At 35.3% G+C, this 114,549-nt stretch carries 132 protein-coding genes, 1 pseudogene, 4 riboswitches and 3 other annotated features (2 of these 140 cut by a window edge); of the genes and pseudogenes, 39 read left to right on the top strand and 94 right to left on the bottom strand.

Annotated elements, in window-relative coordinates; genetic code table 11:
- The 9 genes from resB to ACYVEC_RS09605 all read right to left on the bottom strand — a co-directional run.
- A protein-coding gene (resB, locus tag ACYVEC_RS09645) for a cytochrome c biogenesis protein ResB (RefSeq protein WP_098557125.1) crosses the window boundary here: on the bottom strand, positions 1-50 show its beginning. 1,576 nt of this gene lie to the left of the window's left edge; the window shows 50 of its 1,626 coding nt (coding positions 1-50); it begins with the start codon at positions 48-50; its stop codon lies beyond the left edge, outside the window.
- Between the two features lie 121 nt (positions 51-171).
- A complete protein-coding gene (gene resA, locus ACYVEC_RS09640) occupies positions 172-693 on the bottom strand; it encodes a thiol-disulfide oxidoreductase ResA (protein WP_063224408.1) in 522 nt (173 codons plus the stop codon).
- Between the two features lie 94 nt (positions 694-787).
- Positions 788-1,516 carry a 23S rRNA pseudouridine(2605) synthase RluB gene (gene rluB, locus ACYVEC_RS09635; protein ID WP_063224409.1) on the bottom strand — a complete coding sequence of 243 codons (729 nt, stop codon included), beginning with the start codon at positions 1,514-1,516 and terminating at the stop codon, positions 788-790.
- 289 nt (positions 1,517-1,805) lie between these two features.
- A complete protein-coding gene (gene spmB, locus ACYVEC_RS09630; RefSeq protein ID WP_098557124.1) occupies positions 1,806-2,336 on the bottom strand; it encodes a spore maturation protein SpmB in 531 nt (176 codons plus the stop codon).
- The gene (gene spmA / locus ACYVEC_RS09625; protein WP_000247806.1) at positions 2,333-2,929 is read right to left on the bottom strand and encodes a spore maturation protein SpmA; all 597 of its coding nucleotides are present in this window, start codon (positions 2,927-2,929) and stop codon (positions 2,333-2,335) included. The genes spmB and spmA overlap by 4 nt, the downstream gene beginning before the upstream one ends.
- Complete coding sequence (gene dacB / locus ACYVEC_RS09620; protein WP_063224411.1) at positions 2,922-4,046, bottom strand: D-alanyl-D-alanine carboxypeptidase DacB; 1,125 nt, start codon at positions 4,044-4,046, stop codon at positions 2,922-2,924. The genes spmA and dacB overlap by 8 nt, the downstream gene beginning before the upstream one ends.
- A 190-nt stretch (positions 4,047-4,236) precedes the next feature.
- The gene (locus ACYVEC_RS09615; RefSeq protein ID WP_063224412.1) at positions 4,237-5,151 is read right to left on the bottom strand and encodes a superoxide dismutase; all 915 of its coding nucleotides are present in this window, start codon (positions 5,149-5,151) and stop codon (positions 4,237-4,239) included.
- A gap of 105 nt (positions 5,152-5,256) precedes the next feature.
- The gene (locus ACYVEC_RS09610; protein WP_063224413.1) at positions 5,257-5,748 is read right to left on the bottom strand and encodes a YpuI family protein; all 492 of its coding nucleotides are present in this window, start codon (positions 5,746-5,748) and stop codon (positions 5,257-5,259) included.
- Positions 5,749-5,770: 22 nt separating this feature from the next.
- The gene (locus ACYVEC_RS09605) at positions 5,771-6,160 is read right to left on the bottom strand and encodes a hypothetical protein (RefSeq protein ID WP_063224414.1); all 390 of its coding nucleotides are present in this window, start codon (positions 6,158-6,160) and stop codon (positions 5,771-5,773) included.
- 186 nt (positions 6,161-6,346) lie between these two features.
- Here ACYVEC_RS09605 and mprF point away from each other — a divergent pair, with 186 nt between their 5' ends.
- The gene (gene mprF, locus ACYVEC_RS09600) at positions 6,347-8,929 is read left to right on the top strand and encodes a bifunctional lysylphosphatidylglycerol flippase/synthetase MprF (RefSeq protein WP_063224415.1); all 2,583 of its coding nucleotides are present in this window, start codon (positions 6,347-6,349) and stop codon (positions 8,927-8,929) included.
- A gap of 4 nt (positions 8,930-8,933) precedes the next feature.
- Here the strand turns inward: mprF and ACYVEC_RS09595 are convergent, their stop codons facing one another.
- Positions 8,934-9,722, bottom strand: coding sequence for a hypothetical protein (locus ACYVEC_RS09595; protein WP_199677584.1), 789 nt, complete (start codon positions 9,720-9,722; stop codon positions 8,934-8,936).
- 175 nt (positions 9,723-9,897) lie between these two features.
- On the opposite strand from ACYVEC_RS09595, the gene deoD reads away from it, so the two are divergent.
- The 4 genes from deoD (at position 9,898) to ACYVEC_RS09575 (ending at position 13,525) form a co-directional block, all read left to right on the top strand.
- Positions 9,898-10,605 (top strand): purine-nucleoside phosphorylase, encoded by a 708-nt coding sequence (deoD, locus tag ACYVEC_RS09590; RefSeq protein ID WP_000110707.1) that lies wholly within the window; start codon positions 9,898-9,900, stop codon positions 10,603-10,605.
- A 156-nt stretch (positions 10,606-10,761) separates the two neighbouring features.
- Positions 10,762-12,573, top strand: coding sequence for a sensor histidine kinase (locus ACYVEC_RS09585; protein WP_275719501.1), 1,812 nt, complete (start codon positions 10,762-10,764; stop codon positions 12,571-12,573).
- Between the two features lie 107 nt (positions 12,574-12,680).
- On the top strand, positions 12,681-13,211 hold the full coding sequence (locus tag ACYVEC_RS09580; RefSeq protein ID WP_000806236.1) for a tyrosine-type recombinase/integrase: 531 nt from the start codon (positions 12,681-12,683) through the stop codon (positions 13,209-13,211).
- A 119-nt stretch (positions 13,212-13,330) separates the two neighbouring features.
- Entirely contained in the window at positions 13,331-13,525 is a 195-nt protein-coding gene (locus ACYVEC_RS09575; protein WP_001094861.1) for a DUF3924 domain-containing protein, read from the top strand.
- 293 nt (positions 13,526-13,818) lie between these two features.
- Here ACYVEC_RS09575 and ACYVEC_RS09570 read toward each other — a convergent pair whose 3' ends face one another.
- Complete coding sequence (locus ACYVEC_RS09570) at positions 13,819-14,664, bottom strand: DUF72 domain-containing protein (protein ID WP_063224418.1); 846 nt, start codon at positions 14,662-14,664, stop codon at positions 13,819-13,821.
- Between the two features lie 160 nt (positions 14,665-14,824).
- Between ACYVEC_RS09570 and ACYVEC_RS09565 the strand changes: the two genes are divergently transcribed.
- From ACYVEC_RS09565 to ACYVEC_RS09555, 3 genes are all read left to right on the top strand, one after another.
- The gene (locus ACYVEC_RS09565; protein ID WP_063224419.1) at positions 14,825-16,096 is read left to right on the top strand and encodes an ATP-binding protein; all 1,272 of its coding nucleotides are present in this window, start codon (positions 14,825-14,827) and stop codon (positions 16,094-16,096) included.
- Between the two features lie 242 nt (positions 16,097-16,338).
- Positions 16,339-17,433 carry a Gly-Xaa-Xaa repeat protein gene (locus ACYVEC_RS09560; RefSeq protein WP_460506237.1) on the top strand — a complete coding sequence of 365 codons (1,095 nt, stop codon included), beginning with the start codon at positions 16,339-16,341 and terminating at the stop codon, positions 17,431-17,433.
- Between the two features lie 195 nt (positions 17,434-17,628).
- Positions 17,629-18,057 (top strand): hypothetical protein, encoded by a 429-nt coding sequence (locus ACYVEC_RS09555; protein WP_199677586.1) that lies wholly within the window; start codon positions 17,629-17,631, stop codon positions 18,055-18,057.
- A 124-nt stretch (positions 18,058-18,181) separates the two neighbouring features.
- Here ACYVEC_RS09555 and ACYVEC_RS09550 read toward each other — a convergent pair whose 3' ends face one another.
- On the bottom strand, positions 18,182-20,224 hold the full coding sequence (locus ACYVEC_RS09550; RefSeq protein WP_098555527.1) for a transglycosylase domain-containing protein: 2,043 nt from the start codon (positions 20,222-20,224) through the stop codon (positions 18,182-18,184).
- Positions 20,225-20,536: 312 nt separating this feature from the next.
- Between ACYVEC_RS09550 and ACYVEC_RS09545 the strand changes: the two genes are divergently transcribed.
- The 3 genes from ACYVEC_RS09545 to ACYVEC_RS09535 all read left to right on the top strand — a co-directional run bounded on the left by ACYVEC_RS09545 (position 20,537) and on the right by ACYVEC_RS09535 (position 23,085).
- Positions 20,537-21,157, top strand: a complete 621-nt coding sequence (locus ACYVEC_RS09545) for a DUF47 domain-containing protein (RefSeq protein WP_063224422.1) — start codon at positions 20,537-20,539, stop codon at positions 21,155-21,157.
- Positions 21,158-21,168: 11 nt separating this feature from the next.
- Entirely contained in the window at positions 21,169-22,167 is a 999-nt protein-coding gene (locus ACYVEC_RS09540; RefSeq protein ID WP_063224423.1) for an inorganic phosphate transporter, read from the top strand.
- 117 nt (positions 22,168-22,284) lie between these two features.
- Positions 22,285-23,085 (top strand): sulfite exporter TauE/SafE family protein, encoded by an 801-nt coding sequence (locus tag ACYVEC_RS09535; RefSeq protein WP_060630138.1) that lies wholly within the window; start codon positions 22,285-22,287, stop codon positions 23,083-23,085.
- Positions 23,086-23,378: 293 nt separating this feature from the next.
- On the opposite strand, the gene ACYVEC_RS09530 is transcribed toward ACYVEC_RS09535, so the two are convergent.
- Complete coding sequence (locus ACYVEC_RS09530; RefSeq protein ID WP_000882907.1) at positions 23,379-23,606, bottom strand: hypothetical protein; 228 nt, start codon at positions 23,604-23,606, stop codon at positions 23,379-23,381.
- A gap of 170 nt (positions 23,607-23,776) precedes the next feature.
- On the opposite strand from ACYVEC_RS09530, the gene ACYVEC_RS09525 reads away from it, so the two are divergent.
- Positions 23,777-24,289 (top strand): Crp/Fnr family transcriptional regulator, encoded by a 513-nt coding sequence (locus tag ACYVEC_RS09525; protein ID WP_063224424.1) that lies wholly within the window; start codon positions 23,777-23,779, stop codon positions 24,287-24,289.
- Positions 24,290-24,319: 30 nt separating this feature from the next.
- Here the strand turns inward: ACYVEC_RS09525 and hmpA are convergent, their stop codons facing one another.
- The 3 genes from hmpA to ACYVEC_RS09510 all read right to left on the bottom strand — a co-directional run bounded on the left by hmpA (position 24,320) and on the right by ACYVEC_RS09510 (position 27,418).
- Positions 24,320-25,528: an NO-inducible flavohemoprotein gene (gene hmpA, locus ACYVEC_RS09520; RefSeq protein WP_063224425.1), complete on the bottom strand. Its 1,209-nt coding sequence runs from the start codon at positions 25,526-25,528 to the stop codon at positions 24,320-24,322.
- 159 nt (positions 25,529-25,687) lie between these two features.
- Positions 25,688-26,206, bottom strand: coding sequence for a hypothetical protein (locus ACYVEC_RS09515; protein ID WP_098555525.1), 519 nt, complete (start codon positions 26,204-26,206; stop codon positions 25,688-25,690).
- Positions 26,207-26,320: 114 nt separating this feature from the next.
- Positions 26,321-27,418 carry a site-2 protease family protein gene (locus tag ACYVEC_RS09510; RefSeq protein WP_063224427.1) on the bottom strand — a complete coding sequence of 366 codons (1,098 nt, stop codon included), beginning with the start codon at positions 27,416-27,418 and terminating at the stop codon, positions 26,321-26,323.
- A gap of 151 nt (positions 27,419-27,569) precedes the next feature.
- Between ACYVEC_RS09510 and ACYVEC_RS09505 the strand changes: the two genes are divergently transcribed.
- Positions 27,570-27,767, top strand: coding sequence for a hypothetical protein (locus ACYVEC_RS09505; RefSeq protein ID WP_060630134.1), 198 nt, complete (start codon positions 27,570-27,572; stop codon positions 27,765-27,767).
- 104 nt (positions 27,768-27,871) lie between these two features.
- On the opposite strand, the gene ACYVEC_RS09500 is transcribed toward ACYVEC_RS09505, so the two are convergent.
- The gene (locus ACYVEC_RS09500) at positions 27,872-28,723 is read right to left on the bottom strand and encodes a hypothetical protein (protein ID WP_460506230.1); all 852 of its coding nucleotides are present in this window, start codon (positions 28,721-28,723) and stop codon (positions 27,872-27,874) included.
- A gap of 107 nt (positions 28,724-28,830) precedes the next feature.
- Between ACYVEC_RS09500 and ACYVEC_RS09495 the strand changes: the two genes are divergently transcribed.
- The gene (locus ACYVEC_RS09495; protein WP_275718740.1) at positions 28,831-29,607 is read left to right on the top strand and encodes a class I SAM-dependent methyltransferase; all 777 of its coding nucleotides are present in this window, start codon (positions 28,831-28,833) and stop codon (positions 29,605-29,607) included.
- Between the two features lie 39 nt (positions 29,608-29,646).
- Here ACYVEC_RS09495 and ACYVEC_RS09490 read toward each other — a convergent pair whose 3' ends face one another.
- A complete protein-coding gene (locus ACYVEC_RS09490) occupies positions 29,647-29,856 on the bottom strand; it encodes a hypothetical protein (protein WP_000880630.1) in 210 nt (69 codons plus the stop codon).
- 283 nt (positions 29,857-30,139) lie between these two features.
- Positions 30,140-30,399, top strand: a binding site (T-box leader).
- Positions 30,400-30,455: 56 nt separating this feature from the next.
- Between ACYVEC_RS09490 and brnQ3 the strand changes: the two genes are divergently transcribed.
- Positions 30,456-31,811, top strand: a complete 1,356-nt coding sequence (gene brnQ3 / locus ACYVEC_RS09485) for a branched-chain amino acid transport system II carrier protein BrnQ3 (protein ID WP_098555522.1) — start codon at positions 30,456-30,458, stop codon at positions 31,809-31,811.
- A 22-nt stretch (positions 31,812-31,833) separates the two neighbouring features.
- Here the strand turns inward: brnQ3 and ACYVEC_RS09480 are convergent, their stop codons facing one another.
- The 9 genes from ACYVEC_RS09480 to gltP form a co-directional block, all read right to left on the bottom strand.
- A complete protein-coding gene (locus ACYVEC_RS09480; RefSeq protein WP_142332719.1) occupies positions 31,834-32,130 on the bottom strand; it encodes a DUF3992 domain-containing protein in 297 nt (98 codons plus the stop codon).
- Positions 32,131-32,229: 99 nt separating this feature from the next.
- Complete coding sequence (locus tag ACYVEC_RS09475) at positions 32,230-32,862, bottom strand: response regulator (RefSeq protein ID WP_000598709.1); 633 nt, start codon at positions 32,860-32,862, stop codon at positions 32,230-32,232.
- Entirely contained in the window at positions 32,859-33,914 is a 1,056-nt protein-coding gene (locus tag ACYVEC_RS09470; protein ID WP_063224432.1) for a sensor histidine kinase, read from the bottom strand. Before ACYVEC_RS09470 ends, ACYVEC_RS09475 begins: the two co-directional genes overlap by 4 nt.
- Positions 33,914-34,654, bottom strand: coding sequence for a cell wall-active antibiotics response protein LiaF (gene liaF / locus ACYVEC_RS09465; RefSeq protein WP_063224433.1), 741 nt, complete (start codon positions 34,652-34,654; stop codon positions 33,914-33,916). Before liaF ends, ACYVEC_RS09470 begins: the two co-directional genes overlap by 1 nt.
- A 106-nt stretch (positions 34,655-34,760) precedes the next feature.
- Complete coding sequence (locus tag ACYVEC_RS09460) at positions 34,761-35,423, bottom strand: PspA/IM30 family protein (protein ID WP_063224434.1); 663 nt, start codon at positions 35,421-35,423, stop codon at positions 34,761-34,763.
- A 56-nt stretch (positions 35,424-35,479) separates the two neighbouring features.
- Positions 35,480-35,836 (bottom strand): lmo0954 family membrane protein, encoded by a 357-nt coding sequence (locus ACYVEC_RS09455; protein ID WP_000808634.1) that lies wholly within the window; start codon positions 35,834-35,836, stop codon positions 35,480-35,482.
- Between the two features lie 229 nt (positions 35,837-36,065).
- Complete coding sequence (locus tag ACYVEC_RS09450) at positions 36,066-37,382, bottom strand: Na+/H+ antiporter NhaC family protein (protein ID WP_063224677.1); 1,317 nt, start codon at positions 37,380-37,382, stop codon at positions 36,066-36,068.
- Between the two features lie 94 nt (positions 37,383-37,476).
- Positions 37,477-37,582, bottom strand: a riboswitch (SAM riboswitch).
- A gap of 119 nt (positions 37,583-37,701) precedes the next feature.
- Positions 37,702-38,220, bottom strand: a complete 519-nt coding sequence (locus tag ACYVEC_RS09445) for a ribonuclease FAU-1 family protein (protein WP_063224435.1) — start codon at positions 38,218-38,220, stop codon at positions 37,702-37,704.
- A gap of 66 nt (positions 38,221-38,286) precedes the next feature.
- A complete protein-coding gene (gltP, locus tag ACYVEC_RS09440; RefSeq protein WP_063224436.1) occupies positions 38,287-39,561 on the bottom strand; it encodes a glutamate/aspartate:proton symporter GltP in 1,275 nt (424 codons plus the stop codon).
- A 494-nt stretch (positions 39,562-40,055) separates the two neighbouring features.
- Between gltP and ACYVEC_RS09435 the strand changes: the two genes are divergently transcribed.
- On the top strand, positions 40,056-41,327 hold the full coding sequence (locus ACYVEC_RS09435; protein ID WP_098555521.1) for a murein hydrolase activator EnvC family protein: 1,272 nt from the start codon (positions 40,056-40,058) through the stop codon (positions 41,325-41,327).
- Positions 41,328-41,622: 295 nt separating this feature from the next.
- Here the strand turns inward: ACYVEC_RS09435 and ACYVEC_RS09430 are convergent, their stop codons facing one another.
- The 12 genes from ACYVEC_RS09430 to ACYVEC_RS09375 all read right to left on the bottom strand — a co-directional run bounded on the left by ACYVEC_RS09430 (position 41,623) and on the right by ACYVEC_RS09375 (position 52,786).
- Positions 41,623-42,978 (bottom strand): sodium-dependent transporter, encoded by a 1,356-nt coding sequence (locus ACYVEC_RS09430; RefSeq protein WP_063224438.1) that lies wholly within the window; start codon positions 42,976-42,978, stop codon positions 41,623-41,625.
- Between the two features lie 111 nt (positions 42,979-43,089).
- Positions 43,090-43,338: a binding site (T-box leader), on the bottom strand.
- A gap of 61 nt (positions 43,339-43,399) precedes the next feature.
- A complete protein-coding gene (locus tag ACYVEC_RS09425; RefSeq protein ID WP_063224439.1) occupies positions 43,400-44,017 on the bottom strand; it encodes an NAD(P)-binding protein in 618 nt (205 codons plus the stop codon).
- On the bottom strand, positions 43,992-44,747 hold the full coding sequence (locus ACYVEC_RS09420; RefSeq protein ID WP_275718739.1) for a sirohydrochlorin chelatase: 756 nt from the start codon (positions 44,745-44,747) through the stop codon (positions 43,992-43,994). Before ACYVEC_RS09420 ends, ACYVEC_RS09425 begins: the two co-directional genes overlap by 26 nt.
- Before the next feature lies 1 nt (position 44,748).
- Complete coding sequence (gene cobA / locus ACYVEC_RS09415; RefSeq protein WP_063224441.1) at positions 44,749-45,525, bottom strand: uroporphyrinogen-III C-methyltransferase; 777 nt, start codon at positions 45,523-45,525, stop codon at positions 44,749-44,751.
- A gap of 86 nt (positions 45,526-45,611) precedes the next feature.
- Positions 45,612-45,812: a DUF3906 family protein gene (locus tag ACYVEC_RS09410; RefSeq protein WP_000366912.1), complete on the bottom strand. Its 201-nt coding sequence runs from the start codon at positions 45,810-45,812 to the stop codon at positions 45,612-45,614.
- A gap of 10 nt (positions 45,813-45,822) precedes the next feature.
- On the bottom strand, positions 45,823-47,445 hold the full coding sequence (locus tag ACYVEC_RS09405; RefSeq protein ID WP_063224442.1) for a nitrite/sulfite reductase: 1,623 nt from the start codon (positions 47,443-47,445) through the stop codon (positions 45,823-45,825).
- Positions 47,446-47,590: 145 nt separating this feature from the next.
- Positions 47,591-48,202, bottom strand: coding sequence for an adenylyl-sulfate kinase (gene cysC / locus ACYVEC_RS09400; protein ID WP_063224443.1), 612 nt, complete (start codon positions 48,200-48,202; stop codon positions 47,591-47,593).
- A 12-nt stretch (positions 48,203-48,214) separates the two neighbouring features.
- Positions 48,215-49,351 (bottom strand): sulfate adenylyltransferase, encoded by a 1,137-nt coding sequence (sat, locus tag ACYVEC_RS09395; RefSeq protein ID WP_063224444.1) that lies wholly within the window; start codon positions 49,349-49,351, stop codon positions 48,215-48,217.
- 38 nt (positions 49,352-49,389) lie between these two features.
- The gene (locus ACYVEC_RS09390; RefSeq protein WP_063224445.1) at positions 49,390-50,094 is read right to left on the bottom strand and encodes a phosphoadenylyl-sulfate reductase; all 705 of its coding nucleotides are present in this window, start codon (positions 50,092-50,094) and stop codon (positions 49,390-49,392) included.
- Between the two features lie 87 nt (positions 50,095-50,181).
- Positions 50,182-50,325: a YezD family protein gene (locus ACYVEC_RS09385; protein WP_063224446.1), complete on the bottom strand. Its 144-nt coding sequence runs from the start codon at positions 50,323-50,325 to the stop codon at positions 50,182-50,184.
- 72 nt (positions 50,326-50,397) lie between these two features.
- Positions 50,398-50,506, bottom strand: a riboswitch (SAM riboswitch).
- 116 nt (positions 50,507-50,622) lie between these two features.
- Positions 50,623-51,939 (bottom strand): diaminopimelate decarboxylase, encoded by a 1,317-nt coding sequence (lysA, locus tag ACYVEC_RS09380; protein WP_063224447.1) that lies wholly within the window; start codon positions 51,937-51,939, stop codon positions 50,623-50,625.
- 180 nt (positions 51,940-52,119) lie between these two features.
- Positions 52,120-52,301, bottom strand: a riboswitch (Lysine riboswitch).
- An 89-nt stretch (positions 52,302-52,390) separates the two neighbouring features.
- The gene (locus tag ACYVEC_RS09375; protein WP_063224448.1) at positions 52,391-52,786 is read right to left on the bottom strand and encodes a DUF3888 domain-containing protein; all 396 of its coding nucleotides are present in this window, start codon (positions 52,784-52,786) and stop codon (positions 52,391-52,393) included.
- Between the two features lie 254 nt (positions 52,787-53,040).
- Between ACYVEC_RS09375 and ACYVEC_RS09370 the strand changes: the two genes are divergently transcribed.
- The gene (locus ACYVEC_RS09370) at positions 53,041-54,927 is read left to right on the top strand and encodes an LTA synthase family protein (RefSeq protein WP_063224449.1); all 1,887 of its coding nucleotides are present in this window, start codon (positions 53,041-53,043) and stop codon (positions 54,925-54,927) included.
- A 181-nt stretch (positions 54,928-55,108) separates the two neighbouring features.
- A complete protein-coding gene (gene pssA, locus ACYVEC_RS09365; protein ID WP_000285422.1) occupies positions 55,109-55,810 on the top strand; it encodes a CDP-diacylglycerol--serine O-phosphatidyltransferase in 702 nt (233 codons plus the stop codon).
- A gap of 30 nt (positions 55,811-55,840) precedes the next feature.
- Here pssA and ACYVEC_RS09360 read toward each other — a convergent pair whose 3' ends face one another.
- From ACYVEC_RS09360 to ACYVEC_RS09260, 21 genes are all read right to left on the bottom strand, one after another.
- Positions 55,841-56,812, bottom strand: coding sequence for an NAD(P)-dependent oxidoreductase (locus ACYVEC_RS09360; RefSeq protein ID WP_063224450.1), 972 nt, complete (start codon positions 56,810-56,812; stop codon positions 55,841-55,843).
- Between the two features lie 144 nt (positions 56,813-56,956).
- Positions 56,957-57,124 (bottom strand): DUF4025 domain-containing protein, encoded by a 168-nt coding sequence (locus tag ACYVEC_RS09355; protein ID WP_060630111.1) that lies wholly within the window; start codon positions 57,122-57,124, stop codon positions 56,957-56,959.
- A gap of 68 nt (positions 57,125-57,192) precedes the next feature.
- The gene (locus ACYVEC_RS09350; RefSeq protein ID WP_063224452.1) at positions 57,193-58,212 is read right to left on the bottom strand and encodes a histidinol phosphate phosphatase domain-containing protein; all 1,020 of its coding nucleotides are present in this window, start codon (positions 58,210-58,212) and stop codon (positions 57,193-57,195) included.
- A 13-nt stretch (positions 58,213-58,225) separates the two neighbouring features.
- Positions 58,226-58,549, bottom strand: a complete 324-nt coding sequence (hisE, locus tag ACYVEC_RS09345; protein ID WP_063224453.1) for a phosphoribosyl-ATP diphosphatase — start codon at positions 58,547-58,549, stop codon at positions 58,226-58,228.
- 10 nt (positions 58,550-58,559) lie between these two features.
- A complete protein-coding gene (hisI, locus tag ACYVEC_RS09340; protein ID WP_063224454.1) occupies positions 58,560-58,865 on the bottom strand; it encodes a phosphoribosyl-AMP cyclohydrolase in 306 nt (101 codons plus the stop codon).
- Positions 58,862-59,620: an imidazoleglycerol phosphate synthase cyclase subunit gene (gene hisF, locus ACYVEC_RS09335; RefSeq protein WP_063224455.1), complete on the bottom strand. Its 759-nt coding sequence runs from the start codon at positions 59,618-59,620 to the stop codon at positions 58,862-58,864. The genes hisI and hisF overlap by 4 nt, the downstream gene beginning before the upstream one ends.
- Complete coding sequence (gene hisA, locus ACYVEC_RS09330; RefSeq protein ID WP_063224456.1) at positions 59,614-60,333, bottom strand: 1-(5-phosphoribosyl)-5-[(5-phosphoribosylamino)methylideneamino]imidazole-4-carboxamide isomerase; 720 nt, start codon at positions 60,331-60,333, stop codon at positions 59,614-59,616. The genes hisF and hisA overlap by 7 nt, the downstream gene beginning before the upstream one ends.
- The gene (gene hisH / locus ACYVEC_RS09325; RefSeq protein WP_063224457.1) at positions 60,306-60,935 is read right to left on the bottom strand and encodes an imidazole glycerol phosphate synthase subunit HisH; all 630 of its coding nucleotides are present in this window, start codon (positions 60,933-60,935) and stop codon (positions 60,306-60,308) included. The genes hisA and hisH overlap by 28 nt, the downstream gene beginning before the upstream one ends.
- Complete coding sequence (gene hisB / locus ACYVEC_RS09320; RefSeq protein WP_072180376.1) at positions 60,936-61,520, bottom strand: imidazoleglycerol-phosphate dehydratase HisB; 585 nt, start codon at positions 61,518-61,520, stop codon at positions 60,936-60,938.
- Positions 61,520-62,809, bottom strand: a complete 1,290-nt coding sequence (gene hisD, locus ACYVEC_RS09315) for a histidinol dehydrogenase (RefSeq protein ID WP_063224459.1) — start codon at positions 62,807-62,809, stop codon at positions 61,520-61,522. Before hisD ends, hisB begins: the two co-directional genes overlap by 1 nt.
- Positions 62,810-62,820: 11 nt before the next feature.
- Complete coding sequence (gene hisG, locus ACYVEC_RS09310; RefSeq protein WP_098555513.1) at positions 62,821-63,456, bottom strand: ATP phosphoribosyltransferase; 636 nt, start codon at positions 63,454-63,456, stop codon at positions 62,821-62,823.
- The gene (hisZ, locus tag ACYVEC_RS09305; RefSeq protein WP_063224461.1) at positions 63,432-64,694 is read right to left on the bottom strand and encodes an ATP phosphoribosyltransferase regulatory subunit; all 1,263 of its coding nucleotides are present in this window, start codon (positions 64,692-64,694) and stop codon (positions 63,432-63,434) included. The genes hisG and hisZ overlap by 25 nt, the downstream gene beginning before the upstream one ends.
- 308 nt (positions 64,695-65,002) lie before the next feature.
- Positions 65,003-65,584 carry a 3-isopropylmalate dehydratase small subunit gene (gene leuD / locus ACYVEC_RS09300; RefSeq protein WP_063224462.1) on the bottom strand — a complete coding sequence of 194 codons (582 nt, stop codon included), beginning with the start codon at positions 65,582-65,584 and terminating at the stop codon, positions 65,003-65,005.
- A complete protein-coding gene (leuC, locus tag ACYVEC_RS09295; protein ID WP_098555511.1) occupies positions 65,562-66,956 on the bottom strand; it encodes a 3-isopropylmalate dehydratase large subunit in 1,395 nt (464 codons plus the stop codon). Before leuC ends, leuD begins: the two co-directional genes overlap by 23 nt.
- Positions 66,956-68,020 carry a 3-isopropylmalate dehydrogenase gene (gene leuB, locus ACYVEC_RS09290; RefSeq protein WP_063224464.1) on the bottom strand — a complete coding sequence of 355 codons (1,065 nt, stop codon included), beginning with the start codon at positions 68,018-68,020 and terminating at the stop codon, positions 66,956-66,958. The genes leuC and leuB overlap by 1 nt, the downstream gene beginning before the upstream one ends.
- 77 nt (positions 68,021-68,097) lie before the next feature.
- The gene (gene leuA / locus ACYVEC_RS09285; RefSeq protein ID WP_063224465.1) at positions 68,098-69,618 is read right to left on the bottom strand and encodes a 2-isopropylmalate synthase; all 1,521 of its coding nucleotides are present in this window, start codon (positions 69,616-69,618) and stop codon (positions 68,098-68,100) included.
- A 1-nt stretch (position 69,619) separates the two neighbouring features.
- Complete coding sequence (ilvC, locus tag ACYVEC_RS09280) at positions 69,620-70,630, bottom strand: ketol-acid reductoisomerase (protein WP_063224466.1); 1,011 nt, start codon at positions 70,628-70,630, stop codon at positions 69,620-69,622.
- 26 nt (positions 70,631-70,656) lie between these two features.
- On the bottom strand, positions 70,657-71,166 hold the full coding sequence (ilvN, locus tag ACYVEC_RS09275) for an acetolactate synthase small subunit (protein WP_000822948.1): 510 nt from the start codon (positions 71,164-71,166) through the stop codon (positions 70,657-70,659).
- Entirely contained in the window at positions 71,163-72,863 is a 1,701-nt protein-coding gene (gene ilvB / locus ACYVEC_RS09270) for an acetolactate synthase large subunit (RefSeq protein WP_098555510.1), read from the bottom strand. The genes ilvN and ilvB overlap by 4 nt, the downstream gene beginning before the upstream one ends.
- A gap of 72 nt (positions 72,864-72,935) precedes the next feature.
- Positions 72,936-73,163 (bottom strand) — a binding site (T-box leader).
- A 16-nt stretch (positions 73,164-73,179) separates the two neighbouring features.
- Positions 73,180-74,076, bottom strand: a complete 897-nt coding sequence (ilvE, locus tag ACYVEC_RS09265) for a branched-chain-amino-acid transaminase (RefSeq protein ID WP_001005497.1) — start codon at positions 74,074-74,076, stop codon at positions 73,180-73,182.
- Between the two features lie 141 nt (positions 74,077-74,217).
- A complete protein-coding gene (locus tag ACYVEC_RS09260) occupies positions 74,218-74,433 on the bottom strand; it encodes a hypothetical protein (protein WP_080468679.1) in 216 nt (71 codons plus the stop codon).
- Positions 74,434-74,492: 59 nt separating this feature from the next.
- Here ACYVEC_RS09260 and ACYVEC_RS09255 point away from each other — a divergent pair, with 59 nt between their 5' ends.
- Together ACYVEC_RS09255 and ACYVEC_RS09250 are read left to right on the top strand one after the other, a co-directional pair.
- Positions 74,493-74,732 carry a DUF3911 family protein gene (locus ACYVEC_RS09255; RefSeq protein WP_000752504.1) on the top strand — a complete coding sequence of 80 codons (240 nt, stop codon included), beginning with the start codon at positions 74,493-74,495 and terminating at the stop codon, positions 74,730-74,732.
- A gap of 125 nt (positions 74,733-74,857) precedes the next feature.
- Positions 74,858-75,097, top strand: coding sequence for a YkuS family protein (locus ACYVEC_RS09250; protein WP_063224468.1), 240 nt, complete (start codon positions 74,858-74,860; stop codon positions 75,095-75,097).
- A gap of 363 nt (positions 75,098-75,460) precedes the next feature.
- On the opposite strand, the gene ACYVEC_RS09245 is transcribed toward ACYVEC_RS09250, so the two are convergent.
- Positions 75,461-75,550 carry a hypothetical protein gene (locus tag ACYVEC_RS09245; protein WP_000608225.1) on the bottom strand — a complete coding sequence of 30 codons (90 nt, stop codon included), beginning with the start codon at positions 75,548-75,550 and terminating at the stop codon, positions 75,461-75,463.
- A 108-nt stretch (positions 75,551-75,658) separates the two neighbouring features.
- Entirely contained in the window at positions 75,659-76,126 is a 468-nt protein-coding gene (gene ytfJ / locus ACYVEC_RS09240; protein ID WP_063224469.1) for a GerW family sporulation protein, read from the bottom strand.
- 265 nt (positions 76,127-76,391) lie between these two features.
- Between ytfJ and ACYVEC_RS09235 the strand changes: the two genes are divergently transcribed.
- Positions 76,392-76,775, top strand: coding sequence for an imidazole glycerol phosphate synthase (locus ACYVEC_RS09235; RefSeq protein WP_142332721.1), 384 nt, complete (start codon positions 76,392-76,394; stop codon positions 76,773-76,775).
- A 33-nt stretch (positions 76,776-76,808) separates the two neighbouring features.
- On the opposite strand, the gene ACYVEC_RS09230 is transcribed toward ACYVEC_RS09235, so the two are convergent.
- Positions 76,809-78,152, bottom strand: coding sequence for a TrkH family potassium uptake protein (locus ACYVEC_RS09230; protein WP_063224471.1), 1,344 nt, complete (start codon positions 78,150-78,152; stop codon positions 76,809-76,811).
- A 992-nt stretch (positions 78,153-79,144) separates the two neighbouring features.
- On the opposite strand from ACYVEC_RS09230, the gene ACYVEC_RS09225 reads away from it, so the two are divergent.
- Entirely contained in the window at positions 79,145-80,380 is a 1,236-nt protein-coding gene (locus ACYVEC_RS09225) for a dicarboxylate/amino acid:cation symporter (protein WP_063224472.1), read from the top strand.
- Between the two features lie 22 nt (positions 80,381-80,402).
- Here the strand turns inward: ACYVEC_RS09225 and ACYVEC_RS09220 are convergent, their stop codons facing one another.
- Positions 80,403-80,558, bottom strand: coding sequence for a hypothetical protein (locus ACYVEC_RS09220; protein WP_000184934.1), 156 nt, complete (start codon positions 80,556-80,558; stop codon positions 80,403-80,405).
- 137 nt (positions 80,559-80,695) lie between these two features.
- Positions 80,696-81,115 (bottom strand): MarR family winged helix-turn-helix transcriptional regulator, encoded by a 420-nt coding sequence (locus ACYVEC_RS09215; RefSeq protein ID WP_000081435.1) that lies wholly within the window; start codon positions 81,113-81,115, stop codon positions 80,696-80,698.
- Between the two features lie 162 nt (positions 81,116-81,277).
- Between ACYVEC_RS09215 and ACYVEC_RS09210 the strand changes: the two genes are divergently transcribed.
- Together ACYVEC_RS09210 and ACYVEC_RS09205 are read left to right on the top strand one after the other, a co-directional pair.
- A complete protein-coding gene (locus ACYVEC_RS09210) occupies positions 81,278-81,709 on the top strand; it encodes a YrvL family regulatory protein (RefSeq protein ID WP_098555508.1) in 432 nt (143 codons plus the stop codon).
- Between the two features lie 33 nt (positions 81,710-81,742).
- Positions 81,743-82,330, top strand: coding sequence for a thioredoxin family protein (locus tag ACYVEC_RS09205; RefSeq protein WP_142332717.1), 588 nt, complete (start codon positions 81,743-81,745; stop codon positions 82,328-82,330).
- A gap of 29 nt (positions 82,331-82,359) precedes the next feature.
- Here the strand turns inward: ACYVEC_RS09205 and uppP are convergent, their stop codons facing one another.
- On the bottom strand, positions 82,360-83,151 hold the full coding sequence (uppP, locus tag ACYVEC_RS09200) for a bacitracin resistance undecaprenyl-diphosphatase (protein ID WP_063224474.1): 792 nt from the start codon (positions 83,149-83,151) through the stop codon (positions 82,360-82,362).
- A gap of 182 nt (positions 83,152-83,333) precedes the next feature.
- Here uppP and ACYVEC_RS09195 point away from each other — a divergent pair, with 182 nt between their 5' ends.
- The 3 genes from ACYVEC_RS09195 to ACYVEC_RS09185 all read left to right on the top strand — a co-directional run bounded on the left by ACYVEC_RS09195 (position 83,334) and on the right by ACYVEC_RS09185 (position 85,122).
- On the top strand, positions 83,334-84,692 hold the full coding sequence (locus ACYVEC_RS09195; RefSeq protein WP_063224475.1) for an MATE family efflux transporter: 1,359 nt from the start codon (positions 83,334-83,336) through the stop codon (positions 84,690-84,692).
- A 76-nt stretch (positions 84,693-84,768) separates the two neighbouring features.
- On the top strand, positions 84,769-84,954 hold the full coding sequence (locus ACYVEC_RS09190) for a 2-isopropylmalate synthase (protein WP_098555507.1): 186 nt from the start codon (positions 84,769-84,771) through the stop codon (positions 84,952-84,954).
- An 18-nt stretch (positions 84,955-84,972) separates the two neighbouring features.
- Positions 84,973-85,122: a hypothetical protein gene (locus ACYVEC_RS09185; RefSeq protein WP_060630088.1), complete on the top strand. Its 150-nt coding sequence runs from the start codon at positions 84,973-84,975 to the stop codon at positions 85,120-85,122.
- 63 nt (positions 85,123-85,185) lie between these two features.
- Here the strand turns inward: ACYVEC_RS09185 and ACYVEC_RS09180 are convergent, their stop codons facing one another.
- Complete coding sequence (locus ACYVEC_RS09180) at positions 85,186-85,704, bottom strand: hypothetical protein (RefSeq protein WP_063224477.1); 519 nt, start codon at positions 85,702-85,704, stop codon at positions 85,186-85,188.
- Positions 85,705-85,787: 83 nt separating this feature from the next.
- Between ACYVEC_RS09180 and ACYVEC_RS09175 the strand changes: the two genes are divergently transcribed.
- Complete coding sequence (locus ACYVEC_RS09175) at positions 85,788-86,690, top strand: aminoglycoside phosphotransferase family protein (RefSeq protein ID WP_275718901.1); 903 nt, start codon at positions 85,788-85,790, stop codon at positions 86,688-86,690.
- A gap of 2 nt (positions 86,691-86,692) precedes the next feature.
- On the opposite strand, the gene ACYVEC_RS09170 is transcribed toward ACYVEC_RS09175, so the two are convergent.
- The 5 genes from ACYVEC_RS09170 to amaA form a co-directional block, all read right to left on the bottom strand.
- On the bottom strand, positions 86,693-86,854 hold the full coding sequence (locus ACYVEC_RS09170; RefSeq protein WP_000651006.1) for a hypothetical protein: 162 nt from the start codon (positions 86,852-86,854) through the stop codon (positions 86,693-86,695).
- Between the two features lie 96 nt (positions 86,855-86,950).
- Positions 86,951-87,724 carry a hypothetical protein gene (locus ACYVEC_RS09165; RefSeq protein WP_063224479.1) on the bottom strand — a complete coding sequence of 258 codons (774 nt, stop codon included), beginning with the start codon at positions 87,722-87,724 and terminating at the stop codon, positions 86,951-86,953.
- Positions 87,725-87,748: 24 nt separating this feature from the next.
- Positions 87,749-88,195: a flavodoxin gene (locus ACYVEC_RS09160; RefSeq protein WP_000041146.1), complete on the bottom strand. Its 447-nt coding sequence runs from the start codon at positions 88,193-88,195 to the stop codon at positions 87,749-87,751.
- Positions 88,188-88,364 (bottom strand): hypothetical protein, encoded by a 177-nt coding sequence (locus ACYVEC_RS09155; RefSeq protein WP_000929009.1) that lies wholly within the window; start codon positions 88,362-88,364, stop codon positions 88,188-88,190. The genes ACYVEC_RS09160 and ACYVEC_RS09155 overlap by 8 nt, the downstream gene beginning before the upstream one ends.
- A gap of 224 nt (positions 88,365-88,588) precedes the next feature.
- Positions 88,589-89,758, bottom strand: coding sequence for an N-acyl-aliphatic-L-amino acid amidohydrolase (amaA, locus tag ACYVEC_RS09150; protein ID WP_063224481.1), 1,170 nt, complete (start codon positions 89,756-89,758; stop codon positions 88,589-88,591).
- 337 nt (positions 89,759-90,095) lie between these two features.
- Here amaA and ACYVEC_RS09145 point away from each other — a divergent pair, with 337 nt between their 5' ends.
- The 5 genes from ACYVEC_RS09145 to dltD all read left to right on the top strand — a co-directional run bounded on the left by ACYVEC_RS09145 (position 90,096) and on the right by dltD (position 94,412).
- Positions 90,096-90,242: a teichoic acid D-Ala incorporation-associated protein DltX gene (locus ACYVEC_RS09145; RefSeq protein ID WP_002011626.1), complete on the top strand. Its 147-nt coding sequence runs from the start codon at positions 90,096-90,098 to the stop codon at positions 90,240-90,242.
- 12 nt (positions 90,243-90,254) lie between these two features.
- Complete coding sequence (dltA, locus tag ACYVEC_RS09140) at positions 90,255-91,769, top strand: D-alanine--poly(phosphoribitol) ligase subunit DltA (RefSeq protein WP_063224482.1); 1,515 nt, start codon at positions 90,255-90,257, stop codon at positions 91,767-91,769.
- A complete protein-coding gene (gene dltB / locus ACYVEC_RS09135; protein WP_063224483.1) occupies positions 91,766-92,932 on the top strand; it encodes a D-alanyl-lipoteichoic acid biosynthesis protein DltB in 1,167 nt (388 codons plus the stop codon). Before dltA ends, dltB begins: the two co-directional genes overlap by 4 nt.
- Before the next feature lie 68 nt (positions 92,933-93,000).
- Positions 93,001-93,240, top strand: coding sequence for a D-alanine--poly(phosphoribitol) ligase subunit DltC (dltC, locus tag ACYVEC_RS09130; protein WP_000807310.1), 240 nt, complete (start codon positions 93,001-93,003; stop codon positions 93,238-93,240).
- On the top strand, positions 93,237-94,412 hold the full coding sequence (gene dltD / locus ACYVEC_RS09125) for a D-alanyl-lipoteichoic acid biosynthesis protein DltD (RefSeq protein ID WP_063224484.1): 1,176 nt from the start codon (positions 93,237-93,239) through the stop codon (positions 94,410-94,412). Before dltC ends, dltD begins: the two co-directional genes overlap by 4 nt.
- Before the next feature lie 17 nt (positions 94,413-94,429).
- Here dltD and ACYVEC_RS09120 read toward each other — a convergent pair whose 3' ends face one another.
- Positions 94,430-95,524 carry an NAD(P)H-dependent flavin oxidoreductase gene (locus ACYVEC_RS09120; protein ID WP_460506204.1) on the bottom strand — a complete coding sequence of 365 codons (1,095 nt, stop codon included), beginning with the start codon at positions 95,522-95,524 and terminating at the stop codon, positions 94,430-94,432.
- A gap of 115 nt (positions 95,525-95,639) precedes the next feature.
- Between ACYVEC_RS09120 and ACYVEC_RS09115 the strand changes: the two genes are divergently transcribed.
- Positions 95,640-96,560 (top strand): S66 peptidase family protein, encoded by a 921-nt coding sequence (locus ACYVEC_RS09115; RefSeq protein ID WP_063224486.1) that lies wholly within the window; start codon positions 95,640-95,642, stop codon positions 96,558-96,560.
- A gap of 27 nt (positions 96,561-96,587) precedes the next feature.
- On the opposite strand, the gene ACYVEC_RS09110 is transcribed toward ACYVEC_RS09115, so the two are convergent.
- The 3 genes from ACYVEC_RS09110 to ACYVEC_RS09100 all read right to left on the bottom strand — a co-directional run bounded on the left by ACYVEC_RS09110 (position 96,588) and on the right by ACYVEC_RS09100 (position 98,048).
- On the bottom strand, positions 96,588-96,986 hold the full coding sequence (locus ACYVEC_RS09110) for an SseB family protein (RefSeq protein WP_063224487.1): 399 nt from the start codon (positions 96,984-96,986) through the stop codon (positions 96,588-96,590).
- An 86-nt stretch (positions 96,987-97,072) separates the two neighbouring features.
- Positions 97,073-97,627, bottom strand: a complete 555-nt coding sequence (locus ACYVEC_RS09105; RefSeq protein WP_063224488.1) for a cysteine hydrolase family protein — start codon at positions 97,625-97,627, stop codon at positions 97,073-97,075.
- Positions 97,596-98,048 carry a carboxymuconolactone decarboxylase family protein gene (locus tag ACYVEC_RS09100; RefSeq protein WP_063224489.1) on the bottom strand — a complete coding sequence of 151 codons (453 nt, stop codon included), beginning with the start codon at positions 98,046-98,048 and terminating at the stop codon, positions 97,596-97,598. Before ACYVEC_RS09100 ends, ACYVEC_RS09105 begins: the two co-directional genes overlap by 32 nt.
- Before the next feature lie 127 nt (positions 98,049-98,175).
- Between ACYVEC_RS09100 and ACYVEC_RS09095 the strand changes: the two genes are divergently transcribed.
- Both ACYVEC_RS09095 and ACYVEC_RS09090 read left to right on the top strand, forming a co-directional pair.
- Positions 98,176-98,628 (top strand): Lrp/AsnC family transcriptional regulator, encoded by a 453-nt coding sequence (locus ACYVEC_RS09095; RefSeq protein WP_001175492.1) that lies wholly within the window; start codon positions 98,176-98,178, stop codon positions 98,626-98,628.
- 100 nt (positions 98,629-98,728) lie between these two features.
- Entirely contained in the window at positions 98,729-98,911 is a 183-nt protein-coding gene (locus ACYVEC_RS09090) for a DUF3913 family protein (RefSeq protein ID WP_000707111.1), read from the top strand.
- 29 nt (positions 98,912-98,940) lie between these two features.
- Here ACYVEC_RS09090 and ACYVEC_RS09085 read toward each other — a convergent pair whose 3' ends face one another.
- The 12 genes and pseudogenes from ACYVEC_RS09085 to ACYVEC_RS09030 all read right to left on the bottom strand — a co-directional run bounded on the left by ACYVEC_RS09085 (position 98,941) and on the right by ACYVEC_RS09030 (position 108,816).
- On the bottom strand, positions 98,941-99,954 hold the full coding sequence (locus tag ACYVEC_RS09085) for a CPBP family intramembrane glutamic endopeptidase (protein WP_063224490.1): 1,014 nt from the start codon (positions 99,952-99,954) through the stop codon (positions 98,941-98,943).
- A gap of 202 nt (positions 99,955-100,156) precedes the next feature.
- Positions 100,157-100,933, bottom strand: coding sequence for an ABC transporter permease (locus ACYVEC_RS09080; protein WP_275718903.1), 777 nt, complete (start codon positions 100,931-100,933; stop codon positions 100,157-100,159).
- Positions 100,933-101,835 carry an ABC transporter ATP-binding protein gene (locus tag ACYVEC_RS09075; RefSeq protein WP_063224492.1) on the bottom strand — a complete coding sequence of 301 codons (903 nt, stop codon included), beginning with the start codon at positions 101,833-101,835 and terminating at the stop codon, positions 100,933-100,935. Before ACYVEC_RS09075 ends, ACYVEC_RS09080 begins: the two co-directional genes overlap by 1 nt.
- 14 nt (positions 101,836-101,849) lie before the next feature.
- Positions 101,850-102,644 (bottom strand): hypothetical protein, encoded by a 795-nt coding sequence (locus tag ACYVEC_RS09070; RefSeq protein WP_063224493.1) that lies wholly within the window; start codon positions 102,642-102,644, stop codon positions 101,850-101,852.
- Positions 102,641-103,339: an ABC transporter ATP-binding protein gene (locus ACYVEC_RS09065; RefSeq protein ID WP_098555500.1), complete on the bottom strand. Its 699-nt coding sequence runs from the start codon at positions 103,337-103,339 to the stop codon at positions 102,641-102,643. Before ACYVEC_RS09065 ends, ACYVEC_RS09070 begins: the two co-directional genes overlap by 4 nt.
- Entirely contained in the window at positions 103,336-103,716 is a 381-nt protein-coding gene (locus ACYVEC_RS09060; protein ID WP_000687513.1) for a GntR family transcriptional regulator, read from the bottom strand. Before ACYVEC_RS09060 ends, ACYVEC_RS09065 begins: the two co-directional genes overlap by 4 nt.
- A gap of 216 nt (positions 103,717-103,932) precedes the next feature.
- Positions 103,933-104,901 (bottom strand): class 1b ribonucleoside-diphosphate reductase subunit beta, encoded by a 969-nt coding sequence (gene nrdF, locus ACYVEC_RS09055; protein ID WP_001203014.1) that lies wholly within the window; start codon positions 104,899-104,901, stop codon positions 103,933-103,935.
- 93 nt (positions 104,902-104,994) lie between these two features.
- A complete protein-coding gene (locus ACYVEC_RS09050; RefSeq protein ID WP_306295567.1) occupies positions 104,995-105,945 on the bottom strand; it encodes a ribonucleotide reductase in 951 nt (316 codons plus the stop codon).
- A gap of 382 nt (positions 105,946-106,327) precedes the next feature.
- Positions 106,328-107,455: pseudogene (locus ACYVEC_RS09045) on the bottom strand (ribonucleotide reductase N-terminal alpha domain-containing protein); the annotation flags it as partial.
- Positions 107,442-107,801: a class Ib ribonucleoside-diphosphate reductase assembly flavoprotein NrdI gene (gene nrdI, locus ACYVEC_RS09040; protein WP_000959447.1), complete on the bottom strand. Its 360-nt coding sequence runs from the start codon at positions 107,799-107,801 to the stop codon at positions 107,442-107,444. The gene nrdI and the pseudogene ACYVEC_RS09045, both read right to left, overlap by 14 nt.
- A 476-nt stretch (positions 107,802-108,277) precedes the next feature.
- Positions 108,278-108,595 (bottom strand): hypothetical protein, encoded by a 318-nt coding sequence (locus ACYVEC_RS09035; RefSeq protein WP_000502198.1) that lies wholly within the window; start codon positions 108,593-108,595, stop codon positions 108,278-108,280.
- A 26-nt stretch (positions 108,596-108,621) separates the two neighbouring features.
- Complete coding sequence (locus ACYVEC_RS09030; RefSeq protein WP_000356685.1) at positions 108,622-108,816, bottom strand: hypothetical protein; 195 nt, start codon at positions 108,814-108,816, stop codon at positions 108,622-108,624.
- A 245-nt stretch (positions 108,817-109,061) separates the two neighbouring features.
- On the opposite strand from ACYVEC_RS09030, the gene ACYVEC_RS09025 reads away from it, so the two are divergent.
- The gene (locus ACYVEC_RS09025; RefSeq protein ID WP_063224495.1) at positions 109,062-109,640 is read left to right on the top strand and encodes a GNAT family N-acetyltransferase; all 579 of its coding nucleotides are present in this window, start codon (positions 109,062-109,064) and stop codon (positions 109,638-109,640) included.
- A 34-nt stretch (positions 109,641-109,674) separates the two neighbouring features.
- Here ACYVEC_RS09025 and ACYVEC_RS09020 read toward each other — a convergent pair whose 3' ends face one another.
- Together ACYVEC_RS09020 and ACYVEC_RS09015 are read right to left on the bottom strand one after the other, a co-directional pair.
- Positions 109,675-110,277 carry a hypothetical protein gene (locus tag ACYVEC_RS09020; RefSeq protein WP_063224496.1) on the bottom strand — a complete coding sequence of 201 codons (603 nt, stop codon included), beginning with the start codon at positions 110,275-110,277 and terminating at the stop codon, positions 109,675-109,677.
- A gap of 88 nt (positions 110,278-110,365) precedes the next feature.
- The gene (locus ACYVEC_RS09015) at positions 110,366-110,548 is read right to left on the bottom strand and encodes a hypothetical protein (RefSeq protein ID WP_142332716.1); all 183 of its coding nucleotides are present in this window, start codon (positions 110,546-110,548) and stop codon (positions 110,366-110,368) included.
- 234 nt (positions 110,549-110,782) lie between these two features.
- On the opposite strand from ACYVEC_RS09015, the gene ACYVEC_RS09010 reads away from it, so the two are divergent.
- Positions 110,783-110,968 (top strand): YkvS family protein, encoded by a 186-nt coding sequence (locus tag ACYVEC_RS09010; RefSeq protein ID WP_001165081.1) that lies wholly within the window; start codon positions 110,783-110,785, stop codon positions 110,966-110,968.
- Positions 110,969-111,023: 55 nt separating this feature from the next.
- On the opposite strand, the gene queF is transcribed toward ACYVEC_RS09010, so the two are convergent.
- The 4 genes from queF to queC are packed head-to-tail and all read right to left on the bottom strand — an operon-like array spanning position 111,024 to position 113,402.
- Positions 111,024-111,521, bottom strand: a complete 498-nt coding sequence (gene queF / locus ACYVEC_RS09005) for a preQ(1) synthase (protein WP_000918895.1) — start codon at positions 111,519-111,521, stop codon at positions 111,024-111,026.
- Between the two features lie 18 nt (positions 111,522-111,539).
- Entirely contained in the window at positions 111,540-112,256 is a 717-nt protein-coding gene (gene queE, locus ACYVEC_RS09000) for a 7-carboxy-7-deazaguanine synthase QueE (RefSeq protein ID WP_199677666.1), read from the bottom strand.
- Positions 112,249-112,740 (bottom strand): 6-carboxytetrahydropterin synthase QueD, encoded by a 492-nt coding sequence (queD, locus tag ACYVEC_RS08995; protein WP_063224498.1) that lies wholly within the window; start codon positions 112,738-112,740, stop codon positions 112,249-112,251. Before queD ends, queE begins: the two co-directional genes overlap by 8 nt.
- A complete protein-coding gene (queC, locus tag ACYVEC_RS08990; RefSeq protein ID WP_063224679.1) occupies positions 112,740-113,402 on the bottom strand; it encodes a 7-cyano-7-deazaguanine synthase QueC in 663 nt (220 codons plus the stop codon). Before queC ends, queD begins: the two co-directional genes overlap by 1 nt.
- A 93-nt stretch (positions 113,403-113,495) precedes the next feature.
- Positions 113,496-113,539: riboswitch (PreQ1 riboswitch) on the bottom strand.
- Positions 113,540-113,746: 207 nt separating this feature from the next.
- On the opposite strand from queC, the gene kinB reads away from it, so the two are divergent.
- Positions 113,747-114,549 carry the 5' portion of a sporulation sensor histidine kinase KinB gene (gene kinB / locus ACYVEC_RS08985; RefSeq protein WP_048526810.1) on the top strand. It continues 406 nt past the right edge of the window, so 803 of the gene's 1,209 nt are visible here — the first part of the coding sequence; it begins with the start codon at positions 113,747-113,749; its stop codon lies beyond the right edge, outside the window.

Below are 114,549 nucleotides of genomic sequence, written 5' to 3'. Positions count from 1 at the left end.
GTTCCTATTGGATTCACATGTCCACATTCACACTTAATTTCTTTCAACACTCTCACCGCCCCTGTATCTATATGTACTATTGTATATTCTAACCTCAAGTTACCGCAATACTCAGAATTTTTAAACCAGAGGCGCTATAGGCAAGCACCTCTTATGTAAAGGCTTTCTTTATTACGGAGTAATTTTCTTTAAATATCCTTCTAGCTGTTCTTTCGTTTGTTCACCTATAATTTGCTCCACTACGTTTCCATCTTTATCAATCAAAAAGCTTGTCGGTAACGGTCCTACTCCATATGTCCCTATGATCTTTGTTCCTTTATCAATAGCAACTGGGAATTTCAAATCATATTGTTTCACAAAGTTCTTAACAGCAATTTCTGTTTCATCTGCATCTAACGCAATAATTTCAACGCCTTTTTCTTTATACTTTGGATATAGTTCATTCATATAAGGCATTTCTTTCTCACAAGGTTTACACCAAGTGCCCCAAAAGTTTAAAAATACACCTTTTCCCTTTAAATCTTTTAATTCAATTTTCTTTCCTTCTAAATCCGTCACAACAAAGTTAGGTGCTTCTTTTCCAATTTGCATTTTCTCTTTATCAGCAAAAAAACCTTGATAAAGTGTAAATCCTACAGCACCGCTTAAAATGAGCAGAATAATAACGCGAAATAATAAGCGATTTTTTTTCATATTGTCTCCCCTCTCTTCGACGAGTGATGAATATATGTATTTTTTAATAAATCACCAGCGGAGCATTCCACTGGTGAAAGTTTCACAATATCGATTAGCGAGGCTTTGTAGAAGCCAATGCACGTAATTGTTTCACCTCATGTGGTGTCAATTCTCTTGCATCACCAGGTCTCAGGCTTCCTACTTCTAAGAAAGCATAGCGTTCACGCTTTAGTTTCACTACTTTACAATCTAAAGCTTCAAACATACGACGTACTTGACGGTTACGTCCTTCATGAATTGTTAATTGTACAATCGCCATTTCCTTACGCTTGTCCCAAGAAATAATCTTCACACGAGCTGGTGCTGTTTTTCCGTCTTCTAGTGCAACACCACGTTCTAACATGCGAATTTTCTCACCTGTTAGTGGACCTTTTATTTTTGCAACATATGTTTTTTCAACTTTATATCTAGGGTGCATTAATACGTTTGCAAAGTCCCCATCGTTTGTCATTAATAATACGCCAGACGTATCATAATCTAAGCGTCCGATTGGGAATAAACGTTGTGTAATCTCTGGGAAAAAGTCTGTTACAACATTTCTTCCTTTATCATCTGATACACTTGAAATTACGCCAGTTGGTTTATATAGTAAAAAATAAACAGGTTCTTCTTTTTCAAGAGGGATGTTATTTACTTCTACTTTATCTTGAGGAGTTACTTTCGTTCCTAACTCCTTCACTATTTTTCCATTAACTTTCACTTTTCCTTGCTGAATTAATTCCTCAGCCTTTCTTCTCGATGCAATACCTGCTTGCGCAATCACTTTTTGTAATCGTTCCATTTCTTTTTTTCACCTCGAATTTATCTTACCTTACATTAGAAAGACTTGGCAACCGCATACGCTTGACGGCTTTTCGCTTCATCTTACTTAAACAACATAGCGATGATAATAAACATATAAAGGTCAAATCATGTTTTTACCTTTTATTATTGTCCATTTTTTTCATATTGCTCACAATAAAAGTTCATCATTTTGTCAAAAATACCGCATAAAAAAACCACTATTAAGCAGCACCTTAATAGTGGTCGTATACATATTATAAGCGAAATAGCATAAAAAATGAATAGTATTACTTAAACATTAAAGAAACAAACACAATTGAACAAATAATTCCAATCAAATCGGCAAAAAGTCCTACTTTTAATGCATCTCCCATTTTTCTAATTCCAACAGCTCCGAAGTATACTGTTAAAATATAAAAAGTCGTATCTGTACTCCCTTGCATCGTAGAAGCCAATCTTCCAATAAACGAGTCTGGCCCATATGTGGCAATTAAATCGGTCGTTATACTTAAACCAGCAGAGCCTGAAATAGGGCGTATAAGTGCTAGTGGAACAATTTCTGCTGGGACATGAATTAAATCTAATATCGGCTTCATTACTGATATCATTGCATCTAATGCACCTGAAGCCCGAAATATAGAAATAGATACGAGCATTCCAACCATAAACGGTAAAATAGAGATCGCAATTTGAATCCCTTCTTTTCCTCCCTCAACGAAAGATTCATACGTCGGAACTTTCTTTATCGTTCCATATAAAAGGATAAAACCGATTACACAAGGGATTACCCATAATGATATCGTATTGACAATACTCATTTTTTCCGCCCCTTCCTACTCCTTCTTCGGTAAAAATAGCGATCAATCCAAATCGCTCCGATCATAGAGAGTACTTGTGCAATGAATGTTACCCCAACAATTTCAGTAGGATTCGCTGATTCATACGTCATTCGAATCGAAATGACAGTAGTAGGAATTAAAGTAATCGCTGATGTATTTAACGCGAGAAAAGTCACCATAGAACGGCTCGCCGAATCCTTCCCTCCGTTTAACTCTTTCAATTGTTCCATCGCTTTAATACCAAGAGGGGTCGCTGCATTACCTAATCCAAAAAAGTTTGCCATCATATTCGATAAAATAAATCCCATTGACGGATGATCTTTCGGTATTTCTGGAAATAACCTTTTTACTATCGGCATAAAAAGTGACACTAACTTTTTTAGCAATCCTGCTTCCTCTGCAATTTTCATTAAGCCGAGCCAAAATACTAAAACACTAATAAGTCCTATACAAATTGTTACTGCATCTTTTGCCCCGTCAAATACGGCTTTATTTATTGCTTCCATCGTTCCATTTATCATGGCATATACAATCCCTATGACCGCCATCGCTACCCATACGAGATTAACCATCGCTCCCAACACCTATCATATGAGAAAAAATTTCTTTCACATTATTCCAGTACATTCCCGTTGTAGCTACTAACTTTCGTTTACTATAAAATAAATTCCGTTCTCCAACTTTCTCATTGCCAACATAAATTTCTGTCTTTCCAACCTTTACGCCATCTTTAAGTTTTGCACTTTTATCGAGTTCAACTTTTAATACGACATTCTTTCTTTCCTGCTCAGTTAAAGGCACCGCAAAATTATTTTTCGTGTAAACATGATTGGCATATTTCTTTTCAGTAATTTCAGCAAGAGCTCCTTGTCCTACAACGTTCGTTTGCTTGAAACGATCAAAACCTTTATCAAATAAATTCATATGATCATCCCAATCACTAGAAGCGCTCAAAGTTACGACAATTAAATCTAGTCCATCTTTTGTTGCTGTTGTAACAAGCGTCCGTCCTGCTTTCTTCGTAAATCCTGTTTTTCCTCCTGTTGCAAATTCATAATAAGACGTCACAAGTTTATGTTTGTTTTTCCACGGATAATCCCACGAATCTGATTTATACGTTTTTGTCCCAAAAATCTTCTTAAAGGTTTCGTTCCCCATTGCATACTTCGTTAAAAGTGCCATATCATAGGCCGACGAATAATGGGATCCATCTCCATCCAAACCATGTGGGTTTGAAAAGTGAGTATCTTTCATTCCAATTTGTTTCGCCTTTTCATTCATTAAATATACAAACCCTTCTATACTCCCTCCTACATTTTCAGCAATTACTTGTGCTGCATCATTACCAGATCTAAGCATGAGTCCGTATACTAAATCCTCTAACTTTACTTTCTGTCCAGGCTTCAAATAAATTGCTGATCCTTCTACTCTCACTGCTTCATTACTAACCGAGACCATTTCTTTCATTTTTCCTGATTCAGCAGCTAACAAGGCAGTCATAATTTTTGTTATACTAGCAATTTTTTGTGGCTCATGTTCTGCTTTTCCGTATAATACACGTCCAGAATGTTGCTCCATTAATACAGCATTACGAGCACTGACATTGCTGTTCATCTTTGCATATGTAGGAATTGGCATAACGCTTACATACATAATAAGAAGCGTAATGATTACACAAATTCGTCTCATATTTCCCCCCACGTCCTTTTGGCACTTTTTGTACAAGTGTATGCTTGGCCTTTTAAAATATGAACGAAATCTCCTTCTCTTCTCAATAAAGAAAAACTTTAATTAGTTAGGGCTTTGTCCATCCTCCACTGATTAATAGTCCTTAATATTCGGGCGTTTACGGGATAAAAAAGACGCATACAATATGCGTCTAATACGGTGTCCATTCAATTTGTTTTGCACTTTCAAATCTTTTTTCTACATCAGGCCAATTTACAACATGCCACCAGTTTTTTATATATTCATCTTTACGATTTTGATATTGTAAATAATACGCATGTTCCCACACGTCTAGTACAAGGAGCGGTATCGTATCCCATTGTGTAAATAATTGATGAAGTGTACTCTGCAAAATTTCTAACCTTCCAGATCGTGGCACCCAAACGAGAATCGCCCATCCTGACCCTTCCACTTTAGAAGCTGCTTCAGTAAAATGTTTTTGAAAACGTAAAAAGCTCCCAAAATCTTGTTCAATCTGTTGTGAAAAAGCCCCCCTTGGACTTCCGCCACCATCTTTTTTCATGTTATTCCAAAATATTGTGTGCAGGTAATGACCCGATCCATGAAAAGCCGCTTCTCTTTCCCAATGCTTAATCAAATCAAATTGATTCGTTTTTCTCGCTTCCTCCATCTTCTTCTCCGCTTTATTTAACCCTTCTACGTAACTACGATGATGTTTATCATGGTGTAACATCATAATTTCTCTAGAAATATACGGTTCTAACGCATTATATGGATACGGTAATGGTGGAAGTGTATGCCCTCCAATTGGAACAGCTCGTTCACTATCCCCTCTTTCATATAATTCATATTCCTCTTCACCCTGTACAAATACTTCCTGCAAATGATGCTGAATATGTTCTACATCATCACTTATTTCATACATAAACTCTGCATCTGTGTCGTACTCATGTTCTTTCATACGGTCTAATAACGTTTGAATTTTATAAGCAAGCATATGGACATCATACACTTCCATTGCACGGCTATCTAATACGTGAAGAACACTTTCACACCAGCTTTCTACTTCATGAAAGTAATCTGTAAATACACCTTGCTGACTCATGTTACACCTCCTTAATGCTATCCCCTTAAATATATTCAAAGGAAATCCCTTATATAACTGTACAAAAGGAAAAGAAGCTAAGTCCCCTTAGCTTCTTTTTCGCAATTAATATTTGTGTAACATCTTTGTTTGGTAATCCGTCTCATAATATTCTAGTTCTTCACGCATCAATTGAAATTTACCTTCTAAATTCTTCATTACTTGCTCTATAGATGCAGGTGGCGTTTGTTGAAACACGATGGAGTTTTTCCCTGTATAGGCAGACCGACTATTTTCATACCAATGATCACTCTTTGGTGAAAAAAACTCTGCAATTACTTGATGATAAATTTTATATAAAATTTTTTCAGCTGCTGTTTTTCGAAATGGCTGGCTATTCAACAAAACAAAACATGCATCATGTCCTTCTTCACAAAAAACGAGAAGACGCCTTATTGATGCTAATAACCCTTTATAATATTGCTCGTTCCCTGCCGGTGCCTCTTCTAATAAAGAAGGCAACGTATGATAATTTACATAATTGGTTATCAAAGTAATAACATCTTCTAAAAACATAGAAACTTGTTCTGTTTGATTTTCAACCATCAGATTAGACATTTTTTCCCTCTCCTTTGCCATTTCACGCTATTTCTACTCTTTTATTTTTATGTAATTCAGCCAATATTTCTTGTACTTTCACCACTGTTCCCTCATCAAAATATTGTCGGAATTCTTCTATAGTATTTAAATATAAACGTTTTCGCATGCGATGCTCATTCTCTTTCACTAAACAACATATCGCTACAATATCCCGCAAATATATGTCTTGTTCTTCTACTTTACATACTGGATTTCCTTCAAAAGGAGTAATTTCTAGTAAAACTTCTTCAAAATATCGAACGTATAAAACAGAAAAAGTTCTCTCTTTATCATTTAATATATATGTCACTTCAGATCTATTAAAAAAATCTTCTGATGTATTAGGTTTTGCTTTCTCTAACTCATATCCCGCATAACCTATTATAATCATCTACTTCCCCTCTCTTCCTTCTTTCATTTCATTTTAACTTAATCTTCTGACAAACGAAATACTCTTTCAAATATAATCCTTATAAAAAATAGCTTCCCCATACAGGAATTTACCTTTTTATTTTTCTTGAAGTTTGTCATAATAATATTATTGTCTCAGTTTTCTTATACAAGGAGAGTTGTATTTATGTCGTTTTCATGGAAACGTTTCTTACAAATCGGGAAAATTATCTTCCCATTTGTTGTATTAACAATTGTATTCTTTCAAGCAAAAAAAGAATTAGCAGGCATTTCTTTTTTAGAAGCAATCGATACAATTAAAAACATTCCCACCGGAGGAGTCTTTTTAGCAATTACACTTGGCGCATTTGCCGTATCGACAATGTTCTTTTATGACTATGTTATGCTTCGTTATTTAAAAGCTGATATACCAGTCCAAAAGATTTTCCGCATCTCATGGATTGCTAATACTTTAAATGGCTTTATCGGATTTGGTGGTCTCGTTGGAGCTGGTGTACGCACAATGCTTTATCGTCCATACATAAAAGAAAATGGCAAACTTATTAAAAGTATCGCCTGGATGACAACTGCTTTTATTAACGGATTAGCCATTCTTTCATTCCTCGGCCTGATTGGAATATTAGACACAAGTTTTATTTTGCATGAAAAACCGTGGCTATGGCCTGTTCTTATCTTTTTCGCTCTTTTCGTCCCTATATATATTGGCTTTTCTAAACTAAAAAATAGAAAAACAAAGCAAACTGAAGGACAAGAAGAAGGAGAAGAGAAAAACCCAACTGTTTTATACTCATTAGTTTCATTAGTTGAGTGGGTATCTGCTGGTATTGTTATGTACGTCATATTAATATTATTTGGTATCGACATCGAATTTCAAAAGTTTTTAGGTGTGTATGTAATCGCTGCTTTAGCTGGCGTTGTTAGTCTTGTGCCTGGTGGACTTGGTTCATTTGATCTTGTTTTTTTAACTGGACTCGGACAGTACGGCATTGATACAGGTGTATTACTACCTGCTATGTTATTATATCGCCTCGTCTATTACATTTTACCTTTCTGCCTTGGCCTTATTTTTGCAGCTTTTGAAATGACAGGTGTAGCCATTAAAAAGTTTGAAGATAAACCTTTTATTGCGCCTGCATTAGAAACAACTGGTGTTATATGGACTTTGCAGCGTGACTTTCTAGGAAAGCTTGGTTCATGGGCATCTGCTGCTTTAACAGTATTTGCTGGACTAATGGTTATTTTATCGACCATTCTACCGACAAGTATAAACAGAGCACACGCCTTACATATTCTAGCTCCAAAACATCTTATTCAATTTTCTTTTAGCTTATCACTAACATTCGGTATTCTCCTCCTAATCCTTTCACGTGGGATATATTATGGAACAAAACGCTCTTATTATATGACGATTGTTTCTTTAATTGGAGCGGCTATCTTTAATACACTAAAAGGAATTGATATTGAAGAAACGTTTATTTTATTAATCGTACTCGCGGTACTATATATGCTTCGAAAAAGATTTGTGCGCGAGAAAATGGAAGTCTCACTTTCTGATATGGTAAAAGTTTTTATATTCTTACTTGTAACGTTATATTTATATAAAAACTTAGGTATTTTATTTGCAGGTGCAAAAGAAGCTTTCAAACCTGATTTTGTCGTTCGTAATATTACGCAAGTGAAACGAAGTGCATTAGCAGCTGCCTTTTTCGTTCCTACCTTTTTACTGATTGGCTCACTCATTGCCAATCGTTATCGAAATGAATTTCCCGGGCAACCAGCTAATGACAAAAGGTTACAAAACTTTTTAGATGAACATAACGGAAATGTACTTAGTCATTTAGGATTTTTAGGTGATAAACAATTCTTCTTCAGTAGTGATGGGAAAGCACTCCTTCTCTTCTCCATAACTGGAAAACGTCTTGTTGTATTAGGCGATCCAATTGGTGACCCTTCCTCCTATCGTACTGTGTTACAAGAGTTTTTAGCTGAAGCTGATCGATTTGGATACATTTGTGTATTTTATCAAATCGAAAGTAAATGGATGAGTTTATATCATGATTTTGGTTATAACTTCTTTAAACTTGGTGAAGAAGCTGTCGTTGATTTAAATACATTTACAATAACAGGAAAGAAACGCGCTGGTATGCGAGCGACTTTCAATCGTTTTGAAAGAGAAGGCTATACATTCTCTATTCATCAGCCGCCATTCTCAGACGAATTATTTGAAGAGTTACGGAAAGTTTCTGATGCATGGCTCGGTGGAAAAAAAGAGAAAGGTTTTTCACTCGGATACTTCGATCGTGAATATATTAGCCGTGCTCCTATCGCTACATTATCTGATGCGGATGGAAAGATTATCGCATTCACAACCTTTATGCCCGTATATCAAGACGGATCATTGTCTGTTGATTTAATGCGATATTATCCAGATGCACCTAGCGGCATTATGGATGCAATTTTCATCCACCTATTCCAGTGGGCAAAAGAAAATGAATATCATTCCTTTAATATTGGTATGGCACCACTTTCAAATGTAGGTTTATCGACACAATCTTTCTGGTCTGAACGGGTTGCTGCTGCCATCTTTAATAATGTTCGATATACGTATAGTTTCAGCGGGTTACGACATTTTAAAGAAAAATATAAACCAGCATGGAGCGGTAAATATTTGGCATTTAGAAAGAATCATTCTTTACCACTTACAATGCTCTCTGTTACAAAATTAATAGGAAAAAGAAAAAACAGCTAAAGATCTAGCTGTTTTTTCTTTTTTGAACTTGTACAATAAATTCTTTTTCATATTTCTTACCATTTATATAGAAATCCCCCCATATTTTATACGTTCCTTCACTAGGAAATGTAATACGATATTGTAATTGCTCATCTGTATCAACAGGTATTGCGTATAAAAAATTTTCCCTCGTTTCGTCCACGATATAGAGCGCCTCTACTTCTCCCCTCTCTGAATGTAATTTCAATTTTTCACCCTTTTTCGCTTGGAATTGAAATGTTAACGTCGCTGGTTCATTTGGATGCAAGGCACCAAATAAAAGAGAAACTTCATACTCCCCTATTTTTTTTGTAAGTACACTATCGATTGGAAATTTTACTTTTTTCTTATTTTTCTCGTCCATTTCTTTCCCAAAATCTTTCTTCGCAAATGATTGCACAGACTTATTTTTGTCTTCATATAAAAATATTGTATACCCTTCATCTTTCGCTATTTTAGAAGATACCTTATATGATCCATTCCCTGCGAATGTAGGTTTCATTTGTTGTACATGTTTTAATTGTCCGTCTACAATAATTGCCCGAATTTGATCATTCACACCACGAACTTCATTATTTTTATTATTTAATAATTGAAACGAAATATTTACCTTCTCATTTCCTTTTCCATTTGACACATCCCATTTTACTTCCTGAACATCACCTACAGTCTCTGTAGTTTCCTGATACTTTTTTATGTAAAATCCTCCTACTACAATAAATAGTAAAGCAACAAGTCCAATGACAAGATTTTTCAAAACATCACCTACCATATTTATTGTCTCTGTTCATACAAAACTTCTTACATATATATTCTAGATTATGATTTATGAAATCCTCCTGCTTTGCACATATTACAAATAATAAAAAGATTTTAATTGAAAGGATTCGTAGTGTATAATGCAAATGATATTGATTTCTATCAATACATTATAAGGAGGACTTTTCATGAGTGTACATATCGAAGCAAAACAAGGCGAAATTGCTGAATCTATTCTATTACCAGGTGATCCATTACGTGCAAAATATATTGCTGAAACATTTCTAGAGGACGTTACTTGCTATAATAACGTGCGTGGTATGTTAGGTTTCACTGGAACTTATAAAGGAAAACGTGTATCTGTTCAAGGTACAGGTATGGGTGTTCCTTCTATTTCTATTTATGTAAACGAATTGATCCAAAGCTACGGAGTTAAAAATTTAATTCGCGTTGGAACTTGCGGTGCCATTCAAAAAGACGTAAAAGTACGTGACGTTATTATTGCAATGACAGCTTGTACGGATTCTAATATGAACCGTTTAACATTCCCTGGTTTTGATTTTGCACCAGCTGCAAACTTCGACCTTTTAAAGAAAGCTTACGATGCTGGAACTGAAAAAGGCTTACACGTTCGTGTTGGTAACGTTTTAACAGCAGATGTATTTTACCGTGAAAGCATGGACATGGTTAAAAAACTTGGAGATTACGGTGTACTAGCAGTAGAAATGGAAACAACTGCTCTTTACACATTAGCAGCGAAATACGGTGTAAATGCGTTATCTGTATTAACAGTAAGCGATCATATCTTCACTGGTGAAGAAACTACATCAGAAGAGCGTCAAACTACATTTAACGAAATGATTGAAATCGCTTTAGATGCAGCAATTCAACAATAATACATTAAAGAACTCGTCATACGTCTGTCGAGTTCTTTTTATGTGACTTTTTATTAAAAACTACTTTCGGAAGAGACAGATTTTCTCCTCTACTTTTTTGTAACGTTTGTTATAATAAAGTAATCATTTACAGTATTTCTCACAAGAGGTGACGCAGTGAAAAACAGAAGTATCGTCTTTAAACTATTTTTATTAACATCAACATTATTTACAATCATATTCCTCCTTTTTTTCCTAGGACAATCTCTATTTTTAGAGAAATTTTATATTAATAAAAAAGTAAAAACAGTTCAAACTGCTTTTGAGAAGTTCGTAGATACGTACGAAAAAAGTGGGAAAAGTTATGAAGAAATTCGAAAACTAAAACAAGAATTTCATGATAAAACAAATGCTGACATGCAATTTTTAAATACGAATGGCATTATTAAAAGCGACAACAATTACTACATTGATGTATTTAACCCTAAAAATAATGAAACATATTCCATTCCGCTCAATAATCTTTTAACACCCGAAGAATATAAGAAATTCGAAAACTTAGGATTGAAAAAAGACGATGTGATAAACGTCGTCGGTTTGCTACAAAACAAAACAATAACACCAATAAAATTGACAACAAATTATAATCGATGGCAAAACGAATATACCAATTCAGATTTTTCATCTATTAATGGTAACCCTTCTAAAAATAGACTTACAAACCGATACAAAACTGTTACTCAAATTGAGTTTACTGGTACTATATCTAAGTTACAGCTTCCAACGAAAGCCGAGGTTCGTCTTGCAAATGATATTGAAACATTACAAGCCGTTCAATATTTTGCAGAGCTTATTAGAAATGGCACTGCTAACTCGCAGCAATTAAACACTTATATAATAGATAGCGGGGAGAATATAAAGAATAGTATCTTTGTAAAACCTATTATCGAAAATGGAGAGATTAAAGAATATGCTTTTGCGATAGCATCCTTGCAACCTGTTAATGAAGCGATGCTCGTTTTGAAAGATTATTATGTCTATGCCTTAATCATCGTATTTCTCGTAATTATTTTGTTATCCTTCTACTACTCAAAAATCATTGTGAAACCATTAATTAAAATTAATCGCGTTACAAAGAAAATGGCCAATTTTGATTTTAGCGAGAAATTACCTGTAACAGCAGATGATGAAATTGGCGGACTTTCCGGTAGTATTAATACGTTGTCTGTAAATTTAAAAGATCGAATCGATCGATTAAATGTTGCCAATACAAAATTACAACAAGATATTGAACGTGAACGTCAATTAGAGAAAACGCGAAAAGAATTCATTTCTGGTGTATCACACGAATTAAAAACACCGCTCAGTGTAATTAGAAGTTTCGCAGAAGGAATTAAAGATGGTGTTAGTAAAGATACGACGTATTACACAGATGTTATTTTAGAAGAAACAGAAAACATGAACAGACTTATTGTTGAAATGTTAGAATTAGCAAAATTAGAATCAGGTACGTACAAACTAGATATGACGACATTCTCAATCGGTGAATTAATTCAACAAGTCTATACAAAGTTATTATTTAGCATGGAGGAAAAACATTTACAAGTGAATATAGATGTAGACCCTTCTATATTTGTGAAAGCGAATCGTAGTCGTATTGAGCAAGTGGTTGTGAACTTACTTAGCAATGCAATTCGCTATACGCCAGATGGAGAAAAAATACAAGTCTCCGTTATGGCAATGGAAGATACAGTAAAAGTCGAAATCGAAAACACAGGAAACCCTATTCCAGAAGAAAGTCTTGAAAAAATTTGGGATCGTTTCTACCGTTTAGATGCATCTCGTAGCCGTCATACTGGGGGTACTGGTCTCGGTTTATCTATTGTAAAAAACATTTTAGATCTCCACCATGCCGAATACGGCGTATATAACACGACTAATAGTGTTATATTCTACTTTAATTTACAAAAAGTAAAAGAAGTCAAATAATTTGTCTTAATTTCACTAGGAGTTCACATGAAATTCACACTCTCCCTTTATAGTAAGAAACAAGTTAATCCTTTCCTTTACACATATAAAAGAGGAGAGTGCGTGAAATGAAACAAGCAGGACAACCTATTCAAAATGAAAAACAATTAGAAACTATCAAAAATATACTTTTACAATCTTCGAAACGTGATGGCTTATTATTCGTATTAGCTGTAAATTCTGGCTTAAAAGTAAGTGAAATCTTACAATTAAAAGTTAGTGATGTAATTGATGAAAATGAAAATGTTCGCCATTCCATTTTATTTTACAATGAAAAAGTAAAGAAACATAAATGGTTTGCTGTAAATGAAGACTTACAGCACGCGATCGAAGACTACATGAAAGAACGTAAAACTTGGAAACGTAATGAACCGTTATTAAAGTCTCAAAAGGGAACAAAATCTATTACGAGACAACATGCATGGTACATTTTAAACAAAGCTGCAAAAGAAGTTGGATTAGAAGGGATTAGCTCACATACACTTCGAAAAACTTGGGGATATTGTGCATACAAATCAGGTGTTGATATCGCATTTTTACAACACTTCTTTGACCATAGTACTCCATCTAAAACTTTAAAGTATATCGGTATTGCTTAATAACTCTTATACATAAAAAAGGTTACCATTTATAAATGGTAACCTTTTTTATGTTTCACACTCTCTTTGCTTGTCTCTCCTATATTGTAGTGGTACTCTAATAGTAAGGGGGAGAAATTATGAACACATTAACAATTGAATTACCGAAAGAAACGGCTGAAAAACTTGATTTATTAAAACAAGCTTATGAAAAGAAAACAGGTGCTTCTATTTCTGAAAGTACTCTTGTTCAAACACTTATCTCAAAAGAATTTATCCAAGCGATAACTCCTTTTGATTTACAACAATTCGTCACTGGAAAAGAACAGCATTAATTGCTGTTCTTTTTTTATACTTTATCAGGGGACTGCTGGAAATCTACCTCGAAACAATTCTTTACTTCAGCCAAACTTCTATTAGGGATCTCCCTACCGTTACTATCTCATAAAAAGTTTTTTATTTATTTTTCGGAAAACTATTGACAATGATAATGATAACCATTATCATTTATTATGAAGCCAACAATTGATGAATCAACCAAACGCTCAGTAACATTGTTACCCCTCTTTTTCATATAGAAAGGCACTGTACATTCCCCCTGTTTGTACAGTGCCTTTCTTGTTTATTATCATTCAAACAAATTTAATTGCTCAGGCTTTGGCTCACCATATGTAATGTTCATCATTTTCATAAGCTGTTTCGCATTATCAACTGCATCTCCGCCTGAATTATTATTAAATAGTATATATATGTCCTTTGTCTTCTTTTTTAATTGTTCTAGTCTTTCTACCCATTCTTCTAATTCTTTATTATTGTAGCGATATAAACAGCGAACCGCTCTCCAATTTTCTCCTTTATCAAGCCAACCATGAACATTCCGGCCATGAAAACGTATTAACACCATCTCTGCATTCGTTACTTCTAATATGAGCGGTACCGAACCCATCCCTGCCTGTGGCTCATCACAAATTGTATGAATCCATTTCTCCTGTTCCAAAAACTGTAACGTCTTATCTCTCATTTCTGGATAAAACCATGTTTGATTTCGAAATTCTATCGCACACGGCAAACCTTCCATTTTTTCTTTCGTATATCGAAGAAAATCCACATTTTTCTTTTTACAATCAAACCATGGTGGATATTGAAATAAAATCGTTTTTAATTTATCAGCTTCTATTAAAGGAAGAATAGATTGTTTGTACACATCAAACATTTCATCAAACGTAGAAAAAGGGATTTCACCTTTCATATGTCCTGTCATTCCTTGATATGCTTTTACAATAAAAGAAAAATCTTTCGGTGTTTCCATTGCCCATTTTGTATAGTTTCGTGCAGGTTGCATCGCATAAAATGAACTATCCACTTCGACTATAGGAAAATACTCACTATATGTTCGTAATTTATTTCTATTTTCATAGGGGTCTATATATAAAGAATCATGATCTCCCCACCCTGTTACTCCAATGAAAAGCAAATATATTCCTCCCTTTTTAACTTCACCTTCTATCCAGTCTACTCACTTCCTGAACACTTCGACCAATCAATTTCATTAAGTAGTCCCTTCTTTAAGAGTATCCGTATAAAAATATGATATACTAGATGGAAGAATTTTTAAATTGAGGGGTTATTTATTTATGCTTCCAAACGATGATATTGTATCTCACGAAAAACGAATAGAAGAACTAGAAAATAAAGTACGTTTTTATGAAGAACTTGTGAATCAATTACCACATCATTTCACATATAAAAATCCACATATTGGTTTACAAATAAAGAAAACGAGATCGACTCATTCCATTCAAAACATACAAAAAGAGAATAAAGAGGCTGATTTTCAACTTACTTGCGACTCACTATTTTTATTTAAACAACTTGAAACATACTTTGTTCATATTTTTGATGCTTTTTCACATCATGTAACCTTTGTTGATAATAAAGGAAATATAACTTTATGTAATCAAGCTGCAGCAGATGATTTTGGTGTAGTACGAAATGATATAATTGGAAAACCAATTCAACAATTACTAAAATTGCCTGAAGAAAAAATTAAAGCTCTTGAAACATTAAGAACGGGCACTGAAATATATAATGAAGAAGTTTTAGACAAAAACTATGGCATTTTAAATAACCGAATTATTCGTGATTATAACGGAGAGATTTTTAGAGTTATTAGTGTCTTTCATTATTTAAACACAGAACGTGATGCAGAAAAATTTTCGTTAGCAGGGCGAATCGCAGCTGGTATTGCACATGAAGTACGTAATCCTCTTACAACCGTACGAGGGTATTTACAATTTTTACAAGAAACTGTTTCTCCATCTAATAAAGAACTATTTAAAAACTTACTTATTCCTGAATTAGATCGCGCAAATAGTATCATTACAAAATTTTTATCTATTTCAAAAACACGTGAATTTAAAAGAGAACCCTTTCCAATTAATACATTTTTACGTGAGTATATTCAACAGTTACTAGCTAGCGAAGTCTTTTTACATAACATTTCAATTGATTATAATTTTTCTACCGAATTAGATGATATTTTAGTTCATATTGATCGTCATGAACTTGTGCAAGTTTTTTTAAACTTATTCCAAAACGCTGTCGATGCTCAAGGAGAAAAAAAACTTTCTATCCAAATCACTAGTTACCGCCTAGATAATTTTGTTCGTATTACTTTCACTGATAATGGGACTGGTATTCCACCAGCGATTCAAGAATATATCTTTGATCCATTCTTCTCAACAAAAGATTCCGGCACAGGTTTGGGCTTGTCAGTAACGAAAAAAATTATTCAAAATCATAACGGTACATTAAAAATGACTAGTAATGAAGATGGTACTACTTTTATTATTTCAATTCCAATCTTACCTAAAACAGCCCTTGAAAGATTAAATCAATACAAATAAAATCCAATCTACTAACTGCATGTCAATTGTTAAATCCCTCAACAATTGACATGCAGTTTTTTATGTTGAACTTTTCTTCTTTACATTATATAAAACCTTCTCTATATCTTATTTATTTTTTGTTAGATGGGCCAATTTCTTATTTTTTTAGAAATGATAGTTTGTCCATCACGGATTTAGTATAAATTTCATTTTAATATATAGTAATGACTATTGATTCTATGAAAGAAAGGAATGAACAGATGAACAATAAAAATAAAGGAAAAGTATTTTATGGTAATGATTGTTGCGAAGTCAGAGCTTGCAGTCATATTAACATCTCTAAGTCCGAACTTACAGAATTTGTTAGACTCCTTCAAGCTCTTGGTCAAGCTATTCAAGCTGTCTTTCAAAACCCATCTCAAGCTAATGTCGATAACTTGATTGTTGCCCTAAATAACTTACAAAAATTCCTCAATTGCTTAGATTTGTCTCCAGCACAAAAACAAATTGGAAATTCTATTATTGCTAATCTATTAACTATTTTAAGAACAACACCTTTCTCATGCGGAGCATTGTACGTTGAGCTACAAAGCTTGCTTAATTATTTATTGTATATCGCTAAGTTATTCAAAGTAGATTGTTGTACTATTGACAAATTAGTTAGACTTATAACAGAGATCCAAACTATTGTAGTTCAATACGGATCAGGTTGCCTTGGAGGCGGAGGAGCAACAGGTGCTACTGGAGCTACTGGACCTCAAGGGGCTACTGGACCTCAAGGACCGGCGGGCGCTCAAGGCGCTACTGGACCTCAAGGACCTCAAGGTGCTCAAGGACCAGCAGGTGTTCAAGGCGCTACTGGACCTCAAGGACCTCAAGGTATTCAAGGACCAGCGGGTGCTCAAGGACCTCAAGGTATTCAAGGACCAGCGGGCGCAACAGGACCAGCGGGTACTCCAATTCCTGTAACTATCGCGGCAATCGGAAACTCAAACCCACAAACTATATCACCTGGAACAAACATCCAATTTAATCAAGTTTTCGAAATAAATAACATTAATTTTAATGACACTGCAGATACTTTAACAATTTTAGAAACAGGCGTATATGATATTAGTTTCTCAGCATCTACAACTTTCCCAGGATCTTCACCATTTGGATTCGGTATTTCATTCAATGGCCAACCACCTACTCGTAATTTCTCAACTAACGTTATCGGTAGTGCTGTTTCTTTCTCTACAATCGTTACTTTACAAGCTGGTACAACGATTTCTATACAGCCTACAGCAAACACTATTTCTATTCCTAATACAGGCGATACAACTGCAACACTATCAGTATTCCGAATTTACTAATTTTCACTCAATAAGTATTTTTATAATAATATGTATTGTTTAACCGTGCATTAAATCTCTCTTTATATAGAAAGGAGCACTTATTTGGGAGGATAAGTGCTCCTTCTTTACGTTTCTTTACCTCAAATTTACTCTATCTTAATCCTCATTTTGTATGATAAATAGTGAAGTCAAAGATATGAAAGAGGGATGAAAATGAGAGTTATGTCACTAATACGCATTTGGTTTGCTCTTATGGTATGCATTATTTTATGTGTAGGATTTTTTTTAACTCTAAAATATTCCACTATATCAAAAGCAGAGAGAAAAACTGTTCCATACAAACTTTTGTATACAAAACAAAGCAACATCCCTTATTCCAATGCTACAAAGAATGAAAAAAAAGTTATAAAAGGAATGCTTATTACGCAAGCTTCTAGTTCCGAATCCTTACTTCAAATTGCTGAAACAATTAAAGATCAGTATAAAAATAAAGAAATTGATGAAATCATGCTTTCTATCCATAATGAAAATAATGGTAATTACGAGGAAGAATTACCTTACGAACCTATTAGTAAAGGAAAAATAATCGTCACATACGATTCCGAATCCTTTGGCAGTACGAATATTATACTTAACGAGTAATATTATATATCTCAACGGATATGGATTAATAGCTAATTACGATAGACAAAAATCTCTACCGATTAAAATTTCATGTTGTTTTCATACAAAAAAAGAGGCGAATTTCTTTATTCGCCTCTTTCTTTTACCAAAATGAAGGAATCCATTCTTTCACTTTATCAAGCCACTCTTGTTGCTCTTGTTTTCGTTGTTGTTCCTCTTCTTTCCTTCTCTTCTCTTCTTCTTTTCTTCGTTTTTCCTCTTCTATTGTAGTCAATTGTTTTTTATAATCAGCCTCAGATATAAGCGATAACTGGAATGCTTTTTGAGTTGGATTTGCGTTCGCTTTTTTCATAATATCCCGGAACATTGTCGTCGTAATTTGACTCCCGCCCGGAACATAATGATCGCTATCTGTTTTATCATATCCTACCCAAATTGCACCTACCAAATCTGGTGTGTACCCAACAAACCATGAATCCTTTGCACCGGTGCTCGGGCCATTTACAATTTGAGTAGTTCCTGTCTTACCTGCCGTATCAACATTAGTAACTTTCGCCTTTTCGCCCGTCCCCTTTTCGACAACACCTTTTAATAAATATGTCATCTTTTGAGAAATTTTCTCGCTCGTCACTCGTGTCTCTTTCTTATACCACTTGCCAAGCGTTTCACCTTCAGCATTTTGTATCTCTCTAATTGCATGAGCTTCCACTTGGACACCGTCATTTGCAAATGTACTGTATGCTTGAGCCATTACAAATGGAGATGTCCCCACATGCATACCGCCTAAAGCAATCGGATACGTACGATCTTCTGGCACTAATGGAATACCAAATCGCTCTAAAGATTTCAATCCTTTATCTAATCCAATTTGCTCTAATAGCCAAACAGCTGAAACATTGTACGACTTTGCCACTGCTTCATACATTGTCACATCACCGTGAAAAGTATGATCGCTATTTTGCGGTTTATATTCTTTAATATTAAATGGTTCATCTTTTAATATGTCGTATACTTCATACCCTTGCTCTAACGCTGGTACATATACAGCCAGAGGCTTTAACGTTGAGCCAGGTTGTCTTTTTAATTGGGTTGCATGGTTAAACTGTAAAAACTGATATGGCCCTCTCCCTCCAACTAAAGCTGGTACACCACCTGTTTTTGGATTCATAAGAACTACACCTGTTTGCATAAGTTGATCTGAGCCACTATCTTTGAAATAACTATCATTATTCACAACATCTTCTACAGCCTGTTGTTTTTTCGGATCAAGCTCTGTATAAATACGATAGCCACCTGCTAAAATTTCATTTTGTGTTAATTCGTACTTATCCATCGCTTCTCTAACAATATAGTCTACATATTGAGAGTATTTCCCCTTGTATTTATCATCAACACCACGTTTTAACACAAGACCGCTCTCTTTTTCTTTATTATACTGTTCGTCAGAAATATACCCTTGCTCTTTCATTAAACTTAATACAACATTACGTCTTTCGATGGATTTATTAAAGTTTTTATAAGGTGAATACGCAGATGGTGCTTTAATTAATCCTGCAATCGTTGCAGCCTCTGAAATTGTTAAATCTTTTACATCTTTATCAAAATAAGATTTAGCTGCCCTTTTTATACCCCAAGCACCTTCACCAAAATAAATTTGATTCATATACATTTCGATAATTTCATCTTTCGTATACGTACGTTCTATTTTTTTTGTTAAAAAATATTCCTTTATTTTGCGTGAAAACGTGCGGTCTTGCGTTAGAAATACATTTTTCGCAAGTTGTTGTGTAATTGTACTTCCACCTGCTACAACTTCTCCTGCTGTAATATTTTTAAAAACTGCACTTATAATTCCACTATAGTAAATACCGTGATGGTTAAAAAACTCCTTATCTTCTACTGCAACAATTGCCTGAACCATAACATCAGGAATATCTTTCCTTTTCACACCTTCTGTTTTAGAAGAAGCTAATTTAGTCGCAACTTCATTATTTGCATCATAAATTAAGGTCGGTTGCGGAACAGCTTGTTTTAATTCAGTTATGTCTTGAATGGAAATTATTATATTTATAGCAATAAATAGAGTAGCGAGTAAACTTCCTAATACAATTAATGAATTACGAAGTTTCTTCCTCTTGTTGAACCACTCCTGCATTTTTTTTAAGTGAGTGTTCTTCAATTTCATTCGTTCACTTCCTTCGTTTGTTTACACTCTTCTTTTCAAAAGGAAGAATATACCTCCTTTTAAATTTATTATAATAACGTAGTCTTTCCTATAGTGTAAAGCTTTTCTTTCACATTCATACTTTTTGCAAGAAAAGGACATTCTACAAGTAAGATATTCATTATTGATTATTAATATTATTAATACAACAATGAGAGTTATGTTAAGTTTTTGTAAACTTTTCGATAAAATGTTTTAAAAAACGACAGTTTTTTGTTAGAATTGACTAGCCAATATATTTTACATATATTACTTTTGTGGGGGTAACTAATAATGGTCTTTAAATCAAAAAAAGATAAATTTTCTGAAATGTTAATGAATGTTTCTGAAAATTTAAAAGAAGGCGCGCAGTTTTTCGTGGAGTATAAAATTAAAAATGCTAGCGATTTAAAAGAGTTTTCTATGCGCATGAAAGAGTATGAGTCAAAAGGTGACTCATTTATTCACGAAATCATAATGGAGCTAAACAAAGCGTTTATTACTCCTATTGAACGTGAGGACATCCTACAGCTTGCAATGAGTATGGATGATGTATTAGACGGATTAGATCACAGTGCTGGTCTATTCGAAATGTATTCTATTACAGAAGCTGATGAATACATGATTAAGTTCGTAGAAGCAATTAATCAATGTGCCATTGAGATTGCAAACTCTGTTGAACTAATGTCTAAAAAGAAGTTAGTCGACATTCGTACGAACGCGATTAAGATTAAGGATTACGAATCACAATGTGATGATATTCGCCGTCATGCGATTAAGCACTTATTCTCTCGTGAAAAAGATCCGATTAAGATTATTCAATACAAAGAGATTTACGAAGAGCTTGAAGAAGTAGCGGATAGCTGCCAAAGCGTTGCAAACGTATTAGAAACAATTATTATGAAGAACGCGTAAGGAGTTTGATCATGGATACACTCTTGATACTGACCGTTTTAGTAGTCATTTGCGCTTTAGCTTTTGACTTTATCAATGGATTTCACGATACAGCAAACGCTATTGCAACGGCTGTTTCAACGAAAGCTCTAAAGCCTAGACATGCAATTATTATGGCAGCTATTATGAACTTTTTAGGTGCGATGACATTTACAGGTGTAGCAAAAACGATTACAAAAGATATCGTTGACCCATTTGCCTTGCAAAATGGTTCTCTTGTAATTTTAGCTGCTTTACTTGCGGCAATAGCATGGAATTTAATCACTTGGTACTACGGTATTCCAAGTAGTTCTTCGCATGCAATTATTGGCTCAATCGCAGGTGCAGCTATCGCTGCTGCCGGTATTAGCTCATTAAACCTTAAAGGGTTTATCAAAATTCTTGAAGCTTTAATCATTTCACCGATTATCGCTTTTGTTATTGGTTATATCGTATACAGTATTTTTAAAGTAGTCTTTAAAAACTTTAATTTAACGAAAACGAACAAAAACTTCCGTATATTCCAGATTTTCACTGCTGCATTACAAGCTTATACGCATGGTACGAATGATGCGCAAAAAGCAATGGGAATCATTACGATGGCTCTTATGGCCAATAACTATCATACTTCTAGCGACATCCCGTTCTGGGTACAATTATCTTGTGCAATTGCAATGGGTCTTGGTACTTCTGTCGGCGGATGGAAAATCATTAAAACTGTCGGTGGACAAATTATGAAAATTCGTCCTGTAAATGGTGTAGCAGCCGATTTATCATCATCACTTGTTATTTTCGGTGCAACATTCATTCACTTACCAGTTAGTACAACGCACGTTATCTCTTCTTCTATTTTAGGGGTTGGTGCTTCTCATCGTGTGAAAGGTGTAAAATGGGGAACTGCAAAACGTATGTTAATTACATGGGTTATTACACTTCCTATTTCAGCTTCTTTAGCTGCTCTATTTTACACTTTATTACACTTTATCTTTTAATAAAAAGTCGTCTTCCTTATTTTTCTAGGAAGACGACTTTTTTGTGAACAAACCTTTTTCTTATTAAAAAACGTGTATAATAATTAGTGGTTAAGTTATATAGAGGAGTTGGCAATTTTGGAATACATCATGTTACTTTTCATCGGGCTAATCGCCGGAACAGTCGGGAGTCTAGTCGGACTTGGTGGCGGAATTATTATTGTTCCGTTATTAATCGGATTACACAGCCTATCACCACAACTTGCAGTAGGAACTTCAATGGTAACAGTCGTTTTTACAGGACTATCTTCCACCCTTACTTATATGAAGCATAAACGAGTAGATTACAAAAGTGGACTTATTTTATTTATTGGGAGTGGCCCTGGTGGTATCATCGGCTCGTGGGCAAATAAATTTTTAAATCAAGATACATTTTCTTTATATTTTGGGATTTTCCTTATTTTTGTCTCCATTCTTCTTATGTTACGAGACAAATTAAAACCCCTTTCTTTATCAAATATGACTGTAATTAAGCGTTCTTTTACAGATAACGAAGGGAACACTGTACACTATCAATTCCCACCGCTTCTCGCTATCTTTATCGCCTTTATAGTTGGATTTATATCTGGTTTATTTGGAATTGGTGGCGGTGCCTTACTTGTTCCTGCAATGATGCTACTTTTTGCATTCCCAGCACATATTGCTGTAGCAACTTCGATGTTTATTGTATTTCTATCAGCAATTGTAAGTTCCGCAACTCACATCTCCCTTGGAAATGTCAGCTGGATTTACGCATTAATTCTTATTCCTGGTGCATGGATTGGCGGGAAAATCGGGGCTTATATTAATACAAAACTAAGTGGTAAGGCCGTAATTAATTTATTACGTATCACATTAATGATTCTTGGAACTAGATTAATCATTACTTCTTTTTTATAACGCGTTCTTTTTAGAATGCGTTTTTCTTATACGCATGAATATAAAAAACTTCCTAAGAGAACAAATAAAATTAAACAAACACATAATAACATATAATTGGAAATATGTAATTTCTTCAAGTTGACCACTCCTATAACTGCGACTGTTATCTTTATGATAGCGAAAAAATAATTCACTTGCAGTTACAAAGTGCTAACAATGCAAAATCATTTATTACAAATTTTATCCTTATATTTCATTTCTTTGTATATTCTATCGGTTTAATAAAAAAAGATGTCATATTGACATCTTTTTTAATGAAGAAGTGACCATCCCATAAAATCCTCATGTACTTGGCACGCCCTCTTATCGTTTCGATCATATAATTCAGCATAACTATCTGTTTCTTCATCATAAGCCATCGTATAAATAATTTGGCCGTCTACTTCAACGGATAACACGACTCCACCTTTCATCTCTTCTACATGAATGATAGCATTCGCCGGAATTCTCATATCCGTCATTTTTATCGCATCTAACAATATACTAAACCCCCTACAGCGTATTCATTGCTAGTACTATTACACACTAAATAGTATACTACTGTAATAGCATATATTTCGTCAATGAAATTGCAGTTTAAATAGTATATTGTCTTTATACTTATACGCTAAAATAGAAGATATTGAAATGTTTAAATGGGGGGCTAACATTGATTCTACATAAGGGAGACGTACTATTCCGTCAAGGCGAGGATGGTCCTTTGTATTTTATAAAAACAGGTTTATTAAAAGTAGTAAGAATAGAAGAAGATGGAACACCGTTTTTATTCAACATTATCGTTCCAGGTGAAACAATACCTCACCATTCTTTAATTTCACCGAAGGAATATCACGGTACAGCAATCGCTTTAATGAAAACAGAAGTTGAACCTATACTTAGCAATGAATGGTACGATCAACTCCAGGCAAATCCTGCATCCTATGCAAATATCGCTATGCAATTACAATCAAAATTAAGAATGATGCAACAGCGTATCGATCAATTGACAACCGTTTCTCCGAAAGAACGTCTTCATCGTTTACAAGAGTGGTTCACACTATATTTAGGTGACATTCCAATATATGAAATATTAACACAAACCGAAATTGGTCAACTCATAGGTATACGCCGCGAGACAGTAAATCGACTATTACGAGAACAAATAAAAAACGAGGTGAAATAACCCCTCGTTTTTTTCTTATTCAAGCCCAATCTATTGTAAGCTTGCTGCTGGACCGAAAAATTCATAATGAATATGCTCTTGTTTCACACCTAAATCAGTTAGTGCAGCATTTATATGCTTCATAAATGCTACTGGACCACAGAAATAAAACTCTGCTTCAATTGTCGGAATAATAGTTTGTAACCATTCTCTTTCAATGAAACCTTCTTTATCAAAGTTCTTCATTTCCAAATCTTTTTCAGTTGGTGCAGAATAACAAGTATATGCTTTAACTTGTTCGTATTCATTATCTACTGCCTCAACGTGTTCTTTCATTGCATGTGTATTACTATTTAGCGCTGCATGAACAAAATATACATTACGTTTTGAGTCTTGTTCAATTAACGTATTTAGCATACTCATCATTGGTGTAATACCTACTCCACCACTAATTAGTACAACTGGTAATGTTGAATCCATATTTAATACGAAATCTCCTGCTGGTGCACTTACTGGTAACATATCTCCTTCTTCTACCTGATCATGTAAGTAGTTAGATACTTTACCGTCCGGTGTATCTACACCTTTTTCTTTCTTTACACTAATACGATAATATTCTTTTCCAGGAGCATCCGATAAGCTATATTGACGATTATGTGTATATGTTTCGCCTTCAATATTTATTTGAATCGTTACATATTGTCCTGGGATGAATGAAGAAACTTTCCCTCCATCTTCAGGTTTTAAATAAAATGACGTAATAACATCACTTTCCTTCACTTTTTTAACAACTACAAAGTTACGGAAATCTTTCCATCCGCCTTCTTTATGCGCAGCTTCCTCATACATCTCTGCTTCAATGCTAATGAATGCATCAGCAATGACACCATAAGCTTCTCCCCATGCGTTTAAAACTTCATCAGGTGCACCTGCGACCTCTTTAATTGCACGTAGTAAACATGTACCTACAATTGGATAATGTTCCGCTTTAATACCTAAACTTCTATGCTTATGACCTATTTGTTTTACAACTGGAATAATAACTTCTAAATTATCAATGTAAGTTGCAGCTGCATAAACAGCATTCGCTAACGCTTGTTGTTGTCTTCCTTTTTTCTGATTCGTATGGTTGAAAATATTCAATAACTCCGGATGTTCCGAAAATAAAATTTGATAAAATCTCGTTGTAATTTCAACGCCTTTTTCTTGTAATAATGGTACTGTTGACTTTACGATTTCAATTGTTTTTTCACTTAACATTGTATCCCACTCCTCTATTTCCTTAACTGTTTTTAGTTTAACTGAATTGTATAATACAGATTGTGATTTTAATCACTATTAACACGGTGTTTTTGTGAAAAATATATGAACATTGCGCTTACAAAAGAAAATAAGCCAACTAGAATGCTAGCTAGCTTATTATTTGGACTGTATAGCTTGTTCAATTACCCTTATATCTTTCCCATCTCCAAATTCTGTATACCCCCAGATATTTGTTTCACCTTTATATTTATTTACGATAATATCTAAGTCATGATATACACGATGAGCATACACTACATACTCAATATTTTGAAGTTCTACACCTTTTTTTACAATTTCATAACTTCTATTTACATCGCGTTTTATCTTATCATTTTTTATTTCTGTATGTATATTTTTTAAGGATGGTTCTTGTTGTTGGAACCATTTCTTAAATTGGTTCCAGTCTCCATCTGTATAATTCTCTGCCTTACCATAATTTAAGAAATTATTATAACTTTCATGTGTCATACGAATAAAATCAAGCACTTTTGTCTCTTCTTGCACATCTTCTATTTCAGCTGTTGTACTTACCCCAGCAGGCTTATTCGCATAATGTAATAACACCTTCATAAGACTATAGCTCGCAATGATCATTACGATAATAATCCCGAATACACTTAACAATTTCTTCATATACAGAACTCCTTCTCTACTAAAGATATTACAATGTAACACTATACTTGTAACATTCTCTCGTAGAAATATAATTCCTGTATAAATCCTTCCTATCATTTCGACAATATTCTTCTATACATTTCTCGTTGGCAAATGTTCTTGTAAAACAATATATCCTTCATAAGCTGTGTAACCGAGTATAGCCATTAATCCGATATAACAAGCAAATACTGTCCATTTTGTTTTCATATCCACTTTATAATAGTTTTCCTGTTGTCTCTTTTCTGTCTCCCATTCCTTTAATTTTCTTTCTGACATTTCAAATGCTTCTCTTATATGAATTGTATGTGTTTCTTTTTCATCTTCATATGGGACGTAATCCAGTGGCTCAAACTTTGGTAAAAGATACTCTAACACTTCAATCTTTTGAAATTCTCCTGTTTTTAATTCTTTCTCTCTTTCTTTTTGCCTTAATACATTTATTTCATGTTGCATCATATATATATTTCGATGTACTGCACCAGTTTCTTTTAATTCCTCTTCAAGCCTCGCAACATATTCTTTCATTCCATCAATTCTATATCCTAATCCCTTAATTGGCTCATCTCTTTTTATTACTCTATACAATTCCATACAGCCGATAATAAAAATAAATCCTCCCAAAATACTTTTAAAATAAATTGAATAGCCAAGTAGCAAAACAAGCCCTGCTCCCCAAATTTTCGTACTTACAACCGAAATAATCCGTCCTCCATCTAACGGAGAAACTGGAATTAAATTAAAGAAATTAATCATGCTTCCAAGTAAAATAATGAGCGCCCAAAATGGCTCTTTCGTTATCATGTAAAGCGGAATAGCTGGTAAAAATGAAAGTAATCCAAAAAGAGGTCCCATATAGGCAATATACGCTTCATCTTTTGCATTTTTCGGCATCTCTTTCATTCCAATAAGAGCCCCCATAAACGGGATAAAGATTGCAGGCGATGTTGGTATTCCTTTTCTTCTTGCCGCCCATAAATGGCCCATTTCATGAACAAACAACAAATAAATGAGTGCTACACCAAATTTCCAACCATAAAGAACCGCGTATGCTCCAAGCGATAGAAACATACTAAATACCGTTGAAAACTTTGCTAATTTAAAAATTGCAAATACCCACTTTAACTTAGAAAGTAAAAATAGCCCCATTGCAACAATAATTCCCCATAATCCTTTTTTATTATTTTTCATATTCCTCTCCTTTATCTCTCATTCATGAATCATTTTCATTCATCAAAACTTATTGTTTTCTCTATTATGACATATTTTTTTCTATTGTTAGAAACAATGTTTATTTAATCCATTTTTAGACAAAAATATAAATAAAAGGAGGTGCATATAAATGAACTTACAATCTCTCATAATAGGTGTTCTATCGTTTTTAGCTTCAACTCTTATTTTTTATACCGTTAGTTACGTATTATTATTAGATTTGTTGCCCAATCATGTATTTATTACTCTTATCATCCTTTCCGCTCTTATGATTTCTTTTCTTATTACACGAAAATCAATGAATGAGCCATCTGCAAAAGCAAAGTAATAGAGAGGGGGTTTTCCCTCTCTATTATCATTTCCTAGGAAAGGCCATATAGACTTTACAAATTACATTCATCCCAATCCGTCAGGGCTAATTAAAGTTTCACCTTATCTTTGTAAATTCATTTTTTCACCATACTCTTTAACAATTTGAATGATATTTTGAAAAACACCTATTTGTTCTTTTTTACTATTTAATATTTTCAAATCATAATTTTCATAATATGTTTCTAATGACTTTAATTGTGATTCTGAAGCATCTTTTACCGGAACAGTAGCATGCAATTCATACTGTTTATACCCTTCCTTTACCTTTTCACCTGAAATTTTTTCACTTTCTTTTTTTCCAATTAATTTTTGAACTTTTTCTGGGAAAATGACTTGCAAATAATATTCTTGTTCCTTCTCTAACTTGTTGTATAATGATTGTGAAATCGTATACCGTACCGTATAATTCACTTTTTGATTGCCTGCTTTAATATGGAACGCGGTAATCTGCAAATCTTTTTTTGTTACTTCCGTTAAAGGACCTACCTGTACCTCATCTTCTTTTTGTTCTGAAACATTTGGAAATATAGCCAAAAGCATTTCCGTATCTTTTTTATTCAGCATATACATAGCTTTCTTATGTTGTACCCATCCTCGTCTGTCTTCCCCTCTTAGCCATGCATAATATGTTTCTTTTTTTCCATCTCTACTAATTTGTATTTCATATTCAGGTTCACCGAAGCTACCTGTTATTTCTTGTTTCTCAGCTTTATCCATAATGTCTATTACTACCTTAGCTTCTGATTCCTGCAACTTTTTCTCTGTATGTTTTTTTTGTATAACGGTTACCCCTATTGTTTCTTTCACTTCATTCACCGTCTCTTCCACTTTTTTTGTTTCTTTTTTTTGCTCAACTTGACTACAAGATGCTAGTAACATAGCAAATAACAACAATACATATTTCCTTTTCAACTTAATCCTCCTTTTACAATAAGAAATTCTTATAATCTTCATATAAAAAACAAAAACGTGACACACTATAAAATACGCTATACTAAGCATTGAAAGGAGGTTTTTTCATGTCCATTAATTTTCACGATGCAAATAATAAATACACATGCGCACAGCGAAACGCCCATATTTCTTGGGGGGAAATGATAAAAAGCATTACAAATATACAAAACAAGCAAATAATTGATATCGGCTGTGGTGGCGGGATTTATACGAAAGAACTTGCTCTTATGGGAGCAAAAAGTATTGTTGGGTTTGATTTTTCAAAAGAAATATTACAGGCTGCAAAAGAAAATTGTAGCGGATTTTCAAACATTTCATTCATTCACGGTGATGCACATAGCATTCCATATCCTAACGATACATTCGACATTGTTATTTCGCGCGCAGTTATTCATCATTTACAAGACATTCCTACATTTCTACGTGAAGCTTCTCGTATATTAAAGAAAAACGGTGTACTTATTGTACAAGACCGAACTATTGAAGATTGTACAATTCCTGGAAGCCCCGAACACATCCGTGGATATTTTTTCTCTACCTTTCCAAAGCTCATTGAAATAGAAGCAAAAAGACGTCCAAAAACCACCACGATACAACAAGAATTACAAAAATATTTTCTTCACGTGTTCCCCACTCAAACACAATGGGAAGTACGAAAAATACATGATTCTGTAGAAGCATTGCTACAAGATTTATCACCTCGAACAGGTCGATCCATTCTATACGAATTAACAGATCACGAACTTTCTCAACTTCTACAACAAGTACAGACTGCATTACAAAACACCTCTCCTATTATCGAAAGAGATCGGTGGACAATTTGGAGCGCCATGAAATTGTAAGGAAGGAAGCCTCACAAAATAATGTGAGGCTTCCTTCTTTCATAATCTAATTTTGCAACACTCTTGATATCCTCCACTTCTGGCCTGTGCACTTCCACACTTCGGACATACTAAATATCTAGACTGATTTGTCAACAAACTACCTTTTTGAAAGAGTAAAACTTCTGCTTGTTTAAACGAACGCGAATAATATAACCACATAAAACCAATTATAGCAATAATGCCAAATAATACTCCCATCGCAAGCATTCCAGTCACCTCTTTTGGTTTGTTCTTTCCAGCAAGTGGATTGTTGTATTATTCTCTGTAAATTCAAACAATACCTTCTTTACTCCTATAAATATCAACTTTCTCCACAAATTTTACAATTCTCTACAAATTTTTACTCCCGTTTTATAATCTAACTTACATCAGCCCTTCACTTCAAAACAAAGCATATTACTTTTGATATTTCCCCATATAAACATATCTTTTTAAAAAAATATTGACTTTCGCAAAAAAACATGCAACAATACTGTCAGAATACTTGAATAAAAATTCATTGACGAGAACGAGTACGTTATAGGACTGTCCCCCCAGAGAGTTGGCGATTTGCTGAAAGCCAACGTTCAGTGCATAGCCGAAAATCATCTCCGAGAAGTAGAACCGAATGCTGTAGTAAGTTCTTACCGGCTGTCCCCCGTTACAAGGAACACGTATCATGTTGTACGTTGTAAAGCCGTATACATATAGAATCATTTCTACATGTATAAATTAGGGTGGTATCGCGGGTAAATATAACTCGTCCCTTTCTTTAGGGACGAGTTTTTTGTGTTCTTACAAATGAATTTAAAAAAGGAGGAAAAACAATGAACACTGTATCAAAAAAACATATTTTTTTCACAGGTCTTATGCTATTTTCTTTATTTTTTGGGGCAGGTAATTTAATTTTCCCTCCCATGCTTGGACAAAATGCAGGTGAAAACTTTTGGCCGGCAATGATTGGATTTTTACTAACAGGAGTCGGTTTACCATTATTAACTGTTATTGCAATTTCTTTATCAGGAAACGGTATGCAACAACTAGCAAGTCATGTTCATCCATTATTCGGAATATTCTTTACGGTAGTTGTATACATTGCAATCGGTCCTTCGATGGGAATTCCACGCGTTGCAAATGTCGCTTTTGAAATGGGCGTTAGTTCTTTCTTACCAGAAACAATTCGCTCTAGTAACCTAGCACTATTTTTATACACGGTCATCTTCTTTGCTATCGTATTTTGGCTTAGTTTAAATCCATCTAAACTTGTCGATCGCATTGGAAATATATTAACACCTATTTTATTACTCTCTATTTTCTTATTATTTGTTAAAAGTGTATTTACACCACTTGGGCAATCCGGACCAGCAATGCAAGAGTATCAAACTTCTCCAATCTTCAAAGGCTTTATGGAAGGATACTTAACGATGGATACCATTTCAGCACTTGCATTTGGAATTATCGTTGTAAATGCCATTCGCTCTAAAGGTGTGAAAGATCGTAAGTCCATTGCCATCGCAACAGCGAAAGCAGGACTTATTGCCGCTACCGGTCTCGTACTTGTATATGGTGCACTTGGCTGGCTCGGTGCAACTAGCGTCTCACTCGGATACGCAAAGAATGGGGGACAACTACTTACTGTAATCGTACAACAATTATTCGGTCCATACGGCTTACTTCTACTAGCTCTGATTGTTACACTCGCTTGCTTAACGACATGTGTTGGACTCGTATCTGCATGTAGTCAATATTTCTCAACATTATTTACAAAATTTTCATACAAAATGTTTGCAAGTATCATTTGCGCTTTAGGGTTACTAGTTGCTAACTTAGGTTTAACAAAAATCATTGCCATCTCTGTTCCAATTTTACTTGTTGTATATCCAATTGCAATCGTACTCGTTCTACTATCGTTACTGCATAAATACTTTGGCGGATATCGCTCTGTTTATGTAGGTGCTTTAATTGGTGCAGCCGTAGTGAGCGTATTTGATGGATTAAAACAAGGTGGTATTTCAATTTCATATATCACACCATATTTTGAATTTATCCCTTTATATAATGAAGGAATTGGCTGGCTAATACCAGCATCAGCCGGAGCTCTTATCAGCTTTACAATCGCTAAGCTAAGCGGTGCGAAAAGAGTACCCTTACTTACCGAATCTCATGAAGTAAAAGCATCCTAAAAAACTCCCGAAAGGGAGTTTTTTACTTTTGATAAGCAGTATGATTAAAACTACTTATTTTATACGCTTTCGTATAATAGTCGATATTTGTATCCACTGTTTCTACTTTGACAACATCGTAGCAATCTTCTTGCTTTACTAAAAATAAATAGTACTCTTCTGTCGCCTCAACAATTGCAATTTTATCTGTTTCAACATTATATTGTTCACAAAGTACTTGTAATGCGTTCACATAATCCCCTAATTTTTTAGACTTATCCATGCCAAATATAGTTTGAACTAACATATACATTCTCCCCTTTGTATGTACTGTTAACAACTAAATGATAACGTTTACATTTATTGGCGTCAATAAAAAAGATTCGGTGCAAACTAATAATCAGTGGGAATCCCCCCCACTGATTAAAGTTTCACTTTATCATTTCGTCAATTGATGTCTAAACGCATAAATAACCGCCTGTGTCCGGTCACTTACATTTAGCTTATTTAATATATTACTCACATGCGTCTTTACTGTTTTGAGGGCAATAAACAATTCATCTGCAATCTCTTGATTACTTTTCCCCTCTGCAATTAATAACAAAATTTCAGACTCTCTTTCTGTTAACTCCTCATGCAAAGGTTGTTCTTTCTTCTGACGCATACGAGACATCATTTTACCAGTAACTTTTGGCTCTAATACTGTTTCTCCATCATAAGTAGCCCGTACAGCGTCCGCTATATCACTCGCTCTTGATGTTTTTAATAAATAACTTGTCGCTCCGGCCTCAATAACAGGATACAATTTCTCATCATCTAAAAAGCTCGTTACAACTACAATTTTCGCTTCTGGCCATTCCTGAATAATAGCACGTGTTGCTTCAACCCCATCCATCTCGTCCATGACAAGGTCCATCAAAATAATATCCGGTCTTAATTGCAGTGCTAACTCTGAACCTTTTCTTCCATTTTCAGCTTCTCCAACTACTTCAATATCTGGCTGCGTTGATAAATATGCTGATACACCCATTCGAACCATTTCATGATCATCCACTAGTAATACTTTTATCATGACTCTCCCCCTCTCTCAATCATAATCGGTACTTTCACTTCAATTTGTGTACCTTTATTTGGAAAACTAAGCACTTTTAATGTACCACCAATTTCATGAACTCGCTCTTGCATTGATCTTAAACCATATGAACCGGCCTTATTAACTCCAACTTTAAAACCGACACCATCATCAATTATCTTCAATATTGCATATTGTTCAATTTTGCGTAGACGTACTTCCGTTTTCTTTGCCTTCGCATGCCGTAATGTATTAGACAGCGCCTCTTGTACAATACGGAATAAGTGATCTTCTACACCTTTTTTTAATTGAATTGGTTCAATTAACCATTCAATTTTCATATGTTGCTTTCTAGACAGTTCTGTTAATAATTCTTCTATACCCTCTGTTAATTTCTTACCTTCTAACTGCACTGGGCGTAAATGAAGAAGCAACGCTCTCATTTCTGACTGTGCATTTACAACCATATTCTCAACGAGTTGCAACTGCTTTTTCGTCGTTTCTGGAAATTCAGCTATTTGTTCATTAATAGCCGACATCATCATCGACATTGCAAAAAGCTGCTGACTTACAGAATCATGCAGCTCCCTCGCCAATCGATGCCTTTCTTGGGAAATCGCTTCTTGTCTCATCTCTTCATTCCAATGAGCTCGTTCATTCGTTACCTTTTGAAAGAGTCCAGCTTGCTCCTCTAATCGACGAGCCAGAACGATTACTTTTCGTTCCACTTCATGAAATTCATCATCTGCAGTAAACGAAACATCGCTCGGAAAATTCCCTCGCTCTACTTCAAATAGAAAAGTATTTAATCCTTGTATGCGCTGCTCTATATAGTAACCGATTGCATATCCTACAATCCCTCCGATAAGTAAACTTGTAGTCATAATAAACAAGCCAATTGGAACAGAAGCGATGGATTCCTTCCATAATAAATCATACACTTGTTGTTCGCTTTTCCATACATATACAATTGTACAAATAAGTGCGATACTAACAGAGGACAACATAGAATAACGAATATACATCCACGAAATATTTTTTTGTTTCTTCATTATACTTTCCTCACTTCCGTATCGCCTACGACAAGCGAAGAAATAATTTTAATACGACGAGGAGCTTCTTTATACTGCTCTGTTCTAAATGTAACATTGCGATTAAAACCTGTCTCTTCATGTCCTGGCAAGAGCACACGTCCGACAATAACAGAGTGATTTAAAGACAGTTCAATATCATATGGCACATATAAACGAATATTTCCAACGATGCCTCGAATAACAATTACTGTCTCCCCTTCTGGAATCATAGCAGTTGTTAAATCTATCTCCACATCACAAGCACCATATTGAACATTTATATCCTCAAGTTCATAAATATGATCCATCATTCGTACATTACCTACAAACATATTTTTCACATATGGCTCTGTACGATATATTTGCTTCTCTTCATTTATAATCCCTTTTTCTTTAATTTCAACCTTCATTGCTTTTTGCTGATGTCCTTGTTGAATCAATTGATAACCAATTAAAGCTAAACAAGCAAATACGACAAGAACAAATGCCGCTGATGAAAATAAGAAGAATAAAAATACGATACCACCAACAAATAAAAATACATTTCCTCGTACATAACGATTCTTTTTACGATAATGCCTTCCAAACATAAGCATAATAAATGCAAAAATGAGACCACCTGGTTCAAAATGTCCAAGTATCATATCAAGAAAAAGACCGAATCCAAATATGATGAGGAGCATCCCCATTAATTGTGTTTTTGAAAAATGCTTCTTCATTTCAGCTCCCCCCTTCTTGTCACATATACATAGAAGAAAAGGCATTGCTTTCCAACACCTTTTCTCCTATCACTATATCATAAGCCTGTTTTATAATATACTACTATTATTTTGTTAACTCTTTCGTTAACGATACATCATTCTTTTCTTTCATTTCACGCTCAAGCTTTGCAATTTTCATATCAAATGTGTCACGTTCATGCTCTTCATTCATACGAGTTTCTAAGTCACGAATGTGATCTTCAATTTCTTCAAAGCGTAAGAACGGATTATTTTCATCCATTTTATGCATCGCTGTATTCATACGACGATTTGCATGTGCCATATTTTCACGTGCCATTAATTCCATACGTTTTGCGTGCATTTCTTTCAATTTATTTTTCATCTCAGCAAGACGACGCTCTAACTCATCAATTTGATCTACAACACCTGCATACATTTCTTCTAATCGAGTTACTTGCCCTTCATAATACGCTACTTCTTCTAACGCACGCTCATGTAGTTGTAATTCGCCTGCTTCTTGAGCGACGATCGCTTGCTTTGATCTTTTATTAACAAAATAACGTGCTTGCTCAAGCTCACGAGCGAAATTAGATTTTAATGTTTTGTGGCGCTCAATTAACTTCTCAATTTTTGTTATTTCACGCTCACTATCGCGTAAATATTGGTTTAACATCGCGATTGGATTTTTTCTTTCTTTCTCATCTAACACATTATGAAAATCTGCTAAAATTGCATCGCGTACACGTCCGAATAAAGATTGTTTCATTATAATCTTCCTCTCTTCTTCTTTATCAATTTGATTTAGTTTTTATTAATTTTTTATTAGTTTTTCATTAACTTGTTCCACTCATCTTCAAAGTTGCTATATGGTTTAGAACTTTCTGGTGCAGAATCAACAACTACATTTTTTTCTTTTTTCCACTCACGGTATCCGTAGTATAAAACTACTAATGCTGCGATACCGATTAATGCTGGGGAATGAGAAAGGGCGATGGACAAGCCGATCAAACCAACAATACCCCAAGCTAACTTTCCAAAAAATGATTGTGCTCGCACAAATGATTTATAGCTCCAGTACACAACTCCTGCTCCAATTGCGAATCCTATAATACCAGCAAGACTGCCAAGAGCAATTAAAGCTAAAATACCAGCCGCGATAAACGCTAGAAATTGTTTCATCTTGTGCTTGCCTCCCTTCGATTTGATACTCTTATCTTAACTATTTTTTCACTTTTCCATAACGAGCTTAAGAACCGTTTTCGACTCAGACTTAAGACTGAGTTGCATTCAGCCTTTTGTAAAAATATGCGGTAGGATAGGATGATTCACTCTTTTATCGCAAATAAAAAGCCGTACAGAGAACATTCTCTGTACGGCTTTCGTTACTATTCATAAACTTCATTTTAAATTATGCTGTTTTGTGATACTCTTTCTTTCCCGCTACTTTAGAAAACCTCGGGAAACCAATTAATATAGAAATAATTCCACATACTCCAACTAAGATCGGATAAAACGCATATGGTAACAATTCAATCGGAGATAACGCCGCAAATCCTGCTGCCGTTAACATTTGCGCACCATACGGAATTAACCCTTGCACACAACATGAGAAAAGATCTAATACACTCGCTGATTTACGAGGATCAATTTCATATTGATCTGCAATGTTTTTCGCAAGTGGACCTGTAAAAATAATAGAAATCGTATTATTCGCTGTACACATATTCGTCATACTCACTAAGCCAGCGATACCGAACTCTGCTCCTTTTTTCGAACGAATGTTACGAGTTAAAATATTCATTAAATATTGAATACCACCATTATATTGAATCAGTTCGACCATACCACCAATTAAAATAGCAAGTAATACTAACTCCATCATACCGCCCATTCCAGTCGTTACACTTTTAAAGAAACTCTCTAACGTGTAACTTCCATCTAAAAGACCGATAACGCCGGATAGTACAGTTCCACCAGTTAACACAATAAGTACATTCCAACCAAGTAGCGCTGTAATAAGTACTCCTGCATACGGTAAAATCTTTATCCAGTCAAAGCTATGCGCTTTAATCTGCGTATCGCTCCCTAAAGTAATGATTACTAATAGTACAATTGTAATCATAGCCGCTGGTAATACAATTAAAAAGTTCGTTTTAAACTTATCTTTCATTTCTGTTCCTTGTGAACGTACAGCTGCGATTGTTGTGTCTGAAATAAATGATAAATTATCACCAAACATCGCTCCGCCCACAACGGTAGCCATCGTAAGTGCAATGGAGATATCAGTTTGCCCACTAATACCTACAGCAATTGGTGCTAATGCGGCAATTGTTCCCATTGAAGTTCCCATCGCTAATGAAATAAATGCCCCTATAACAAAAATTCCAGCTACGATAAATCCTTGCGGTAAAATTGATAACGCTAAGTTAACTGTAGAATCAACGCCGCCCATCCCTTTTGCCGTTTCAGAAAATGCTCCTGCAAGTACAAAGATTAAAACCATAATCATAATATCTGGGTTCCCTGCACCTTTAGCAAATCGTTCTACTTTGATATTAAAGCTTTCTTTACGATTCATTGCTAAAGCGACTCCTACAGCAATTGAAATTGCTACAAGTATCGGCAATTTATAGAAATCACCTGTAATAATTCCAGAACCAATAAATAGTGCCAAAAATATCCCAAGTGGTAATAAAGCCAAACCATTTCCTCTCGTTTCTTTCAAAGTACCATCTCTCCCTAGTTTCAACCTTTTTCTAATGAATAACAAAAGACCTCTTCCAATGAGAAGAGGTCTTATACATCTATAAGAAACACTCTTCTCATCTTTCAAGCACATGCTTGCTGGATTTGGCACAGCACTCTGAAATCGAGTCCGCTGCCGAGGCATCGTAGGGCCAGTCCCTCCGCCTCTCTTTATAAGAAGGTTTCATATTTATTTTTAATAATAATTTCTTCCCTAACTTTACTCGCTTACAAAACAAAAGTCAATTATTTTTTGTATAGATTTTTTTGGTAATTATGCAGAAATTTGAATACAACAATCATTTTAACTTTTTGATTTCTTCTTCCAATATTGAAATCCAATAAAATTCACTATTTTTTATAGCAGCTTTTATCCATTTTGTAGTGCACCAAGCTAACTCATACTCTTCTTTTGTAACATCGCCACTTTTATAAGCATCCTCTAGCTCATCTTCATCCAATACATACATTTTACCGTTCGGTAATAACACTATATCTAAATATAAATCATCAAAATATGGTAAACCACGGTTGTCAATTTTATATTCTTTCGCCACATCGATATAATATTGCACTAATTTTTTCTGATCATCTAACATAGCTGTAATCGCAAAGTTTTTCCCGTCTATGAAATATTGAATCCACGTATATTGATTCCCTGCGATACAAAGTTCTTTACCATCATATTCTTTACAACTAGGTTCTCTTACCTTTTTTATTTCTAATATTCCTAGCATTCCTTCTTCCACTTGCTTAACCGTATAATTCTTCTCTATCAGTCGCTTCCACGAAGAACCGTCACCATATTTACGTTTCATTACGTCCGCTCCCCTTCTATATAGAAAAGCCCCCACATATTATGTGAGAGCTTGTTCAAACTATAATTAAGCTGCTTGACCTTTTTCAGAAATCTCTTTCAAATAAGCTTGTCCTTTTTCAGCGTCATATTGACCTTCCCACTTAGACATAACTACAGCTGCTAAAGAGTTTCCTACAACGTTAACTGCTGTACGAGCCATATCTAAAATACGGTCAATACCAGCGATGAAGGCTAAACCTTCAGCTGGAATACCTACTGTACCAAGTGTTGCTAATAATACAACGAATGATACGCCCGGTACACCTGCGATACCTTTTGATGTAACCATTAATACAAGTAATAATGTAATTTGTTGTGTAATGGATAATTCAATACCGTACATTTGCGCTAAGAAAATTGCTGCAATTGCTTGATATAAAGTTGATCCATCTAAGTTAAATGAATAACCTGTCGGAATAACGAAAGATGTAATTGCTTTCGGACAACCGAACTTCTCCATTTTCTCCATGATTTTCGGTAAAACTGTTTCTGAACTTGCTGTAGAGTATGCTAAGATCAGTTCGTCTTTCAAAATCTTAAAGAATTGGAAAATGTTAATTCCAAATATTTTCGCTGTAAGTCCTAAGACAACTACAACGAAGAAGATCATTGCCCCATATACAACTATGACTAATTTCCCTAATGGAATTAATGAAGATAAACCAAACGTCGAAACTGTTACACCAATTAATGCGAATACACCAAACGGTGCAAATTTCATAACTTGGTTAGTCACGTAGAACATCGCATCTGCTACACCTTGGAAAAATTGAAGAACCGGTCTTCCTCTTTCACCAATCGCCGCAACTCCTAAACCAAATAGTACAGAGAAGAAGATAATCGCAAGCATATCGCCCTCAACCAATGATTTCATAATATTCGTTGGAACGATATTCACAAATGTATCTGCAAACGAATGACTTTGTACTTGAGCTGTTGTTTCTGCATATTTAGAAATATCAGTCTTTGTTAATTGATCCATATTCACGCCTTTTCCTGGTTGGAAAATATTCGCTATTAATAGACCAATAACAATTGCAAGTGTTGTAATGATTTCAAAATAAAGAATTGTTTTCCCGCCTAATCGGCCTAGTTTTTTAACATCGCCAACACCAGCAACTCCAACAACAATACTTGCTACAACAATCGGCACAACGATCATTTTAATTAATCGGATAAAAATATCACCAATTGGTTTTAGGTATCCTACAACTGTGCTATCGCCATAAAAAATTGCCCCCACCGCGATACCTAGGGCAAGTCCAATTAAAATTTGCCATGCAAGTCCTATTCTTTTCATATTTGTTGTAACCCCCTCTTCGATGTGTCACTCTATCTCTCATTCTATATTTATAAAACTTGAAATTAAGAGTATTACATATTATTCGACAATTCACTACATTTTGTCCCTGTTAAAAATCATAAATCAAAATTTTAAATCTGACAACAAAATAACTTTGCTCGAATGCAAATAATTTTCTTGACAAAAACAAAACCCATGTCAGAAAACCTCACATGAGAACGATCCCTTACTAGTGTTTTATTGGGTTTCTATCTAATATTTCACTACATAAAACAAATCTATTTTTCCCTTTATTTTACAAAATAACTTAAAAATACATCCTTATTACACAAATTTCAAAAATGCACCTAACATGAAATTTATCGTTGAAAGATGATAAATTCCGACAAAACTTAGCAATTTTATAAAATTTTCTTTACATTATGGTTACAACGATAGACACTCTTCTTCTTATGATATATAACATTCATAGGGAAAGGAGCCAGACAACCATGAAAAAGAAATTTGCAGCGTTCAGCGTTTTAGCAGCAGGAACAATTTTTGTTTCTCCGTTACTTTCACCCGCATACGCTGAAACGAATCAAGATAAATTATCTAATATTCAATCTGAATTAGAAGGAAAACAAAATGACTTACAAAATAAATCAGCCGAGAGAGAACAAATAGAAAAGGAAATTCAAGAATTACAAAAGAAAATCGACGATTTAACTACTTCTATTAATAAAAACGAGGCTGAATTAAACGATACAAAAAAAGAAATTAATAAAACACAACAAGTAATCGCTGAAAAAAAGAAACATATAGAGCAATTACAAACAAACATAGATACACGTCAGGAAGTTATTAAGCAACGTTTGCAATCTATGCAAGAAAAACCTCGTACAAATATCATTACAGAGGTATTAACAACTTCTACAAACATTGCTGATCTTGTTGATAATATGTACTCTGTAAGTTTAATTTTAAACAACGATACCGATATTGTGAAAAAACAAACAACTGACCAAAATGCTGTGACGAAAGAAAAAGAGGCTGTTGAGAAAAAAGAGCAACAGCTAAAAGAATCTGAACAGAAATTAGCTCAAAAACAACAAGAGTTGCAAACGAATCAGCAACAGCAGCAAACCTTTATTAACGATCTACATACGAAAGTAGCAAAAGTAGATTCAGAGATTGAAGGATTAGAAGAATCTAAAGGTATTTTAGAAAATCAGCGTCAAGCTGTTCAAAAAGCAATTGAAGAGGAAAAACGTGCCGAAGAGGCTCGCAAAGCTGAGGAAGCCCGCAAGGCAGAAGAAGCTCGTAAACAAGCTACTACATCTGCTCAAAAAGCTCAAGCAGCTCCAACACCACACGATACAAATATTGGCGGCTTTATTAAGCCAGCAGCTGGATCAAAAACTTCTGGGTTTGGCGTGCGTTCTATAGATAACCATAAAGGAATCGATATCGCAGCTTCAGGAACCGTTCCGATTATTGCCGCTGCTGATGGCGTTGTTATTCGCTCAGAATTATCATCTAGTTATGGAAATGTTGTATACTTATCTCACCGTATTAACGGAAAAACATACACAACAGTATATGCTCATATGAGTAGCCGTTCTGTATCAAATGGACAAACTGTAAAACAAGGAACTCAACTTGGATTTATGGGGAACACTGGTCAATCATACGGACAGCATTTACACTTCGAACTTCACCTTGGAGAATGGAATGTCGGCAAGACAAACGCAGTTGATCCATCTCCTTATATCGGATTATAGAAAAAAACTCGGTGCATACCGAGTTTTTTATTTCCACTTCACACACTATAGACTTTCCACATAGACTACAACTAAATGCCTATATTTTACGGGGTGAATCATATGAATACACAATTACAGCAAAAAAATAGAAGAAGCTAGAGAAACTTACATTGGCCGGCTATTTACATTTGGCGATTCAGCATTATTTTTAATCGGATCATTCCTCGCAGTCATCACAGCTTATAAAGCATATAATCGCTTATTAAATACACCTACAGCATAATAAAAAGACGGAGAAAACTCCGTCTTTTTATTATGCAAACATTTTAAATACGCCTATCGCATTTAAAAATACAATAATTACAGTTACTGGAATAACATAACGAAGCAAGAAGAACCAAATATTAAATAATGTTTTCCCTTTCGTTTCCGTAACTTCTAATTCTTTCATTAACATTTCTTTACTCATTTTATTTGGTACAAATAACGAAATAGCTAGTACTCCTAGCGGCAGCAATACGTTACTTACTGAGAAATCGACTAAGTCAAAGAATGTTTTCCCAAATATTTTCACATCACTCATAACGCCAAACGATAACGCTGACGGGATTCCAACTGCAAAAATAAGAATACCGATTAATAATGATGCTGACGGACGCTTTTTCTCATTATCTTTCGCAACAGATGCTACTACAATTTCAAGCATGGAAATCGCAGATGTTAACGTTGCAAAGAAGAATAAAACTAAAAACATAATGAAGAAAAATTGTCCAAATGGTATTTTCGCAAATACTGCTGGAAGGACGATAAACAGTAATCCTGGTCCTTCAGTCGGCTTAACGCCTAATGCGAAAATCGCTGGGAAAATCGCTAATCCTGCAAGTACTGTAATAAAAACAGTTAAACTTACAATAGATGTTGCTGATTTAGCTAAATGTTCTTCTTTCTTCAAATACGAACTATACGTTACCATTACCGAGGCACCTACTGTTAGCGAGAAGAAAGATTGTCCCATCGCATATAAAATCGTATCTGCTGTAAGCTTTGAAAAATCAGGTTTCAAGAAGAACTCTACTCCTGCAAAAGCACCATCAAGTGTTAATGCACGAACAATGATCGCAATAAATAAAATAAATAATAACGGCATCATATACTTACTTGCTTTTTCTATCCCTTTTTCTACACCTTTACTTACAACAAAAATAGTGCAAAGCATAAAGAGAAATTGCGCTCCAATCGCACTTGCTGGATTTGAAATCGTTTCACCAAACAATTTCCCATAATCAACAACACCATTCCAGAAGCTTCCTGTAACACTATAGTATAAGTACAGTAAAATCCATCCACCTACAACACTATAGAAAGAGAGTACACTAAAACAAGTTACAACTCCCATACGACCAATCCAAGGATACAATTTACTATTTGGTACGAGTACTTTATAAGCTGTAACTGCCTCTTTTTGCGTACTACGTCCAATAACAAATTCAGCTAAAAGAAGCGGCATACCTATAAATAAAGTTAATAGTAAAAATACAAGGAAGAATGCGCCTCCCCCGCCATTACCTGCAACATATGGAAATTTCCATATTGCACCAAGACCTACTGCGGCTCCGGCTGCTGCGAGTACAAAGCCTATTTTCGACGTCCATTGCTGTGTTTCTTTCATCATAATTTCTCCTTTTCTGAATATTTAAACTTTTGTTAATTATACACTTTCATTTCATACTCGCACACCTCCTTTAGAAAATAAAAAAGTCCCCTACACGCAAATATGCATGTAGAGGACGATATATGTAATGTTAATACCGTGGTACCACCTCAATTGGATTGATAAATCCCACTTGTTCAAGTACAGGAAAAACTCCGATACTCTATCCTTTTAACGGCGGAACCCGGGTTGCCTACTACAATGTTCAACATACCTCTCGCAAGCCCATTCTGTATATTTTATCGTACCGGGCTCACACCTTACCCCAGCTCTCTGAACGTATCAAATATACATACTCTTCTTGCTCATCGATTTCATCTATTGAAGTTACTTGTGATTATAAATTATATTTTTATAGTTGTAAAGTACAATTTATTCATTATCCTATATAAACTCTTCTCTCTAATTCTTGTAAAAACAATTCTCTTTTTTGTTCATTTTGAACATATATCGACTTTAATACCTCTTGCAACAATATATTTCTCTGCCTTTTCTCTATTTGTAATGCTTTCACTTTTACTCTAACTTCGTATAAAAAATCAAGATACGCTTCATACGCCTCATCATATTTATTTGCGATATCATCACGAATTTTTTTTGCAAGTTTCGGACTTGCCCCTCCGGTAGAAACAGCCACATTCAGTAACCCACGATGAATCGCTGCCGGAAAATGAACATTACCACTTTCCGGGTTCGTAATAACATTTACTAATTGATTCTCTGCGCTATCTTCAGCAATTTGTTCATTTAATACAGCATCACTACTCGCTGCAACAACTAAAAAAGCGTCTTTAATATCACTTTTTTCATACTCCCTTTGATACCAACGAATTTTCTTTTCTTCTACAAGTTTCACTAAATTCGCATCCAATTCAGGACTTATCACAACTATATCTGCACCTTGTTTTAGTAAAGGAATAATTTTAAATCCCGCGACTTTCCCTCCACCAATGACAACAACACGTTTCTTCTCAACTCGCACTGTAAGTGGATACATATTGATCTCCCTTCAATAATTTCTTCGTTTTCTGAATTAACATGTACTGAAACGCTTCATTCTTTCCTAAATACGGACTTATTTTTATCTCATCCAACTCATATTGGCGCACTTCTTTTTCAAGATGTTTCATAAGTAAACCTGTAAATAATAAATAAGGCAGCACAACGATGTTCTTTTCTTTTCGTTCTACAACTTCCTTTAACTTCTCCTCAAATTTTGGCTCTGCAGCCGCTAAATAACAAACTTCTACTTTTTTAATCTTCTCTTCCGTTTGAAATAAAGAAGCGATCCAGTTTATATCTCTTAATACTTCAGGATCACTACTCCCTCTTGCAACGAGAAGTAACGTCACTTCATTCTTATCTTCCTGTTCAATGCCACTTCCGCTATACACCGATTTAACAAGTGTTTCTGATACACCAAACGGATTACCATAGGTCACTTTAACATTCGAAAATTGATTAGTTAACTTCTCCAATTCAAACGGGATATCTGTTTTCACATGACCTGCCGCTAATAAAAAAACTGGAATAACAATAACCTCTGTAGCACCACGCTTCACACATGTACGGAATCCTTCATCAATAGTTGGACTCGCTAACTCTAAAAAACAAACTTCTTGAATACTTGCCTCTACACGGTTCATGCATGACGTAATAAATGCAACCGCTTCTTCTTTAGCTGCTTTCAAGCGACTTCCATGACATATATATAAGACGGCTTTCATTTTATAACACTCCACTTACTTGATACGTACTTTCTGTCTGTTTCTCAAACCAATGGATTTTTTCTCTAAAACGGACGACTTCTCCAATTACAATCATGCTCGGATTTTGAATTTGTTCTTTTTTCGCAACATCTACAATTGTTCCTAACGTCCCTACAACTGTGCGCTGCATAGATGTCGTTCCACGCTCAATAATAGCAGCAGGCGTCCTTTTATCTTTTCCATGCTTCATCAGTTGTTCACATATGTAGGGTAAATTGCTAACCCCCATATATACAGCTAAAGTCTCTATACCTTTCGCTAAATTTTCCCACTTCACTTCCTCTTCAGCATCTTCTTTCCTATGCCCTGTCACAATAGCAAAACTCGCACTTGCATCACGATGCGTCACCGGAATACCAGCATATGCAGGTGCAGCTATTCCAGCTGAAATACCTGGGACAACTTCAAATGGTACACCTTGCTTTGCTAGCGCTTCCGCCTCTTCTCCTCCTCTACCAAATATAAATGGATCACCGCCCTTAAGCCTCGTTACAACTTTTCCTTTTTTCGCATATTTAATAAGAAACGTATTAATTGTCTCTTGCTTCATCGTGTGATAATTCGGGAGTTTCCCGCAATAAATCAAATCCGCTTCAGGCTTTGCGTATGATAGCAACTCTTTATTCACGAGACGGTCGTATAAAATAACATCTGCCTTCTCAATACACTTCAATCCTTTTACAGTAATTAAATCTGGATCACCAGGGCCCGCTCCAACGATATATACTTTTCCCATCATCTCTCCTCATTTCTACTATTAAAGTGAAACTTCCATCCTTATATATGAATGGAAGTTTTCATTTCTTCATATTTCAATGTTCCTTACTCGTGAATAACAAAGGCTGCGCTTTTTCGAATTTTCTTTTTTTCAAATAAAGCAATCTCCTTTACCTCTGGTAACGGTAAAAAATGTTTTTCAAGTTCAATCTCCGCCATCTTAAATGCCTGTTCTTCACTTTCAGCAACAACAACAATTGGCACAATACTATTTACTAATACAGCTTCAAATCGATATAAATCCATATTGCCCCTCCTAAGACGCTATTACTTCTTCTAACACGTTATTTAACGCTATTTGTAATGTCTCTACACCCACACGGCCCACAAAATCATAAAATGTTTCAGCTGGTAATTTATTTTCTTTGAAATAACTTATAAATGATGCGAGTACATCAGGTAGATCCTCGCCATCTATTTTTCCTTTTAACTTTTGATTATAAGCACCGCCATCTAACAACGTTCCACCTACATATATTTCAAATGCTTCAACGATTCCTTTTTCCTTCGTTTTCATTTTCACACCTTGCAATCCTATGTCAGCGATTTGACGTTGACCACACGAATTCGGGCATCCTACCATATGAATACGAACCGGAACATCGAGTGCAATTTGTGTATCTAAGTATTCGGCAATTTTTCGCAATCTTTCTTTCGTTTCTACTAAAGCAAGATTACAATATTCAATACCAGTACAAGAAACCGCATGACCAATAAACGATTTTGGACTTGCTGATATTGCTTCAAACAACGGTTCATTTAGCAAACCAGTTACATTCTCTGGCGGAACATTCGGAATAATGAAGTTTTGCGAATTACATGTACGAATTTGTCCATTCCCATACTGTTTAGCAATTCTTGCAATTTCAAACATTTCTTCTGCATGTAGGCGTCCTACCGGCACATTAAAACCTACATATTTTAATCCCTCTTGTTTTTGATTTTGAACACCATAAAAGTATCCTGCATTCCAGCCTTTGACTGCACTTTCTCCTTTACTTTGCAATGGTCCTGTATACTCTATTAGTTTCTCTTTAAACTTCTCTGCTCCCCAGTCTGCAACAAGAAATTTCAAACGAGCCAAATGACGTTTTTCACGGTATCCAAAATCACGGAATATCGTAGCAATCCCAATCGCTACTGCCTTCACTTCTTCTGGTAAAACGAATACATCTAATTCATCAGCTAAATACGGACGAGCTGATAATCCACCGCCTACTTTTATATGAAAACCAACTTTTTTCACACCATCTATTTCTTTCGTAGCAGGTGTAAATGCAACACAGTTAATCTCTGCGTTAGCTGAGTTATAAATGTTAGAACTAATAGACATTTTAAATTTACGTGGTAAGTTAGAAAACTCTTCATTATGTTGGAAATAGTCATATACCTCTTTCACAATACCAGTTGTATCAAACAGTTCATTTGCATCAATGCCAGCAAGTGGATTCCCTGTAATATTACGCGTTATATCACCACACGCCCCAGCTGAAGATAACCCAACTCTTGCTAACCTTTTAAAAATATCTGGAATGTGCCCAATTTCCAACCAATGAAACTGAATCGCTTGTCTTGTCGTAATATCTATTACGTCGCGCCCATAATCCTCAGCGATAGAAGCAAGCACTTCTGCCTGTGCATTCGTAATAACCCCTGAAGGAATATTTACACGCATCATAAAATAACCAGCTTCTTTCGGTCTTTGTAAATACAACCCTGCCCATTTGAATGCGTCCCATTCTTCTTTCGGAATAGATTCGAAGCCATTCTCTGCATAGTAAGGAATATCATTAAAGATTTCCAATCCATCTTTTTTTAATTTATTTTTCTCAGTTTGATTTAATTTTTCATTGTTAGCCCATACTTTTTCATAACTCATTTTTTATCCCCCTATATAAAGTGAAACTTTAATCAGTGGGGAGTGTTCATCCTCCACTGATTATTAGTTGAACCAATCGGGCATTTACGGGCAGTTCATCTCCCACCTAACTTCTTTGCCCTAGCCAAATTTTGAGATGGGAGTTTTACTGCCCGGTAAATAGCGGGGTAAAACCACGCTCTTGTAAGTACTTCACGATTTGTTCTGCACATTCTTCAATAGAATACTTGTGCGTTTCTACGATTAATTCCGCTTTCTCTGGTTCCTCATACGGTGAATCGATACCTGTAAACTCTTTAATATCACCTTTTCTTGCTTTTTTATAAAGCCCTTTCGGATCACGTTTCTCACACTCTTCAATTGGACATTTTACAAATACTTCTATAAACTCATCGGCAGCTAATAGATCTCTTACTTGTTTTCGGTCTACTCGAAACGGTGAAATAAACGCTGTAAGAACAACAGTACCTTGATCTACAAATAGCTTCGCCACTTCGCCAATCCGTCTTATATTTTCCATACGATCACTTTCAGAAAAACCTAAGTCTTTATTTAAACCGTGGCGTATATTATCTCCATCAAGTACATAGTTTCCAATATTCTTTTCAAATAGTTTACGAGCAACCGCGTTCGCTACTGTAGATTTACCCGAAGCTGATAAACCAGTAAACCAAATTACAAAACTATGATGCCCATTCTTCACTCTTCTCTCATCTTTTGAAACAGAAGCTGTATGCCAAGTAATATTCGTGTCCATCTCATTCTCTCCCTATTCTGTTACTACTTCTTTTTTCAAACCTTTAATTAGTACTTCCACTACTTCTTTACGACTAAATGTACTTGGCGGAACTTCACCGTTTCTTAATAATTCTCTTACTTTCGTACCCGATAAAATAACATGATCCTCTTTCCCGTGCGGGCATGTTTTCGTCGAAGCCATCGCTTCACATTTCGCACAGTAAAAACTATGTTCAAAAAATAACGGTGTAATCCCTAACTCTTCCACTGTAAATTTTGTAAAAATTTCTTGCGCTTCATAAGTACCGTAATAATCTCCTACCCCTGCATGATCACGTCCTACAATAAAGTGGGTGCATCCAAAATTCTTTCTGACTAATGCATGAAATATCGCTTCCCTCGGTCCTGCGTAACGCATTGCTGCAGGAAATACACTTAAAAAGACACGATCTTTCGGATAATAGTTTTGAAGTAATACTTCGTAGCTTTCCATTCTTACATCAGCAGGAATATCGTCCGACTTCGTTTCTCCAACGAGCGGATTTAAAAAGAGGCCATCTACAATTTCAAGAGCAGATTTTTGAATATATTCATGGGCACGATGTACCGGATTTCTCGTTTGGAATCCAACTATCGTTTTCCAACCACGTTTTTTAAATTCTTCCCTCGTTTCAATTGGATCTAAATGATAAGAAGGAAACGGATTATTTTCAAAACGTTTTGTAAGAATAATAGCTCCTCCAACGTAAACGTTAGGTCTTTCGTATAATTTTTTCACTCCAGGATGAGCCTCATCCGTCGTTTTATACACTAATAACGCTTCTTTTTCCTTATCAGGCACAAAAACATCTTCTATTTGAATAACACCATATACATTTCCACCGTTAACAAGTTTTACTTCCTCTCCAGCTTTTAGAGTCTCTGCAACTTCTTCTATAACTGGTAATGTAATTGGTATACTCCAAACGCTCCCATTTGCTAAACGAAGCGTTTCTACAACCGAATCATAATCTTTCTTTCCTAAAAAACCAGTAAGCGGGCTATATCCCCCTGTCGCTAATAGCTCTAAATCACTTAACGCAATGTTATCTAGTTGAATTTCTTTTTCAATTTGTGATACGTCGTATGTCTCGTCTATTCGATTTATTAATTCGTTTACTGTACTCATTTTCTATACCCTCTCTTAGCTTTATTTTCAAATTCATCTTATTGGTAATGAAGGCCACATTCTGTTTTCACTTTCCCAGCCCATCTACCATCTCTCGAATCGCCACCCTCTCCTACAGGCAGCGTACACTTCTCACACCCAATACTTGGATATCCAATATCATGCAATGGGTTATACGGCAAGCTATGTTTGTATACATATCGCCATACCTCTTTCCACGTCCAATGAATGAGCGGACAAACTTTAATAGATTGAAAGCGATGATCGTGATTTATAAACCTTGTATGCTTACGGTTTTCTGATTGTTCCCTTCTCAATCCTGATATCCACGCTTTTTCATTTGCCAATGATTCTTCTAAAGGTAAAATTTTTCTAATCTTACAACAAAGATTGGGATTGTTTTCCCACAGCCTATCACCATGCAATTTTGCTTGTTCATCAAGTGTAAGTTTTGGCTGTTTTTCTATAATATTCAATGAAGGAAATCGTTCCCGCACTTTTTGAATTAATTCATACGTTTCTTGAAAATGTACGTTTGTATCCAAAAATACAACTTTAGCAGATGGATTTACTTGGTTTATAAGATGCAGTAATACCATACTTTCCACTCCAAAGCTACATGCGTATACAATTTCATCTTTATACTCTTTATAAGCCCAACTTAATACTGACAGCGCGCCTTTCGTTTCATCTTCTTCTGAAAATGAAACAGCATTTTCTTCCCACGTTTCATACGTCAACATGTTTTTTCCCCCTGTAAAAGCAAAAAGACGGTTTTAACCTAATAAAATAGGTTAAAACCGCCTCTAGTTTTTCTAGTCAGCGCTTTTTTACTTTAAACGTACTTTTTCACTTTTTTCTAATTGAATGACTTTTCCATCTTGCACAACAATTGTAATTGAACCATATTTCATATCAGCAAGCATCGCTTGAATTTTCTCAGATACTTCCTCATAATGTTCCCGTACACTCACGCGAACAGCCCCCCTTTTTATTCATAAAAAAAATCTTTCCCATTTCGAAAAGACTGTTCGGTAATATATTTTACCTTATCTTTCAAAATGGATTCCATTTTGCTGGATTTAGCACCTTGCTTTCTATAAGCAGGTTGCCGAGCTTCGTCGGGCCAGTTCCCTCCGCTTCTCTTGATAAGCTTTGTATTTGTATTTTATCATAATTCTGATTTTTTTCAATCCTAGTTTTCCGATATATTTTAATTATTTTATTTTATAAAAAAGGAATTGCCCATCCGAACAACTCCTTTTCCCCATTTAAACAAGTTCTTTAATACGTATGCGATCGTTCCCAATAATATTTTCATATGTTTCGCGCTCTACAACAATTTGAGATGTTCCACCTTTTGCAAAGACGACGGCTGGTCTTCGAATACGGTTATAATTATTTGCCATTGAGTACCCATATGCTCCCGTACAAGAAACTGCTAATAAATCGGCAGAAGCAACTTTCGGTAGAGTAATATCCCAAATCAACATATCTCCACTCTCACAGCACTTCCCAGCAATCGAAACGATTTCCTCATTCTCATCATTCCCTCGATTTGCTAACATAGCTTCATAACGAGCGTTATATAAAGCTGGTCTTAAATTATCAGTCATCCCACCATCCACTGATACATATTTCCGAATACCAGGAATGTCTTTCACAGATCCGACTGTATAAATTGTCGTTCCAGCATCACCTACAATACTACGGCCTGGCTCAACCCATATTTCTGGCAATGGATAATTATATACTGTAAATTGTTCTCTCACTGCACTTGTTACAGCTCGCACATATGTCTCAAGAGTTAATGGTGTATCTGACTCTGTGTAGCGTATTCCGAATCCTCCGCCCACATTTAGCACTTTTACTACATAGTTCGTTCGCTCTCTCACTTCTTCTAAAAATTGATGAAGAACTTCAATCGCTCGAACAAATCCAGCCGTTTCAAATATTTGCGATCCGATATGTGAATGAATTCCTAACACATTATAATTTGATTTTTGTAAAGCAAGTTCAATGGCTTGCATCGCTTGACCATTTGAAACGCCAAATCCAAATTTCGAATCATCTTGACCTGTTGTAATATATTCATGTGTGTGTGCCTCTACTCCAGGCGTTACACGGATTAATATGTTCACAAATTTCCCGTGTTGCACTGCTAAATCATGCAAAATTTCTAATTCCAAGAAATTATCTACGACAAAACAACCAATATTCGCCTGAAGAGCCATCACGATCTCTTCTTCTGTTTTATTATTGCCGTGAAAATGAATACGCGATGCCGGAAATCCTGCTTGAAGCGCAGTATATAATTCCCCTCCAGAAACAACGTCTAATGACATATTCTCTTCACGAGCTACTCGGCACATCTCCATGCACAAGAACGCCTTGCTTGCATATGCTACTTGATAAGAGAACCCACTTTCTTTAAAAGCACGATGAAACGCGCGGCACTTTCCTCGAATTGACTCTTCATCGTATACATAAAGCGGTGTTCCGTATTGTTTTGCTAGCTGCGTCGTATCGCACCCTCCAATTTCTAAGTGTCCTTGCCCATTGATTCGGCTTGTGCCGTGTAAATACATTTGAATTCCTCCCTTATTTCCTCTAAAACTCATAACCCCAATCTTCTATTCATTGCAGCACGCTTTTAGATAGACAAAAAACGCGCGGAACAATGTTCACACGCGTTTCTTATTAGGAAAAATATATATTGAAAAAATAAACGAGTTGTTATCTCCTCAAAATAAGAAACCGCATCAACATCTCCAAATAGCTCTCCATAAAATAAATCTTATGACAGTACTACATTTATTCAATGCAGTCCCAATATATGAATAAGATGGTTATTCTTATATTTCGGCAATAGTCCCTTTCAACCTATGATCACAGATTCCATTAAATCTCCCATAGCTTACTCTTTCCTATCGCGGCCTCTACCTTTGAGAGTAGATGAGGTAAGTCTATTTAATTTTCAAACATCTAATTGTTGCTATTAACAATACCAAAGGACCATTTTATTTGTCAAACAATTTTTTATATTGTTTTTTTACAGTTTAGTTTCGTATCATTCGGTAAGCGCTTTACTAAAATCTTTGTCACTTCCCATTCGCCTTCGTCGTTATTAAATGTAATCGTTACCTTCTCAAATGGTGGAGCAATTTTTCCAGCGACTCGTTCATACTTCGTTACTTCAATAGCCGCTTGAAATAAATATGTACCGCTATACACTTTTTTTAAACTAATAATTTTTGGACATTGATACGGCTTCAAGCTCCCATATTGTTTTTCAATTGCTTTATTTATTTTTGGAAATAAAACAGAATAAAGGGCATCTTCCATAAGAGGTGCATCATATTGGGCTACCAACACACTCGGTGAAGCAAAAAGTATAACACTACTGCATACTATACAATATAATAATTTTCGCATTATAACCTCCGTATTGTTACACGATTCTTTCTACGCACGATAATTATCATACATAGAAACTCCGTTTTATTGTCTCCCACTGCCCTTTTTCTACTCAATTATTATAAAAAAGCCCACAACTCTCTTTTATTTTCGTATAATGATACTCATAGTATAATAAACATAATAACAAAGGACTGTTCGTATATATAAAATGAGGCGCCACTCAAACCGGCTCACAAGAACTGTCATGCTTTTTAAGAGAGGAGTATATTATGCTACAACGTCTGTTTCCAAAACTGCGATTTGCACTCGTTGCAGTCGTTTTATTATGGATAAAAACATATATTGTGTACAAGCTAGCATTTGATATTAAAATTGATAATTTCTTTGAAGAGTTTATGCTTTTTATTAATCCACTGGCTGCGTTACTTTTATTTTTCGGTTTTGCTTTATTTGCATCTAAGCACCGAAACCGCATTATAATTGGAATCAGTTTTATACTATCATTCATTTTATTCGGAAATGCAATGTTCTATGGGTTTTATAACGATTTCGTTACGTTCCCAGTATTATTCCAAACAAATAATATGGCTGATTTAGGGACAAGTATAAAAGAACTCTTTACGTATAAAACATTACTTTTATTTGCAGATGCGATTATTTTAATGTTTCTTTCGCGTAAATTCCCGGCATTTTGCGACAAGACGCCGCTTTCTCGCTCTGAGAAGCGAACTTTCTTTAGCGGTGTAACAGCTCTATTAGCACTACAGGTTGTTGTTTCCGTTATTTATAAACCACAAATGTTCTCACGCTCATTTGACCGTCAAACTGTCGTGAAAAATTTAGGTTTATACACATATCATCTATTCGATATTACACTTCAATCGAAATCTTCAGCTGAACGTGTATTTGCAAGTGGGGACGGGTTCTCCGAAATTAAAAACTATACAGACTCAAAAGATAAACAAGTTGATAAGAACTTATTTGGGGCTGCCAAAGGTAAAAATGTAATTTTGATTTCAATGGAATCTACACAAAGTTTTGTTATTAATAAAAAAATAAATGGAAAAGAAATTACTCCATTTTTAAATGAATTTATTAAAGATAGTTTTTATTTCGATAACTTCTATCATCAAACAGGACAAGGTAAAACTTCTGATGCTGAATTTATCGTTGAAAATTCACTTTATCCGTTAGACCGCGGTTCTGTATTCTTTACTCATGCAACAAATGAATATACAGCTACACCAGAACAATTAAAGAAATACGGATATTCTTCTGCTGTCTTCCATTCAAACGATAAAACGTTTTGGAATCGTGATGTAATGTATCCTGCACTTGGATATGATCGTTACTTTAATTTAAATGATTACGTAGGCACAGAACAAATGTCTGTCGGTTGGGGGTTAAAAGATAAAGAGTTCTTTGAACAATCTATTCCACAACTAAAATCTTTACCACAACCGTTCTATACAAAATTCATTACTTTAACAAACCATTTTCCATTTCTTCTAAATCCAGAAGATCAATATGTTGATGAGTTTAATTCAGAAAGTGGTGTTGTAAACCGTTACTTCCCAACTGTTCGTTACACGGATGAAGCTCTTAAACTGTTTATTAAACAATTAAAAGAAGATGGACTGTATGATAATTCAGTTATTATCATTTATGGAGACCATTACGGTATTTCTGAAAATCATAACGCAGCTATGGCTCAATTCCTTGGGAAAGACGCTATTACACCGTTTGATTCTATGCAACTACAACGCGTCCCTCTCATTATTCATGTACCTGGTCAAGAAGGAAAAGTCATTTCTAAAGTATCTGGTCAAATTGATATTAAACCAACGCTACTTCATTTACTTGGTATTAAAACAAATCAATCAGTTGAATTTGGAACTGACTTATTTATTAAAGAAGAAGACCCACTTATGGTAATGCGTGATGGTAGCTTCGTTTCAAAAGATTATGTTTATACAAAAAACATGTGCTATAAACGAAATACAGGTGAAGAGGCGGACATTTCATTATGTCAACCAAATATTGAAAAAGCAAAAACTGAATTGAAACTCTCCGACAAACTCATTTATGGAGATTTATTACGTTTCGATCCTAACAATCGGTATAAAACCGGAACGATGACAACGAGATTTGAATAATACAAGAAGCAACTTTATAAAAGTTGCTTTTTTTTTTACTTATTTTTCAAATCATTCTTCTATGAAATCTTTCACAAATTGGGAATTTCTTTCGTATGAGGAAGAAATTTATGGTATGATAAAATAAGTAAACTTTCATACACTAATTAAGAATTTATTACAGAAAGCAAGGGATCAGATTTTGTATAGAGCAGCTATTCCAAACTTATTTACGCTCGGAAATTTATATAGTGGATTCTTGTCAATCGGCTATGCATCTTTAGGATATTATAAATCAGCTGCTATTTTAGTACTTATCGGGATGATGTTAGATAGTCTTGATGGGCGTGTTGCTCGTTTATTACGTGTTGATTCACAAATGGGAAAAGAGCTCGACTCACTTGCAGATGTCGTAACATTTGGTGCAGCACCTGCTGTTTTAATGTATTACACATCTTTCTCCAACTACGGAATCATCGGTCTATACATAGCGGGATTATTCCCTCTTTTCGGGGCATATCGTTTAGCACGATTTAATGTAACACCATCTTCTACTTCAATGAAATATTTCACTGGGGTACCGATTACAGCAGCGGGTGGGCTTGTTGCTTTCTTAACATTATTTTCACATACCATTCCAAAAATCGTTCTTATTACAGTATTTGTAACGTTCGCATTTTTAATGGTAAGCCGCATTCGTATCCCAAGTTTAAAAGATGTACCAATTCCACGATATAGCATCATTATTACACTATTTTTAGTTGGAATCATTATTACAATGTACCAAACAGGGTTCGGTAATTTTTCTGTTTTCTTATTCATCGCTATTCCACTATATATTTTGTATATGCTATCTCAATTTCTTAGACAAAGACCATCTAAAAGAGCAAATAAAGAAAAATAAAAAAACCTTCCGATTCCGGAAGGTTTCTTTTTATTTTGTAACCAATACTTTTTGATTTACAGGTGTTACAGGCTCTTCACCGTTTAATACGGCTAAAATATTTCTTACTGCCATTTCAGCCATCGCATCGCGCGTTTCAAATGTTGCATTTCCTACGTGAGGAGCAAGTACTACATTCTTTAATTCTTTTAGCTCTTCTGTAATTTTCGGTTCAAATTCAAACACGTCAAGAGCTGCCCCTTCAATTTCATTCGTTTTTAATGCTTGAGCAAGTGCCGCTTCATTCATAATTGGTCCACGTGAGGCATTTACAATGTACGCTGTTTTCTTCATCATTTTAAACTGCTTTTCATCAATCATATGATGCAATTTCGGATTATACGCACAGTTAATTGTAATAAAGTCTGCCGTTTGTAACAATTCTTCCAATGTTACATATGTTGCTTCCAGTTCACTTTCAGCTGCAGGTTTTCGATTTGGTCCTGTATATAAAACATTCATTCCGAACGCTTTCGCACGCTTTGCAACTGCCTTTCCGATTTCTCCAAGGCCAATAATTCCAATTGTTTTACCATGTACTTCGCGGCCTAAGAAAAATAATGGAGCCCATCCGTTAAATCCAGTTGTACGACATAGCGTATCACCTTCAGGAATTCTACGTGCAGCTGCTAAAAGAAGTGCAAATGTTAATTCTGCTGTCGCTTCAGTTGATACTTTCGGTGTATTCGTTACCGCAATCCCTTTTCCTCCGGCATACGAGTAATCAATATTATCGTAACCAGCACCGTAGTTTGCAACAATCTTCAAATTAGGTGCCGCATCAATCACTTCTTTTGTCACCTTTGTAGAAAGTAGGCTTAATAATGCATCTTTATCTTTTACACGCTCTGTTAATTCATCTAAAGAAATTAGCGCCTCTTTATCATACATTTCTACATCATGATCTTTTAATAAGTCTAATCCGATTGCTGGAATTTTCCCTGCTACTAATATTTTTGCCACTACTAACACCTCTTCTATAGAAAATAAGATATCTCTTATATTTCATTGTAAGAAATCCACATATAAAAACCAAGGAATTTGATTATAGTTTTGAAAATCGACACTTTTCCATGAAAAAAGAGGAGATGTAACTCTCCCCTCTTCTTACGCTTTTTCCTGCGATGCTTTTCCGAGCTTCACATCAATCGTTCCTTCTGCAACTGTATCGCTAATTTGCTCCTCAATAACTGACTGAGCAGTATTCGTTGTTTCAGAAGTATACGATTGTTGCTGTGCACCTTGTACATTTTGTTTATTTTGTTGTTTCGCCATTTCTTTCCCTCCTTTTTATTCTTTCTTATTTTGAACAAAAAGGAGGGTTTTCATCAAAAAATCGTAGTTCATTTTGAAATTGTTACTACTTCTTCCAGTAATCTCATCGTTCTTACTCTTTTCGTAAATGTAGCTAAGTGAGAAATATCATGATTACGTAATGTATTTATATTCTCTTCCACATATTTCCCTAAATCATTCGGATAATGAGCATCCGAGGAGAGAGTAATCGGAACACCATGCTTAGCTAATACTTGTAAATACAGCGGACTCGGGCACATTTCTCGCACAGGATAGCGATAGTACAATCCCGCATTTATTTCCGTTGCCGTATTTGTTTCTACTAATGTACGCGCAATTTCCTTATAATAAGAAAGTTGTTCATTCTCATCTAACCGATAATTAAATACTTTTATGTTATCAAGATGAGCTATAATATCAAATAACTCAGAGCGAACCGCACTCTCTACAGTTTTGAAAAACGTATCATATAAAGCACATAAGTCATGTTGCTCAAAATATTCTTTCGTGTCTGGATTATCAAATCCCCATCCATTTAAAAAATGAACAGAACCAATTACATAATCAAAGTCTCCTAATGCCAGTAAAGATTGTAATTCTTGTTCACCACCAATAAAATAATCCGCTTCAATTCCAAGTTTAAGCGTAACCCCTCTTTTACTCCATCGTTCTTTCGCTTCTTCAATTGCTTTTGTAAAATCATGTAGTGACGCTACCCTTACTTGGTCTAACCATTCCTTCTGCAAACGTCCAAGCTTAGAATCACTAATATCGACATATCTTTCATAGTATTCTTTCGCTTCATAAAAACGGTATAAATGATCGACGATACCAACTTCTTTTATACCTTTTCGCAAAGCTTCTTCTAAATATAAATCAATCCATTTCGTTGTAAATGGCCCTTCCTTCACACGTCTTTGCAGGCGTTCTTGTGTTTTCACAAGCCATTCCATAGAATGTTTTTCTTCTTTAAGTGGTTCATAATGTTGTAGTGCTTCATTTATTTTAGCTAGCCACCCTATTGAATATGGCCCTTCTTCTAAATGAATGTGATAATCCACCTTCATCTACATTTCCCCCTTATAAAGTATCTATTTCTCTTCTGTCCCCTACTTTCGAAAGCTTTCCATTTCTTTCTATCACTTCCTCCATGATATCTTCTAATGATATATTTTTTTCAGCTAATAAAACGAAGCAGTGATACAATACATCAACCATTTCTTTCACTAACTCTTCTTTGTCATTATTTTTAGATGCGATGATTACTTCAGAACATTCCTCACCAATTTTCTTTAAAATTTTATCTTCTCCTTTTGAAAACAAGTAATTTGTATATGATTCAGGAAGTGGATTTTCCTTTCGTTCTTCAATTGTTTCAAATAGTAATTTAAAGGCATTTCCCATATGTATCCCCCTATATAATTTTGTAGTGAAAACATGTTTTTTCTCCCGTATGACAAGCAGGTCCTACTTGCTTTACGACAACAACGATTGAATCTTGATCACAATCTAAATAAAGAGATTGCACATATTGGACATTTCCTGATGTTTCTCCTTTATTCCACAAAGATTGTCTCGAGCGGGAATAAAACCATGTTCTTTTCGTTTCTAGCGTCTTTTCATACGCTTCTTCATTCATATAAGCTAGCATTAAAACTTCTTTCGTATCCTCTTCGATGACAACTACCGGTATTAATCCTTTTGAAAAGTTAGGTTTCATAACCGCACCTCAACATTTGCATTTTTTAACTTTCTCTTTACGTCCTGCACTGTCGCCTCACCATAATGAAAGATCGATGCCGCTAGTGCTGCGTCGACTGTTGTCTTTTGAAAGACTTCTATAATGTGATCAGCATGACCACATCCACCTGACGCGATGACTGGTACGGAAACGCTTTTTGAAATTTCTTCCGTTAAACGAAGGTCATATCCATTTTTCGTTCCATCTGCATCCATACTCGTTAATAGAATTTCACCTGCCCCGAGCATAACGACGCGCTTCGCCCATTCGATAGCATCCATTCCCGTATCAACTCTCCCGCCGTTCACATATACATTCCACTTATCTTCTGCTACTTTTCTAGCATCAATTGCTACGACAATACATTGTGAGCCAAAGTGTTCTGCCCCTTCTTCGATTAGCTTTGGATTTCGCACTGCCGCTGAGTTGATTGATACTTTATCTGCTCCAGCTCTTAGTAATTTGTACATATCTTTCACACTTGAAATCCCTCCTCCAACTGTAAGAGGAATAAATACTTTTGAAGCTGTTTTTTCTACAACGTCTATAATCGTTTTTCGACCTTCATGCGTTGCCGTAATATCTAAAAATACAATTTCATCTGCTCCCGCATCATTATATAAGGCAGCTATTTCAACAGGATCACCGACGTCTTGTAATCCTATAAAATTTACACCCTTTACGACTCGCCCTTCTTTCACATCTAGACATGGAATAATGCGTTTTGCTAACATAACTTTGTTACCTGTAACACTTCTTCTAAATCAATCGTTTTCTCGTAAAGTGCCTTACCAATTATGACGCCGTATATATTCATATCATTTAATTTCTTCACATCTTGAATAGATGCCACTCCTCCAGAAGCAATGAGACGCAGACCTACGCTTTTTTGTAGTAACTCTAATTGCTCAAAATTCGGCCCTGCAAGTGTCCCGTCTTTCGAAATGTCCGTAAACACAATCGTTTGAACACCTACATTCTCCATTTGCTTCGCTAAATAAATATAAGAAATTTCAGACACATCGAGCCAGCCTCTCGTTGCTACGAAACCATTTTTCGCATCAATTCCAACAATGATTTTTTCTTTATATAGACGAACTGCTTCTTCTAAAAATGCCTTATCATAAAGAGCAGCTGTTCCTAAAATCACTTTATCTATCCCTACTGAAAATAACTTCTCTACCGCTACAAGTGATCGAATTCCTCCTCCAACTTGTACAGGAATACGTACTGCCTTGCAAATTTTTTCAATGACGGACAAGTTTAACGACTCGCCAGCAATTGCACCATCTAAATCAACAATGTGTAGTGTTTTCGCTCCAAATTTTTCAAATATAATCGCTTGTGCAACCGGATCTTCATTCATTACTGTTTCTTTACTAAACTCTCCTTGATAAAGTCTAACGCATCGTCCCTCTTTTAAATCGATAGCTGGGAAGATTTCCATGATTCTACCACTCCTTTGAAATTTTTCAACATTTGCATTCCAATGTCACCACTTTTTTCAGGATGAAACTGTGCGCCATATATATTTCCTTTTGCTACAAAACCAGGTACTTTCACTCCATAATCACTTATTCCATACACAATTTCATTCGAACAATCTGCATAATAAGAGTGGACATAATATACGAAAGAACCGTCCTCTACTCCATTCCAAAGCTCTATTTCTCCCTCTTTCTTTAACTCATTCCATCCCATATGTGGAATTTTATAAGGAACTTTTAATTTCCGAATGATACCTGGTAATAAATTCAATCCGTTACAATCTTGTAGTTCCTCACTTTTTTCAAATAAAAGCTGCATTCCTAAGCAAATACCTAGAAGTGGTTTTCCTGAACTCCCAACTTCTTTTAACACACGCACTAAATCTTTTTCTTCCAATACATCCATCGCTTTTGGAAATGCACCTACTCCTGGTAAAATCACTCCATCACTTCTAAAAATCTCTTCTTTATCACTCGTTACGATGTACGCTGCTCCAATATATTTTAATGCTTGTTCTACACTACGAATATTTCCCATTCCATAATCTATAATGGCAATCAATTACAACATCCCTTTCGTTGAATTTACACCAGTAATGTTGGCATTTCTTTCGACCGCTTCTCTAAGCGCTCTACCAAATGCTTTAAATAACGCTTCAATTTTGTGATGTGTATTGCTTCCGTATAAAATGCGAGCATGTAATGTAATATTGGCAGCATGAGCGACTGCTCTAAAAAATTCTTCTGTTAGTTCTGTATCAAAATCCCCTAGCTTCGGATTCGTTAATTCTCCTTGAAATACAATATATGAGCGCCCGCTAATATCAATTGCGACAAAACCTAAAGATTCATCCATCGGTACATATGCTGAGCCGTACCTGTTAATCCCCTCTTTATTTTGCAACGCTTCTTTCAAACAATTTCCGAGTACAATTCCAACATCTTCAACTGTATGATGTGCATCAACGAATACATCACCTTCCGCTTCCACTTGCAAACCAAATCTTCCATGCCTTGCAAATAAAGTTAGCATATGATCAAAAAATCCAACTCCCGTTTGTACAGAAACGTTCTTGCCTTCATCAAGTTGCAAACTTAATTTTATTTTTGTCTCTGTCGTCTCACGTATTTGACTGGACTCACGCATTATTCTTCCTCCTCAAATCTTATTTGAATTGCTCTCGCATGCGCATGTAACCCTTCTTTATTGGCAAGTTCTACAATATGATGTTGTACATCTCTTAACGCTTCCTCCGTATAAGATAGAAAGCTTGATTTTTTCAAGAAATCATCAACTGATAATGGTGAGAAAAACCTTGCCGTTCCACTTGTCGGTAATACGTGATTCGGTCCCGCTAAATAATCACCGAGTGGTTCCGGGGCATATGGTCCAAGAAAGATAGATCCTGCATGTTTCACATAGGCTAGAGCATTTATCGGTTCTTTTATATGTAACTCTAAATGTTCCGGGGCAATTTCATTCGATAACTTTAGTGCCTCATCTAAAGAAGGAACGATAAAAATAGCTCCATTTCTATTTATCGATTCACGGGCGATTTCACTTCTTGGTAATGTTTCTAACTGTCTTTCTATCTCTTTTTCTACTTCTTTTGCTAACTCTATATTCGTTGTAATACAGATTGCTGTTGCTCTCTCGTCATGTTCTGCTTGTGATAATAAATCAGCAGCAATATATTTTGCATTGCCGGTTTCATCAGCGATAACTACAATTTCTGAGGGTCCAGCAATCATATCAATATTTACTATTCCGTATACTTCTCGTTTCGCCAGAGCGACGTACAAATTTCCCGGTCCAACTATTTTATCCACTTTCGGAATCGATTCCGTCCCGTATGCTAAAGCAGCAATTGCTTGCGCACCACCTATCGTATAAATTTCATCAACTCCTGCAAGGCTTGCAGCAACTAAAACATGTGGATCAATTCCTCCATCTCTCGGGGGTGTTACCATTACAATCTTTTTCACACCAGCTAGTTTTGCTGGCAATACATTCATTAATACTGACGAAGGATACGAAGCAGTTCCGCCCGGCACATATACCCCTACATTTTCTAACGGCCGAATGATTTGTCCTCTAATGATGCCTTTACTCGCGCAATCGAATATGGATTGCCTTTTTTGCTTTTCATGATATGAAATAATGTTTTTCTTCGCCTCTTGCAACGCTTCTAAAAATGAATTCTCTACAAACATACTCGCTTGTTTTATTTCTTCTTCACTTACACGAAACTCTTTAATCTTTACACCATCAAATTTTTTTGTATAAAAAGATAGGGCCTCATCCTTACTTCCCCTTACATTTTGAACGATTTCGCTTACACTTCTTTGAACAGTTTCTTCTATTATATTAGCGTTTTCTCGTAGCAATTTTATTTTCGATAACGCCTTTTGAAAATCTTCACAAACTATCTCCATTACAAGTCCCCCTATTTTTCTGACAAAATTTCTCGCTCCATTACATTTATAATACTGAATATTTCGTCTTTTTTAGTTTTTAATGCTGCCTTATTTACAATCATTCGAGCAGATATAGAATACATTTCCTCAAATACAATGAGTCCATTTTCTTGTAATGTTTTTCCCGTTTCAACAATATCAACAATCGCATCTGCCAATCCAAGAATAGGAGCGATTTCTACAGAACCTTCTATTTTTATAATTTCTACATCCTCCCCTTTATCATGAAAATAGTTAGAAGTAATATGTGGATATTTCGTCGCAATACGTTTCTTCCAGTAGCTCTTTGGGTTATAAGTAGGAATAGAAGCAACACAAAACTTACACACGCCTACTCCTAAATCCAACATTTCATAAATATCTTTCTCGTTTTCCATTAAAATATCTTTTCCAACGACCCCAATATCAGCTACTCCATGTTCTACATAAGTAGCAACATCTACTGCTTTCACTAAAATAAATGAGATATCTGTATTTTTACTTTGAAAGACAAGCTTTCGTCCTTTATTTTTGAGCTCTGAACAATCAATTCCAATCTGCTCAAAGAGTGGAATCACATGTTTTTCTAATCTTCCTTTCGTTAACGCAATTTGAATGTTACGCATGAAGTTTCTCCTTCCTTCTGGACTACCCATTTCTCTTTCCATACATATTCCACTAGTGATTCGTTCTTTGCCTCAACGACCGTTACTATTTGATTTTTTCTTGCAAATTGAAAGGTGTCGTTTACATTAGAAAATAAAGATAGCTCTACTTTTTTCCCGTCCTTTTGAAGTAAAATTCGTAATCTTTCCGCTTCTGCTAATCTATTTAACTCATAATGAATAATAATATCTATTCTCTTTCTTTCATATGGTTTTTGCTGCTCTTGCAGCGCCTTCACAATTTGATTTACTTGCACCGCGAGTCCAACAGCCGGCTGCATTTCCCCAAAATTCCCAATTAACTCATCATATCTTCCGCCACTAACAATTTCTTCTCCAATTTCATATATATACCCTTTGAAAATAACACCTGTATAATAATCCAAATGTTGAATCATACCTAAATCGATTGATATGTAAGATCCATAGCCTAGTTTTTCAATTGCTTCATATATTTCTTTCACTCTTGCAATAGCCATTTTCATTTCATTACTTGAGGCGAGTTTTTCTGCTTCCTCAATCACTTCTAAATTCCCAAATAGCCTTGGTAATTTCTCAAGTAATCTTACGGTTTCATCACATCGATCTAATTTCTTTTCTCTAATAAAATTTGATAGAGCAGCATAATTTTTACTTTCTATATACGTTCTAAGTACTTTCTCTTCTTCTTCATGAATGGAGAGCTTTTTTACAATACATTTATATAACTGCACTTGCCCAATCTCTATGGTAAAAGATTTCACCTTCACCTTTTGAAGTGATTGAATGACGCTTATGACACATTCAATTTCAGCTCTTACATTATCAATCCCGATAATTTCAATACCACTTTGCACAATTTCATTATATTTTCCGGTAAGGGACTCATTCGCCCGAAATACATTCCCACTATACGTCAGTTTAAGCGGCGTATCCCACCTCTGCGTTCCCATCACTCTCGCTAAAGGAATTGTCATATCTGGACGCAAGACGATAATCCGCCCCTTTTCATCAAAAAATTTATACATTTTTTCTTCATCTATTGGCCTGCTTTGAAAGGCAAAAACATCATAAAATTCAATTGTAGGTGTCCTTATTTCCTCATAACCTCTCTCTAAAAAAGTACGTCTTAATTTTTGCTCCACTTCTTCAATTAACGTACATTCTTCGAATAAATAATCTCTCGTTCCATTTGGGTTTGCTCGTTTCCATTTTGTCATCTAAACTCTCACACCTTTCCCTTTCTAATGTATGCCTATTTCATTCACCTAAACCGAAAATAAAAAGAGCCTTGTAGACAAAATACCTACAAGGCTCTTTAGTAGAGTGTAGGTACAACGGGAATAACCCTTGTGCCTACACGTTTTCACGCTAGGTTCAAGGGCTTTATGTATGATGATGTAGTTGTGTAAGCATTTTAATAGGTTGCACGATATTCATAATACTTACTCCCTTTCTCCTCTAATTTTTACATAGTATATAATACTTAATTCTGAATGTAAATACATTTTGAACATTCCGTTATTTCTTAATATAAAGCTACTTTCCTTTCATACTCTACAATTCCCTGTTCATATTGCATTGTAATACTAATTTCATCTAAACCATTTAATAATTTCTCTTTCCACATTTTCTCGATTGTAAAATGGAACACGTGCGTACTCGTTGTAATGACTTCATTCTCTAAATCTACTTCGATTCGTTCTCTCGCATCCGTTTTGGCAAGTTTTTCTCGCATTTCTTTATCCATTACAATTGGCAACATACCATTTTTCATACAATTCATATAAAAAATATCCGCAAACCCTCCGGCGATAATAACGCGGAAACCATAATCAGCAAGCGCCCACGGAGCATGTTCTCTTGAAGAACCGCAACCAAAATTATCACCTGTAATTAATATACTTGCCCCTTTTCTATCTTGTGCATTAAGTGGAAAATTAGGGTTTTCATGGCGGTTATTATCATAACGCCATTCATCGAATAAATACTTTCCAAATCCCGTCCTTTCAATTCTCTTTAAGTATTGCTTCGGTATAATTTGATCAGTATCAATGTTATCATTCATCAGTACTGCGGCAGTACCTTTATGAATACGAAATGGCTCCATCATAACTCTCCTTTCTAGTATCAACAAAATGACCATATAACGCAGCTGCTGCCGCCATTGCTGGGCTAACTAAATGTGTTCGTGCTCCTTTTCCTTGTCTTCCTTCAAAATTACGATTTGAAGTTGAAGCACAATGTTCTCCTTCAGGTACTTGATCTGGATTCATTCCAAGACACATTGAACATCCAGGTTCTCTCCATTCAAATCCAGCTTCTTCAAATATGTGATGTAGTCCTTTTTGCATCGCAGCTTCTCTTACTCTTTTTGATCCAGGTACAACGAGTGCTCGCACACCTTCTTTTACCTTTCTCCCTTTCACAACAGATGCAGCGATTTCTAAATCAGAAAGCCTGGAATTTGTACAAGATCCAATGAAGACATGCTGAACTGGAATGTCATACGTACTTTGTCCTGGGCTTAATCCCATATAAGAAAATGCTCTTTCTTCATTTACATCATGCTTTTCTGGCAATTTCTCATCAATACGAACACCCATACTCGGATTTGTTCCCCATGTAACGTACGGTGCTAAATCCGTAACATCTATCGAAATATGTAAATCATAAATCGCATCTGAATCTGTATAAAGTTCAGACCATTTCCCCTCGAAAGTTTCATAGTCTCTCGGTGCATATTTACGTCCTTTTACATAAGCAAATGTTTTTTCATCTGGCGCGATAATACCCGCTTTTGCTCCTCCTTCAATTGCCATATTACAAAGTGTCATTCTCTCTTCCATCTCCATTGCTTGAATCGTCTCTCCGTAAAATTCCATTACGTATCCAGTTCCAACTGCTACACCGTACTTTGAAAGGAGATGTAAAATAATATCTTTTGCGTAAACGCCTTTCTGTAATTTTCCGTTTAACTCAATGCCCATCGCTTTCGGCTTTCGTTGCCACAGCGTTTGCGTTGCCAATACATGTTCCACTTCACTCGTACCAATGCCAAATGCTAGCGCGCCAAACGCACCGTGCGTTGCTGTATGACTATCACCACAAACAATTGTTTTTCCTGGCTGCGTGAGCCCTAGTTCTGGTCCGATAACATGAACGATCCCTTGCTCTTCATCTCCAATATCCGCTAATGGCACCTGAAATTGTTTACAATTTTCCCGAAGTGTATCTAGTTGCTGCTTCGCAATGCGATCGGTAATATTCCAAACATCTTTCGTTGGAATATTATGATCCATCGTTGCGAATGTTAGATCTGGTCTGCGGACCGTTCGATTTGTAAGCCGCAAGCCTTCAAAGGCTTGCGGTGACGTTACTTCATGAACAAGATGCAGATCGATATATAATAAATCTAATCCATTTTCATTTGTCGTAACTACGTGTCTTTCCCAAAGCTTATCTAGCAACCTTTTCCCCATTATCTTCCTCTCCCTACTAGCGCTTGCTCTTCCATTTCTTGCATAACTGCCTTCGTAAAAGAAGTTGTCGTTTCAGTCCCCCCGATATCTGCTGTACATTTTCCTAATTTAAGGACTGCTGAAATTGCCTCTTCAATTGCACACCCTTCTCTCGTTAATCCGAACGATTGCCCAAGCATCATTGCAACAGAGCGCAGCATTGCAATTGGATTCGCCTTATTTTTCCCAGCAATATCCGGTGCTGATCCGTGAATAGGCTCGTATAGCGAAGGGCCCTTTTCCGCGTGACTAGCTGATGGCAGCATTCCTAATGATCCAGCTAATACTGAAGCCTCGTCACTCAAAATATCCCCAAATAAATTTTCCGTTACAATTACATCAAACCGTCCGGGATTCCGAATTAATTCCATAGCTGCGGCATCCACTAAAATATGTTCTAATTCAACACCTGGATATCGAAGTGCTACCTCTTCTGTTACAGTTCTCCATAGTTTACTAGACTCTAAAACATTAGCCTTATCAATAGATGTTACTTTTTTCTTCCGCTTACTCGCTAATTGAAAAGCATAAGAAACGATACGTTCAATTTCATGACGATGATACGTAAGTGTATCTGTTGCTACTTCGTCCGTTCGTTCTTTCGGATAAGAAAAATAAATCCCACCTGTTAATTCACGAACGACAACGAAATCAATTTCATCAGCCTTTTTTAATGGCGATAAATGTGCCGTTGCGCTTTCTACCGTGACAGGGCGAACATTTGCAAATACTCCAAGTCCTTTTCTTAAAGCTAATAATCCTTTCTCTGGCCTTTCTTTCACACGATCCCACCTTGGTCCACCAACTGCTCCTAGTAAAACCGCATCACTCGCTAAACAGGCGGCAAGTGTTCGTTGTGGTAATGGTTGCCCATTTAAATCAATAGCCACACCACCAAAGTACTCATCTTGCAAATGAAAATGATGCCCATATAGCCTCTCTACCATATGCAATACTTCCTTTGCACTCTCCATAATTTCCGGGCCGACACCATCACCAGCTAAACAAACGATACGTTTTTCCATTTTTAACACTCCTTTTAACAGAATTTTCATAACCTTAATTTGATAGGTGAGGAAAGCTTCTCTCACCTATCAAACATTTATTTCACAAGCGCTATAAGAGATTTTAATTTCCCTGCTGCATGGACATATGCTCTTGCCGACGCTTCTAATACGTCTTGTGCAACACCAAAACCTGATACTTGATGCGTTCCTTCTTTTAATTCAACATGAACATGAGCAAGTGCATCTTGACCTTGTGTAATAGATTGTATGCGATAATCTGCCAATTCACATTCTAATCCTAAAATTCTTTGAATCGCATTGTATATCGCTTCAATACTACCAGAACCAGTGGCTGCATCTTCATATACATTTCCTTCCTCATCTTTTAGTACAACTGTCGCGCATTGTGTACTATTTGATACGAAATGTACTTGCAATTGCGTAATGTTATATTGTTGTGCTGCAAATGCTGCTTCACCAAGCATAAGCGCGCGTAGATCTTCTTCAGTAATTTCCTTTTTACGATCAGCCAATTTTTTAAATGCTTCAAATACCGCATCACGCTCTTCGTTTGTAAATTCATAGCCAAGCTCTTTCATTTTTTCCGTAAACGCGTGACGTCCAGAATGTTTCCCAAGTACAAATAGATTTTGAGATTCGCCTATTAGCGCTGGTTCAATAATTTCATATGTTGTCACTTCTTTTAAAACACCATCTTGATGAATGCCTGACTCGTGAGCAAATGCATTTGCTCCTACAATCGCTTTATTTTTCGGTACTATCATACCTGTTAAACGACTTACTAACGTACTTGTCGATTTAATCTCTTGTAGTGTCATAGAAGACTCCGCTTTATAGAAATCTCTTCGAATATGAAGTGCAACCGCAACCTCTTCTAACGCCGCATTCCCTGCCCTTTCTCCAATTCCATTAATTGTTCCTTCTACTTGCAGTGCTCCGCCTTCAACCGCAGCTAAGGAATTTGCTACTGCCATCCCAAGATCATCGTGACAATGACAAGAGAAAATCGCTTTTTCATATGAAGGAACGGATTCTTGTAAGTATTTAAATAAGGAATAGTATTCTTCTGGGTTCGTATAACCTACTGTGTCTGGAATATTGATTACATTCGCTCCTGCACGAATCGCAACTTCTACTGCTTCAGCTAAAAAATCTCTTGATGTTCTTGTCGCATCTTCTGCAGAAAATTGCACTGTCGGAAATAAAGATCTTCCAAGCGTAACCGAGCGATAAATACTATCTAACACATCTTCTTTTGACATACAAAGTTTATATTTCATATGAATATCACTCGTAGCTAAAAATACATGTAAACGAGGAGATACAGCTCCTTTCACAGCTTCATATGCTCTTCGAATATCACTTTCCTTCGCTCTAGCTAAACTCATAACTGTAGCATTTTGAATGGTATTTGCGATGCGCTTTACCGATTGAAAATCCCCTTCGGAAGCTGCTGCAAAGCCAGCTTCCATGACATTAATCCCTAGTCTCTCTAATTGCCTTGCAATTTGCAATTTCTCTTGTTCATTTAAATTCACTCCTGGTGATTGTTCGCCATCACGTAGCGTCGTATCCATGAACAAAATCTGCTTCATATTATTTCATCCCTACCTTTACTCGCGGCTGTACGAAAGGCATCATTTCACGTAATTTACGTCCAACTACTTCAATTTCATGTTCATTTTCTTTCTCATTTGTCGCATGGAAATTTGGTCTTCCTGCTTTATGCTCCGCAATCCAGCCTCTTGCAAATGTACCATCTTGAATTTCTGCTAGCACTGCACCCATCGCTTTCTTCGTATCCTCAGTTACAACGCGTGGCCCTGATACGAAGTCGCCCCACTGCGCTGTATCTGAAACTGAATATCTCATATTTTCTAGTCCACCTTCATACATAAGGTCAACGATTAGTTTTAGTTCATGTAAACATTCAAAATATGCAAGTTCAGGTTGATAACCCGCATCGACTAACGTCTCAAAGCCAGCTTTTACTAACGCAGTTACTCCGCCGCAAAGCACTGCTTGCTCTCCAAATAAATCTGTTTCTGTTTCTTCTTTAAATGTCGTTTCCAGTACACCAGCTCTCGTTGCTCCAATTCCATCGGCATAAGAAAGTGCCTTTTCAGTCGCAACTCCTGTTGCATCTTGGTATACTGCAAATAATGCAGGAACAGCTCCACCTTCAGCAAATGTACGGCGCACAAGATGTCCTGGACCTTTTGGTGCTACTAGAAATACATCTACATTCGCTGGTGGTTTCACTTGATCAAAGTGAACATTAAATCCGTGTGCAAAAACGAGAGAATTTCCTGCCTTTAAATTTGGCGCAATTTCCGCTTCATATACTTCTGGTTGCAGTTCATCCGGTAGCAAAATCATTACTACATCAGCTTTTCCGGCTGCTTCCGCTACTGTATATACAGAAAATCCATCTTCTTTCGCTTTATCCCAAGACTTCCCTTTTCTTAAACCTACTACAACATCAAATCCATTATCACGTAAATTTTGTGCATGCGCATGACCTTGCGAGCCGTATCCGATGATTGCTACTTTCTTTTCTTTTAATACATTTACCGTTACATCTTTCTCATAATAAACTTTCGCCATTTTCATTTCCCCCTATATTTAAATGATTATTGAATTAACATAACTTGCTTATCTTGCTTTTTCATACTACGCGTAAAGGCCGTTACACCTGTTCTTGCAATTTCTTTCAAACCGTATGGACGAAGTAATTCAATTAACGCTTCTACTTTCTCCTGCGTACCTGTTACTTGCACCACTATGGAATCCTTCCCAACATCTATTACAGCGGCTCGAAACGGTTCAATTAAACTATATAATTCTGCTCTTGCTACTGAAGTTGCTACTTTAATAAGTGCAAGTTCTCTTGCGATCATCGCTTCTTCTGTAATATCTGATACTTTCAGAACATCAATTTGCTTATGAAGTTGTTTAATTAACTGCTCCACTTGCTGTTCATTTTCAACATGTACAACAATCGTCATCCGCGATATGTCCGATGATTCCGTATGACCTACTGAAATACTTTCAATATTAAAATGTCTTCGTGTCATAACACCTGTAATTCGGTTTAACACACCACTTTGATTTCGAACTGTTGCTGTAACAATTCTCTTCACCTTTTTTCCACTCCCTCCATTTGGTGAACACCTTTCCCTGGCGCAACCATCGGCATTACCTTTTCTGATTGAAGTACACGGCAATCAATTACGACTGGCTCTTGTAATTCAATCGCATGCTGTATTTGCTTCTTTGCAAGAAGTGGATCGTCTATGCGAATTCCTTTTATGCCATACGCATTCGCAAGAGCGACGAAATCTGGTTGGCACGGTAGTAAAGAATGCGAATATCTTTGATTATAAAATTCATCTTGCCACTGTCTTACCATTCCTAGCGCTTCATTATTTAAAATTAATACTTTAACGGGTAAAGAATGTTCTTTTAAGACACTTAATTCTTGCAGAGTCATTTGAAATCCGGCGTCACCGACAATTGCAATAACTAGTTCATCAGGCTTTGCAATTTGCGCACCAATTGCGGCTGGAAATCCGAATCCCATCGTTCCTAGTCCTCCTGAAGTTACCCATTTATCTGGAGTTTTGAGCGGATAATATTGTGCTGCCCACATTTGATGTTGCCCAACATCTGTTGTTACAATGGCTTCTCCTTTCGTAATTTCATATAACATGTCAATTGCGTATTGCGGCTTAATGCTCTCCGAATTTCGTTTATAAGATAGTGGATACTTTTCTTTTCTACTCTTTAATAAAGAGAGCCATTCATGATGATTTTCTTTCTTCCCTTCTGATTGAAGTAATACTTCCAATGCTCGCTTAGCACTTGCAACAATAGGGATTTCAGTCGGAACATTTTTTCCGATTTCTGCTGGATCAATATCGATATGCGCAACAGTCGCCTCTTTAGCAAAATAAGATAAATTTCCAGTAAGACGATCATCGAACCTCGCACCTATATTAATGAGTAAGTCGCATTCGTATAACGCCATATTAGCTGTGTAAGAACCATGCATTCCTCCCATCCCTAGAAAAAGTTCATCATCTGGCGGAAACCCACCAAGACCAAGTAATGTATGCACAACAGGAATTTCATATTTACGAGCAAAACTTGTTAATTCTTTCGATGCTTTCGCATGCAATACACCTGCTCCAGCTAAAATTAACGGCTTGTTTGCAGCCCTAATTGCTTGTAATAGTTTGTTTATTTGGAGTAGATTCGGTTCATAATTTGGGTTGTATCCTGGTAAATCCATTTGTACGTCACTACATCGTTCTCCTTGCTCTACTACCATATCTTTCGGAAGGTCAATAACGACTGGGCCTGGTCTTCCTGTTCTAGCAATATGAAATGCTTCTTTAATAATTCGAGGTAAATCTGAAGCCTTTCGCACTTGATAGTTATGTTTTGTCACCGGCATCGTAAGCCCCATAATATCCGCTTCTTGAAAAGCATCACTTCCAATTAATGTTGTTGCTACTTGCCCTGTAAATACTACAAGTGGTAATGAATCAATCATCGCATCTGCTAGACCTGTAATCACATTTGTAGCACCTGGTCCACTCGTTGCAATTACAACCCCTGGATTGCCAGTAATTCTGGCATACCCTTCAGCAGCGTGAATAGCACCTTGTTCATGCCTTGTTAAAATATGCGGAATTTCACAGTGATAGAGTGCATCATAAAGAGGTAAAACAGCACCACCAGGATAACCGAAAATCACTTCTACTCCTTCCTTTTCTAGCGCTTCTAACAATAGCTGTGCACCAGTTGCCAGTTTCTCTTCCGTTTTTGAAGACATTGTTCTTATAAACCCCCTTTTTAAAACTTTTATCAATAAAAAAAATCCTACGTCCACACTCCAGCTATGTGCTGAAGGGACGAAAGATTTCGCGGTACCACCCTTCTTTGCAAGAATACTCTTGCCTCAGTGACCCATAAATGAGTCTAGCTAATAACGGAGCTACCGTCTAAGCCTAGACAAATGCTTTAGCTTAGCACTCAAGGGCGATGTTCGTCGACGTGAACCATCGGTTTTCAGCAACCACCGACTCTCTGTGAGGCTTCACAATCAACTACTCCTCCCTCTCAACGCTTTCTTATGTTATAAAAAGTTGTTATCCAACTTTATTTTCTTCGTAGATCTTCTCTCCATCTTCTATAACTAACTTTCGGAATTCTTCTAATAAACGATTCGTATGTGGACCTGTTTGCCCTAAACCAATCGTTCTACCATCTACTGTCGTAACAGCAATTACTTCCGCAGCCGTTCCTGTTAAAAATACTTCATCGGCTACATATACATCATGTCTTGTAAATAACTCTTCTCTAACGTCATATCCAAGTTTTTCACCGATTTCTAAAATAGCGTTTCGTGTAATACCTTCTAACGCTCCAGCAGAACTTGGTGGTGTAATTAATTTATTTCCTTTTACAATAAATACATTATCTCCTGAGCCTTCAGCTACGTATCCTTGATCATTTAACATAAGCGCTTCTTGTACTCCAGCCAATTTCGCTTCGATGCGAACTAAAATATTGTTTAAGTAATTTAAAGATTTTACTTGAGGCGACAATACATCTGGACGGTTTCGGCGCGTTGCAACTGTTACAACCGGAATCCCTTTTTCATAATATTCTTGCGGGAATAAAGATAGTTGCTCTGCAATTACTACTACATTCGGTTTCTTACAAGAATCAGGATCTAACCCAAGATTTCCTGCTCCTCTCGATACAACTAGGCGAATGTATCCATTAGATAATTTATTTTGTCGAATCGTCTCAACAACAATATTCGTTACTTCATCTAAAGAATATGGAATTTCTAACATGATGGATTTTGCTGATTCATATAACCGGACAAGATGCTCTCTCAAACGGAAAACATTACCGCTATAGACTCTAATTCCTTCAAATACTCCATCTCCATATAAATAACCATGATCATATACTGATACTTTTGCCTCGTCTTTTGGAACAAATTCTCCATTTAAGAAAATCCATTGCTCGTTCACTGGAAAGCGCCTCCTATGTTCTATGAATTTTTTATTGTTTCCTAGTTTACTCTCCTTTCTAAATAAATCAAGTGAATTTTTAGAAAATTTATAATTTTTATTCGTACGTACATCTTTAATTATATTGATTTAACAACATTGTTAACGTTTACAAAAAGTCAAAAAATTTTTTTCGCCAATTTCCACTAAAAAAAATATTTGTTTAAAAGAAGGATTTTCTTCAATTGATACGAATCTATTGTATTCAATAAACGGACGTCCGTTTTTACAAATTCGGGAATATACAACGACTTTTGCTGAAAAAGGGGGAAAATAATAAAAATAACGCTGTCTAAAAATAACATTCATATTTTTCATTTCGGAATCATAATCCTATTTTTAAAAAACAATTTGTCAAAATGAAGGAGGAAATCAATATGGCGTGTGTACAAATTAAAGGAACGAGACAAGAGGTAGTAGAAATGCTTCAACTATTTGATCTAATGGATACGAAAGGTTTTTGTAAATTCGATAATTATGTAGAGGTAGAACCAAATAATAAAGAACATAACAATTTTATTGCTTCAATCGACATCCATTCAAATACTTCTTCCGCCCAAGATACTTTAAACGATCAATTCGTAAGCCAAATGCTTACTGGTGTATATAACGACTAAATAAAGTGATACTTTAATCAGACTACCCGTAAATAACAGATAAATATATGCTTCCTACCGTCTTTGCATAAATATATGCGATGTACTTGAGCATACTAGCAACTAGATGGTAGGAGGTGAGAATTATGGCTAGAATCGGCGTTGAAAACTCATTAACAGATGTTCAGCACGCTCTTAAGCAACAGGGACATGAAATTGTTACCCTTAATTCAGAACAGGATGCACAAGGTTGCGATTGTTGTGTTGTAACTGGACAAGATTCCAATATGATGGGGATCGCAGATGCATCAATTAAGGGATCGGTAATTACAGCTCACGGTTTAACAACGGATGAAATTTGTCAGCAAGTTGCGAGCCGCACTTAAATTTATTATAAAAATAGAAAGAGGACTCCTTTTAAAAAGGAGTCCTCTTTTTTATATTCACCTAACGGGAAAGTAACATATACTGGATGAAAGCCCTACCTCTCTCTCATCATTACGGTTCCACTGACCGCTCCTTGATTCACTAGTATACCTATAAAGCCTACAATTATAATTTATAGGGTTTGTTCACAAAAGTTGTTGGTAAGACTACCCGATCTTTCGCAAACTTTTCGTATTATATTCATAAGATTTATTTACTTTACACTAGCTGTAACCGAGACACGAATTAAAATTATAACACCAATATCATAACTTGTCAACATTTTTTACAAATTTAAAACAGACAGTAACGGTTTGTCTGTTTTAGAATGGAGCTTTTTCTTTTATTACATATACAACAAAGCCGCTTACTAACATACATAAGCCAACTACTAAGTTTTTGATATTAATCATAAATTCCTCTCCCTTATTCCACACATCATATATATTTACAGTTCAATTATTCCGATCATCATAAAGCACACTTTTTCTAATATATCATAATTCCTAAAAAATGCAAGTTCACTTTTGACGATTATTTACAAATTTATCTACAGTGCTTGGTACAGTATTTAAAGCCTTCTCAATTAAATGCGTACTACTATTGAGGTGCAATACTTGCACACCGTTAGAACCAACTACTAAAAAGGCAACTGGGCTAATAGAAACCCCAGCCCCGCTTCCGCCTCCAAACGGATGAGCTTGCTTGTTCTCTTTATGCTGTCCTTGTCCGTTATTATGTTTTTCGGAAATAAAATTACCTTTAAAGTCACTTCCACCGGCACCAAAACCAAAAGCCACTTGAGATACTGTTAATACTACATTTCCATCAGCTGTTGAAACTGGACTTCCAACAATCGTATTTACATCTACCATCTCTTTTAAATTTGTCATTGCTGTTTTCATTAAATTTTCAATTGGATGTTCCATTATGTATTGCACCCTTTCCTCATTATTCCTTTTTATACTTTCCAAAATAGAGGAAGTCATACTAACTTTTCCTATTTCAAAAAAACAATTTCCTCCTACTAGATGGATATTACTCCCTGTACATACTCGGATAAAGTGAAACTTTAATCAGTGGGGGTTTTCTTCATCCCCCACTGATTATTAGCCCTCACCAATCGGACTTTTATGGGCAGTTGATCCCCCACCTAACTTCTTTGCTTTCGCTGAATTTTGAGGTGGGGGTCTTACTGCCCATTAAAGCGGGATAAAAAAGATAAAGAGATACATACTACTATTGAACCTTGTTATGAAAGGAGTCATGACTTTGACTGAGAAATTTGATGAGTATAAAAAAAGAGATAGAATAGATAGTGACTATAAAGAAGAATATGCAGCTGAGGTTGCACCACAGCGCATTGATTATGATTACGATGAAAAAGATAATAAAGATGATGTAAGATCGTCTGCCGCTGGATCAACTGCTGGCTTTATCGCTCTTGCCTTATCTATCTTATCACTATTTACCTTCCCAACATTATTTGGTCTTGTTTCTGTATTACTAGGGATTTACGCTTATAATCGCGGAGCTACTGTAACTGGTGGTATCGCTGCGATTGTCGGCGGAATTGCAGCACTCATTGCAATTTTATTCCGAGTAGCGCTTATCGGTTTATTGTTCTCCCTTTTTTAAAAAGAAAAAGGTATCTCGCTTATGCGGGATACCTTATCCTGTAAATACATCTTCTGATGGATATTTTATTTTTTGTTTTGCTGGTCGTGCTAAAGAAAAGACAAGTGTTAACGGTCCGATTAATCCACAAAACATAACAAACATAATAATACATTTTCCAAACGCTGATAACTTGGCAGTAATCCCCATCGTTAAACCTACTGTACCAAACGCTGAGATTGTTTCAAATAGTAACTGAATAAAACTGAAGTTTTCTGTAAGCATTAATACAAATACTGCTGCAAAAATGAGGATTTGACTGGCAACAGCAATTGCTAAAGCTCTCGTTACTGTCGATATTTTAATTGTGCGCTGAAATAAAACGATTTCCTCTTTCTTTCTAAAGAAAGAAAGGACAGATGTAACTAAAATAACAAACGTTGTTAATTTAATCCCTCCACCCGTTGATACACTTCCTGCACCAATAAACATTAAAACCATTGTAAATAATATAGATGACTCTTCCATACCCCCGTAGTCAACTGTATTAAATCCAGCAGTACGAGGAGTAATACCTTGGAAGAAAGAAGCCCATAATTTTTCATTTAAAGATAAATTCCCTAACGTTTTCACATTATTATATTCCAATACAAAAATCACAATCATCGCTATAACATTTAGCGCTACTGTTCCAACAATCATTATTTTTGAATGAAGTGATAGTTTTCGAAAACTACGGCTATACCATATATCAATTAATACAGTGAAACCGAGACCACCTATTACGATTAAAGAGCAAATCCCAATATTAATAATAGGATCTCCTACATACCTTGTTAAATTATCCGGCCATAGAGCAAATCCAGCATTATTATAAGATGCAATAACGTGAAAAATACTATAGTGTATACCTTTTCCAAAGCCAAACTCTGGAATAAAGCGAAACGATAAAAAGATAACTCCAATAAACTCAATACAAATTGAAAATATAAAGACACGTTTTACTAATTTTACGAGACCACCTATATTTGTCTGATTAAATGCCTCTCCAATTAATAAGCGATGGCGTAAACCAATTTTTTTACCTAATACCCAAACAATTAAAATGGCAATCGTCATAAGACCTAGACCACCTGTTTGAATTAAAAACATAATAACAATTTCGCCAAACATCGTAAACGTACTGGCAGTATCTACTACTCCCAAACCCGTTACAGTTGCTGCTGACGTTGCCGTAAAGAAAGCATCTACCCAACTAATATGTACTTTCGTTGCGAATGGTAACTTTAATAACAAACCGCCCACCACAATTAAGCAGAAAAAACCTAATGCTAATATTTGTGGTGGGTTTAATCGTATAAAACGATTATACAGCCCTTGTCTTTTTGTTACTTCCATATCACTAACTCCCTTAATAAAGTGCAGCTTTTCCTTCATAAATAAAGGCTTTTAAGAGCCTTCAAATAGTCGGATAAACCTCATATTCTTACAATATAGTTGAGCATAATCCTTTTTTTCATAGATTACAACTTTTATTTATACTCGAATTTCACTTCATTTTATGACAAGACACTTTCTATTATATTTCTTCTTATTCTACAAATCTCGCAACAATCATTTTGTATGTATCATTTCTTAACTCCTCATATCTTTCACTCTATGTTCACATCAGGGTCACATCTACCTTTTATAGTATACGTATCGAAGTTGTTCCTCCCTAATTTATAAGACATTCCCCCGTGTCTTGAACAACTTCCATCCCTAATTAAATTGACATAAATTGTCCCCTTCCTTAGGCCATCTCATATGTGATGGTCTTATTTTTTGTCTATTCTACTACCTTCTATTTAAAACTTCCTCTCTCTTTCACTCTATGTTCACACCACGGTCACACTTACCTTTTATAGTATATGTATCGAAGCTATTCCTCCCTAATTTACAAGACATTCCCCAGTGTCTTTGAGTAGCTTCCATCCCTAATTAAATTGACATAAATTGTCCCCTTCCTTAGGCCATCATATGTGATGGTCTTATTTTTTTGTTTACTCTATCTTCTATTTAAAACTCCCTCTCTCTTTCACTCTATGTTCACACCACGGTCACACTTACCTTTTATAGTATATGTATCGAAGCTATTCCTCCCTAATTTACAAGACATTCCCCAGTGTCTTTGAGTAGCTTCCATCCCTAATTAAATTGACATAAATTGTCCCCTTCCCTAGGCCATCCAATGTGATGGCCTATTTTGTTTTTCAAATACAAAATTTAACTCCTTCTACATTAAAATAGATATTTTTATACGAAATATTCAGAAAATATTGTCAAAATAGGTATTTTTTCGGTACAATTAATGTAGAAAGCTATTTTACAAAAAATAAGGGGGGATTTTATTGAAACAAACAAAAGCAATCTTAATTGCATTATTTCTCGGTCTAGTTGTCGGACTCACTCTAAATTTAGCTGCTCCATCCATTTTTGATCCATTAAATCAATATGTGTTCAATCCACTTGGTCAATTGTTTATTCGACTCATTAAAATGCTAGTTGTTCCTGTTGTATTTATTTCTATCGTACTGGGAGCTGCTGGTCTTGGAGATCCGAAGCAACTCGGAAGAATTGGTTTAAAATCAATTTCATTCTTCCTCGTAACAACAGCAGTTGCCATCTCTATCGCGGTTACATTTGCACTTATTATAAAGCCGGGAGCTGGCGGTAATTTTAAAACAGAAGGGCTTAAGTATGAAGGTGCAAAAACCGAAACATCTTTCGTCGATACATTGCTAAATATCGTACCAGATAATCCGGCAAAAGCAATGGCTGATGGAAACATGTTACAAATTATTGCCTTCGCTGTATTGATTGGACTCGGTATAGCTATTTTAGGAAAACGAGTTCAAGGTATCCATTCATTACTTGAACAGGGCAACGAATTAATGATGTATCTCGTTAATCTCGTTATGAAATTAGCTCCAATCGGAACATTTGGCTTGCTCGCTTCTTCCGTTGGTAAAATGGGTCTTGCAGGCGTCGCTGCGATGTTCAAGTATATGATTGTCGTTATGTTAGTACTCATTATTCACGGGGTCTTTGTATATGGCGGCTTATTAAAGGTATTAGCAAAAGAAAGTATTGTCCGGTTCTTTAAACATTTCGGACCAGTAATGGCAATTGGATTTAGTACATCTAGTTCTAACGCGTCCCTTCCATTTGCAATGAAAACAGCACAAGAGAAGCTTGGAGTTCCAAAAGCGATCAGCTCTTTTGTCCAACCACTCGGTGCAACGATTAATATGGATGGTACAGCTATTATGCAAGGTGTAGCAACTGTATTTATTGCTCAAGTATATGGCGTTGAACTTACATTACCACAATTAGCTATGGTCGTATTAACTGCTGTACTAGCTAGTATCGGTACTGCTGGTGTACCAGGTGTTGGACTTGTAATGCTGACGATGGTTTTAAATCAAGTAAATCTACCAGTAGAAGGTATTGCCCTAATTATCGGTATTGACCGCATTCTAGATATGTCAAGAACAGCTGTAAATATTTCTGGTGATGCAATTTGCGCAATGATTGTCGCAAAATCAGAAGAAAAATATAATACTGATCAATCTGCAGCATCTTAAATCAAAAAAGGAGTGAAATGATTCACTCCTTTTTTGATTTACTTCCTTTTTTCGAACGATATTCTTTTCCTTTGTTATCATTACCAGTCTCAAATTCAGCACTAAACTCTTGCTGAAATTGCCCTGATCTCGGTGAGCCTTGATTTCCGCTCCCTTTACTACCATTTCGATTTGTCATATTTTTGCCCCCTTTCCTTTACTAGTAGTATGTTACATATTTTCTTTTTTATAATCTTTTACATATGAAAGAAGACCTTCCTCATATAAGGAAGGTCTTCTCCATCACTACGTAAGCGTTTTCTTGCTTGTAATAACTTAAATAAGTTTTTTAGAAATAGATATCATTATATTCATTTCTTCTTCTGAAAGCGTAGAAAATCTTTCTTGTAAATATTGTTTTTTCGCGTCTTCCATTTTCGCAACTAAATCTTTTCCTTGTTCTGTAATCTCCAAATATACAACTCGACGATCTGACGTAGAACGTGAACGAGTTACAAAACCTTTATTAATTAATTTTTCTGTAACAGCTGTAATATGACTATTCGACACATTTAACTCATTCGCTACACGTGATACCATTTCTTTATTCGTACGATTCAATATTCTAAGGACGATGAACTCATTCCACGGTATGTAACCACCAAATATTTTTCCAATATCATTACGCAACGTGCGGAACATAGCAAAAACATTTGTCGATAGTTCTTCCATTAATTGTTCTCGATTTTGAGACAACTTTGACAGCCCCTTTTATTTCATTTGGTTAAATAAAAACCTTATTAATAATTTTACATGAAATCTTACTTTTTGTCACTTTATTTTCCCATAATTCGTAGTTTTTTAATATATATTTCATGATACAATAAAGTTGAATTTCCAGAAAAAGGAGTTGGAGTAGTGAGCGAAGAAGACAAATTTTCTAATCTTAATCTAAAAGATAAGACTATTATTATTAGTGTTGTTATTCTTATTCTCATTATATTCTTTGCATTTATATTCTTTGTATATGTAGGACTCTTTCAAATTACAGGTATAGAATATTCATCAAGAACAGCTCTACTACTCTTTTTTTTACTTATTCTTTTATTAGATGGTATTACACATTTTATATTCATTTTCTTTAAAGTGCTCCTACATCCAATGATAACAAGTATGCCCAATTGGCTCTCAATCGCCCTGCTCTCTATCATTGAAATTACGTTAGATTGGTTTGTTATACATACGGCCGACGACTGGATAGAGAGCGTACAACTGTCCAACATAGCTGAGTTATGTGTCGTACTATTCCTTCTCCTATTAAATAAATTATTAAGCGACAATAAAGAGTAAGAATACAAGCTTTTCTATATAAAAATTGGTACAATGAAAACAAATTATACTAAAGAGGTGTTACTTATGAACTTACAACAATGGGCTGATAAAGGCATGTCCTTTGATACATATGTGAATGAAATGAAAGTAAATCAATACGAACTACTGCATATTTACAATAACTTTTTAATTCCAAATGAATTACTTCCTGTATTAGAAGAACGTCAAAATGATGGCTGGCGTGTTATCGTATTAACAGCTGATTGGTGTGGTGATGCTCTTTTATGCGTACCTGTTATGAAACGAATTTCTGAAGTTGCAAATATTGATATGTCATTATTAATTCGCGATGAAAACTTGGAATTAATGGATCAATATTTAACAAATGGAACAGCACGTGCGATTCCAATCTTTATTTTCATTGATAAAGATGGAAACGAACAAGCCATTTGGGGACCACGTGCTCCAAAAGTACAAGAGTTAGTGACTTCAATGCGCGCTACATTGCCTGAAAAAGAAGATCCAACATTCGAAGAGAAACAAAAAGAAATGTACGCTAATTTCCGTGCTACATTAGCTGATGATACTTCTCTATGGGAACATGTAATGGAAAGCATGATGGAAAAAGTAGTAAAATAAAAAAACTGCCGAACTCGGCAGTTTTTTTATTACATAATGAAGAAATAGAATACCGCAGCTAAAATGAAACGATAGTAAGCGAACGGTGTTAGTTTTACACGAGATAATAATTTTAAGAATGAAACAATTGCAAGCATTGCAACAACGAACGCTGTAATAAATCCTGTTGCAAATAACGGTATATCAGCTGCACTTAATATATCCCAGCTTTTAATTAAATCTAATCCACTTGCAGCTACCATCATTGGTACTGCTAAAATGAATGTATATTCAGCTGCCGCTGTATGTGACACGCGAGCTAATAAACCACCACTTATTGTAGAACCAGAACGAGAAAATCCTGGCCAAAGCGCTAAACATTGGAACATTCCGATTGTAAATGCTTGCTTATATGTAATTTCATCTAATGTTCTTGCTGTACTTGGTTTCGAAAACTTCTCAGCAACAATCATTAAAATACCACCAGCCACTAAGCTAATAACAACTGGGCCTGGCCCAAATAAAACTTCTTTAATCGCACTATGGAATAATACGCCAAGTACGCCGGCTGGAATCATTCCGATAATAATATGTAATAAATTTAACGATGGTCCGTCTGTTACTTTCCCTATACCTACTAAAGACCATAGACGCTTCCAAAATATAACAACAACTGCTAAAATCGATCCCAATTGAATAACAACTTCGAAAACTTTCGCTCTATCGTCGTCAAATCCAATTAAATGTCCTGTTAAAATCATATGCCCTGTTGATGATACTGGTAAAAACTCTGTTAACCCTTCAACAGCACCCATGATTATACCAATTAACCAATCAGCCACAAGTAGTGCCTCCTTAATAACGAATATGTAATTTTTCACACCTTATCATAATACCTTATCCCCTTTTAAAGTGCATCCTTTTTTTATTGAATTTACATGTTGTATGCGCGTATTTCTTTTCTATTTTTTGATTAAATTGTATGATAGTAAGAGTTTGGTTTTTTTAGCGGAAAGGGGATTTTATGAAAGAAACTAATTCATTCTCACAAAAATTAAAGCAATTTGTATTACTATTTTTCCCGATTTTCGTTACGCAAATGTCATTATTTGCAATGAGTTTTTTCGATACGACAATGTCAGGACATGCAAGCCCTATTGATTTAGCAGGTGTTGCTATCGGAACAAGTATATGGATTCCAGTTAGTACGGGATTAACAGGAATTTTGATGGCCACTACTCCAATTGTTGCACAACTCATTGGATCTAAGAAAAAAGAGGATGTTCCTCACGTTGTCATACAAGCAGTTTATTTAGCAATTTGTGCTAGCTTCGTCGTTATCCTTATCGGTTTCTTTACTGTTTCACCTATTTTAAATGGCATGCGATTAGACGAACCTGTAGAACGTATTGCGGCACAATTTTTAAGTATTATCGCAATTGGAATTATCCCTTTATTTACTTACACTGTTTTACGTGGATTTATTGATGCATTAGGAAAAACTCGTACAACGATGATCATTACATTACTATCATTACCCATTAACGTAGTATTAAATTATGTATTAATTTTCGGTAACTTCGGTTTTCCAAAACTCGGTGGTGTCGGAGCAGCAATTGCTTCTGCAGCAACCTATTGGTGCATTTTAATTATTACCGTTATTATTATTCGGACGAAAGAGCCTTTCGCATCTTTCAATATCTTTAAACAATTATATCGTCCTTCTCTTTCGAGTTGGAAAGAATTCTTAAAACTTGGCGTCCCTATCGGATTTGCTATCTTTTTTGAAACGAGTATTTTTGCTGCGGTAACACTTATGATGAGCAATTTTAGTACAACAACAATCGCAGCCCATCAAGCCGCTATGAACTTCGCTTCCTTGCTATATATGACGCCTTTAAGCTTAGCAATGGCAATGACCATCGCTGTTGGATTCGAAGTTGGGGCAAAACGATATAATAACGCAAAACAATATGGATTTATCGGGATTGGCTTAGCACTTGCATTTGCCCTATTGTATTCAATTCTTCTTTACTTCTTTGATGATGAAATTGCTTCGATTTATACGACAGATATACAAGTTCATCATTTAGCAAAAGAATTCCTTATATTTGCGATTTTATTTCAAATTTCAGATGCAATTGCAACTCCTGTACAAGGGGCACTACGTGGTTATAAAGATGTAAATGTCGCCTTAATTATGACATTGATCGCCTATTGGGTAATCGGTCTACCTCTTGGCTACATATTAGCAACCTATACCGATTGGGCAGCAAAAGGATATTGGATTGGTCTTATTATCGGTCTAGCATTTGGAGCAACCTTCCTGCTTATCCGTCTCTTTCAAGTTCAGAGAAAATATACAACGCAAAACAGCCGCTAATGATATAGTGGCTGTTTTCGTTATGCATATTTTTTCTTGTAACGTATAACATAATGAAAAAGAAAGGTGGATACATATGGACGAAAAAGAAAAAGAAAAAGAAAAAAAGCAATCATTCGATGAAGAATTCGCCCCTGAAATTTCACCTGGATACCGGCAAGATGTACATAAGCCACCTAAATATAAAAACACTTCTTTTTTAATGGGTATTACCATTTTCGCTGCTGTATTACTTGTGCTTATCATTTTCGTTTATTTTTAATGGAAGGTGATCTATTATATGAAAAAACAAGAGTCCAATCGTTCAAAAAGAACTGTAAAAACAGAAAAAGGGTATGCAGGTGATTCTGTTCTTACTCAGAAACAAGTCGAGCAAGGAAATTTATATATTGCTCAAAAAGAACTTGGGCAACAAAATGAAAACCTTTAGAATCCCTCAAAGAACTGGGGGATTTTTTATCCCGCTATTTGTAGCACTGATTCATGTTTCACTTTATTGTACATACTGTTTTTGTTCTAACACCTTAAATATATTATTAACCTTTACAATTTTTATTTCATAATTCAATTTCATTTCGCTTCTCTTACCATTTTCAGTACCCGCCACGTACGCTGCAGCTTGATAGAAAAAACTTTCATCCGTCACTTCCCGTATGTCCTCGTCTGTAAATTTATACTCTAAATCCCGAAAACGATTTGGATAATAATTTTCTATTAATCGTTCATACCCTCTAGTTAAAAATAGTTCTTCACCTTTTTGTTTCACATCTTCTTTATTATTAAACTCAAACACTGCTAGTTGCTCTGTCACAAAATGTTCTCCTACCTTTTTCATCTCATTATGATTTAAAATTTCTATACTTTTGTTCTTTAATTCCTTATTTAATCCGTACTGATCAATCGGTTTATAGTTAGCAAAAACCACCTCTTTATATGACCAAAACAGTCCAAAAGCGATACATAAAGAAGTGATTAATAGTCTTTTCTTCATAACACTCCCGCCCCTCTTCATAATGATAGTTATATTTTAACATATAGAAAGAAAATTCTGATATCATAAAGTAGAATAACTTAACTCAGAAACGAGGAACAATTATGGATTCTTACAAACAATTTATAAAAGAAGCTTTGCCTAATCTTTCCATACATTCATATAAACAAAATGAAGAAGGATGGGATAATGCAGCGGTTATAGTAAATGATGAGCTACTGTTTCGTTTCCCACGAAAAAAGGAATATGCGATGCGAATTCCTTTAGAAAAAGAACTATGCACACTTCTCTCTTATTCACTACATGAAATTAAGGTTCCAAAGTATCACCTACTCTATAAACAGGATACTAATACTATTCCGCTTTGTAGTTACTATACTCTCCTTCATGGTGAACCGTTAAAAACAGAAATAGTTGTGAATTTAGATGAAAAAGAACGGAAAGTAATTATTACACAATTAGCTACTTTTCTTGCGGCTCTACATAGTATTCCTCTAAAAAGTGTTACAGCGTTAGGATTCCCTATTGAAAAAACAGTTGCCTACTGGAAAGAGCTACAAACTAAATTAAATCAGTATGTTACTAACAATCTTACTTCGTTCCAGAAATCAGCCTTAAATCGTTTATTCGAGAATTTCTTTGCCCGTCTAGCTACATCCACATTTCAAAATACAATCATTCACGCTGACTTTACACATCATCACATTTTATTTAGCAAACAGCATAAAACTATCTCAGGTATTATTGATTTTGGTGACGCACAAATTGGCGATCCTGCTTTTGATTTTGCAGGGCTATTTTATGATTTCGGACATGAATTTACTACATCAGTATATGAACAATACAGTATGCTTATTTCACACCATGATCCATTACTCATTCACCGCATCATTACCTTTTATCAATACAGCCCTTTACTACATAATATGATTTATAACTTTGAAACAAAAAATGAACTTAAATTCATAGCAGGTATAGAACAGTTAAAAACGATATTGCAGGGATGAGATTACATTCTCTCCCTATACTCTCTCTCCTCATACATCATTAACTTTTTATCCATTTCAACAATGACTTTATACAGTTGAAATGCTTGTAAAATTTGCAGTTGAATCCCAAAAGGAGCATTTTGTTCTTTTAACCATTGAAATACTTTCATTTCATCTTTCATTGATTATTCCTCCCTTTATTAATCGGCTACAAACATACGGTAAATGATGAAAAGCTTTTCATGTCAACAACAAAAAAGGATGCAAATTTGCATCCTTTAATGTACGATATTTTTCTTCTGCCTCGCTTCTTTCTTTACTTCTTCTCCTTGGCATTCGTTACGAAATGCACAACTCATACACTCAGAACGAAAATGACGCTCTGTGTAGTGCTCAGGTTGTTGCAACATTTCTTTCATTCTAGATAAATCCGCCATTCCAGCTGTTATATCTTCCTGTTTCGGAATGTACTCATACTTAGTTCCTTCTATTAAATTAATAACTTCAATTTTTCCTGGAAGAATGCCGAAAGCTTTATAACTGAATACTGTCATTAACTTTTGGCAAAGAGCAAGCATTTCCTCATCCGCATCGACAACATACTTTTTAATTACAAACGACTCAGTACTCCACTCACCAACTTCTATAGTCAATGACATGTGGACACCTAACTCTTCCATGTATGTTTGAAATTTTTCATATAAAAATAACGGCGGTGTCTGACTATCATCTCTTTCAACAAACTGTAATAAGTGATCCGTTAGCTTTGCTAACACAATATAATACTCCGTCTTCGAAGCAAACATATTAATCCTTACTTTTTTCCAATACTTTTCTATTAATATTAAAAGTACAATTTTCGTTTGTTGGCTCGCAGGTAGCGTGTAATATTCGTTAATAATTCGATTCACAATCATTTGTGCGATTTGTTGCCATTCAAACGAAGAAGGTTCTCTTCTTTTTATATGACGAAAATAAAATTTATGCGGACAACGCATAAAATCATACAAATGATAATCTGTCATCGTTTTGATCGCGATTTTCTCATGCACTTGCTCTTTATCTCCCTTCTGCCATTAAGAAAGGTGTTTTACAAATTCAGCTCCAAACTGTAAACATTTTTCTACATCTTCATCTTCTGGCGTTAATTCTACTTTTAGTCCTTCTAACACAACTGCTGCCCCGCGTTCTTGTAGCTTTTCTATTAAAATGTCAACCGCCACGCCATATTTCGGATAAGCCGAATCACATGATCCGAATACTGCCGCTTTTTTCCCAGTTAGATCAATAGAATCCATTGCGTCATAAAAATCTAAGAAATCATCAGGAAGGTCACCATCTCCCCAAGTGTATGCTCCTAAAATAATTCCATCATACTGTTCTAATATAGAAGCTTCTGGTGAATCCATAATATCAATAACTTCAATTTCGTTCTCTGTTTCACGAATTGCACCGGCAATATGATCAGCCATTTCCTCTGTATTTCCACTCATACTTGCAAAAATCATCACTAACTTACTCAACTGAACCTCTCCCTTTACTTTGTATCTCTTTTTCTGTTTGAATGCTCTTTTTCTCATCTACATATTCAGACCGAATTACATTTCGTTGCCATTCCATATGCTGATCAACATCTTTATTTTTATCTTTTAATCCCCTCCGCAGAAGGTGAAATTTTTTTCTCATTAACATGTCGCATCCATCCTATTGATAATAATTATCAATTTCAACTATATTTAGATTAATTGACATTGATTATCAATGTCAACAACTATTTTTAAAAAAATGATTAAAATGTACAAGCTTGTCCGTTAGCTATTCATATACTATAAATGAGCATAGTTCTTTCTCAGCCCTCTCTGACGGAAAGAAATAAAAGCAACTGCGATAGAGCGCAGTTGCCTTTTTTTATTTCTCTATGATTTTAGTAGTCTTATCACTGTCTCTAAAAATAGTTCCACTCCATAAACTAGAGCTGATTCGTCTACATCAAATTTTGGATGATGATGCGGATAGCAAGTATCTATCTTTTCATTACCGGTTCCTAGTTTAATGAAACAACCCGGTGCTTTTCTTAAATATGCTGAAAAATCTTCTCCTCCCATAGAAGGTTCAAGCTTCACAACACACTCATCTCCAAACAAATGTAGTGCACTTTCCTCCACTACTTTCGTAATATATTCATCGTTAATAACCGGATCATATCCATATCGATACGTATATGTATACTCCCCTCCATGTGCTTTTGTAATGCCTTTCACGATTTGCTCAATTTTCTCTTCTGCTTCTACCCTTAATGCTTGATTAAATGAACGAACGGTTCCCATTAAAGTTGCTGCACTAGGAATGATATTATCAGCCATTCCCCCATGAAACTGCGTAACTGAAACGACTCTTTGCATGAAAGCACTTGTATTTCTTGATACGATATGTTGTAGATTTGTAATAATCTGTGCTCCGATAGCAATAGGATCTATCGTTTCTTCTGGCCTCGCCGCATGCCCTCCTTTCCCTTGAATTTCGACTGTAAATACGTCTGGTGCCGCCATCAACGGCCCATACGCAATTCCTATCTTCCCGCTCTCCAATCCAGACATAACATGTAAACCTATTACATAATCAACATCATCCATTACACCTGCCTCAACCATTTCTTGTCCCCCGCCGGGATACACTTCTTCTGCATGCTGAAAGAATAGACGAATCTCACCTGCAAAATCTTCCTTTATATTTGATAGCACTTCTGCTGTACTTAACAAAATAGCTGCATGAGCATCATGCCCACATGCATGCATTATTCCTTTATTCACAGACATATAAGATTTACTTGTCTCCTCTTGAATTGGCAAAGCATCTATATCAGCTCGAATCGCAATCACTTTCCCTTGTTCCGTTCCTCTTTTAATTGCTAGTACACTATACTTCGTCGGTCTTGTTACTTCAAAAGAAGAAAATGAGCATAATGTATCATATATAAACTGCGAAGTTTCTTTTTCATGAAATGATAATTCCGGATACTTATGAAAATGCCTTCTCCATTTCACGATATTTTCTTCCGAAATTAGACTCTTCCACACTCTATTCATGATAATTTCCTCCTTTTCAAAAGAGCTAGAAATTGTAAACTTTACTCTGTCTCAAATGATTAATGAAAACAAATACTCTATTTTTACGTATTCTTATAGTCCACTTTTATGTATTCACACAATCTACTTCCTATTTACATGTCAAACCCATTACAAATTCATGCTTAATGTAATATAATTGCTAAGTTAGGGATTTTCTTTTTTAGTATTTAGTGCTAATATCAGAAAAGAGCCTTTTGACTTATTTTTACCTAAAATGTGGAAGTTTGTTTTTTTCACAATAATGTAGGACATGATACCTACAAAGAGCTATTATTTCATTAAGAGAGGGACAGACATGGAAAGATTAAAAGAGATATGGTCTCAACCACTCACACAATGGGTTGCAAAGACGGTTTATTACCTTGCAATTTTATTTGCATTACTTTGGTTGTATGGATTCCATGATACAAACACAAGTACATTTATTTACAACGAATTTTAGGGTGGGAACGTTATGAAGTTATTAGAACAAATTGAAAAGTGGGCTATTGAAACGCCTGATCAAACTGCTTTTGTTTGGCGAGATGCGAAAATTACGTACAAACAATTAAAGGAAGATTCTGATGCGTTAGCACATTGGATTTCTTCTGAGTATCCAGATGATCGTTCACCAATTATGGTGTATGGCCATATGCAACCTGAAATGATTATTAACTTTTTAGGATGTGTAAAAGCTGGACATGCTTATATTCCTGTAGATTTATCTATCCCAGCTGATCGTGTACAACGTATCGCTGAAAATTCTGGTGCGAAATTACTTTTATCAGCAGCAGCAGTAACTGTAACTGATTTACCAGTTCGCATTGTAAGTGAAGACAACTTAAAAGATATTTTCTTTACTCATAAAGGGAACACTCCAAATCCTGAACATGCGGTAAAAGGTGATGAGAACTTCTACATTATTTACACATCAGGAAGCACAGGTAATCCGAAAGGGGTTCAGATTACTTATAACTGCCTTGTAAGCTTTACAAAATGGACTGTAGAAGATTTCAACTTACAAACAGGACAAGTATTCTTAAACCAAGCACCTTTCTCATTCGATTTATCTGTCATGGATATTTACCCATCATTAGTAACAGGTGGTACACTTTGGGCAATCGACAAAGATATGATTGCACGTCCAAAAGACTTGTTTGCTTCTTTAGAGCAATCGGATATACAAGTATGGACTTCAACACCATCTTTCGCAGAGATGTGTTTAATGGAAGCATCTTTCTCTGAGAGTATGCTACCAAACATGAAAACATTCTTATTCTGCGGTGAAGTATTACCAAATGAAGTAGCTAGAAAATTAATTGAGCGTTTCCCGAAAGCAACAATTATGAATACGTACGGTCCAACAGAAGCTACTGTCGCTGTAACAGGTATTCACGTTACAGAAGAAGTGCTTGATCAATACAAATCACTTCCAGTTGGCTACTGTAAATCAGACTGTCGCCTTCTTATTGTGAAAGAAGATGGCACTCTTGCACCTGATGGTGAAAAAGGTGAAATCGTAATTGTCGGTCCAAGCGTAAGCGTTGGATATTTAGGAAGCCCTGAATTAACAGAAAAAGCATTTACTATGATTGACGGTGAGCGTGCCTATAAAACAGGCGATGCTGGCTATGTTGAAAATGGTCTTCTATTCTATAATGGTCGTCTTGATTTCCAAATTAAGCTGCATGGTTATCGAATGGAATTAGAAGAAATTGAGCATCATCTTCGTGCGTGTTCTTACGTAGAAGGAGCAGTTATCGTTCCAATTAAAAAAGGTGAGAAATACGATTATTTATTAGCGGTTGTTGTTCCTGGAGAACATTCATTTGAAAAAGAATTCAAATTAACATCTGCAATCAAAAAAGAACTCAATGAGCGATTACCAAACTACATGATTCCACGTAAATTCATGTATCAATCTTCTATTCCAATGACACCAAATGGAAAGGTAGATCGCAAAAAATTATTGAGTGAGGTTACAGCATGACCGCATATGGATCATTTTATTTTTTCGCTATAGTGGGCATTTTATTAATACCTACTATCATAGCTGGATTTAAAGGTAAAATGTTGCGTAAATATAATGCCGTTTTAACATTAGTAATGCTTGCTATTATCTTCTCGGATAAGCCAAAGCAAGCGATTATGTTAGCCGCATTTATTATTTGGCAATATGCCCTAATTAAAGGCTATTTACTTTTAAGAAAACAAAATAATAGCACATTCACATTCTGTATAGCTGTTATTTTATCAATTTTGCCACTTATTTTGGCAAAAATCGCACCGTTTGCACCTGAACTAAAGTTTATTGTATTTTTAGGGATGTCTTATGTAACATTTAGAGCAGTGCAAATGGTATTTGAAGTTCGCGATGGATTAATTAAGGAACTTTCCTTCTTTAATTTTTGGGAATTCGTTTTATTCTTCCCGGCGATTTCAACAGGACCTATCGATCGTTACCGTAGATTCCAAAAAGATATTCAAAAGCCACCTAGCGCTGAAGAATATCAAAATTTACTATATACAGGATTAAACCGCATTTTCCAAGGTTTCTTGTATAAATTTATTATCGCTTACTTAATAAAGCAATATTTTATGGACCCAGCATTTGCTCAGCAAGATACAATCCTATCCAATATGATTTACATGTATAGCTATAGCTTATATTTATTCTTCGACTTTGCTGGTTATAGCTCATTTGTAATTGGTGTAAGTTATATGATGGGTATTAAAACGCCTGAAAACTTTAATAAACCGTTCATTAGTCGTAATATTAAAGACTTCTGGAACCGTTGGCACATGAGTTTATCATTCTGGTTCCGTGACTTTATTTACATGCGTTTCGTCTTTTTTGCAACGAAGAAAAAGTTAATTAAAAACCGTTACACAATTTCGTATATCGGTGCATTTTTGAACTTTTTCATCATGGGAATTTGGCATATTACTGGTGAGCATGTGTATCAATACATTATTTATGGTCTATATCATGCCGCACTGTTTATTCTATTCGATATTTTCGAACGAAAAAACAAGAAGCATAAATTTTGGCCAAACAATAAATTTACACACATCCTTGCGATTGTAATTACATTCCACGTTGTATGTTTCGGGTTCCTAATTTTCTCTGGACACCTTAACAGATACTTTTAATGCACCCTTCTTATACTATTAAGAAGTTGCACATATAATATATTTCGGATATAAAGGAGATTTTAAAAATGGCAGAATTCAAAGAGCAAGTATTAGATATTTTAGAAGAAGTATGTGAAAACGATATTGTGAAAGAAAACTTAGATGTTCAATTATTTGAAGAAGGTATTCTTGATTCTTTCGCTGTAGTATCTTTATTAGTTGAATTCCAAGAGCGTTTAGATATTGAAGTTTCTATTTCTGATTTTGATCGTGACGAGTGGGCTACACCAAACATGGTTATTAAGAAGTTGGAAGAAATCCGATGAACAAAGCAAAATTTGGTCCGATGCTTTTAGCATTGGCCCTTTTTGCTGTATTCTTACTTATCCCAACTCGCTTCCTACTTCCACTTTTAAGTGATGAAAAAGTAGAACAAGCTGCGACTTCTTTAAAAGAAGAAAAGATTCAAAGTATGATTTTACAGCAAAAGATGTTAGCAGACCCGAAATACCTTCCGATGTATGGATCATCGGAATTCGCACGTATGGATGCTTTTCATCCATCAAATTATTTCAAAGTAAAGCCTGAAGGATTCACACCATTCCTACTCGGACGCGGGGGAACACAAGACCTTGTACATGTGTTAAACTTCGCATCTACAATGGATCAATTGAAAGATAAGAAAATGGTATTCGTTCTTTCTCCGCAATGGTTTGTACCACAAGGTATTGATGAAACGCACTTTGCACCTAACTTTTCAAAACAACAAGGTTATCACTTCATTTTCAACGATGATTTAAAACCTGAAATGAAAAAGCAAATTGCAAAACGTTTATTAAACTTTGAAATCGTTAAGAAAGAAACTTTATTAAAAATTTCGCTTGAAGGTATCGCCTACGATGATACGAAATATAAAGTAAAAGCACTTGCTGCTAAACCTTTCGCTTATATTTACCGTAACATTTTAGATCGTAAAGATTTATTTACAGCAATGTTTGATATTAAACCGCATAAAGAAAAACTTGACCCTTCATTAAAACAAATGAACTGGGAAGAGGCTCGTAAACATGCAGATCAAACTGGTGCAGTAGAATCAGGATCGAACGAATATGGTATCGAAGATGATTACTTCAACAGCAAAATCAAGAAGAAATTAAAGCAACGTGAAGGCTACTTAAAAAATGATGCTTATGATCAGTCGCCAGAATATGAAGATTTACAAATTGTACTTGATTTATTAAAACAATCTGGTGCAAAACCACTCTTCATTTCTGTTCCTGTAAAAGGTCCTTGGTACGATTACGCTGGCTTCCCGAAAGAACGCCGCGAATTGTACTATAAGAAGGTTCATGAGCAAATTGAGAAAGCTGGCTATCCAATTGCCGACTTCTCAAATCATGAGTATGATAAATACTTCTTAAAAGATCATATGCACTTAGGTTGGAAAGGCTGGGTTTATATCGATGAAGCCATCCAACAATTTTATAAAGCAAACTAATGAAAAGACCGCTTGAATTATTCAAGTGGTCTTTTTCTATATACATTTTGTAATTGTTCGATTACGTTATCTGCTTCTTTCATAACTCGCTCCACTACATGCTGAGCTGATTCTATTCGTGCTAATGATGATGCTTGTCCCGCCCAAAGCGACATGTATTCTCCTTTATTTTGTTTAGCTGCTTCTTGTCGTATTTTAGAGGTTAATACATTTTGCACTGGATACATCGGAAGCCCTCCTTCTTTCCCTTCATGCTTCTCTATAAATTCATTACGAATACCCCGTGCATATTTCCCGGAAAACGCACGAGTCACAGTTGTACTCGTATCTGTACTATGTAAAACTGCAGCTTTATACACATCATGCGTAATACTTTCTTCACTCGTTAAAAAGGCTGATCCCATTTGAACAGCTTCTGCTCCCAGTGTAAATGCCGCAACAAGCCCTTGTCCGTTCATTACACCACCTGCTGCAACAATTGGGATATGCGGAACTGCTGCTACTAACTGTGGAATTAATGCAAACGTTCCAATCATAGCATCCTGTTCTTTCCCGATAAACGTTCCTCTATGCCCTCCTGCCTCGCTACCTTGCCCGACAATAATGTCTACTCCTAATTCAGCAAGTACTTTTGCCTCTGTCACATGAGTAGCTGTTCCGATGACTTTTATTCCTCTCCTTTTTAAGTCATCTATTTCTTCTTTTTCTAACGTTTGAAATGCAAAGCTAATGACCGGTACTTTTTCTTCTAATAACACTTGTAATTGTTCTTTATAGCTTTTGGGAAGCTTTAACGCTTCTTCTCCCTCTATACTTAATTCTCTATTCACTCCGCTAAGTAATACCTTTGCTAAGTTTATCTTCTCTTCTTCGATCTGTATCTCTTTCGTTAACAGTAAATTAACACCGAAAGGCTTATCTGTTAGCTGCCTTATTTTATAAATCGCTTCACGAATTTGTTCAGGGCTCATATAACCTGCTCCAAGCGTTCCTAATCCTCCGCTATTACTTACAGCTGCAACAAGTTTTGGCGTCGTAATCGCACCTGCCATACCTGCTTGAATGATGGGATATTTAATTTGTAATATATCTATTACTCGACTTGTAAACATCATTTCTCCTCCTATTCCCCTTATATCTTCTTTATTTGACAAACTTTCCCCTTCTTTTACAAGGGTTGAACTTCATATGAAGCGAATATATTGAAAGAGAAGGAGGCTGAAAACAATGATGTATCCAAATGCGTTAAAACAAGGTGATACAGTAATGGTTATTGCACCGTCCGGCCCACCAACAATTGAAAATGTATTAAAAGGTGTAAACGTATTACAAGAAATGGGTTTATCTGTAGTAATCGGGAAGAGTGTTTATGAGAAATATGGATATTTAGCTGGAAGTGATCAAGTTCGTCTTGATGATATACATGAAGCATTTACAAACAATGAAGTAAAGGCCATTTTCTGCGCACGAGGTGGTTACGGTAGTGCTCGTCTCCTCCCTCACATTCAATATGAAATCATTCAACGGAATCCAAAAATCTTTTGGGGATATAGCGATATTACAGCTTTACATACTGCCTTTTCACGTTATGCAAAGCTCGTTACTTTTCATGGCCCAATGGTTGAAGAATTAGGAAAAGGTGTAGATTCTCTCTCTTTATCTTCTTTCAATCAACTATTCCATCCTTATTCCACCATTTTATCTGCGTCAGAATGTATCGTACCTAGCTCTTCCCGTACAATTACGGGTCAGTTAGTTGGAGGGAATTTAGCAGTGCTAACGAGCATAATTGGCTCACCCTACGAGGTACATACAGCCAATAAACTTTTATTGCTTGAAGACATTGGAGAAGAACCGTATCGCATTGATCGTATGTTAAATCAGCTATTATTATCTGGAAAGTTTAATGAATGTAGTGGTGTTATTTTTACAAGTTGTCACGACTGCACTCCTTCTAAACCATCTCAATCATTGCAAACCATACTATATGAATATTTCGCACCATATCATATACCTGTCCTATTCGGTTTACCGATTGGACATATAAACCCAAACATCGGTATTCCTCTTGGAGCTACAGCGACAATAAATACAAATAATAAAATACTCTCTATTTCTTCTGGCGTAGCCACTCCGTGTTCAAATTAAAAAGGAAAAGCGATTCAGCTTTTCCTTTTATTTATAATAATTAAAAATTCGTCCAGATGCGATATCTGCAATCTCTTCTGGAATAAATGTTTTACTTATATCAGTGCCAACATTTAATACGGCTGTAGCATCTTTCTCAATGCTACCAAATAATTCTTTCCCGCGTATCGTAATAAGGGGCGTTCCTTCTGGCAGCACGTCTTTTAGAAATTCCATTTGTGTAAAGAACGGAACGATCCATCTACCCTCTCCTTGGAAATGACGCAAACGAAGTATCCCTTCTGTTGCCCCGTCCTCTGCTTCTAGTGAGCCAGCAACATAAAACTCAGTAGATAAGAGCAATTCATAAAATTCCTTTTGCTTTTGTTTATCATCCCCTGCTACAACAAGTACTTCTTCTATTCTCTTTACCGGAATTTGCTCCATATGATGCCACCCCTATTTTCAAAATGATTGTACTTAGATTATACGAAATATTCTTATTTTTTTCTACATAATTCGCAATTATTTTCTTAAAATAATTTTAATACTTCTTTTGTCGTCACAATCGTAGCAAACTCTTCATGTAAATTTACAAGTGTCATATTGTGAATATCTTCTGCACTATACTCTTTACCATCTAGACCTTTACGGTTAAAAGTAGCCGTCGCATCACTCACTAAATATGTTGTAAATCCTAAATTCCCTGCCATTCGTGTCGTAGTCTCCACACAGTGATTTGTCGTTAATCCTACAACCACTACTGCATTACATTTGTTCTCTCTTAATTGCTCTTCTAAATTTGTTCCAATGAACGCGCTGTTAACGAATTTCTGAATAACCACTTCACCTGGTAGTGGTTTCACCTCTTCTTTAAAATTGACCGTTTCGGCTCTCTCATAAAACATCGACTGAGCATTTTCTTTATTTACATGTTGAATATGAAAAACTGGTCGCTTCCTTTTTCTCCATTCTTCTAACAAAATTTTCATGTTTGCTTCAGCAAAAAGATTATTTCTCTCGCCCCAATATGGTAATTGAAACGCCTTTTGTACATCAATTATGATAAGTGCTATTTGATTCGTCATCATTTTCTCCTTCATTCGGCTGTAATTGAAACAGAAAACCAAGTTGTTGCGACGCAGTAATAAAACAAATATATGCACAAAGCTCTACAATTTCTTTTTCTGTCCAATATTGTTTCAATACATGAAACATATTATCATCTATCGCCTTTTTATCATGAAGAAATGTATGTGCAAAAGCAACTGCGACACTCATTTCTTCTACCTTTTGCATATCATCAGGTCTTCCCTTTGCCATACAATACGGACATTCATTCCCGTACGCTAATGTTCTTCTTACTTGCTCCTTCAACTCTGCCGAAAGAGTTCCTTTACTATACAGCGTATTCTCTACCAGACTCCATGCATGTAATAGATCCGGATTATACCCTAATAACTTTTGAAATTTTGTATCTCCTATATTTGATAATGAAATTCTCTCCATCATTTCCCCCTCCTATTTCCTTCTGTTTTATTGTAAAATAAATAAAGTTCACTTCACATTTCATATGAATCTTAATTTATATTTTCCCTTTACAAAAATCATCATTTTACTGGAGGTATATTTACAAATGCAATTAGATCGTGTTGATCGAAAAATTTTAAATGAATTATATAATGATAGTCGCCTTTCCATGCGCGAATTGGCGAAACGAGTAAACTTATCTGCTCCGTCTACTGCAGAACGTGTTCGTAAACTCGAAAGTGAAGGCGTTATTCAAAAATACACAATCGATATCGATTATAAAAAAGCAGGACTTGTTTTAGATTGTATTTTAGAAATCACTTTAAAAAATGGTGATACAACACGTATGCAACAATTTATCCAATCTTATCCATCCGCAAGTTTTTGTTACCGCGTAACAGGAAGCTTATGCTACATTGTAAAAATCTCTGTTCCTTCACTCGTTGAACTTGAAGATTTTATCAATGATGTTTCTTCATATGCAACGACAGTTTCTCATATCGTATTATCAGAAGTGTCTCTTACTCCTGATATTGAACATATCTTCCCAGAAGATTAATTCATTTTTATTCATAAAATATATAAAAACACCTTACAATAAGAATAAAAATAATATATCATGTATTAAAATACATAAAGTTCGAGAAAGGAGCTTTACATTGAAAATCTGGTTTTATGAAAAAACGGCACAATTAGATGGTTTGCTTGGCATTTGGGATAATGTTCCGACTATCCCTCGAATTGGTGAAAAAGTGGAGATTTTAAAAACAGTCCGCACTGTTACAGATATTAAATATGTAAAGAACGGTAATAATTTTCGTGTAGAAATTATTACAAATTAAAAAGTAGCTCTTTAGGAGCTACTTTTTAATTATCTATCATGTGCTTTCTTTATAACAATTTTATCTTCTTCTACAGATACTGTTACATAATCATTTTCTTCTAACCGGAGCTTATTTACAGCCTCATCTGGTAGCTCTACAGCCATCAATCTATCTGTTACGATCACTTGACTATACACTTCATTTTCTTGTGATGTACTCACTACTTTTTCCTCATTTATGAAGCGCATCAGTGGCACACCCACTTCTTTTACTGTACGCCATTGTTTCCAAACGTAAGGAATTAACCAAAGTAATCCAACAACTGTAAGACCGATACCAATCCATAAATTACTTTGCGCTTGTAATTCAGGAATTGAGATTGCGCTACTCTCTTCTCCACCGACAAATTGCATACTTGTTGCAATCAAATTATTTAGAGCATGTACAGCGATATTCGTCCATATATTTTTCGTCTTTATGTATAAGAGACACATCACAACACCAAACATGAACGCACCAATAACATCAAAATGTCCTAGACCAAAAATAATTGAAGATATAATGACAGCTTTTTTAATCCCCCATTTATAAGCCATTCGCTGTAAAAAGAATCCCCTAAAAATAACCTCTTCCATAATAGGTGCTAATACACATGCTGAAATGAAAGTAAATATCGTCATATATATGTTACTCGTATTAATAACAGTTCCATCTTCTAACATAGTAACTAAGAAATTCGGTAACGTATGTGCTAATATGTAAAATTGAATATGAGATATACCGACTGAGAAAATCATTCCCATTATCGTTGCTAATACAATTAATCCCCACGGTAAACGTCCTGGCTTATCAAAAAAACTGTTAAATACAACATTATTTTTATTTGTTTTTACGTATAACCAAAATAACGGAAATACAAAAAACACAGTTATTTGTGAAATAACCTCCATCGTATTCTCAGAAACATTTGATAGGCCTAATGGGATCATCGTAAGGAACACCCCTATAATCATCCATCCAAAAAAGCTACGTAGTCTTATACGTGAAAATGCATAGTGCATATAGAACACCCCCAAAGATAATAAAAATAAATGGTCGAATAACTAAATTATAATTCGAATATAGTTGAAATTCTTCCTATTTTTCTCAAATACTTTCAAACAACATATCTCTTAAAATACCATATCACTGTTCTTTAAGTTGCAATCTATGAGAAAGTTATGTAATAAAAATCCCCGTTTTTACAAGCGGGGATTTCTTTTATTATAATACGTCACGTTTTTGGAATAATGCACCTGATGCTACAAGTAATACAACAAAGTATACAGCTACAACTAATAATGAAGTTGCGAACGTAAATTCTGTAAATGTAGGTTCTACTCCGCCACTAATTAATTTATTGCTGTCGTAAGCTCTTAAATCCAAATGGAAGAATATCACAAACTTCGCTACACCTTTTGCAAACATCATTAATACCATATTAATTGGTCCTTGTAAGAAGAACAGGAACATCGTAATAATTAATGGTAATACAGATTTTCTAAATACGTTCGCTAAGAAAAATGCAAGCGTCGCAAAGAAGAACGGTGAAAGTACTTGATATAAAGTAGATTTCATTACGATTCCTATCGTTAATTCTGTTTTACTACCATCCATTACAATTAATCCAATAATCATTGCAATTAACGTGCTAGCAAATATGATAAATACTAGAGTAAGTAACACTGTAATATATTTAGAGAATAAAACTGTCATTCGTTTTCTTGGACGAATTAATAACTGCTTAATTGTACCTTTTTGGAACTCATCAGTAATCATACGAGAAGCGATCGTAATTCCAAAAATTGTTGCAAACAAAGTAATTAAACTAATCTCTGAACTTGCAAAATCTAAATATGATCCTTTAAATTCAGTTCCGTCTCCCCATTTCAGCATTGCTAAAACTCCCAAAATCTCCAACACTGCAATGACACCAATTAAAATATACATACCTTTTTTCGCATGCAACTTTAAAAATTCATTTTGAATTAATTTAAACATTACGCTTTCACTCCCCCAGTAATCGCTAAGAACTCATCTTCTAACGTTTTATTTTGAACAGTAACTCCGTATATAAGCACATCGTCATTCACAAGTTTTTTTACAAGCTGCGGAATTTCTTCTTTCATTACAGATACTACAATGACATTTCCTTGCGCCTTACCTTTAATGATTTCATTTGCTTTCTGAACTTGATCTACTTCAAACGCTACAACTACTGCCTCATCATGTTTTGCTTGTTCATGTAAGTTGTACTCTTGTACAAACTCACCTTGCTTAATAATAACGACGCGATCACACATGAGTTCAATTTCACTTAATAAGTGACTTGATACGATTACAGCAATATTCTCTTCTTTCGCTAAACGTTGTAAATAATCACGAATTTGGCGAATACCAGCTGGATCTAATCCATTTGTCGGCTCATCTAAAATTAAGATTTTCGGCTGATGCAGTAATGCCTGTGCAATTCCTAAACGTTGTTTCATACCAAGCGAATATGTTTTCACTTTTTTATGAATCGCATGCTCTAATTCAACAAGCTTTACAATTTCAGCAATGCGCTCTTTACTAATCGGTGTAATTGCCATGTTCGCAAAATGCTTTAAGTTTTGCATTCCTGTCATATAATCATATAGTTCAGGATTTTCTACAATCGCTCCAATTTGCTCTAGCGCTTTTTCACGCTCCGTGCGAATACTATGACCACAAATTGTAATATCGCCCTCTGTCATTGATATAAGACCTGTCATCATACGAATCGTCGTCGTTTTACCACTACCGTTCGGTCCAAGGAACCCGTACACTTCCCCTTCGCGAACTTCAAATGATAAACCACGGATAATTTCCGTTCCACCAATCTTTTTTCGAACATTCTCTAACTTTACTACTACGTTTCCCAATGCCGATTCCTCCTTTAGACTTCTAATTTTTTATCGATTATGCGACCTGTTATATAAACAAGTAAAACAAATATACCGATTGAAAAAGTAATACTATATAAATTCATAAGACTTTCTGGATATAGTATGAGATTTATATCCACTGATTCATCTATATAAACTGATTTTTTAATAAAAGTAGGTGTAGGCGCAAGTCGGCCCAGCATTTCATATATCAGATTGATTACTTTCGTTACTAGTAAAAATAAGAAGAAAATAATTACATACTCCATTTTTTTCTTTTTCAAAGAAAATACTTTCACACCAGCTACTGTAAAAAGTAAAACTAACAATATACTTGATAAATTAAATACATATAACACACTACTAAATAATTGTTTTACTATATCTATCTCAATTGTACTTTCCGTAAATAACAATCCATAGAGTTCTGTACCTTTTATTACTTTCATCGAAATACTATAGACAAACATAGCACCTATTACTTCAAAACACATGAAGCTAACTGCCGCATATGACAATATTGCTAAAACAATTTTTTTACCAGATATCGGTGTTAATCGAAATAATGTACTTTCGGTCATTTTCCCGAACGCAGATATCGCCTGCAGAAATACTAATACTGCAAAAATCATATAAACTAAGAATACTAAAGCAATAATAATCATTTGCCTTACTTCTCCTGATTCTTGTTTAATATAATTCCCCATACTTACAAAAGCGACAGCTACAATAAATATGAATGACAATAACGAAATAAAAATTTGTTTTTTATTCGCATTGTACATATATATTAAACTGGCCTTCATCTACTAAACACCTCCTTAAACAAATCCGTAACAGCTTTTCCTCGCCGGAAGCGTAACTCCTCTACATTTTCATGAAGTACACTTTCACCATCTTTTAAAATGATTACTTCGTCAAAAATGTTTTCCACTTCTCCAATTAAATGTGTTGCAATTAAAATGGTACAATCTTCGCGATAAAACTGTAAAATAAGTTCCAGTACGTGTTCCCTAGAAACGAGATCAATCCCGCCAAGCGGTTCATCTAATACGTATAACTTCGCTTTCCGAGAAAACGTTAAAATAATTTGTAGTTTTTCAACCATACCTTTTGATAAAGCTGTAATTCTTTCTTCTAGCGGTATTTTAAATTCGGCGATTGTATCTACCGCTTTTTGAATATCAAAGTCTTTATAAAAGTCTCTATAGAAAAATAAGGAATCTTTAACCGTCATCCAATCATCAAATACTGGTTTATCCGACATAAAAGAAACAATTTCTTTCGTTTCTAATCCTACCTTTTTACCAGCGATTGTAATACTCCCTTCAGAAGGGTGCTGCAGACCAGCAATCATTTTCAATAACGTCGTTTTCCCGCTCCCGTTATCTCCAACAAGCCCTATAATTTTCCCTTCCGTAATCTCTATGTTTAATTCACGGATCACTGCTTTTAACCCGTATCTCTTCCATAAGTTTTCTATTTTTAATAGCTCTGTCATTCGCTCTCCTCCCTCTTCTCATGTAATGAAGAACGAAGGATTGTAAGAATTTCTTCTTCTGAAAAACCTAAATTGTCCATTCCATCTATAAAAGAATGAAGTAATTCTTTCGCCATCTCTTTTCGCAGCTCCATAATTTTCTCCCCTTCATTCGTTACATATCGTCCCATTCCTCTACGTGTTACAACAACCCCATCCCGCTCTAGCTCTTGAAATGTACGCTGAATCGTATTTGGATTTACTTGTAATTCACTCGCTAATTCACGTACAGAGGGAATTTTATCACCAGGCAATAAATGTCCTGTTACGATTTCTTTTTTTATGTATTCCATTACCTGAATGTAAATTGGTGTATTTGGAGAAAACTCTATTTTCATTTCTTCCCTCCTTTTGTATCGGTGTACTAGTTAAATAATACACTGATACAAGACGTTTGTAAATACCCATTAAATTACAAAAAAGTTCTATCCATTAGCTGAATAGAACTTTTTAAACAGAACTCGTTATATGAAAATAATAGTGTTATGTAAACAAAATCATAAAGAAAAGCTGTCTTATCAATGAATAAGACAGCTTTTCTTTATGATCATATATTAAAAATTAAACACGAAGTCATCGTCAGCTAACTTTTCAACGTTCGTTGCTTTTACGTAACCATTTCCTTTTACAGAGAAGAAATCATGGTTTTTCGTATCTGTACGTAAACCATTTAAAACGATTGGGTTAATTTCTTCTTCTTCAAACTTCGGCTCAAGTCCTAAGTTCATAAGTCCCTTATTCGCATTGTAACGAACGAAACGATTTACATCTTCTACAAGACCGATAGAAGTATAAATTTCTTCTGTGTATGCCATTTCAATTTCATATAGTTCCATTAATAACTCTTGCGTTTCTTTTTGCACTTCTTGCTGATCTTCTGCAGAAAGTTCTGCGAAGATTTGTTGTGCTAAAATACCGACGAATACGCCGTGAATTGATTCATCACGAATTATTAAGTTAATAATTTCACCACTTGCCGTCAATTTACCTTGACCTGCTAAGTAAAGCGGATAGAAGAATCCACTATAGAATAAATAACTTTCTAAGAATACACTTGCTACCATCGCCATGTATAACTCTTTTTTCGTTACTTCAGGCTTTAATAAACGACGATAATAACTAGTAACAATACCAGCCTTTTTCTCAAGTAATGGATGTTTATCTACCCATTCAAAAATATCATCGATTTCTTCTTCAGTAGCTAACGTTGTGAAAATATGACTGTAACTCTTCGCATGTACTTCTTCCATAGCTCCCATGAAAGCTAATACACTTTTTGCTTGTAAATTTTCAAGATGAACAAGTACAAGTGGCATCCCTTCGCCGCCTTGTTTCGTATCTAAAAGTGTTAAGCCACCTAATACACGCTTATAAGCAACCTGCTCTTCTTTTGATAATTGCGCCCAAGTATTTTTGTCAGAAGACACTGCGATTTCTTCTTCTGTCCAAAACTGAGCGATGTTTTGCTTCCAAAACATTAAACTAAAATCATCTTCTTTTTTGTTCCAGTTTACCGCACGCATTCAATCGCCCCTTCTCTAAATAAACATGAAAAATTGATAACTAAGCATGAGCAGGGTTCAGAAAACCCTGCTCATCATGTCTCACTTCTTATATTAAACGGTACAAGCCACACACTCTTCCACGCTTAATTTACGTGTTCTCGTATAATACAGACTCTTTAAACCTTTTTTATGTGCATAGATGTAGTAACGTGCTAATTCACGTGTTGAAATATCACTATTAACGTAAAGAATTGTACTAATTCCTTGGTCAATATGTTCTTGAATTTCTGCGATTAAATCAATTAATTTAAACTGATTCATATCGTAAGAAGATTTATAGTACCAGAACGTATCTTTTGATAAATATGGCATTGGATAATATGTTGTCGCATTCGCATATGTTCTTGATTCGATTTGACTTACGATCGGCATTACGCTTGAAGTTGCATTTTGAACGTAACTGATAGATTGTGTTGGAGCAATAGCAAGACGGTAGGAATTATATAATCCATTCTTCTTCACTTGCTCTTTTAAACTTGTCCAATCTTCTTTTGTTGGAATGTGAATTCCTTCAAATAATTGCTGAACTTTTTCAGTTACTGGGCTGTAATCTGTCGTTTCATACTTTTCAAAGTATGTGCCATTCGCATAATCAGACTTATCGAAGTCTTTAAATGTTTCGCCTTTTTCTTTAGCGATTTCCATACTTTTCTCAATAGAGTAGTAATTTAACATCATAAAGAATGTACGAGCGAACTCTTTCGCTTCTGCACTTTCATATGCGATTTTGTTTTTGGATAAATATCCGTGTAAGTTCATTGCGCCAAGTCCAACTGAATGAAGCTCATCATTTGCTTTTTTCACAGTTGGTGCATTCGGAATAATCGTCATATCAGAAACAGCTGTTAAAGCTTCCATTCCCGCATGAACGGCTTCACGAATTTCTTTATTTTCCATTACATTTACGATATTTAACGATCCTAAGTTACAGTTAATATCACGACGGATAATGTCATCTGTACCGTAATCGTTAATTTCAGAAGTTTCTTGAAGCTGGAAGATTTCTGTCTCGAATGTTCAACTGAGTCCGCTACTCCTCAGTCCGTTGCTCATGCAACTGCTGTATGTCACCATACAGGACAGACTATATCACCACCTACAGCATTACCTGATTAGGTGCTCCGCTTTTCGAACGCCAATCGCTTGCGCTCTACTCCCATAAGGGATAGTCGTTAGGCTTTTACTTATCTTAATCTTTCAGAAAGTCTCTTATTACTTTATGTTGTCCCATAACTCTGCTATACAAAATAATAAGATACATTCTGAACTTTTATATTTTCATTCTAAGATAAGATTTAGCACGGTAGGTTACCTCAAATTTGAGGCTTTCCCCGTTTAACGGAGTTTTCGACTAGCATTTCTACTAGAAGGTGCTACATATTTAACACAAGTTCGACATCTTCACAGTTCCAATATCCTTCAATGGATGTTGGTTATTTGCATTTGATTTAAACATTAAGTACGGATAACCAGACTCAAGCTGAATCATAGCAATTTTAATAAGCATGTCACGCGCACTAATATCTAGAGGCTTCTTCTTCACTTTCGGATTGCTCATTAATTCATCGTACATTTCATCGATATCAATATCATCTAAATGCTTTCCGTATTCTTTATACACCGTATAAGGCGCGAAAACATGGAAAGGTTCGTTTTTCTCAGCAAGCTCAAAGAACTTACTTGGAACGATAATTCCGATTGATAGAGACTGAATACGGCTCTTCTCATCGGCATTTATTTTTTTTGTATCAAGGAATTCAATAATATCCCAATGGAAAATGTTTAAGTATACTGCACCGGCACCTTTTCGTTGGCCAAGTTGATTCGCATATGAAAACGAATCTTCAAGCAATTTCATAACGGGCACTACACCACTTGCAGCGTTGTCGATACCTTTAATTTGCTCACCACGTGCGCGTAGCTTAGATAAGTTTAAAGCTACTCCTCCGCCGATTTTCGATAATTGCATTGCAGTATTAATGTTAAAGCCGATTGAATTTAAGCTATCATCCATCTCTAACAAGAAACAAGACACCATTTCTCCTCTTCTGCTTCTTCCCGCATTTAAAAAGGTTGGTGTCGCTGGTTGGTAGTTTTGTTTGACAATCATGCTTGCGAATTGTTTTGCTTTCGCAACATCACCGCGTCCTAAGTATAATGACACAATTGCTACACGATCTTCATAGCTTTCTAAGTATTGTTTTTGATCATTCGTTTTTAACGCATAATCTTTGTAGAACTTAGATGCTGCCATATAAGATTGGAACTCGAAGTTTTCACCATAAGCGATGTTATATACCTCTTCTACTTCCTCCAAGCTATACTCGTCCAGAACGTTGTAATAGTAATCATGTTCTTTCATATACTCCATTCGCTCTGCCACGCTATTAAAAGAAACGGTATTCTCTCTAGCTTCTTCCATAAAGACTTCTAATGCCTCTTTATCCTTATGAAGCTGATAAAAACCGTCCTGCATTTGCGTGATTTCATTATTCAGTTCAATGTGTCGCAATCTCCCGCACCCTTTCCTTAAAATATTCTACATCGTTATTTGTTCCAGATAACTCAAATTTTGATACAATAGGCACTTCATATTTAGTAGAAATTTTGTCAGCACTTGCACCGAACATGTCTCCCCAGTTACGATTGCCGCTTGCAGATACGCCTTTTAATTTTTCATTATTGCGCTCTAAAAAGTCTAAAACACGTTCTGGTACATTGCCAAAACCTGTTGTATACGTAATAAGAATAAAGTCTTCATCTATTACTAGATCTTCATCAATTTGAACGGCCGGCATATTTAATTTGTGGATGAAACGCTTCACGTTTCCTGTCATGGAATCATATGCAACTAACATTTCCGACCCCTCCCTCTCCAATCTATATTCTCTATATGTTGTTCTTGATTTCTCTATATATTGTATTACGTTTCAAAATAAGACACAAGATATATGTATAAATTCTTTCTTTTTTTAACTTTTACTTTTCGACAAGACAGTCGATTTTTTTCAATACAATGACTATGAAACAACATTCTAAAACTCATGTCAATAAAGTGCTTTTCAAAAAAGTTGTCAACGAATTTAACCTTATTTTTAAAAAAGGTTCCAATGTATTTTGTCATAAAACGGCAAATGCTGGAGGAATATATTTCTCCAGCATCACGCAAAAAAGAACAGACAGGAAACGATAATCTGTTCTAAAAAACGATTACATTTATCAATTTTACTTTATTAAATATTATACATATACTTTCGGTTCGCGTTACATACTAAAAGATAACTATTATAGAAAAAGATAATTATTATGGAAATTCAACTTATTTATGAAAAGATTATTCAGAGTGCTCAATACGCAAAATATCTTTTACAAAAATATGATGTGGATTTTCATCTTTATCAATCATTGTACATACAGGAGCTTCTTCATCAAAGTAAACAATCATTCCTTCTACGTACTGATATGTATGTTGAACTTGTACAGTTACTTTAATTTCTATAGCCTCTTCATATGCTCTTTTTATTTTCTGAAGCATTTTTGCCGAACACTTTCGTTTCTCTGGATACATAACCATCCCCATAAATCGATTACCGGCTCTATCTTTCCACATATAATCCCAATGCGGTAATATGCCTTGTTTAAAATCGCCCATAATTCTCCTCCCCTATATTCTTCTAGTTACGAACGTGGCGTTTCTGAATATGTATAAATTACTTGTCCGCCGCGCTGTGCGTTCCCAATAATATGTTTAAAGTCTTCCCTACTTACTACAACTTCTCTGAACGTATAAAATACATCTTTCGTAACAACATACTCCTTTATTTCACCATTTTTCAGCTGATCCAAAATTGTATTTGCTAATTCTTTATCCATGTATTTCACCTCTATGCAATATTTTATTTTATCTTATATTCTATAGGTCAACAACTGTAAAATTATCCAGATGCTATACCTTCATTTCATTTTCATTATTTTTCAAAAGATATCTCTTTATTATATGTCCACTAAATATCATATACTAACATAGCTACTTCTCTATATCAAACATTTCGACATTCAATTATGCAAAGTTCCATACCACTATGCTACAATATATAAATAGAATTAGGAGGGATACTATGATTCGGAAAGCAAAAAAGACAGATGCAACGGCAATAGCTCCTTTATTGTATAATGCTCTGCACGAAATTGCTGAAAAAATCACAGGTAGCACAGTTGAGACCGAAGTATTACTAGGACTTGAAACATGGTTCTCAAAAGAGGGCAATCGACTGAGCTATGAAAACTGTTTTGTATATGAGCAAGACGGGGGTGCAGTTGGAGTTATTGTCGCTTATCACGGTAGTGAGGCAACAAGGCTTGATGAACCAATTGTACATCACTTAAGAGAATTACATAAAGATGAATCGATTACGTTAGAAAAAGAAGCTGAACTTGATGAATATTACATTGATACATTATCAGTTTCAAGTGCACATGGTGGAAAAGGAATTGGTTCTAAATTAATTGAAGCTGCTGAAATTCATGCAACTGAAAAGGAACATGAAAAAATCGCATTACTTGTTAATTTAGAAAACAAACGTGCCTATTCACTATACGAAAAACTAGGTTATAAAAAAGATCAAATCGTTATGCTTGTAGGCGAACCTTATGCACACCTTGTAAAACCATTGAACATCCAAATTTCTATATCTTAAAAAAAAGCACACGATGTATATACATCGTGTGCTTTTATGTTAAATTCGTATTTAATATATTTCCATTCATCGCCTCATGAAACGTATATGTTGTACATCCCCATGGCTCTCTATGCAAAATAGGCGTACCAGACCATCCCATTGCTCTCAGTTCCGTACCAATCATTACATTCACATAATTATGACCTACAAGAGCAATACTTCCATGTACGAGAGCGTAACGGTGTAATAAGTAAGCCGCTTGCTTTGCCCTCTCCCTTACTTCCTTATAAGACTCAACATCTTTATGGTAACCAAGTATCCATACTGTTCGTCCGATAAACATCCATACGTTAGGTTTACATTTTAACCATTTTGGAGCATAAAAACTCGTCGGAACTTCAGCTTCCCTAAAAAGAGCATTTTGCATAAAAGATAAAGAATCCACTAATTCAGCTGCTGACTGTACTGCACACCTTTGATCACTCGTTAAAATCAATTTTGCTGCTTCAACCGCTTCCCTTGTTTCCAATGGTATAGGTGCTTTCTCTGTTATAGTATGTAAGTCATATCCTTTCATCCATTCATGAAAGAATGTAACCGTCATTGGTTCTATAGTACGATCTAAGCGACCATGACGAATAAAAGAAATCTTCATTCTTTCCACTCTCCATTCATCACTTACGAACTCTATTATGTACTATTTTTATATATCATACCACGCAAAAAAAGAAAGTTATACACCTTTACATATCCCCGCCACTCTCATGTGTGATTGAAGCATGTATACCATCCATCCCATCAAAATATGTAGTCGTTTCATGATGACGAATCTTTTTTAAATGTATATAAGAAAATAAAAACAAAGTTAAAGCTATAGCACTCCCCACAAATTCAAACATCATTTTACCGCCTCTAATTTCTCCCACTTTAGCAGGTTATCTTATACCTTTATTATACCCCTATATAAAGATACATGCATTTCTACCATTATTTCTCCTAATAACATGGGTTTTTCGTATATTTTCTTACAAAAAGTGAATATTTTTCGAATTTTTACTTTGGAAACATTTACAAAGTAGGAAATATGGTTCAAAATAGGAGGAAATAAAAAACCCAAATTTATTCTTTTTTTGGGAAAACTGTAACAAGGAGAGTTGCTTATGCAGATCGCAGAAACTGGAGATATCATCGAATTTAAAGGTGGAATGCAAGGCCGTGTTCAAAAAGTAAATCAAAACTCCGTTATTGTAGATATAACAATTATGGAAAATTTTAGAGAACTAGATATGGAACCTCTTACAGTTGTAAGTCATAAAAACTATACTGTCATTAATCAAAATGCATAATATAATAGAAAGAAAGGATCTGTATAACATACAGATCCTTTCTTTCTATTATATATTAACGATTATCAATTGTTTCTGGATATAGATCATGGTTCATCATGCGGTAGTCTGCCATTTGCTCATACTTCGTTCCCGGGCGACCATAGTTGCAGTAAGGATCAATTGAAATCCCTCCACGTGGTGTGAATTTCCCCCATACCTCAATGTAACGCGGATCCATTAATTTAATTAAATCATTCATAATAACGTTCATGCAATCTTCGTGGAAGTCACCGTGATTGCGGAAACTAAATAAATATAGCTTTAAAGATTTACTCTCTACCATTCTTTGTTCTGGAATGTAGCTAATATAAATTGTTGCAAAGTCTGGTTGGCCTGTTTTCGGACATAAACTTGTAAATTCAGGACAATTAAATTTCACAAAATAATCACGGTTTGGATGATTATTATCAAATACCTCTAAAATTTCTGGGCTATATTCAAATAAATATTTTGTATTTTGATTTCCTAATAATGTTACATCTTTTAAATCTTCATCTAATCTTCCTGCCATTTTAAACATCCCTTCTCATTATACTCCGCGTTTATTTCCCCATACTAAGGCATGAAGCTGCGGCAATACTTTTGCATTATTCATCTCTTTACAATTTACAGCTTTATCAATCAGCCACTCATACTTATCTAATAATTTCTTAATCAGCATCGCATCATCCACTGTTTTTGTATCATCATTCCCTACTTGTAAGAAAAATGGTACATCTGGATAACGTTCGTGCATCTTAACTGCATACTCGAAGTCATAATCGTCAAATACTACTACCTTTAAACTAATATCTTTTCCTGCTAGTTTCTGAATAACAGCATCTAACTTCTGAAAATCAGTATTCATCTTCGAACTTGGTGGCTTTGGAGAAATCGTTATCTCATCAATTTGAAGTAACCAATCTTGCCATTTACTCCCTTGCGTTTCGATTGCTGTTCGCATTCCATTCTCTTTTAATATAGAAAGAAGAAACTCAATATTTTTCAGCAATGCTGGATTTCCACCTGAAATCGTAACATGAGAAAAATTTTCGCCACCAATTTCTACAAGCTCATTCCAAACGTCTTCTGCTGTCATCTGTCTAATATGATCTTTAGCCGATCCATCCCACGTAAAAGCAGAATCACACCAAGCGCAGCTATAATCACAACCAGCTGTACGAATAAACATCGTCTTTTGTCCTACAACCATTCCTTCACCTTGAATAGTTGGACCAAATATTTCTAAGACAGGGATTTTACTCATCGAGCATCCACTCCCGTCTTACTTCCGCATAACTAGTTGGCGTCTCGAAAAGACGAACAAATTCAACACGAGCTCCTTTATATTCGTTCGCACGATTATCTTTTAATAATGCTTCTGCCATCTTTTCGTAAATCCAAACGACCATGTTTTCAGCAGTCGTATTCATCGCTGGTAACGTTTCGTTTAAATAACGATGGTCTAAATAAATTTCTATTTCATTCTTCCAAATTTCTTTTATATCTCCAAAGTCAATCGCAAGACCTATCTCATTTACATATCCACTAATCCCAAATACAACTTTATATGTGTGACCATGTAAGTTTTTACATTTTCCTTCATAACAGTGTAAATGGTGTGCTGCATCAAATGTAAATTCCTTGCTGACCATTACTCTTTTATTATGATATTTGAGCTGTTTACGCTGAATATCCTCGTCCATTTTTTGCAAATTTTCTACAATGCGAAATCCAAAGAAATTATCCATTAGTTACTCGCTCCTTCGCGTTCTTGTAGGTACGTATCTAATCCTGCTTTACGAAGTTGACATGCTGGACATTCACCGCAACCATCACCAATGATTCCGTTATAACATGTTAATGTTTTTTCTCGAACAAACTCGAATGCTCCAAGTTCATCTGATAATTTCCATGTTTCCGCTTTATCAATCCACATAAGTGGTGTATGAATCACAAACGGATAATCCATGGATAAATTTAAAGTAACGTTTAACGATTTCACAAACACGTCACGGCAATCTGGATAACCACTAAAATCAGTTTCACATACACCCGTTACAATATGACGTGCTCCAACTTGTTTTGCTAATACAGCAGCAAATGATAAGAATAGTAAATTTCGTCCATCTACAAACGTCGATGGCAATTTACCTTCTTCATGTGTAATCTCCATATCGGTTCTCGTTAACGCATTTGGAGCAAGTTGATTTAATAGACTCATATCTAGTACCGTATGTTTAATTCCTAGCTCTTTTGCAATTTCCGCTGCACAATCAATTTCTAGCTTATGACGTTGATTGTAATTAAACGTTACAGCCTCTACTTCTGCAAACTGCTCTATTGCCCAAAATAAACATGTCGTACTATCTTGTCCTCCACTAAAAACAACAACTGCCTTTTCTTTTTTCATTTCACTCATTCTCCTTCTCTACTACGAATAAGAAGAAAGAACGTTCTTGAACTGTCACAATAAAAAAACAAAACAATACCTAAAGATATTGTTGTTTCCATAGTTTTTTATAGAGGGAGTTCGCGAACCTCTCCCGTGCATTGCACGGAATTCCTTCTTTCATTGACAAAGGTTATTGTAACATATTGTATACTACCAGAAAAAATTTCTGATTTTTCCGCTATTTCTCATTTCATTTCTTTCATTTTATAGTATGATTAATTTAATGTGAGAAGAGAGGAGGCATCCCACTGAAACCCTTTATTATTTATCTCTTTTTAAATATATTATTCATCCTTGTTACAATGCTCGTATACCATTTATTTTGGAATCAAAAAGGGAAACGTTCTCCTAAATTAAATTCAGCAATATTTATTGTATTATGTTGCCTCGTTACTATACTATGTATCACTTTCGCAGCAAAAACAAATTATGGATTTCAATTTGATATGCGTCATATCGTATTAATTGTCGGTACATTAACCGGAGGTCCTATTGCTGGTGGATCTATATTAGTTGTATTAAATATATACCGCTTCTTATTAGGAGGAATAGGTGTTTTCCCATCGATTATCGGTTCTATCCTTCTATTTATTGTCCTATTATTTACATACAAATTTTTCAATCGAACTTCTAATCGTATAAAAATAATACTTGCTATTATCTACAGTCTCACATACGGATTTAGTTGGATACCTTTCTTCCTTTCAAAGGTTACAAACAAGGCTGATTATATACCACATATTATTGTGTATGAGTTATGTACGATACTTGGTACGATCCTTATTTTATATTTACTACACATATTACAAACTCAAGTGCGTCTCCAAAACGAACTTATGAATGCTGAAAAATTTCATTTAATTGGTGAAATGGCAGCGTCTATCTCTCATGAAATTCGCAATCCATTAACTTCAACGAAAGGATTTTTGCAACTTTTACAATCAGATACATGTACTGAGCAGGAGCGAAAATTATATATTGACATAGCCATCAACGGAATCGAACAAGCAAACCACGTTCTTACAGATTATTTAACCTTTGCAAAACCAAGTATTGAAAAAGAACAAAGATTACAGTTAGAAGAAGAACTACTACATGCATTATC

The organism is Bacillus sp. MN7755 (genome assembly GCF_054771475.1).
This window is presented reverse-complemented; position numbering and strand designations above follow the sequence as displayed.

Coding starts and splice junctions, on each gene's coding strand:
- resA (WP_063224408.1), bottom strand. CDS start 693: ATGAAAAAAAATCGCTTATTATTTCGCGTTATTATTCTGCTCATTTTA.
- rluB (WP_063224409.1), bottom strand. CDS start 1,516: ATGGAACGATTACAAAAAGTGATTGCGCAAGCAGGTATTGCATCGAGA.
- spmB (WP_098557124.1), bottom strand. CDS start 2,336: ATGAGTATTGTCAATACGATATCATTATGGGTAATCCCTTGTGTAATC.
- spmA (WP_000247806.1), bottom strand. CDS start 2,929: ATGGTTAATCTCGTATGGGTAGCGATGGCGGTCATAGGGATTGTATAT.
- dacB (WP_063224411.1), bottom strand. CDS start 4,046: ATGAGACGAATTTGTGTAATCATTACGCTTCTTATTATGTATGTAAGC.
- ACYVEC_RS09615 (WP_063224412.1), bottom strand. CDS start 5,151: ATGAGTCAGCAAGGTGTATTTACAGATTACTTTCATGAAGTAGAAAGC.
- ACYVEC_RS09610 (WP_063224413.1), bottom strand. CDS start 5,748: ATGTCTAATCTGATGGTTGAAAATCAAACAGAACAAGTTTCTATGTTT.
- ACYVEC_RS09605 (WP_063224414.1), bottom strand. CDS start 6,160: ATGATTATAATAGGTTATGCGGGATATGAGTTAGAGAAAGCAAAACCT.
- mprF (WP_063224415.1), top strand. CDS start 6,347: ATGTCGTTTTCATGGAAACGTTTCTTACAAATCGGGAAAATTATCTTC.
- ACYVEC_RS09595 (WP_199677584.1), bottom strand. CDS start 9,722: ATGGTAGGTGATGTTTTGAAAAATCTTGTCATTGGACTTGTTGCTTTA.
- deoD (WP_000110707.1), top strand. CDS start 9,898: ATGAGTGTACATATCGAAGCAAAACAAGGCGAAATTGCTGAATCTATT.
- ACYVEC_RS09580 (WP_000806236.1), top strand. CDS start 12,681: ATGAAACAAGCAGGACAACCTATTCAAAATGAAAAACAATTAGAAACT.
- ACYVEC_RS09575 (WP_001094861.1), top strand. CDS start 13,331: ATGAACACATTAACAATTGAATTACCGAAAGAAACGGCTGAAAAACTT.
- ACYVEC_RS09565 (WP_063224419.1), top strand. CDS start 14,825: ATGCTTCCAAACGATGATATTGTATCTCACGAAAAACGAATAGAAGAA.
- ACYVEC_RS09560 (WP_460506237.1), top strand. CDS start 16,339: ATGAACAATAAAAATAAAGGAAAAGTATTTTATGGTAATGATTGTTGC.
- ACYVEC_RS09555 (WP_199677586.1), top strand. CDS start 17,629: ATGAGAGTTATGTCACTAATACGCATTTGGTTTGCTCTTATGGTATGC.
- ACYVEC_RS09550 (WP_098555527.1), bottom strand. CDS start 20,224: ATGAAATTGAAGAACACTCACTTAAAAAAAATGCAGGAGTGGTTCAAC.
- ACYVEC_RS09545 (WP_063224422.1), top strand. CDS start 20,537: ATGGTCTTTAAATCAAAAAAAGATAAATTTTCTGAAATGTTAATGAAT.
- ACYVEC_RS09540 (WP_063224423.1), top strand. CDS start 21,169: ATGGATACACTCTTGATACTGACCGTTTTAGTAGTCATTTGCGCTTTA.
- hmpA (WP_063224425.1), bottom strand. CDS start 25,528: ATGTTAAGTGAAAAAACAATTGAAATCGTAAAGTCAACAGTACCATTA.
- ACYVEC_RS09515 (WP_098555525.1), bottom strand. CDS start 26,206: ATGAAGAAATTGTTAAGTGTATTCGGGATTATTATCGTAATGATCATT.
- ACYVEC_RS09510 (WP_063224427.1), bottom strand. CDS start 27,418: ATGAAAAATAATAAAAAAGGATTATGGGGAATTATTGTTGCAATGGGG.
- ACYVEC_RS09505 (WP_060630134.1), top strand. CDS start 27,570: ATGAACTTACAATCTCTCATAATAGGTGTTCTATCGTTTTTAGCTTCA.
- ACYVEC_RS09495 (WP_275718740.1), top strand. CDS start 28,831: ATGTCCATTAATTTTCACGATGCAAATAATAAATACACATGCGCACAG.
- ACYVEC_RS09490 (WP_000880630.1), bottom strand. CDS start 29,856: ATGCTTGCGATGGGAGTATTATTTGGCATTATTGCTATAATTGGTTTT.
- brnQ3 (WP_098555522.1), top strand. CDS start 30,456: ATGAACACTGTATCAAAAAAACATATTTTTTTCACAGGTCTTATGCTA.
- ACYVEC_RS09475 (WP_000598709.1), bottom strand. CDS start 32,862: ATGATAAAAGTATTACTAGTGGATGATCATGAAATGGTTCGAATGGGT.
- ACYVEC_RS09470 (WP_063224432.1), bottom strand. CDS start 33,914: ATGAAGAAACAAAAAAATATTTCGTGGATGTATATTCGTTATTCTATG.
- liaF (WP_063224433.1), bottom strand. CDS start 34,654: ATGAAGAAGCATTTTTCAAAAACACAATTAATGGGGATGCTCCTCATC.
- ACYVEC_RS09460 (WP_063224434.1), bottom strand. CDS start 35,423: ATGAAACAATCTTTATTCGGACGTGTACGCGATGCAATTTTAGCAGAT.
- ACYVEC_RS09455 (WP_000808634.1), bottom strand. CDS start 35,836: ATGAAACAATTTCTAGCGTTTATCGCGGCTGGTATTTTAGCTTTAATT.
- ACYVEC_RS09445 (WP_063224435.1), bottom strand. CDS start 38,220: ATGAAACGTAAATATGGTGACGGTTCTTCGTGGAAGCGACTGATAGAG.
- gltP (WP_063224436.1), bottom strand. CDS start 39,561: ATGAAAAGAATAGGACTTGCATGGCAAATTTTAATTGGACTTGCCCTA.
- ACYVEC_RS09435 (WP_098555521.1), top strand. CDS start 40,056: ATGAAAAAGAAATTTGCAGCGTTCAGCGTTTTAGCAGCAGGAACAATT.
- ACYVEC_RS09430 (WP_063224438.1), bottom strand. CDS start 42,978: ATGAAAGAAACACAGCAATGGACGTCGAAAATAGGCTTTGTACTCGCA.
- ACYVEC_RS09425 (WP_063224439.1), bottom strand. CDS start 44,017: ATGTATCCACTTACAGTGCGAGTTGAGAAGAAACGTGTTGTTGTCATT.
- ACYVEC_RS09420 (WP_275718739.1), bottom strand. CDS start 44,747: ATGAAAGCCGTCTTATATATATGTCATGGAAGTCGCTTGAAAGCAGCT.
- cobA (WP_063224441.1), bottom strand. CDS start 45,525: ATGGGAAAAGTATATATCGTTGGAGCGGGCCCTGGTGATCCAGATTTA.
- ACYVEC_RS09410 (WP_000366912.1), bottom strand. CDS start 45,812: ATGGATTTATATCGATTTGAAGCTGTATTAGTAAATAGTATTGTGCCA.
- ACYVEC_RS09405 (WP_063224442.1), bottom strand. CDS start 47,445: ATGAGTTATGAAAAAGTATGGGCTAACAATGAAAAATTAAATCAAACT.
- cysC (WP_063224443.1), bottom strand. CDS start 48,202: ATGGACACGAATATTACTTGGCATACAGCTTCTGTTTCAAAAGATGAG.
- sat (WP_063224444.1), bottom strand. CDS start 49,351: ATGAGTACAGTAAACGAATTAATAAATCGAATAGACGAGACATACGAC.
- ACYVEC_RS09390 (WP_063224445.1), bottom strand. CDS start 50,094: ATGTTGACGTATGAAACGTGGGAAGAAAATGCTGTTTCATTTTCAGAA.
- lysA (WP_063224447.1), bottom strand. CDS start 51,939: ATGTATTTACACGGCACAAGCCGAATCAATGGGCAAGGACACTTAGAA.
- ACYVEC_RS09375 (WP_063224448.1), bottom strand. CDS start 52,786: ATGCGAAAATTATTATATTGTATAGTATGCAGTAGTGTTATACTTTTT.
- ACYVEC_RS09370 (WP_063224449.1), top strand. CDS start 53,041: ATGCTACAACGTCTGTTTCCAAAACTGCGATTTGCACTCGTTGCAGTC.
- ACYVEC_RS09355 (WP_060630111.1), bottom strand. CDS start 57,124: ATGGCGAAACAACAAAATAAACAAAATGTACAAGGTGCACAGCAACAA.
- ACYVEC_RS09350 (WP_063224452.1), bottom strand. CDS start 58,212: ATGAAGGTGGATTATCACATTCATTTAGAAGAAGGGCCATATTCAATA.
- hisE (WP_063224453.1), bottom strand. CDS start 58,549: ATGGGAAATGCCTTTAAATTACTATTTGAAACAATTGAAGAACGAAAG.
- hisI (WP_063224454.1), bottom strand. CDS start 58,865: ATGAAACCTAACTTTTCAAAAGGATTAATACCGGTAGTTGTCATCGAA.
- hisF (WP_063224455.1), bottom strand. CDS start 59,620: ATGTTAGCAAAACGCATTATTCCATGTCTAGATGTGAAAGAAGGGCGA.
- hisA (WP_063224456.1), bottom strand. CDS start 60,333: ATGGAAATCTTCCCAGCTATCGATTTAAAAGAGGGACGATGCGTTAGA.
- hisB (WP_072180376.1), bottom strand. CDS start 61,520: ATGCGTGAGTCCAGTCAAATACGTGAGACGACAGAGACAAAAATAAAA.
- hisD (WP_063224459.1), bottom strand. CDS start 62,809: ATGGAGATAGTTTGTGAAGATTTTCAAAAGGCGTTATCGAAAATAAAA.
- hisG (WP_098555513.1), bottom strand. CDS start 63,456: ATGCGTAACATTCAAATTGCGTTAACGAAAGGAAGATTAGAAAAACAT.
- hisZ (WP_063224461.1), bottom strand. CDS start 64,694: ATGACAAAATGGAAACGAGCAAACCCAAATGGAACGAGAGATTATTTA.
- leuD (WP_063224462.1), bottom strand. CDS start 65,584: ATGGAGCCATTTCGTATTCATAAAGGTACTGCCGCAGTACTGATGAAT.
- leuC (WP_098555511.1), bottom strand. CDS start 66,956: ATGGGGAAAAGGTTGCTAGATAAGCTTTGGGAAAGACACGTAGTTACG.
- leuB (WP_063224464.1), bottom strand. CDS start 68,020: ATGGAAAAACGTATCGTTTGTTTAGCTGGTGATGGTGTCGGCCCGGAA.
- leuA (WP_063224465.1), bottom strand. CDS start 69,618: ATGAAGCAGATTTTGTTCATGGATACGACGCTACGTGATGGCGAACAA.
- ilvC (WP_063224466.1), bottom strand. CDS start 70,630: ATGGCGAAAGTTTATTATGAGAAAGATGTAACGGTAAATGTATTAAAA.
- ilvB (WP_098555510.1), bottom strand. CDS start 72,863: ATGTCTTCAAAAACGGAAGAGAAACTGGCAACTGGTGCACAGCTATTG.
- ACYVEC_RS09260 (WP_080468679.1), bottom strand. CDS start 74,433: ATGAAAAATATGAATGTTATTTTTAGACAGCGTTATTTTTATTATTTT.
- ACYVEC_RS09255 (WP_000752504.1), top strand. CDS start 74,493: ATGGCGTGTGTACAAATTAAAGGAACGAGACAAGAGGTAGTAGAAATG.
- ACYVEC_RS09250 (WP_063224468.1), top strand. CDS start 74,858: ATGGCTAGAATCGGCGTTGAAAACTCATTAACAGATGTTCAGCACGCT.
- ACYVEC_RS09245 (WP_000608225.1), bottom strand. CDS start 75,550: ATGATTAATATCAAAAACTTAGTAGTTGGCTTATGTATGTTAGTAAGC.
- ytfJ (WP_063224469.1), bottom strand. CDS start 76,126: ATGACTTCCTCTATTTTGGAAAGTATAAAAAGGAATAATGAGGAAAGG.
- ACYVEC_RS09235 (WP_142332721.1), top strand. CDS start 76,392: ATGAAAGGAGTCATGACTTTGACTGAGAAATTTGATGAGTATAAAAAA.
- ACYVEC_RS09230 (WP_063224471.1), bottom strand. CDS start 78,152: ATGGAAGTAACAAAAAGACAAGGGCTGTATAATCGTTTTATACGATTA.
- ACYVEC_RS09220 (WP_000184934.1), bottom strand. CDS start 80,558: ATGACAAATCGAAATGGTAGTAAAGGGAGCGGAAATCAAGGCTCACCG.
- ACYVEC_RS09205 (WP_142332717.1), top strand. CDS start 81,743: ATGAAAACAAATTATACTAAAGAGGTGTTACTTATGAACTTACAACAA.
- ACYVEC_RS09195 (WP_063224475.1), top strand. CDS start 83,334: ATGAAAGAAACTAATTCATTCTCACAAAAATTAAAGCAATTTGTATTA.
- ACYVEC_RS09190 (WP_098555507.1), top strand. CDS start 84,769: ATGGACGAAAAAGAAAAAGAAAAAGAAAAAAAGCAATCATTCGATGAA.
- ACYVEC_RS09185 (WP_060630088.1), top strand. CDS start 84,973: ATGAAAAAACAAGAGTCCAATCGTTCAAAAAGAACTGTAAAAACAGAA.
- ACYVEC_RS09180 (WP_063224477.1), bottom strand. CDS start 85,704: ATGAAGAGGGGCGGGAGTGTTATGAAGAAAAGACTATTAATCACTTCT.
- ACYVEC_RS09175 (WP_275718901.1), top strand. CDS start 85,788: ATGGATTCTTACAAACAATTTATAAAAGAAGCTTTGCCTAATCTTTCC.
- ACYVEC_RS09170 (WP_000651006.1), bottom strand. CDS start 86,854: ATGAAAGATGAAATGAAAGTATTTCAATGGTTAAAAGAACAAAATGCT.
- ACYVEC_RS09155 (WP_000929009.1), bottom strand. CDS start 88,364: ATGTTAATGAGAAAAAAATTTCACCTTCTGCGGAGGGGATTAAAAGAT.
- amaA (WP_063224481.1), bottom strand. CDS start 89,758: ATGAATAGAGTGTGGAAGAGTCTAATTTCGGAAGAAAATATCGTGAAA.
- ACYVEC_RS09145 (WP_002011626.1), top strand. CDS start 90,096: ATGGAAAGATTAAAAGAGATATGGTCTCAACCACTCACACAATGGGTT.
- dltA (WP_063224482.1), top strand. CDS start 90,255: ATGAAGTTATTAGAACAAATTGAAAAGTGGGCTATTGAAACGCCTGAT.
- dltB (WP_063224483.1), top strand. CDS start 91,766: ATGACCGCATATGGATCATTTTATTTTTTCGCTATAGTGGGCATTTTA.
- dltC (WP_000807310.1), top strand. CDS start 93,001: ATGGCAGAATTCAAAGAGCAAGTATTAGATATTTTAGAAGAAGTATGT.
- dltD (WP_063224484.1), top strand. CDS start 93,237: ATGAACAAAGCAAAATTTGGTCCGATGCTTTTAGCATTGGCCCTTTTT.
- ACYVEC_RS09120 (WP_460506204.1), bottom strand. CDS start 95,524: ATGTTTACAAGTCGAGTAATAGATATATTACAAATTAAATATCCCATC.
- ACYVEC_RS09115 (WP_063224486.1), top strand. CDS start 95,640: ATGATGTATCCAAATGCGTTAAAACAAGGTGATACAGTAATGGTTATT.
- ACYVEC_RS09110 (WP_063224487.1), bottom strand. CDS start 96,986: ATGGAGCAAATTCCGGTAAAGAGAATAGAAGAAGTACTTGTTGTAGCA.
- ACYVEC_RS09105 (WP_063224488.1), bottom strand. CDS start 97,627: ATGACGAATCAAATAGCACTTATCATAATTGATGTACAAAAGGCGTTT.
- ACYVEC_RS09100 (WP_063224489.1), bottom strand. CDS start 98,048: ATGGAGAGAATTTCATTATCAAATATAGGAGATACAAAATTTCAAAAG.
- ACYVEC_RS09095 (WP_001175492.1), top strand. CDS start 98,176: ATGCAATTAGATCGTGTTGATCGAAAAATTTTAAATGAATTATATAAT.
- ACYVEC_RS09085 (WP_063224490.1), bottom strand. CDS start 99,954: ATGCACTATGCATTTTCACGTATAAGACTACGTAGCTTTTTTGGATGG.
- ACYVEC_RS09080 (WP_275718903.1), bottom strand. CDS start 100,933: ATGTTTAAATTAATTCAAAATGAATTTTTAAAGTTGCATGCGAAAAAA.
- ACYVEC_RS09070 (WP_063224493.1), bottom strand. CDS start 102,644: ATGAAGGCCAGTTTAATATATATGTACAATGCGAATAAAAAACAAATT.
- ACYVEC_RS09065 (WP_098555500.1), bottom strand. CDS start 103,339: ATGACAGAGCTATTAAAAATAGAAAACTTATGGAAGAGATACGGGTTA.
- ACYVEC_RS09060 (WP_000687513.1), bottom strand. CDS start 103,716: ATGAAAATAGAGTTTTCTCCAAATACACCAATTTACATTCAGGTAATG.
- nrdF (WP_001203014.1), bottom strand. CDS start 104,901: ATGCGTGCGGTAAACTGGAACAAAAAAGAAGATGATTTTAGTTTAATG.
- nrdI (WP_000959447.1), bottom strand. CDS start 107,801: ATGTTAGTTGCATATGATTCCATGACAGGAAACGTGAAGCGTTTCATC.
- ACYVEC_RS09035 (WP_000502198.1), bottom strand. CDS start 108,595: ATGGGCGATTTTAAACAAGGCATATTACCGCATTGGGATTATATGTGG.
- ACYVEC_RS09030 (WP_000356685.1), bottom strand. CDS start 108,816: ATGGATAAAGAATTAGCAAATACAATTTTGGATCAGCTGAAAAATGGT.
- ACYVEC_RS09025 (WP_063224495.1), top strand. CDS start 109,062: ATGATTCGGAAAGCAAAAAAGACAGATGCAACGGCAATAGCTCCTTTA.
- ACYVEC_RS09020 (WP_063224496.1), bottom strand. CDS start 110,277: ATGAAGATTTCTTTTATTCGTCATGGTCGCTTAGATCGTACTATAGAA.
- ACYVEC_RS09010 (WP_001165081.1), top strand. CDS start 110,783: ATGCAGATCGCAGAAACTGGAGATATCATCGAATTTAAAGGTGGAATG.
- queF (WP_000918895.1), bottom strand. CDS start 111,521: ATGGCAGGAAGATTAGATGAAGATTTAAAAGATGTAACATTATTAGGA.
- queE (WP_199677666.1), bottom strand. CDS start 112,256: ATGAGTAAAATCCCTGTCTTAGAAATATTTGGTCCAACTATTCAAGGT.
- queD (WP_063224498.1), bottom strand. CDS start 112,740: ATGGATAATTTCTTTGGATTTCGCATTGTAGAAAATTTGCAAAAAATG.
- queC (WP_063224679.1), bottom strand. CDS start 113,402: ATGAAAAAAGAAAAGGCAGTTGTTGTTTTTAGTGGAGGACAAGATAGT.